The organism is Providencia alcalifaciens DSM 30120, from assembly GCF_000173415.1.
GTDB classification, from domain to species: domain Bacteria; phylum Pseudomonadota; class Gammaproteobacteria; order Enterobacterales; family Enterobacteriaceae; genus Providencia; species Providencia alcalifaciens.
The window spans coordinates 1-115,343 of sequence record NZ_ABXW01000004.1 but is presented as its reverse complement, the minus strand read 5'-3'; the positions used below and the strand labels follow the sequence as shown (position 1 = coordinate 115,343).

General features: G+C 42.1%; 96 protein-coding genes, 1 tRNA gene, 1 rRNA gene and 1 other annotated feature (1 of these 99 running past the window's edge). Of the genes, 39 read left to right on the top strand and 59 right to left on the bottom strand.

Going from position 1 to position 115,343, the window contains the following annotated elements:
- Together phoR and phoB are read right to left on the bottom strand one after the other, a co-directional pair.
- Nucleotides 1-177: the 5' portion of a phosphate regulon sensor histidine kinase PhoR gene (phoR, locus tag PROVALCAL_RS00910; RefSeq protein ID WP_006657175.1), read on the bottom strand. Its footprint begins 1,122 nt before the window's first position; only the first 177 of its 1,299 coding nucleotides appear in the window; its start codon is at nt 175-177; the stop codon falls past the left edge of the window.
- Between the two features lie 23 nt (nt 178-200).
- Entirely contained in the window at nt 201-890 is a 690-nt protein-coding gene (gene phoB, locus PROVALCAL_RS00905; RefSeq protein ID WP_006657174.1) for a phosphate regulon transcriptional regulator PhoB, read from the bottom strand.
- Nucleotides 891-1,194: 304 nt separating this feature from the next.
- Here phoB and sbcD point away from each other — a divergent pair, with 304 nt between their 5' ends.
- From sbcD to PROVALCAL_RS00885, 4 genes are all read left to right on the top strand, one after another.
- Nucleotides 1,195-2,409: an exonuclease subunit SbcD gene (gene sbcD / locus PROVALCAL_RS00900; protein WP_006657173.1), complete on the top strand. Its 1,215-nt coding sequence runs from the start codon at nt 1,195-1,197 to the stop codon at nt 2,407-2,409.
- 2 nt (nt 2,410-2,411) lie between these two features.
- Nucleotides 2,412-6,095: an AAA family ATPase gene (locus PROVALCAL_RS00895; protein ID WP_006657172.1), complete on the top strand. Its 3,684-nt coding sequence runs from the start codon at nt 2,412-2,414 to the stop codon at nt 6,093-6,095.
- 199 nt (nt 6,096-6,294) lie between these two features.
- The gene (locus PROVALCAL_RS00890) at nt 6,295-6,894 is read left to right on the top strand and encodes a nitroreductase family protein (RefSeq protein ID WP_006657171.1); all 600 of its coding nucleotides are present in this window, start codon (nt 6,295-6,297) and stop codon (nt 6,892-6,894) included.
- 452 nt (nt 6,895-7,346) lie between these two features.
- The gene (locus tag PROVALCAL_RS00885; RefSeq protein ID WP_006662802.1) at nt 7,347-7,646 is read left to right on the top strand and encodes a hypothetical protein; all 300 of its coding nucleotides are present in this window, start codon (nt 7,347-7,349) and stop codon (nt 7,644-7,646) included.
- Between the two features lie 247 nt (nt 7,647-7,893).
- On the opposite strand, the gene PROVALCAL_RS00880 is transcribed toward PROVALCAL_RS00885, so the two are convergent.
- Both PROVALCAL_RS00880 and mak read right to left on the bottom strand, forming a co-directional pair.
- On the bottom strand, nt 7,894-9,843 hold the full coding sequence (locus PROVALCAL_RS00880; protein ID WP_006657169.1) for a bifunctional 2',3'-cyclic-nucleotide 2'-phosphodiesterase/3'-nucleotidase: 1,950 nt from the start codon (nt 9,841-9,843) through the stop codon (nt 7,894-7,896).
- Nucleotides 9,844-10,560: 717 nt separating this feature from the next.
- Nucleotides 10,561-11,469, bottom strand: coding sequence for a fructokinase (gene mak, locus PROVALCAL_RS00875; protein WP_039861410.1), 909 nt, complete (start codon nt 11,467-11,469; stop codon nt 10,561-10,563).
- Between the two features lie 175 nt (nt 11,470-11,644).
- Here mak and rdgC point away from each other — a divergent pair, with 175 nt between their 5' ends.
- Together rdgC and PROVALCAL_RS00865 are read left to right on the top strand one after the other, a co-directional pair.
- A complete protein-coding gene (rdgC, locus tag PROVALCAL_RS00870; RefSeq protein ID WP_006657167.1) occupies nt 11,645-12,550 on the top strand; it encodes a recombination-associated protein RdgC in 906 nt (301 codons plus the stop codon).
- A gap of 236 nt (nt 12,551-12,786) precedes the next feature.
- On the top strand, nt 12,787-13,302 hold the full coding sequence (locus PROVALCAL_RS00865; protein WP_006662805.1) for a GNAT family N-acetyltransferase: 516 nt from the start codon (nt 12,787-12,789) through the stop codon (nt 13,300-13,302).
- A gap of 37 nt (nt 13,303-13,339) precedes the next feature.
- Here PROVALCAL_RS00865 and yedF read toward each other — a convergent pair whose 3' ends face one another.
- The 4 genes from yedF to exbB form a co-directional block, all read right to left on the bottom strand.
- Nucleotides 13,340-13,579 carry a sulfurtransferase-like selenium metabolism protein YedF gene (gene yedF, locus PROVALCAL_RS00860; protein WP_006657165.1) on the bottom strand — a complete coding sequence of 80 codons (240 nt, stop codon included), beginning with the start codon at nt 13,577-13,579 and terminating at the stop codon, nt 13,340-13,342.
- The gene (yedE, locus tag PROVALCAL_RS00855; protein ID WP_006657164.1) at nt 13,576-14,790 is read right to left on the bottom strand and encodes a selenium metabolism membrane protein YedE/FdhT; all 1,215 of its coding nucleotides are present in this window, start codon (nt 14,788-14,790) and stop codon (nt 13,576-13,578) included. The genes yedF and yedE overlap by 4 nt, the downstream gene beginning before the upstream one ends.
- 1,321 nt (nt 14,791-16,111) lie before the next feature.
- Nucleotides 16,112-16,543 (bottom strand): TonB system transport protein ExbD, encoded by a 432-nt coding sequence (gene exbD / locus PROVALCAL_RS00850; RefSeq protein WP_006657163.1) that lies wholly within the window; start codon nt 16,541-16,543, stop codon nt 16,112-16,114.
- A gap of 5 nt (nt 16,544-16,548) precedes the next feature.
- Nucleotides 16,549-17,475 carry a tonB-system energizer ExbB gene (gene exbB / locus PROVALCAL_RS00845; RefSeq protein ID WP_039861382.1) on the bottom strand — a complete coding sequence of 309 codons (927 nt, stop codon included), beginning with the start codon at nt 17,473-17,475 and terminating at the stop codon, nt 16,549-16,551.
- 366 nt (nt 17,476-17,841) lie between these two features.
- On the opposite strand from exbB, the gene metC reads away from it, so the two are divergent.
- The 3 genes from metC (at nt 17,842) to PROVALCAL_RS00830 (ending at nt 20,866) form a co-directional block, all read left to right on the top strand.
- Entirely contained in the window at nt 17,842-19,026 is a 1,185-nt protein-coding gene (gene metC / locus PROVALCAL_RS00840; RefSeq protein WP_006657160.1) for a cystathionine beta-lyase, read from the top strand.
- 137 nt (nt 19,027-19,163) lie between these two features.
- On the top strand, nt 19,164-19,841 hold the full coding sequence (locus PROVALCAL_RS00835; RefSeq protein WP_006657159.1) for a DedA family protein: 678 nt from the start codon (nt 19,164-19,166) through the stop codon (nt 19,839-19,841).
- Between the two features lie 125 nt (nt 19,842-19,966).
- Complete coding sequence (locus PROVALCAL_RS00830; RefSeq protein WP_006657158.1) at nt 19,967-20,866, top strand: PhzF family phenazine biosynthesis protein; 900 nt, start codon at nt 19,967-19,969, stop codon at nt 20,864-20,866.
- A gap of 143 nt (nt 20,867-21,009) precedes the next feature.
- Here PROVALCAL_RS00830 and carB read toward each other — a convergent pair whose 3' ends face one another.
- The 8 genes from carB to ribF all read right to left on the bottom strand — a co-directional run bounded on the left by carB (nt 21,010) and on the right by ribF (nt 32,688).
- Complete coding sequence (carB, locus tag PROVALCAL_RS00825) at nt 21,010-24,231, bottom strand: carbamoyl-phosphate synthase large subunit (protein ID WP_006657157.1); 3,222 nt, start codon at nt 24,229-24,231, stop codon at nt 21,010-21,012.
- 14 nt (nt 24,232-24,245) lie between these two features.
- Nucleotides 24,246-25,409 carry a glutamine-hydrolyzing carbamoyl-phosphate synthase small subunit gene (gene carA / locus PROVALCAL_RS00820; protein ID WP_096759666.1) on the bottom strand — a complete coding sequence of 388 codons (1,164 nt, stop codon included), beginning with the start codon at nt 25,407-25,409 and terminating at the stop codon, nt 24,246-24,248.
- A gap of 448 nt (nt 25,410-25,857) precedes the next feature.
- Nucleotides 25,858-26,679 carry a 4-hydroxy-tetrahydrodipicolinate reductase gene (gene dapB, locus PROVALCAL_RS00815; protein ID WP_006657155.1) on the bottom strand — a complete coding sequence of 274 codons (822 nt, stop codon included), beginning with the start codon at nt 26,677-26,679 and terminating at the stop codon, nt 25,858-25,860.
- A gap of 221 nt (nt 26,680-26,900) precedes the next feature.
- A complete protein-coding gene (gene ispH / locus PROVALCAL_RS00810; protein WP_006657154.1) occupies nt 26,901-27,854 on the bottom strand; it encodes a 4-hydroxy-3-methylbut-2-enyl diphosphate reductase in 954 nt (317 codons plus the stop codon).
- Entirely contained in the window at nt 27,835-28,305 is a 471-nt protein-coding gene (fkpB, locus tag PROVALCAL_RS00805; protein ID WP_006657153.1) for an FKBP-type peptidyl-prolyl cis-trans isomerase, read from the bottom strand. The genes ispH and fkpB overlap by 20 nt, the downstream gene beginning before the upstream one ends.
- A gap of 102 nt (nt 28,306-28,407) precedes the next feature.
- Nucleotides 28,408-28,911, bottom strand: coding sequence for a signal peptidase II (gene lspA / locus PROVALCAL_RS00800; RefSeq protein ID WP_006657152.1), 504 nt, complete (start codon nt 28,909-28,911; stop codon nt 28,408-28,410).
- A complete protein-coding gene (ileS, locus tag PROVALCAL_RS00795; RefSeq protein ID WP_006657151.1) occupies nt 28,911-31,721 on the bottom strand; it encodes an isoleucine--tRNA ligase in 2,811 nt (936 codons plus the stop codon). The genes lspA and ileS overlap by 1 nt, the downstream gene beginning before the upstream one ends.
- Before the next feature lie 28 nt (nt 31,722-31,749).
- Nucleotides 31,750-32,688 (bottom strand): bifunctional riboflavin kinase/FAD synthetase, encoded by a 939-nt coding sequence (ribF, locus tag PROVALCAL_RS00790; protein ID WP_006657150.1) that lies wholly within the window; start codon nt 32,686-32,688, stop codon nt 31,750-31,752.
- 599 nt (nt 32,689-33,287) lie between these two features.
- Between ribF and rpsT the strand changes: the two genes are divergently transcribed.
- Nucleotides 33,288-33,548, top strand: a complete 261-nt coding sequence (gene rpsT, locus PROVALCAL_RS00780) for a 30S ribosomal protein S20 (RefSeq protein WP_006662810.1) — start codon at nt 33,288-33,290, stop codon at nt 33,546-33,548.
- A gap of 64 nt (nt 33,549-33,612) precedes the next feature.
- On the opposite strand, the gene nhaR is transcribed toward rpsT, so the two are convergent.
- Nucleotides 33,613-34,536, bottom strand: coding sequence for a transcriptional activator NhaR (gene nhaR / locus PROVALCAL_RS00775; RefSeq protein ID WP_006657147.1), 924 nt, complete (start codon nt 34,534-34,536; stop codon nt 33,613-33,615).
- A gap of 174 nt (nt 34,537-34,710) precedes the next feature.
- Complete coding sequence (gene nhaA / locus PROVALCAL_RS00770; protein WP_006657146.1) at nt 34,711-35,898, bottom strand: Na+/H+ antiporter NhaA; 1,188 nt, start codon at nt 35,896-35,898, stop codon at nt 34,711-34,713.
- Between the two features lie 394 nt (nt 35,899-36,292).
- Here nhaA and PROVALCAL_RS00765 point away from each other — a divergent pair, with 394 nt between their 5' ends.
- A complete protein-coding gene (locus PROVALCAL_RS00765; protein WP_006657145.1) occupies nt 36,293-37,141 on the top strand; it encodes an EamA family transporter in 849 nt (282 codons plus the stop codon).
- Between the two features lie 89 nt (nt 37,142-37,230).
- Nucleotides 37,231-38,631, top strand: coding sequence for an amidohydrolase (locus PROVALCAL_RS00760; RefSeq protein WP_039861380.1), 1,401 nt, complete (start codon nt 37,231-37,233; stop codon nt 38,629-38,631).
- A gap of 62 nt (nt 38,632-38,693) precedes the next feature.
- Here PROVALCAL_RS00760 and dnaJ read toward each other — a convergent pair whose 3' ends face one another.
- Both dnaJ and dnaK read right to left on the bottom strand, forming a co-directional pair.
- The gene (gene dnaJ / locus PROVALCAL_RS00755) at nt 38,694-39,851 is read right to left on the bottom strand and encodes a molecular chaperone DnaJ (protein WP_006657143.1); all 1,158 of its coding nucleotides are present in this window, start codon (nt 39,849-39,851) and stop codon (nt 38,694-38,696) included.
- Nucleotides 39,852-39,961: 110 nt separating this feature from the next.
- Nucleotides 39,962-41,875 carry a molecular chaperone DnaK gene (dnaK, locus tag PROVALCAL_RS00750; RefSeq protein WP_006657142.1) on the bottom strand — a complete coding sequence of 638 codons (1,914 nt, stop codon included), beginning with the start codon at nt 41,873-41,875 and terminating at the stop codon, nt 39,962-39,964.
- 335 nt (nt 41,876-42,210) lie between these two features.
- Between dnaK and satP the strand changes: the two genes are divergently transcribed.
- Nucleotides 42,211-42,777, top strand: coding sequence for an acetate uptake transporter (gene satP / locus PROVALCAL_RS00745; RefSeq protein WP_006657141.1), 567 nt, complete (start codon nt 42,211-42,213; stop codon nt 42,775-42,777).
- Between the two features lie 91 nt (nt 42,778-42,868).
- Here satP and mog read toward each other — a convergent pair whose 3' ends face one another.
- Nucleotides 42,869-43,453 (bottom strand): molybdopterin adenylyltransferase, encoded by a 585-nt coding sequence (gene mog / locus PROVALCAL_RS00740; RefSeq protein ID WP_006657140.1) that lies wholly within the window; start codon nt 43,451-43,453, stop codon nt 42,869-42,871.
- 207 nt (nt 43,454-43,660) lie between these two features.
- Nucleotides 43,661-44,614 carry a transaldolase gene (gene tal, locus PROVALCAL_RS00735; protein WP_006662814.1) on the bottom strand — a complete coding sequence of 318 codons (954 nt, stop codon included), beginning with the start codon at nt 44,612-44,614 and terminating at the stop codon, nt 43,661-43,663.
- A gap of 534 nt (nt 44,615-45,148) precedes the next feature.
- Between tal and yaaA the strand changes: the two genes are divergently transcribed.
- From yaaA to PROVALCAL_RS00715, 4 genes are all read left to right on the top strand, one after another.
- Nucleotides 45,149-45,925, top strand: coding sequence for a peroxide stress protein YaaA (gene yaaA / locus PROVALCAL_RS00730; RefSeq protein ID WP_006657137.1), 777 nt, complete (start codon nt 45,149-45,151; stop codon nt 45,923-45,925).
- 207 nt (nt 45,926-46,132) lie between these two features.
- On the top strand, nt 46,133-47,128 hold the full coding sequence (locus PROVALCAL_RS00725) for an aldo/keto reductase (protein ID WP_036974925.1): 996 nt from the start codon (nt 46,133-46,135) through the stop codon (nt 47,126-47,128).
- Nucleotides 47,129-47,354: 226 nt separating this feature from the next.
- Nucleotides 47,355-47,573: a hypothetical protein gene (locus PROVALCAL_RS00720; RefSeq protein WP_006657135.1), complete on the top strand. Its 219-nt coding sequence runs from the start codon at nt 47,355-47,357 to the stop codon at nt 47,571-47,573.
- Between the two features lie 242 nt (nt 47,574-47,815).
- Nucleotides 47,816-48,313 carry a hypothetical protein gene (locus tag PROVALCAL_RS00715; protein ID WP_243441082.1) on the top strand — a complete coding sequence of 166 codons (498 nt, stop codon included), beginning with the start codon at nt 47,816-47,818 and terminating at the stop codon, nt 48,311-48,313.
- Nucleotides 48,314-48,386: 73 nt separating this feature from the next.
- Here PROVALCAL_RS00715 and thrC read toward each other — a convergent pair whose 3' ends face one another.
- The 4 genes from thrC to thrL all read right to left on the bottom strand — a co-directional run bounded on the left by thrC (nt 48,387) and on the right by thrL (nt 53,258).
- Entirely contained in the window at nt 48,387-49,682 is a 1,296-nt protein-coding gene (gene thrC, locus PROVALCAL_RS00710) for a threonine synthase (RefSeq protein ID WP_006657133.1), read from the bottom strand.
- 3 nt (nt 49,683-49,685) lie between these two features.
- Complete coding sequence (gene thrB, locus PROVALCAL_RS00705) at nt 49,686-50,615, bottom strand: homoserine kinase (protein ID WP_006657132.1); 930 nt, start codon at nt 50,613-50,615, stop codon at nt 49,686-49,688.
- A gap of 3 nt (nt 50,616-50,618) precedes the next feature.
- Nucleotides 50,619-53,078: a bifunctional aspartate kinase/homoserine dehydrogenase I gene (thrA, locus tag PROVALCAL_RS00700; RefSeq protein WP_006662819.1), complete on the bottom strand. Its 2,460-nt coding sequence runs from the start codon at nt 53,076-53,078 to the stop codon at nt 50,619-50,621.
- Between the two features lie 24 nt (nt 53,079-53,102).
- Nucleotides 53,103-53,224, bottom strand: a sequence feature (Thr leader region).
- Nucleotides 53,163-53,258, bottom strand: a complete 96-nt coding sequence (gene thrL, locus PROVALCAL_RS19145) for a thr operon leader peptide (RefSeq protein ID WP_071524960.1) — start codon at nt 53,256-53,258, stop codon at nt 53,163-53,165. It overlaps the preceding feature by 62 nt.
- Before the next feature lie 1,096 nt (nt 53,259-54,354).
- On the opposite strand from thrL, the gene arcA reads away from it, so the two are divergent.
- Together arcA and PROVALCAL_RS00690 are read left to right on the top strand one after the other, a co-directional pair.
- Nucleotides 54,355-55,071 carry a two-component system response regulator ArcA gene (arcA, locus tag PROVALCAL_RS00695; protein ID WP_006657130.1) on the top strand — a complete coding sequence of 239 codons (717 nt, stop codon included), beginning with the start codon at nt 54,355-54,357 and terminating at the stop codon, nt 55,069-55,071.
- 140 nt (nt 55,072-55,211) lie between these two features.
- Complete coding sequence (locus PROVALCAL_RS00690) at nt 55,212-56,015, top strand: LEM-3-like GIY-YIG domain-containing protein (protein ID WP_006657129.1); 804 nt, start codon at nt 55,212-55,214, stop codon at nt 56,013-56,015.
- 80 nt (nt 56,016-56,095) lie between these two features.
- Here the strand turns inward: PROVALCAL_RS00690 and creA are convergent, their stop codons facing one another.
- Nucleotides 56,096-56,602 (bottom strand): protein CreA, encoded by a 507-nt coding sequence (creA, locus tag PROVALCAL_RS00685; protein WP_006657128.1) that lies wholly within the window; start codon nt 56,600-56,602, stop codon nt 56,096-56,098.
- Between the two features lie 182 nt (nt 56,603-56,784).
- On the opposite strand from creA, the gene robA reads away from it, so the two are divergent.
- Nucleotides 56,785-57,687, top strand: a complete 903-nt coding sequence (gene robA, locus PROVALCAL_RS00680) for an MDR efflux pump AcrAB transcriptional activator RobA (protein ID WP_006657127.1) — start codon at nt 56,785-56,787, stop codon at nt 57,685-57,687.
- Nucleotides 57,688-57,761: 74 nt separating this feature from the next.
- Here the strand turns inward: robA and gpmB are convergent, their stop codons facing one another.
- Entirely contained in the window at nt 57,762-58,409 is a 648-nt protein-coding gene (gene gpmB / locus PROVALCAL_RS00675) for a 2,3-diphosphoglycerate-dependent phosphoglycerate mutase GpmB (protein ID WP_006657126.1), read from the bottom strand.
- A 52-nt stretch (nt 58,410-58,461) separates the two neighbouring features.
- On the opposite strand from gpmB, the gene yjjX reads away from it, so the two are divergent.
- Nucleotides 58,462-58,998 (top strand): inosine/xanthosine triphosphatase, encoded by a 537-nt coding sequence (yjjX, locus tag PROVALCAL_RS00670; RefSeq protein WP_006657125.1) that lies wholly within the window; start codon nt 58,462-58,464, stop codon nt 58,996-58,998.
- A gap of 83 nt (nt 58,999-59,081) precedes the next feature.
- Here yjjX and trpR read toward each other — a convergent pair whose 3' ends face one another.
- A complete protein-coding gene (trpR, locus tag PROVALCAL_RS00665; RefSeq protein ID WP_006662822.1) occupies nt 59,082-59,399 on the bottom strand; it encodes a trp operon repressor in 318 nt (105 codons plus the stop codon).
- A gap of 131 nt (nt 59,400-59,530) precedes the next feature.
- On the bottom strand, nt 59,531-61,447 hold the full coding sequence (sltY, locus tag PROVALCAL_RS00660) for a murein transglycosylase (RefSeq protein WP_039861378.1): 1,917 nt from the start codon (nt 61,445-61,447) through the stop codon (nt 59,531-59,533).
- Between the two features lie 601 nt (nt 61,448-62,048).
- On the opposite strand from sltY, the gene PROVALCAL_RS00655 reads away from it, so the two are divergent.
- From PROVALCAL_RS00655 to ettA, 3 genes are all read left to right on the top strand, one after another.
- Nucleotides 62,049-62,735 carry a hypothetical protein gene (locus PROVALCAL_RS00655; RefSeq protein ID WP_226890333.1) on the top strand — a complete coding sequence of 229 codons (687 nt, stop codon included), beginning with the start codon at nt 62,049-62,051 and terminating at the stop codon, nt 62,733-62,735.
- Between the two features lie 60 nt (nt 62,736-62,795).
- Nucleotides 62,796-62,981 carry a hypothetical protein gene (locus tag PROVALCAL_RS00650; protein ID WP_006657121.1) on the top strand — a complete coding sequence of 62 codons (186 nt, stop codon included), beginning with the start codon at nt 62,796-62,798 and terminating at the stop codon, nt 62,979-62,981.
- A 360-nt stretch (nt 62,982-63,341) separates the two neighbouring features.
- On the top strand, nt 63,342-65,009 hold the full coding sequence (gene ettA / locus PROVALCAL_RS00645) for an energy-dependent translational throttle protein EttA (RefSeq protein ID WP_006662825.1): 1,668 nt from the start codon (nt 63,342-63,344) through the stop codon (nt 65,007-65,009).
- A gap of 43 nt (nt 65,010-65,052) precedes the next feature.
- On the opposite strand, the gene nadR is transcribed toward ettA, so the two are convergent.
- The 3 genes from nadR to serB all read right to left on the bottom strand — a co-directional run bounded on the left by nadR (nt 65,053) and on the right by serB (nt 69,090).
- Nucleotides 65,053-66,297: a multifunctional transcriptional regulator/nicotinamide-nucleotide adenylyltransferase/ribosylnicotinamide kinase NadR gene (nadR, locus tag PROVALCAL_RS00640; protein ID WP_006657119.1), complete on the bottom strand. Its 1,245-nt coding sequence runs from the start codon at nt 66,295-66,297 to the stop codon at nt 65,053-65,055.
- Nucleotides 66,298-66,374: 77 nt separating this feature from the next.
- Complete coding sequence (gene radA, locus PROVALCAL_RS00635; protein ID WP_006662827.1) at nt 66,375-67,757, bottom strand: DNA repair protein RadA; 1,383 nt, start codon at nt 67,755-67,757, stop codon at nt 66,375-66,377.
- A gap of 355 nt (nt 67,758-68,112) precedes the next feature.
- Nucleotides 68,113-69,090: a phosphoserine phosphatase gene (gene serB, locus PROVALCAL_RS00630; RefSeq protein ID WP_006657117.1), complete on the bottom strand. Its 978-nt coding sequence runs from the start codon at nt 69,088-69,090 to the stop codon at nt 68,113-68,115.
- Nucleotides 69,091-69,223: 133 nt separating this feature from the next.
- Between serB and PROVALCAL_RS00625 the strand changes: the two genes are divergently transcribed.
- Nucleotides 69,224-69,985: an AhpA/YtjB family protein gene (locus PROVALCAL_RS00625; protein WP_039861373.1), complete on the top strand. Its 762-nt coding sequence runs from the start codon at nt 69,224-69,226 to the stop codon at nt 69,983-69,985.
- A gap of 10 nt (nt 69,986-69,995) precedes the next feature.
- Here PROVALCAL_RS00625 and PROVALCAL_RS00620 read toward each other — a convergent pair whose 3' ends face one another.
- Nucleotides 69,996-70,778 carry an energy transducer TonB gene (locus PROVALCAL_RS00620; protein ID WP_006657115.1) on the bottom strand — a complete coding sequence of 261 codons (783 nt, stop codon included), beginning with the start codon at nt 70,776-70,778 and terminating at the stop codon, nt 69,996-69,998.
- Nucleotides 70,779-70,943: 165 nt separating this feature from the next.
- Here PROVALCAL_RS00620 and PROVALCAL_RS00615 point away from each other — a divergent pair, with 165 nt between their 5' ends.
- The 5 genes from PROVALCAL_RS00615 to PROVALCAL_RS00595 all read left to right on the top strand — a co-directional run bounded on the left by PROVALCAL_RS00615 (nt 70,944) and on the right by PROVALCAL_RS00595 (nt 79,912).
- The gene (locus PROVALCAL_RS00615; RefSeq protein ID WP_006657114.1) at nt 70,944-71,480 is read left to right on the top strand and encodes an RNA polymerase sigma factor; all 537 of its coding nucleotides are present in this window, start codon (nt 70,944-70,946) and stop codon (nt 71,478-71,480) included.
- Entirely contained in the window at nt 71,480-72,481 is a 1,002-nt protein-coding gene (locus PROVALCAL_RS00610; RefSeq protein WP_006657113.1) for a FecR family protein, read from the top strand. Before PROVALCAL_RS00615 ends, PROVALCAL_RS00610 begins: the two co-directional genes overlap by 1 nt.
- A 118-nt stretch (nt 72,482-72,599) precedes the next feature.
- Nucleotides 72,600-75,380, top strand: coding sequence for a TonB-dependent receptor (locus PROVALCAL_RS00605; protein WP_006657112.1), 2,781 nt, complete (start codon nt 72,600-72,602; stop codon nt 75,378-75,380).
- Between the two features lie 46 nt (nt 75,381-75,426).
- Nucleotides 75,427-77,133 carry an ABC transporter ATP-binding protein/permease gene (locus tag PROVALCAL_RS00600; RefSeq protein WP_006657111.1) on the top strand — a complete coding sequence of 569 codons (1,707 nt, stop codon included), beginning with the start codon at nt 75,427-75,429 and terminating at the stop codon, nt 77,131-77,133.
- The gene (locus tag PROVALCAL_RS00595) at nt 77,123-79,912 is read left to right on the top strand and encodes a M16 family metallopeptidase (protein ID WP_006657110.1); all 2,790 of its coding nucleotides are present in this window, start codon (nt 77,123-77,125) and stop codon (nt 79,910-79,912) included. The genes PROVALCAL_RS00600 and PROVALCAL_RS00595 overlap by 11 nt, the downstream gene beginning before the upstream one ends.
- Before the next feature lie 61 nt (nt 79,913-79,973).
- Here the strand turns inward: PROVALCAL_RS00595 and PROVALCAL_RS00590 are convergent, their stop codons facing one another.
- Nucleotides 79,974-81,053, bottom strand: a complete 1,080-nt coding sequence (locus PROVALCAL_RS00590) for a hypothetical protein (protein WP_039861370.1) — start codon at nt 81,051-81,053, stop codon at nt 79,974-79,976.
- A 174-nt stretch (nt 81,054-81,227) separates the two neighbouring features.
- On the opposite strand from PROVALCAL_RS00590, the gene PROVALCAL_RS00585 reads away from it, so the two are divergent.
- Nucleotides 81,228-81,719, top strand: a complete 492-nt coding sequence (locus PROVALCAL_RS00585; protein ID WP_039861369.1) for a GNAT family N-acetyltransferase — start codon at nt 81,228-81,230, stop codon at nt 81,717-81,719.
- 109 nt (nt 81,720-81,828) lie between these two features.
- Here the strand turns inward: PROVALCAL_RS00585 and PROVALCAL_RS00580 are convergent, their stop codons facing one another.
- The 11 genes from PROVALCAL_RS00580 to PROVALCAL_RS00530 form a co-directional block, all read right to left on the bottom strand.
- The gene (locus PROVALCAL_RS00580; protein WP_006657107.1) at nt 81,829-82,596 is read right to left on the bottom strand and encodes a hypothetical protein; all 768 of its coding nucleotides are present in this window, start codon (nt 82,594-82,596) and stop codon (nt 81,829-81,831) included.
- A 219-nt stretch (nt 82,597-82,815) separates the two neighbouring features.
- The gene (gene deoD, locus PROVALCAL_RS00575; RefSeq protein ID WP_006657106.1) at nt 82,816-83,532 is read right to left on the bottom strand and encodes a purine-nucleoside phosphorylase; all 717 of its coding nucleotides are present in this window, start codon (nt 83,530-83,532) and stop codon (nt 82,816-82,818) included.
- Nucleotides 83,533-83,633: 101 nt separating this feature from the next.
- Nucleotides 83,634-84,857: a phosphopentomutase gene (gene deoB, locus PROVALCAL_RS00570; protein ID WP_006657105.1), complete on the bottom strand. Its 1,224-nt coding sequence runs from the start codon at nt 84,855-84,857 to the stop codon at nt 83,634-83,636.
- An 81-nt stretch (nt 84,858-84,938) separates the two neighbouring features.
- A complete protein-coding gene (deoA, locus tag PROVALCAL_RS00565) occupies nt 84,939-86,261 on the bottom strand; it encodes a thymidine phosphorylase (protein WP_006657104.1) in 1,323 nt (440 codons plus the stop codon).
- Between the two features lie 101 nt (nt 86,262-86,362).
- Nucleotides 86,363-87,142 (bottom strand): deoxyribose-phosphate aldolase, encoded by a 780-nt coding sequence (gene deoC / locus PROVALCAL_RS00560; RefSeq protein WP_006657103.1) that lies wholly within the window; start codon nt 87,140-87,142, stop codon nt 86,363-86,365.
- 459 nt (nt 87,143-87,601) lie between these two features.
- Nucleotides 87,602-88,897, bottom strand: a complete 1,296-nt coding sequence (locus PROVALCAL_RS00555; protein WP_006657102.1) for a NupC/NupG family nucleoside CNT transporter — start codon at nt 88,895-88,897, stop codon at nt 87,602-87,604.
- Between the two features lie 280 nt (nt 88,898-89,177).
- The gene (locus tag PROVALCAL_RS00550; RefSeq protein WP_006657101.1) at nt 89,178-89,978 is read right to left on the bottom strand and encodes a TatD family hydrolase; all 801 of its coding nucleotides are present in this window, start codon (nt 89,976-89,978) and stop codon (nt 89,178-89,180) included.
- Nucleotides 89,968-91,047 carry a patatin-like phospholipase family protein gene (locus tag PROVALCAL_RS00545; protein ID WP_006657100.1) on the bottom strand — a complete coding sequence of 360 codons (1,080 nt, stop codon included), beginning with the start codon at nt 91,045-91,047 and terminating at the stop codon, nt 89,968-89,970. Before PROVALCAL_RS00545 ends, PROVALCAL_RS00550 begins: the two co-directional genes overlap by 11 nt.
- Before the next feature lie 144 nt (nt 91,048-91,191).
- The gene (locus tag PROVALCAL_RS00540; RefSeq protein ID WP_006657098.1) at nt 91,192-91,605 is read right to left on the bottom strand and encodes a BON domain-containing protein; all 414 of its coding nucleotides are present in this window, start codon (nt 91,603-91,605) and stop codon (nt 91,192-91,194) included.
- Between the two features lie 700 nt (nt 91,606-92,305).
- A complete protein-coding gene (gene prfC, locus PROVALCAL_RS00535) occupies nt 92,306-93,895 on the bottom strand; it encodes a peptide chain release factor 3 (RefSeq protein ID WP_006657097.1) in 1,590 nt (529 codons plus the stop codon).
- 184 nt (nt 93,896-94,079) lie between these two features.
- The gene (locus PROVALCAL_RS00530; RefSeq protein WP_006657095.1) at nt 94,080-95,150 is read right to left on the bottom strand and encodes a tartrate dehydrogenase; all 1,071 of its coding nucleotides are present in this window, start codon (nt 95,148-95,150) and stop codon (nt 94,080-94,082) included.
- 96 nt (nt 95,151-95,246) lie between these two features.
- On the opposite strand from PROVALCAL_RS00530, the gene PROVALCAL_RS00525 reads away from it, so the two are divergent.
- A complete protein-coding gene (locus PROVALCAL_RS00525; RefSeq protein WP_006657094.1) occupies nt 95,247-96,191 on the top strand; it encodes a LysR substrate-binding domain-containing protein in 945 nt (314 codons plus the stop codon).
- Nucleotides 96,192-96,249: 58 nt separating this feature from the next.
- Here PROVALCAL_RS00525 and rimI read toward each other — a convergent pair whose 3' ends face one another.
- Both rimI and PROVALCAL_RS00515 read right to left on the bottom strand, forming a co-directional pair.
- Nucleotides 96,250-96,720: a ribosomal protein S18-alanine N-acetyltransferase gene (gene rimI, locus PROVALCAL_RS00520; RefSeq protein ID WP_006657093.1), complete on the bottom strand. Its 471-nt coding sequence runs from the start codon at nt 96,718-96,720 to the stop codon at nt 96,250-96,252.
- Nucleotides 96,689-97,099, bottom strand: a complete 411-nt coding sequence (locus PROVALCAL_RS00515; protein ID WP_006657092.1) for a DNA polymerase III subunit psi — start codon at nt 97,097-97,099, stop codon at nt 96,689-96,691. The genes rimI and PROVALCAL_RS00515 overlap by 32 nt, the downstream gene beginning before the upstream one ends.
- 134 nt (nt 97,100-97,233) lie before the next feature.
- Between PROVALCAL_RS00515 and rsmC the strand changes: the two genes are divergently transcribed.
- Complete coding sequence (rsmC, locus tag PROVALCAL_RS00510) at nt 97,234-98,247, top strand: 16S rRNA (guanine(1207)-N(2))-methyltransferase RsmC (protein ID WP_036960927.1); 1,014 nt, start codon at nt 97,234-97,236, stop codon at nt 98,245-98,247.
- A 176-nt stretch (nt 98,248-98,423) separates the two neighbouring features.
- Nucleotides 98,424-98,509 (top strand) — tRNA-Leu (locus PROVALCAL_RS00505).
- Between the two features lie 106 nt (nt 98,510-98,615).
- On the opposite strand, the gene PROVALCAL_RS00500 is transcribed toward PROVALCAL_RS00505, so the two are convergent.
- The 5 genes from PROVALCAL_RS00500 to PROVALCAL_RS00480 form a co-directional block, all read right to left on the bottom strand.
- Nucleotides 98,616-98,870: a DUF1435 family protein gene (locus tag PROVALCAL_RS00500; RefSeq protein WP_036950193.1), complete on the bottom strand. Its 255-nt coding sequence runs from the start codon at nt 98,868-98,870 to the stop codon at nt 98,616-98,618.
- A 152-nt stretch (nt 98,871-99,022) separates the two neighbouring features.
- Entirely contained in the window at nt 99,023-99,553 is a 531-nt protein-coding gene (locus PROVALCAL_RS00495) for a GNAT family N-acetyltransferase (RefSeq protein WP_006657089.1), read from the bottom strand.
- A gap of 187 nt (nt 99,554-99,740) precedes the next feature.
- Nucleotides 99,741-101,180: an alkaline phosphatase gene (gene phoA, locus PROVALCAL_RS00490; RefSeq protein ID WP_006657088.1), complete on the bottom strand. Its 1,440-nt coding sequence runs from the start codon at nt 101,178-101,180 to the stop codon at nt 99,741-99,743.
- A 150-nt stretch (nt 101,181-101,330) separates the two neighbouring features.
- Nucleotides 101,331-101,936: a DUF3156 family protein gene (locus tag PROVALCAL_RS00485; protein WP_117584493.1), complete on the bottom strand. Its 606-nt coding sequence runs from the start codon at nt 101,934-101,936 to the stop codon at nt 101,331-101,333.
- Nucleotides 101,911-103,404, bottom strand: coding sequence for an APC family permease (locus PROVALCAL_RS00480; protein WP_039861366.1), 1,494 nt, complete (start codon nt 103,402-103,404; stop codon nt 101,911-101,913). Before PROVALCAL_RS00480 ends, PROVALCAL_RS00485 begins: the two co-directional genes overlap by 26 nt.
- Before the next feature lie 398 nt (nt 103,405-103,802).
- On the opposite strand from PROVALCAL_RS00480, the gene PROVALCAL_RS00475 reads away from it, so the two are divergent.
- The gene (locus tag PROVALCAL_RS00475) at nt 103,803-104,471 is read left to right on the top strand and encodes a helix-turn-helix domain-containing protein (RefSeq protein ID WP_006662847.1); all 669 of its coding nucleotides are present in this window, start codon (nt 103,803-103,805) and stop codon (nt 104,469-104,471) included.
- Nucleotides 104,472-104,529: 58 nt separating this feature from the next.
- Here the strand turns inward: PROVALCAL_RS00475 and PROVALCAL_RS00470 are convergent, their stop codons facing one another.
- The 5 genes from PROVALCAL_RS00470 to PROVALCAL_RS00450 all read right to left on the bottom strand — a co-directional run bounded on the left by PROVALCAL_RS00470 (nt 104,530) and on the right by PROVALCAL_RS00450 (nt 110,097).
- Nucleotides 104,530-106,023 (bottom strand): aldehyde dehydrogenase family protein, encoded by a 1,494-nt coding sequence (locus tag PROVALCAL_RS00470; RefSeq protein ID WP_006657084.1) that lies wholly within the window; start codon nt 106,021-106,023, stop codon nt 104,530-104,532.
- 29 nt (nt 106,024-106,052) lie between these two features.
- Nucleotides 106,053-106,421 carry a cupin domain-containing protein gene (locus PROVALCAL_RS00465; RefSeq protein WP_006657083.1) on the bottom strand — a complete coding sequence of 123 codons (369 nt, stop codon included), beginning with the start codon at nt 106,419-106,421 and terminating at the stop codon, nt 106,053-106,055.
- A 56-nt stretch (nt 106,422-106,477) separates the two neighbouring features.
- Complete coding sequence (locus tag PROVALCAL_RS00460) at nt 106,478-107,779, bottom strand: NAD(P)/FAD-dependent oxidoreductase (protein ID WP_006657082.1); 1,302 nt, start codon at nt 107,777-107,779, stop codon at nt 106,478-106,480.
- Nucleotides 107,780-108,127: 348 nt separating this feature from the next.
- Nucleotides 108,128-108,874, bottom strand: a complete 747-nt coding sequence (locus PROVALCAL_RS00455) for a helix-turn-helix transcriptional regulator (protein WP_006657081.1) — start codon at nt 108,872-108,874, stop codon at nt 108,128-108,130.
- A 236-nt stretch (nt 108,875-109,110) separates the two neighbouring features.
- Nucleotides 109,111-110,097 carry a glycosyltransferase gene (locus PROVALCAL_RS00450; RefSeq protein WP_006657080.1) on the bottom strand — a complete coding sequence of 329 codons (987 nt, stop codon included), beginning with the start codon at nt 110,095-110,097 and terminating at the stop codon, nt 109,111-109,113.
- Nucleotides 110,098-110,307: 210 nt separating this feature from the next.
- Here PROVALCAL_RS00450 and PROVALCAL_RS00445 point away from each other — a divergent pair, with 210 nt between their 5' ends.
- From PROVALCAL_RS00445 to idi, 4 genes are all read left to right on the top strand, one after another.
- A complete protein-coding gene (locus PROVALCAL_RS00445) occupies nt 110,308-111,228 on the top strand; it encodes a DUF808 domain-containing protein (RefSeq protein ID WP_006657079.1) in 921 nt (306 codons plus the stop codon).
- Nucleotides 111,229-111,302: 74 nt separating this feature from the next.
- Complete coding sequence (narX, locus tag PROVALCAL_RS00440; protein ID WP_039861364.1) at nt 111,303-113,081, top strand: nitrate/nitrite two-component system sensor histidine kinase NarX; 1,779 nt, start codon at nt 111,303-111,305, stop codon at nt 113,079-113,081.
- A 38-nt stretch (nt 113,082-113,119) separates the two neighbouring features.
- Nucleotides 113,120-113,758, top strand: coding sequence for a two-component system response regulator NarL (gene narL / locus PROVALCAL_RS00435; RefSeq protein ID WP_006662852.1), 639 nt, complete (start codon nt 113,120-113,122; stop codon nt 113,756-113,758).
- Between the two features lie 177 nt (nt 113,759-113,935).
- Entirely contained in the window at nt 113,936-114,457 is a 522-nt protein-coding gene (idi, locus tag PROVALCAL_RS00430; RefSeq protein WP_006662853.1) for an isopentenyl-diphosphate Delta-isomerase, read from the top strand.
- Nucleotides 114,458-115,134: 677 nt separating this feature from the next.
- Here the strand turns inward: idi and rrf are convergent.
- Nucleotides 115,135-115,250, bottom strand: a 5S ribosomal RNA gene (gene rrf / locus PROVALCAL_RS00425).
- Nucleotides 115,251-115,343: the final 93 nt, after the last annotated feature.

Below are 115,343 nucleotides of genomic sequence, written 5' to 3'. Positions count from 1 at the left end.
TAGCCACAACCAGTCTGAAAGTTTTAGCAGGTTATATCCATGCCAAATTAACGCAGCTAGTAATGAAATAACCAATAGCCACGGCAGGTGGCCAATAAAAATAGATAATATTAGTGCGGGTAAAATAAATAAAAACAGCCCCCAGATCAGCTGTTTTAAGGATAAGCGTTCAAGCACCCCTGTTTCTCCCTAATGGTTTCTCAATAACGCACAGAGAATCGGTAGCCAGTACCACGAACCGTTTGCACCATTTTATCATGCCCATCTAGCTCTAACGCTTTTCTTAAACGACGAATATGCACATCCACCGTCCTATCTTCGACATACACGTTTGCACCCCAAACATAATTAAGTAACTGCTCGCGGCTATAGACTCGCTCTGGATGGGTCATAAAAAAGTGAAGTAGCTTATATTCGGTAGGTCCCATATCGATGGGAATCTCATTACTCGTAACACGATGGGAAGTCGGATCAAGCACTAATCCATTCATTTCAATAATATCTTCTGTCGACATTGGCGAGATGCGCCGCAAAATTGCTTTAACACGGGCTATCAATTCTTTTGGTGAGAACGGCTTAATTAAATAATCGTCCGCGCCAACTTCTAACCCTTTCACACGATCTTCTTCTTCCCCTCTCGCGGTTAGCATCATTACGGGGACATCACGCGTAGCACTATCTCGTTTCATATGTTTGATCACTTGGATGCCTGAACCTCCGGGGATCATCCAATCCAGCAACACTAAATCAGGTAATGGATCAACCAATTGTGCTATCGCAGAATCATAATCATCAGCTTCTGTAGGCTGAAAACCATTCTGTTCCAATACAAAACAAACCATTTCTCGGATGGGCGCTTCATCTTCAACAACTAGAATGCGTCTTGCCATGATTGTTCCTGTAAATAAGAAGAGATTTTTAATGTGACCGCATTATGCGTCAGTTTTGTGACAGAATTATGAATATCTCAACGTAAGGCTACGATCCATCATTAGATTAACAGTTTACTGTCATGTAAGTGAAACATAAAAGCCATATCAGCCAAGCTTCCTACTTTCATTGCGAAGCGCTTCTCAACTATTTTTCATGCGCTTCCCTTCATATGGCACCGATGCGGTATACTGTGATACAGCAAACTATAGGGTTTGAATATTAGTATAGTAAAAGCGTCATAATCATAGGAATAGGTAGCTCATGCGCATCATCCACACCTCAGACTGGCATTTAGGTCAATATTTTTTCACCAAAAATCGGGCATCTGAGCATCAGCACTTTTTATTCTGGTTAATTGACCAAATCAAACTGCACCAAGTGGATGCACTGATAGTGGCAGGTGATGTCTTTGATACTGGGGCACCACCTAGCTATGCCCGTGAACTATACAATCAATTTATTGTTGATTTACAACGAACTAACTGCCAATTAGTCATTTTAAGCGGCAACCATGATTCGGTTTCTGTTCTAAACGAATCCAGTGCGCTATTACGTTATTTAAACACCCATGTCATCACCTCAAGCAATGAATCTCATGTCATTACGCTAAAAGATAAACAAGGAAATCCGACTGGGCTAGTTTGCGCCATCCCGTTTTTACGCCCAAGGGATGTTCAAATCAGTATGGCAGGGCAAAGTAGTGAAGAAAAACAACTTTCATTGCAAAATGCCATCCGTGATTACTATCAAACCTGTTACCAAAAAGCCGTTAAGCAGCGCGAAGCTCTTGGCTTAGATATTCCTATCATCGCGACAGGACATCTCACTGTGATCGGTGCAGAACTCACCGATTCCGTCCGCGAAATTTATATCGGTACATTGGATGCATTTCCGTCCGGAGCCTTTCCTCCAGCAGATTATATTGCACTCGGGCATATCCACCGCCCGCAATTAATTGGTGGGAAAGAATATATTCGTTATAGCGGCTCCCCCATTGCACTCAGCTTTGACGAATCACAACAACAAAAAAGTGTGTGTTTAGTGGAATTTAATGGTCATCAATTTTCCAATGTTACATTGCTGCCAATCCCTGTTTCTCAACCACTGTATAGTCTTAAGGGCACCTTAAAAGAGCTGCAACAACAGCTTATGACGTTACCCACCACCACTGAAAACCGCCCAACTTGGTTAGATATTGAAGTCGCATCCCAAGATTATCTTGGCGATATTCAGCAACGAATTGAAGCGCTCACCCAAGATCGCTGTGTCGAAGTGGTTCGCCTACGCCGTGCTCGTCGAGCCCAAACAGGCCAAAACCTTACACAGCCCAATGAAACATTGAGTGAATTAACGGCTGAAGAAGTCTTCTCTCGAAGGCTTGCTGAAGAATCATTAGAAGACAAAGCGTTAGAGCAGCGTTTATTACAACTGTTCAAGCAATCCTACGCCACCTTACGCACTGAACAAGGGGAATAAGCGTGAAAATTTTAAGCTTACGTCTCAAAAATATTAATTCCCTTAAAGGTGAATGGAAAATTGATTTCACTGAAGAACCGTTTGCCAGCAATGGGTTATTTGCCATCACTGGTGCTACGGGAGCAGGAAAAACCACCTTATTAGATGCTATCTGCCTCGCGCTATACCATCAAACCCCACGTTTAGGGCAAATCTCAAAAAGTAAAAATGAACTGATGACTCGCCATACGGGCGAATGCTTAGCGGAAGTAGAATTTGAAGTTAAAGGTATCGCTTATCGTGCATTCTGGAGCCAACGCCGCGCAAATAATAAAGCCGATGGCAACCTCCAAGATCCTAAAGCAGAGCTAGCAACCGTCGCTGATGGGCAAATTATCGCAGAAAAAGTCAGTGAAATTCGTGAAAAAATTGTGCAAATCACGGGATTGGATTTTGGACGTTTCACCAAATCTATTTTACTTTCCCAAGGTGATTTTGCCGCTTTTCTCAATGCCACAGAAAAAGAACGCGCTGACTTATTGGAAGAGATCACTGGCACCGAAATTTATAGTCAAATTTCGGTCTATATCTTTAATCAGCATAAACAAGCCAAAACTGATCTCGATCTCCTTCGAGCACAAGCCAGTAGCGTCAATCTGCTTACGGAAATCGAATATCAAGAGCTTGTTGAAAAGCAGCAACAATATTCAGCCCAAGAACAGCAGCTGAGTCAAAGTAAACTTCGCCATCAACAAGCCGTGACTTGGCACCAACAGTATCAACAGCTCGCACAAAATACCCAGCGCTTACAGCTAGCGCAACAGCAAGCTCAACAACGCTATCAAGTGGCAGAGCCCCAATTACACAAGCTCGCTCAAAGCTCTCCTGCGGAAGCCTTACGCCCGGATTGGCTGGCAGTGCAAAGCTTGCAAACTCAACTTGATGAACAGACTCAAAAACAGCAACGCATAACCCAACACTTAGAAGAGGCTCAAAAGCAACGTTTACCTTTAGTGACCCAACATGCCCAAGCGCAGCTTGAACAAAATCAATACAATGAATGGGTACAGAAAACGACGGTCATGATCGATAACGAAGTGCGCCCATTAGACAATCGACTTTCCCAGCTCAATCAACAAAAATTGCAACTCTCAGAGCAATTAAGTCAGCTAAACAGTGAGTATTTACAGAAAAAAGCAAGTGTAGAGAACGCTCAGCAGCAAATTGATCATGCAAAGAGTGGGCTGAATAAAACGCAATTATTTCTCCAAGAACACGCAAATGACGCCCAAATAATTACCCAATTAGGGCGCTGGCAACAGCAAGGTCAATTTGTTTATGAACTGACTGAACAACTCACTAAAAATCAGCAAAAACAGCACGCAATCAAGCTAGAATGGCAAACATTGCAACAAGCTCAATTGCAAAAACTGAAAGAACATCAAAAAGCTCAGCTCAGTCTTGAAACCTTTCACTCCCGCTTTAATCAGCTTGAAAAACAATTTCAAGAATACAAAGAAAAACACGATATAAGTGCAATTAACGCTCTCATTATTCAACTGCAAGCACAGTTACAGCATGCTCAAATACTGCCACTTTTACTCTCGCAACATGAGGAAAAACACCAGCAAGTACAGCTACACATTCAGCAACAAAACCAGCTCGCAGAATCTATCCAGCAAGTGGAAAAACTGATTGCAATTACACAAGATAGAGTGACTCAATTGGAGCCTCAACGCCAAGTTTTAGAACAAAAACTTCAACTAGAACAAAAAATTGTCAGCTTGGAACATGAACGCCAACAACTCATTGAAGGAACACCGTGCCCCCTTTGTGGCTCATTAAAGCATCCTGCTTTAGAGGCATACCATGCTGTTACGCCAAACGAAACCCAGCAACAATTGGTTGCGCTCAACACACAGATAGAATCCGAAAAACAACAACTCACCGAACACCAAGCATTATTACAAGCGGATAAACGTCGCCAACAAGATAATGAAGCAACACAAAAACAGTTACAGGTCCAATTAGATGCGCTCAATACCCAATGGCGACAAGCTTGTAAGCAAGCACTTACACCGGAATTAGCGAAAACACATCTCGCAGTAGAGCAATGCCTTTTAGATTTGCGCAATCAACTCACGGTTCAGCAAACCATCACCAGTGAATTTACACAGCTGGAACGCCAACACCAAGAGGCAAAAAACCACTATTACGAACAGCAAGCTCAAACTAAGCAACTGCTCTCCGAGCTATCGCTTCTTGATGAAAAACTTAAATACCATTCCCAGCAATTAGACGAAAACCAAGCGGAACAACACGCTTTGAAACAACGCATTGAGCAGCAAACACAGCAGCTAGCCACCTCGCTCTCGCCATTTAACCTAACGCTACCAAGCCAAGAACAGTTTTCCTCTTGGCTAAAAGAAATTGAACAACGCGGGCAATACTATGAGGCGCAAAAAACAGCCGCTCAACAGTTCGCTAAAAGTATTGAAGTTCATGCCGCTACTCTCGCAGCGGAAACAACCTATGCACAACAAATTGAGCGACAACTCGCGTCACAACAGCAACATTTTGAGCAGCTAAATCAGCAAATTGGGCATGCGAATACCCAACGTCAAAACATGCTAGACGGCCAAGCTATCACTGTTTTTACCCAAAATATGCAGGTGCAGCAGGCTCAATATGCTCGTAAAGTCGATGAACTTACTCTGCAAATCAGTGAGATAGACAAACACATCGCTGCACTCACAGGAAGTGCCCAAGAACTCGATGAACAACTCAAACAACTCAATCAACGACAATCTGTTGCACAAGCTCAGTTTATTGATGCGCTTAAGAACAGCCCGTTTGACACCCAAGAGCAATTCCTGAATGCCCTCCTTCCTGCCGAAGAAAAAATTCAGCTTGAGCAACTTAAACAACAAGTGACTCAGCAGCAGCTTGAAGCGGAAACCCGCTATCAAGAAAGCCTCTTATCTCTCGCCAATCATGAACAACAACGTTTAGTTGAATTTGCGGAGTTGTCATTGGAGCACATTCAACATGTATTGACTGAGTTAGATAATAAAATCAAGGAATTAAACCAACAACAAGGGCAGATTATTAACCAACTCGAGCGCGATCAACAGCAACGTCACCAACAGCGCGAGTTATTGAATAAAATTGAACAGAGCCAATTAAGCTACGATGATTGGAGTTACCTCAACAGCTTAATAGGCTCCGCTGAAGGGGATAAATTTCGCCGTTATGCTCAGGGGTTAACCTTAGACTGCTTAGTCTCTTTAGCTAACCAACAACTCGATAAATTGCATGGTCGCTATTTGCTGCAAAGAAGCCATTTAGCCAACCTTGAATTACAAGTTATTGATGGCTGGCAAGCGGATAGTATTCGCGATATTAAAACACTGTCTGGAGGGGAAAGCTTCTTAGTCAGTTTGTCGCTAGCCCTTGCACTCTCTGACATGGTGAGTCATCGAACCCAACTGGAATCGCTCTTTCTTGATGAAGGTTTCGGTACATTGGATGCCGAAACCTTAGACATTGCTTTAGATGCATTAGAGAGCCTCAACGCTTCAGGAAAAACCATTGGTGTTATTAGCCACGTTGAAGCCATGAAAGAACGAATTCCGGTACAAATTACCGTGAAAAAAGCAAATGGTCTTGGCTATAGTGAACTCTCAAGCCACTATCGTGTCAGTTAATCTCAAAAAGCCTAAAATAAAGCTACTAATATGATTTTTATAGATTTTTAACTACATGCAAAAATTTGAATGTTTAGGTTAAATTTTTTTTCTATGATTTTAAAGGGATACCTTTATAGTTATTCACATCGAAACAAGTTACGGCTTCTGAGGTTGTTCAATAAATTGCCGTGCTCTAAACAAAAGCAAGGGGACAAACATGTCTAACGCATTTATCGAAATGATTAAAAATCGTCGCACTATTTATAACTTAGGCGACTCATTACCTATCTCGGAAGAGAAAGTTGCTGGATTGATCAAAGAAGCCGTTAAGCACTCACCATCTGCATTTAATTCACAGACTTCACGTGTTGTCGTGTTATTTGGTGCACAACATAAAAAACTGTGGAATATCACCAAAGATGCTTTACGCGCTATCGTTCCTGAAGCAGCTTTTGCTGGAACTGAGCAAAAAATCAATAGCTTTGCCGCAGGCGCTGGTACTGTGCTGTTCTTTGAAGATAAAAATGTAGTCACTGGCTTACAAGAACAATTCCCATTATACGCAGATAATTTCCCTATCTGGTCTGAACAAGCGAGCGGTATGGCGCAACTGGCAGTATGGACAACATTATCTCAGGAAAATGTTGGCGCATCACTGCAGCACTACAACCCATTAATTGATAATCAAGTGCAAAAAGAATGGGATATTCCAGCCAATTGGATTTTACGTGCTCAAATGGTATTTGGCTCAATTGAGCAACCAGCGGCTGATAAAGACTTTATGGACGACGACGTTCGTTTCAAAGTATTCAAATAATTCATCACTAACCGTTATTATATTAAAGCCTCTACAATTGATTGTAGGGGCTTTATTTTATTTATTCATTCCAATCATTATATATTCCATTATATAGCACACTTCAATTTCATTAATTTCTTAACAATATAAAACTCCAATCTATCGCAAATTATTACATATAAAATTAGAGCAGGAGATATTACTCATTTTCAATCACTGCTTATTTAAAAATAATATTTAGTTTTTATATATAAGTCGCATTTTTATAAGAAAATGTCTTTTTAATCGCTCAAATGAAACTGAAAAATAACTTTAATTTGATTGACATCAATATGTTATATTCCCATGATAATAGTATTTACTTATAGACTAAATTTTTATTTCTGCATTATCGGTATTTGAACTACACTAAAAATAAGAGCACAAAAGCAGTATTGGATGGTGGTCAGTGTTATTAAAGGGGGTGGACTATGAAACGTTTATCTTTATTAACTACTGTAGTGACAATCTTCATTTCAAGTTGTTCTTTCGCGAGTAATCTTAACCCATCGTCAGGAGGTACAGTCTCATTTGGTGGTTATATCTATGAACCTCAGTGTGAAGTCAATATCGCAAATCAAACTCATGTGAATATTGATTGTTATCGTAATGGTAAAACCGTTACCGCTTCAGGCTCATTGAAAAATGGCAAAAAAGTTGAATCCGAGTATGTCAAAGTTGAATATGACAAATACAGTAAATTACCTATGTTGAACGTAACTTATGAATAAGTTAATTGAAGATTTAATAAGCATCATCATTCGGGGAGCTGCTATTTACTCTCAAGTTTAAACTCCCCGAATGTTATTCCCAGCTCTCACTTCGCTATCGCTTGCCACATTATTGCCAAGTTCAACCATCTTAATATTTTCTTCATTTATTTTTTCATATAAATGTCATCCCAAAATACACGGTAATGAAAAAAGCCTGACACAAGTGACAGGCTTCAGATAATTACCGCTTTTATTACTGCTGAAATTACTTAGCAGTTAAATCAACTTGGTAAATTGCAAATCCAATATCATCAGTACCTACTTTCTTCATTGGATACTGAGCGTGCTGCTGAATAAACTCAGCTGCTTTTTCACTTGGTGAAGTTTCAAAACGAACATCAAGCTTTTTATCGGTTTTGATTGGAGTGAATGACCAGTTATTATCGGCCTTCGAAACGACTTCACCTTTCTCTTTAGAAACTTTAGCAATATACGCCGCTAAAATCGCACGGTTTTCATCTGGCGATGCAAACGCAATATGCGCATCACCCGTACCTGCGAACTTACCGCCATAACCACGATAGTTATTGGTCGCGATTAAGAATGCCGCTTTAGGATCGATTGGTTTGCCTTGGTAAGTCACATTTTTGATACGATTAGCATCTTTATTAACCACTTGACAGTCAGTGTCATACTTAGCAGGCTGAGTCAGGTCAATCTGATAATTCACACCACTAATAGTGTCAAAGTTATAGGTTCTAAAACCATCCCAGTTAATCAGGCTTTGTGGCTTAGTTGATTGTGCATCGATTTGGTTGAACATGCCCGCAGAGCACTCTAACCATTCAACCACATCCGCACCTGTTGCTTTTACTACCACTAAGGTATTTGGATAGAGATATAAGTCAGCAGCATTACGGAAAGTTAAATCCCCTTTTTCCACTTCAACAAACTCAGAAGGTGCATTTTTACGTCCACCGGCTTTGAATGGTGCCGCTGCCGCTAATACTGGTAAGTCAGCTAAGTCTGGGTCCCCTTGGATAAAGTTACGGGTGTAATCCATCTGAGCATCATTCACAATCTGAACCGTTGGATCGCTTTGAACTAATGCCAAGTAGCTGTACATGTTTTCAGAGGCTTTACCAATCAATTTACCCACGAAATCACGAGTACCTTGATGCTGCTCTTGGATGATTTTTACGAGTGATTCATCGCGCTCAACCAGTGCTTTCTTGGTGGCTTTATCATAAACAGGGCGGGCATGAGCTTGAGCATCAACCACTTTCCAATCGCCGCTGTCATTGTTAACCACCAAATCAACTACACCTAAATGGTCACCCCACTGTCCTGGCATAACTGCTGGAATGCCATTAACCGTGCCTTTTGCCACATCGACGCCTTTAATATCGGCGAATTCTTTGCTTGGGAACACACCGTGAGAGTGACCAAACATAATGGCGTTAATACCCGGTACTTCGCTGAGATAGTACACAGAGTTTTCTGCCATCGCTTTGTATGGCTCTTGTGAGAATCCTGAGTGAGGAATTGCCACAATCAGGTCTGCACCCTCTTTCTTCATTTGCGGCACAAACTTTTTAGCGGTTTCAGTGATGTCATTCACCTTCACTTTGCCTTCTAAGTTTGGTTTATCCCAAATCATGATTTGTGGTGGCACAAATCCAATGTAGCCCACTTTGATTGTATGGGTTTTGCCATCACGATCTTTTACTGGGGTATCAACAATAATGTAAGGCTTGAAGTAGTTTTCACCCGTTTTGGCATCAACGATATTCGCGTTGACGTAAGGGAATTTTGCGCCTGCAATGGCTTTTTTCAGATAATCTAAACCAAAGTTGAATTCATGGTTACCGAAGTTTCCAACTGTGTAACCCATGGTGTTCATTAGGCTATGAGCTGGATGAGATTCACCGTCTTTTAAGCCTTTATTTGCCATGTAGTCAGCCAGAGGGCTGCCTTGAATTAAGTCACCGTTATCCACCAAAATCGCGTTGGTCGCTTCATTTTTAGCAGCTTTAATCAGTGTCGCTGTGCGTACCAGACCAAATTGCTCTGTGGGTTTATCTTTGTAGTAATCGAAGTCAATTAGGTTACTGTGAACATCGGATGTTTCCATGACACGTAAGTCAACCGTGGCAGCATGGGCATTAAATGCCACCAGCAGAGCCAAAGATGAAATTTTTAGAGCCTTTTTCACGTTAAATCCCCTTTGTTGCCTTTTGAAGGAACGCCCTTCATAAAACTCAGATTCATTTCATGGTTATTGAGTAAAAATCCAACAATACCCGAAATAAAGCCTATCACTGTGTGTTAGATATCATGTTTTAATGATAATGCCTGCAAACAGTAACTATTTTTTGTGATTAAATCACGGTTTTAGTCCATTTATGAATCCCGACTTTTATATAGCTCACAAAAATAGATTTATCCGGTAAAAATCACCGCTATTATTTGAGTTATCGATAAAATCCGCTATTCCCCAAACAACTCACCAACACTCACTTTATAAGTAGCTAAATCCACCAGCTCAATTTTTGTACTTTCATCCTTGCCTTTCTTTTACTTTTGCTTTTACTTTTGCTTTTACTTTTGCTTTTGAATTTTTCGCTCTTCCCCTCACCCTATGCTCTAAATAATTCGCGTTGTAGCAAGGCGGCAAGTGAAGCTAATCCCTAGGAGCATACATAAGTATGTGATTAGGGTTAGTGAGCGTAGCCAACGCAGCTACAGCGTGAAGTATGACGAGCATTAATCCCTAGGGGCATCCATGAATATGTGACTAGGGTTAGTGAGCGTAGCCAACGCAGCTACGGCGTGAAGTATGACGAGCATTAATCCCTAGGAACATACATAAGTATGTGACTAGGGTTAGTGAGCGTAACCAACGCAGCTACGGTGTGAAGTATGACGAGTATTAATTTTCAGAGCATAACCAAGCTGCCCCTCGCACCCCACTCGAATCCCCATGCTCCGCTTTCCTGATTGGCGTATCAAACTCTCTACCGAACACCCATTGACGTATTTTCTCTGGCAGTTTTTCATATAGCTCATCAACATTACTCATTCCACCACCTAACACGATGACATCGGGATCGAGCATGTTGACGGCTTGAGCAAGTGCTTTGGCAAGGCGATTTTGGTAATTTTCGAAGGCTTTTATCGCATGCTTGTTGCCATTTTGCGCCAATTGAATAATTTCTGTTCCCATCTTAGATTCACCGGCTCGCTTTTTATAGTCCGCCATAAAACCTGTTCCAGAAACAAACTGTTCTGTGCAGCCGTTAAGCCCGCAATAACATTTTTCCCCTGCAAGAAACAGCCTATCTTGGTCATCTTGCCACGGTAAAGGATTGTGTCCCCATTCCCCCGCGACCCCATTACCGCCAGAATGAACTTGACCATTGATGGCGATCCCTGCACCGCATCCAGTTCCAATGATTACGGCAAACACCACTTTAGCACCAGCTCCAGCACCATCCACCGCCTCTGAAACCGCAAGACAGTTCGCGTCATTGGCCATTTTGACAGGACGACCTAAGCAGTGAGCTAAATCCTTATCGAAAGGTTGTCCATTTAACCATGTTGAGTTAGCGTTTTTCACTTTTCCCGTAATCGGAGAAAGTGTTCCGGGGATCCCTAAACCAACGCTCCCAGTTTGCCCTGTTGCCGCTTCTGCATCATTCACTAAACGCTTAATCGCATCGAGTGTTCCTTGGTAATCACCACGTGGTGTGGGTGTACGCTGGCGAAATAAGATATTGCCGCCATCATCCAACGCAACCACTTCAATTTTTGTACCACCTAAATCAATACCTATTCTCATCATGGCACTCACTTATTATCCATTTGTCATTTAATTACCTGTCTACATTATTAGACTCCCTTTATAGAAAGTAAAACCTGTAAAGCATCCGGCATTTTTTTTCGCTTAATAACAGACAATTCGCTATCATGTCCGCCTTGCTAAACATGTTTTTAATGACAAAGGTAGGTTTTTCATGTGGTTCAAGAATATATTGGTCTATCGCCTGAATCGGGATTTGGCACTCTCCGCGGATGATCTGGAAAGACAACTTGCGCCGCTCGCTTATACCCCTTGTGGAAGCCAAGACATGATGAAAACGGGTTGGGTACCTCCAATGCGTGGTGCCGATGCTCTCACCCATGCTGCTAATAACCAAATTCTCATTTGTGCTAAAAAAGAAGACAAAATGCTGCCATCGCCAGTGATTAAGCAAGCATTACAAGAGAAAATTGAAAAATTAGAGGCAGATCAAGGTCGCCAACTGAAGAAAACCGAAAAAGCATCTTTGAAAGATGAAGTCGTGCATGACTTACTGCCGCGAGCCTTCAGTAAATTCAGCAAAACCTACATTTGGATTGATACCGTTAATCAACTCATTATCGTCGATGCTGCCAGTGCTAAACGTGCCGAAGATAATTTAGCATTATTACGTAAAAGCCTAGGTTCGCTTCCTGTTGTACCGCTCACATTTAAAGACCCAATTGAACTCACATTAACTGAATGGGTACGCTCAGGTGCATTACCTCAAGGCTTTGCAGCTATGGATGAAGCTGAGTTAAAAGCGATTTTAGAAGAAGGTGGGATTATTCGTTGTAAGAAGCAAGACCTGATTTCTGACGAAATTGCTACACACATCGAAGCGGGTAAGTTAGTCACAAAACTCTCATTGGATTGGGAAGAGCGCGTACAATTTATGTTGTCCGATGACGGCTCCCTGAAAAAATTAAAATTCAGTGACAAACTTAAAGAACAAAATGACGATATTCCAAAAGACGATTTTGCTCAAAAATTTGATGCCGATTATATTTTAATGACAGGCGAGCTCAGTGCCTTGATTGCTCGTCTCATTGACGTTCTCGGCGGTGAAGCCGAACATTAATATTATTTAGCTTTTCGTCCTGACCTCACGATGGCAACACACATTCTCGCATGTTGCCATTTTCTTTTTAGACCCCGCTTGCAGAGCCACAATTAAGTCATTGACTGCCTCCCTAATCTCTGGTTGATTAAATTACATCCTTGTAACAAATCAGTAGCAATCTTGATTATTTAATAACAACAACTAATGCAGCTTCTCAATGAAGTTTTGGTCAATATTCGAGCGAAGGAATGGTTATGATAGAATTCATCGAGCCAGAAGTGGATGAAAACTCAGTCGTCTCCTTACAGAAAGTGACGGCAGAAAATTTTTCAGAAATTTGTTTACTGAGTCATACACTCAGTGAGGCACAACGTAGCATGGTGGCAGACAATGCCTATTCAATGGTCGAAGCCCAATTCTCAGATTGTGCTTGGTACAGAGGCATTTATGCGGATGATATCCCTGTAGGATTCATTATGCTGCATTCAGGCTTAGATGATGATGAACTTGAATATGATGGCATTATGTTATGGCGATTTATGATTGCAGAACCTTACCAAAAATTAGGTTTTGGTCGCGAAGCATTGATTCAAGTGATCCGTTATTTAAAAAAGAAAGGCTACCCTCGACTGTATAATAGTTGTGGCGAAGGAGAAGAAAGCCCCTTTGAGTTTTACCAAAAACTCGGTTTTATCCCAACGGGTGGCTATATTGACGATGAATGCGAACTGGTGCTCGATATTGCCAGCTGGCAAGATACGGAAGAGTAAATAACATGAAGGCGGGTTAACCCCGCCTTACCAATCACTATTTTTGAATTAAATAGCGAATTGTTGGTCCATCTTGCTGAATATCCAATACTTTATAGCCATAGTTTTTAGCATCTAACGGGATATTATTGATAGATTGAGGGCAATCACTCACCACTTCTAATATCTCTCCAGGTTTTAACGATGGCATAGCTTCAAGCGTTGCAACCGCAGGATATGGGCAAGGTTCACCCACCATATCTAATCGATAATCCGGAACTATTTCTTTATGGCTCATGCAGCCTCCACGGAAGTATTCGCAAGTTTTTGCGCGCGTTTACGGAAGAAATGTTTTTCCCATACCAGCATCAAAATAAATGCAATAGCTAATAAAACGTATGTGACAAGCAACCCGCCCTGTGGCCCAAATGTTTCCAGCAGGTTCACTTTGTCAAAGTCAGTTGCTAACCATGGACCTAAATCATCCCAGTAGTAAGCCAAGATAGTCGCACCGATAATATTACCGAAACCAACCCACCAGTAATGAACTTGACCTTCTACTGCACGATACATCCAACCGGTTTCACAGCCACCAGCCAGCACAATACCAAAGCCAAACAGTAACCCACCAATCACGGCATTCGGACCTGCCCACATGATTTTTGGTGTAGCCCCCAGTTGAACATAGCTGAAGATACCAATTGCACTCACCGCCATCCCAATAATAATCGCTTTCGCCATATGGGTACGACCCGTGATCCATAAATCACGAAATGCCGATGTGAAGCAGATTTGAGCTCGTTCAATCAATAAACCAAAACCGATCCCACAGAGGATTGCAAAGCCCATTACAGGTGCATCTAGAAGCGTATAAAAGCCCCATGCCATCGCAATAGCAAAGATAGCCATACCGAGTTTAAAACGTTTTTTAGCGGTATTAGGATTTTGAGTTAATGGGGATGCCGTTGACACTTTTTTTAGTTTTACCGCAATACGAAACATCGGTAACAGCGTAAATTTGGCACCAAAATATGATCCGGCCGCCGTTGCGACAGCAAAGAACCATGCATGCAACGAGAATTGAGGGATACCAGTAAAGAAAGCCGCTAAGTTACATCCCATCGCTAGACGGGCGCCAAATCCAGCGATAATACCGCCAAGGATAGCTTGGAATATACGGATGCGATGTTGTGGCATGCGAATTTTCACGTTATTTGCCCAGAGCGCCGCGGCAAAACAACCTGCAAACATACCGATAATCATCACGCCATCAATTCTATCTAGGGGTGAACCTTGGAAACCAATAACTTTGAAGTAGCCCCACTCTTCTGGATGAGCACCAAATAACTGCATGATGTGTCCACCCCAGCGAGTAAATTCACCAGTTACCGCCCAAAATGTTCCCGTTAAGCCAAAATAATACGTCGATAAAATACCTGCTGCGATCACCGCAGGCAACGGTTTCCAAAAACCGATGAGATAGTGAGATTTAAACTCAGACCAAGTCATTTTTACTTCCAAAGTGATTCAAGCCAGTACCTGGCAAAGAATTCCGCCGTTGTATGATATGTTGATAAAAGCCCCACAGCGAAGAGGTGCACATCATACTCTGTTACTTTTTATCATTAAATAACAAACTGTGAATATTCTTAGAAAAATTGATTTAGATTCAAGCTTTACTCTGAGTCTATTGCGTATTTTTTCACATGAAATCTGATCACATACTCAGCATTTTTCTAGTAAAAAAACTAAAAAAACGCCATCTTAATGATGGCGCATGGAAATGTAGTCTTATATTATTTATAGAGGAGTATAATATGAAATTATTTTTTATTACATCTTTGCTGTGTAGTCTAAAGTCAGCCCATTTGACTTCAGTAATAACATTCAAAATCCACTTCTAACAACTTAATACGATACATTCGAGTCTGACTGGTTATATTTATTTTTAATATAAAGCTTAATCAAACATCAATTATAACTTTATTTATTCCCTAGCATTAGTAAATTTAAAAAATAAAAAACCCGAAGTAAAAAATTATTAAAAAGTATTTCAAAATGTTATTGCCTGCATTATAGCGCCCATGAAATGTTGCGCAAGTGTTTTTTTATTTTATTTAAGCAAAACCAAAAAACAAACAAAAAATAGTTTAATAACAATTAGATAAGCTTGTTACTGATAATAAAATCATCAAGGTGATATTTATAACAGCAATTACATATTTATATTTCATTATTTAAGGTGATTTAACATTGTTTTATTAATAACACTTATATTAATAAAATAAACTCGTTAATTTACTCTCTTTTTTATCCTTTCAATTCAGGTGAAATATATTAATTATTTTTTACCTTTTGTAAGCTAGGCTTTAGCTGGTTAACTATACATCTGTTTTGAATAGAGTGTATACATTTCTTATACTTCACTCTAATAATCAGTAAGTTCCACTGAAACCCACATTGCTCCCCGCCGAATCAATACCCTTAATTGGAGTATTTACTACTCTTACTCCCCTCATGAATAATCCCATACAATATAAATGGTTTATTTTCAATTAACCTTCTTCATTTCTTATTTGATAAGAATTTTATCTCGGCAGGATTTAAAATTACTCTAACTTAAATAAAATTTTAAGAAATACAGAATAAAATTGAACGTTTTATTTATGAAACTATAAGGATAAACAACAGTTTTTATCAGAAATATTGCAAAGATATGCAAGAAGCTTGGCGTGAAAAAAGTATTGATATGAAAATACGTTTTATCTCAAAACATCAGTGTCATGATGCCCACACGTGCTACTGAGATAAAACGCATGATTACGAGCCGCTATTTAGCGCTAGCGGCTGTTGCTTCCATCCCGACTAGGCCAATCTTGAGATATCCTGATTGACGTAATGCGTTCATCACATCCATCATCGTCTCATAATCTACGCTCTTGTCTGCTTGGAAAAAGATGGTAGTTTCTTTATTGGTATTCGTCGCTTGATCTAACGTTGAGCCCAATTGCTCTTTCGTAACTGCTTGTTCACCAATAAATAACTGACTATCTGACTTCACCGTTAAGAATACTGGCTTTTCAGGTCGAGGCTGAGGCTTCGCCGTGGAAGCAGGTAAATCAACTTTAATATCAACGGTAGCCAGTGGCGCTGCAACCATAAAGATAATCAGCAGAACCAACATAACATCGATAAACGGTGTTACGTTGATTTCATGCATTTCACCGCTATCGTCTTGTTCGTCACCTAAACGCATTGCCATAATGATTACCTTGCTTTGCTGTTTGCCAGATCGAGGTCACGCCCCAGTAACAACGCTGCCTGTGCAGCAACATCGCCCACTTGACCACGGTAGTTATTGATCATCCGAGCAAAAATATTGTAAATCACGACCGCAGGAATCGCAGCGATCAAACCAATTGCTGTGGCAAGTAGCGCTTCTGCAATTCCTGGAGCAACAACCGCTAAGTTTGTCGTTTGAGAATGGGCGATACCGATAAAGCTGTTCATGATCCCCCACACTGTACCGAACAGACCCACAAATGGAGAAATCGCACCGATTGTCGCTAAATAACCATTACCACGCCCCATATAGCGACTGATTGCCGCGACCGAGCGCTCTAAGCGAAAGGCAGTACGATCTTTGATTCCTGACAGATCTTGGCTACTCGCAGAAAGTGCTCTTTCTGTTGTCGCTTCCGCTAATAACATACGTGTAATACTGTTCGCTTTAAATCCATCAGCGATAGAAACCGCTTCATCAAGGGATTTTACTTCGGCGATTGCTTTGGCTTCGTCTTTTAAACGACGACGCGCAACTAAAATTTCGCTTCCCTTAGATAAGAATAATGCCCATGTGATCACTGATGCGAGTAACAGACCGATCATAACCGTTTTCACAACGACGTCTGCGTTCTGGTACATACCCCAAACAGATAAATCTTGGTCAAAACCACCGCCATGAGCTTCTGTAGCAATTTCCACGTTTTCAGTGACTGCGGTATTCGTAATGACAGTCTCAGTTGCTACCACTGGTGTAGACGCTGATTCAGGTGTGGAAGTCATATTGACAGGGGTTGCTGTTGAACCTTGGTTTGCTACTGGTGTACTAGGAGTGGCAGCGGGTGTTGTTTCCGCGGATGCTGTGCCCATTAAGCCGATCGCCAATAGAATAGAAGCTGTTAATTTACGCATCAGTTGGCCTTTACTCTCTTATTTGTGTTGTATAAAAAAATTTATATCGATGATTGTGCCATTCATCGACTAACCATTAAAAGCGAAATTTGACTCGCGAATTCATCTCTTTTCGTCAAGATGTGCAGATAATATCAAACACAGCGCGAATTGATAGTAATTATCATTAGTATTCACAATTTTTTGTGACCTATCAACGTTGTCATTGATAGCGGTCACGCAATGCCATCATGATTTTGCTGGTTATAATGAAGAAAATTCAGCTAGCAACTTTTGTTCTTGCGTTAAGCAACTGAAATCATTTAACGTCAGGTGATAACTTAACCAATCATTTGGATTTTCTATCGGTAAATAAGGCATCGCTCAATGACAAAAATTAGACCCGAAACCCAGCTCGTACACCTTGGTAGAAACCCTACATTCACGCAAAAAGGGGTCAATCCCGTCATTCAACGTACCTCTTCCGTGATTTTTGATTCAGTAGAAGATAAAAAACATGCCGTACGTAACCGTGCTAATGGTGTTTTAATGTATGGTCGCCGAGGCACACAAACCCATTTTGCATTCCAAGAAGCCATGACTGAATTAGAGTGTGGTGCTGGCTGTGTCCTTTATCCTTCCGGTGCAGCGGCGATCACCAATGCCATCATGTCATTCATCAACGCAGGGGATCATATTCTCGTTACAGGCTCCGCGTATGATCCGACCCAAAATTTTTGTGACAAAATTCTAACTGGTCTCAATGTCGAGACAAACTACTTTGACCCACTGATTGGTGACAAAATTGCCGATCTAATTCGCCCTAACACTAAAATCGTCTTTCTAGAGTCACCAGGGTCTATTACGATGGAGGTCCACGACCTTCCCGCCATTGTGAAAGCGGTTCGTCAGAAATCCCCTGAAATCATTATCATGATCGACAATACATGGGCTGCAGGCGTTTTACTCAAACCGCTTCTGTTTGATGTGGATATCTCGATTCAATCAGCGACTAAGTATATTAATGGGCATTCGGATGGCATGCTAGGATTGGCAGTTGCCAACCAGCGATGCATTGAAACATTGCGTGAAAACTCCTATCTATTGGGGCAAACCGCCGATCCAGATACCGTGTATATGGCTGGTCGAGGGCTTCACACCCTACCAACTCGCCTTAAACAACATGAAGCAAATAGCTTAACCGTCGCAAATTGGTTAGTAGAGCACCCATCCGTTGCTCACGTTTTTCATCCCGCGCTTCCAAGTCATCCGGGTCATGCCGTTTTTAAACGCGACTTTAGCGGCTGCAATGGATTGTTTTCATTCCAGTTAATATCCCGTTTATCACCTAAACAATTCAGTGATTTTCTCGATCATTTCAGTCATTTTAAAATGGGCTATTCATGGGGAGGATTTGAATCTCTGATTTTAGGTTATCAAACAGAAGATTTGCTCAATATGCGTCAATATGATTACCAACCAGATTCAGGGTCATTCTTCCGCCTACATGTTGGGTTAGAACATCCACAAGATCTTATCGATGATTTACAGCGTGCATTTGAACGTATTTAAGCGTCAACATTTCATCATGATTATTAGGCAGTTAATCACTGCCTTTTAATTAATTCCCTAAACAAATCAAACTAGGCTGAAATTTTTCCTGTAAGATAGACCCCAATGATTCGCTTTATGCAGATACAGGAACGGTTATGGAAGTCATACGCGAAATCGTACTGGCACTTTGGCAACACGATTTTATGAAGCTCTCCAATCCAGAGGTGCTTTGGGTTATTTACACCATTCTCTTCATGGTGATTGTCTTAGAAAATGGAGTGCTCCCCGCTGCATTTTTACCGGGTGATACCCTTTTACTGCTTTCTGGCGCGTTGATCGCTAAAGGCGTTTTACACTTTATCCCCACTATTTTGCTATTAGCAACTGCCGCCAGCTTAGGGTGTTGGCTTGGATTTATTCAAGGTCGCTGGCTAAGCGAAACCAAAGTTGTTAAACGCTGGCTTTCTCAACTCCCTGAGGAATATCATAAAAAAGCCAATGATATGTTTAACCGCCAAGGCTTATATGCCCTCCTCATTGGGCGTTTTCTGGCATTCGTCAGAACGCTGTTACCACTGTTAGCGGGATTATCCGACCTTAGTCACCGCCGTTTTCAGTTATTTAACTGGCTTAGCGGATTATTGTGGGTCGGTATTATTGTGACTTTGGGTTATGCAATTAATCAAATCCCCTTTGTCAAAGAACACGAACAAATCGTCATTACCGCTCTGATGATCATCCCTGTTATCCTGTTGGTCAGCGGCTTAATTGGTTCCATTATCGTTTACTGGAAACACCGTAAGACCCTAAAAGGCAGTAAAGAAAGCCAATAGTAAATCTATAAAATATAGCGACCAGTGTAGACCTAACTACTTGGTCGCCTTAGTAAACCTACATTTTCACCCTCCACTAAATACCTAATAATAAGGTAGGCGCATTTTATTACCTTGGAGTCACCATGTCATACGAGACCACACACGCATCAGAGTATGAAATCAACGTTTATCTTGTAAACTCATTTACCCGTGATAACACAGGTGGTAATCCCGCAGGAGTCATACTCAACCCGCCAGAACTCAGCGATACACAGAAAATAGAGATTGCTCGACAAGTAGGATTTTCCGAAACGGCTTTTGTCTATACCGGTGAAAGTGCAGGTGAAGAAACGGATTATAAAGTGGATTTCTTCACTCCTGAAAGTGAAGTCGACTTTTGTGGACATGCAACATTGGCTGTCTTTTTTACCCTATTTTCATTGAACCAGTTAGGCGCTGGCACCTACTCCCAAAAAACCAAAGCAGGTATTTTAAATGTTACGGTCAGTGCTGATGGCGTTATTATGGAGCAAGCACTCCCCATTACCCGCCAAGGACCCGATGTGAATGCCGTTGCTGCTGCATTAGGTATTCCAACCGAAACAATCACGAAAACGGGTTTGCCTATTGAAATTATCTCTACTGGATTACCTGATATTTTAGTTCCAGTGCAACCCAGTCAATTAGATAACTTAAAACCCAATTATGATGCTATCGCACAACTGAGCCGTGAATTCGATTCGATTGGTTTTCATGTGTTTGAGTTGAGCCGAGAGCTACCTTTCACCGCTCATTGTCGGAATTTCGCACCGCTGTATGGTATTAATGAAGAGTCCGCAACAGGCAGTGCTAGCGGTGCGTTAGGGTGCTATTTGGTCAAGCATGTTTTCCCTACTGAAAATCATTTTTTGTTAGAGCAAGGGCGGGCAATGGGATGCTCCTCGCAAATTCAAGTGGAAATTTCTCATCAAGATCAGGCTATCAGCCGAGTTTGTGTGGGTGGACAAGCCGCAACAATCGGTATCCAAACCGTCCATTTTTAGTCCCCCTAAAAACTGAAAAGCCACAACGTGTTTTGCCCGCGGTCTTTTGCTGTGACTATATTCCCTTTATTTCATTTTCAATAACTCATAAAAAACCCCAGTGGCAATAACGCCGCTGGGGTTAATAATTATCGAATCAATAATTATTTGATTAACGCATGCATCTCTTGCACAGAAATCACTTTATCAGTTGGATCTGCGCTGAGTGATAATGCCGTCGCGAAGCCGCCGTTTAGGGTTGTATCATAGTGAACTTTGTAACGTAGCGCGCTACCACGAATGAGTTTTGAATCTTCAATCGCTTGTCGACCTGCTGTTGTATTCACAATGTAGTTATACTCACCATTCTTAATGCGGTCTTGAATGTGCGGACGACCTTCGTGCACTTTATTGACCAGACGAGGGTTAATACCCGCTTCTCCCAGAACAATCGCAGTTCCGTGAGTTGCGTCTAACTCAAAGCCGTGCTTCAGCAATTTGGCAGCTAAATCTACAACGCGAGTTTTATCACCTTCACGAACTGATAGTAGTGCGCGACCTGATTTTTTCATAGTTGAGTTGCTGCCTAACATCGCTTTAGCAAACGCTTCAGCAAATGTGCGTCCCACACCCATCACTTCACCTGTTGAGCGCATTTCAGGTCCAAGAATTGGGTCAACACCTTGGAATTTGTTAAACGGCAGAACAACTTCTTTCACCGAGTAGTAAGGTGGAATAACTTCTTGAGTCACGCCTTGCTGGGTCAATGTTTGCCCCGCCATCACGCGCGCGGCAACTTTCGCTAACTGCACACCTGTTGCTTTCGAGACGAATGGTACCGTTCTTGCTGCACGTGGGTTTACTTCAATCAGGTAAACTTCGTTATTCTTCACCGCGAACTGGACGTTCATCAGACCGCGAACGCGCAGTTCAAATGCAAGGCTACGCACTTGCTCACGCATGACATCCTGAATTTCTTGGCTTAATGTATAAGCTGGCAGTGAACACGCGGAGTCACCAGAGTGAACACCCGCTTGCTCGATGTGCTCCATAATTCCGCCGATTAGCACCATTTCACCGTCGCAGATGGCATCCACGTCAACTTCAATTGCATCATCTAGGAAGCGGTCTAACAATACTGGCGCGTCGTTAGAAACACTGACTGCGGTTTGGAAGTAGCGACGCAGGTCGATTTCATCGTATACGATTTCCATTGCACGACCACCCAGAACATAAGATGGACGAACCACCAGCGGGTAACCAATCCCCGCAGCTTTTTCGACGGCTTGTTCGATAGTCGCAACCGTCGCGTTTTGTGGCTGTTTCAGGTTTAAGCGGTTAACAGCTTGTTGGAAACGCTCACGGTCTTCTGCACGGTCAATCGCATCTGGGCTAGTACCAATCACCGGTACACCTGCGGCTTCTAACGCACGCGCTAATTTCAGTGGCGTTTGACCACCGTACTGAACAATGACGCCTTTCGGCTGTTCAATGCGCACGATTTCCAGCACATCTTCCAGTGTGACAGGTTCAAAATAGAGGCGGTCTGAAGTATCGTAGTCCGTTGAAACGGTTTCTGGGTTACAGTTCACCATGATGGTTTCATAACCATCTTCACGCAGCGCTAATGACGCGTGTACACAACAGTAGTCGAATTCAATACCTTGACCGATACGGTTTGGACCACCACCTAATACCATGATTTTTGGCTTGTCGCTGTTCGGGTTAGATTCGCATTCGTCTTCATAAGTGGAGTACATGTACGCGGTATCGGTCGCGAACTCTGCCGCACAAGTATCCACACGCTTATAAACTGGGTGTAAATCATAACCTTGGCGTAATTTACGCAACTCCGCTTCAGAAACACCCACTAAGCTTGCCAGACGCGCATCCGCAAAACCTTTACGCTTCAGGTGGCGTAAGAAATCTTTCGTCAGACCATTGATACCTAATTCTGCCACTTCGTTTTCTAAACGCACCAGCTCTTCAATTTGCACTAAGAACCAGCGGTCGATATTGGTCAGGTTGAAGATACCATCGATAGATAGGCCTGCGCGGAATGCATCAGCGATGTACCAAATACGGTCAGAGCCCGCATCTTTCAATTCTCGACGAATGCGAGTTAACGATTCTGGGTCGTCCTGGCTCACTTTCGGGTCGAAGCCTGTTGCGCCCACTTCCAGACCACGCAGTGCTTTTTGCATAGATTCTTGGAATGTGCGACCGATAGCCATCACCTCACCCACTGATTTCATTTGGGTGGTCAAACGGTCGTTGCTACCTGCGAATTTTTCGAAGTTAAAGCGTGGAATTTTGGTCACAACGTAGTCGATGGACGGTTCAAATGACGCCGGTGTGCGACCACCTGTAATGTCATTCATCAATTCATCAAGGGTGTAACCTACCGCAAGTTTTGCGGCAATTTTTGCAATTGGAAAGCCGGTTGCTTTTGACGCTAATGCTGATGAACGAGAAACACGTGGGTTCATTTCGATAACGATTAAACGACCGTCTTTAGGGTTAACAGCGAACTGAACGTTAGAGCCCCCCGTTTCAACACCGATTTCACGCAATACTGCCATCGAGGCGTCACGCATGATTTGGTATTCTTTATCGGTCAGTGTTTGTGCAGGAGCCACAGTGATGGAGTCACCTGTGTGGATCCCCATTGCATCAAAGTTTTCAATCGAGCAGACGATAATACAGTTATCTTTCTTATCGCGTACGACTTCCATTTCATACTCTTTCCAGCCAATTAACGACTCATCAATTAAGAGTTCGTTAGTTGGGGATAAATCTAAGCCACGAGTACAGATTTCTTCAAATTCTTCACGGTTATATGCGATACCACCACCAGACCCCCCCATGGTGAATGATGGACGGATAATGCATGGGAAGCCGACATCATCAGCAACTGCATTCGCTTCTTCCATCGTATGGGCGATACCTGAACGAGCAGTACCTAAACCAATTTTTTTCATCGCTTTATCAAAGCGCTGGCGATCTTCTGCCTTATCAATTGCATCCGCAGTTGCACCAATCATGGTCACGCCAAATTCAGCGAGTACGCCTTGACGCTCAAGCTCTAGAGCACAGTTCAGCGCGGTTTGCCCACCCATGGTTGGTAATACTGCATCTGGGCGCTCTTTTTCAATAATTTTGCGGACCACTTCCCAGTGAATTGGCTCGATATATGTCGCATCAGCCATCTCTGGGTCGGTCATGATTGTCGCTGGGTTAGAGTTCACCAGAATAACGCGGTAGCCTTCTTCTCTTAGCGCTTTACACGCTTGTGCACCTGAATAGTCAAACTCACATGCTTGTCCGATAACAATCGGGCCCGCTCCAAGAATCAGAATGCTTTTAATATCTGTACGTTTTGCCATTGTCTTGCTCCCGATTATTTTGCGTTTGAACGTGGTGTGTTTTGACGATATTCATTAATTAAGTCAATGAAATGGTCAAAAAGACCGGCAGCATCATGAGGACCAGAACTGGCTTCTGGGTGACCTTGGAAACTGAATGCTGGTTTATCTGTGCGATGAATACCTTGTAAGGTACCATCAAACAGAGATTTGTGTGTCACACGCAATGTGTCGGGTAATGTGGATTCATCAACCGCAAAACCGTGGTTTTGAGCCGTAATCATCACAACATCTTTATCTAAATCTTTGACTGGGTGGTTAGCACCGTGATGACCAAACTTCATTTTCACGGTATTGGCACCGCTCGCTAATGCTAACAGTTGGTGACCTAAGCAAATTCCAAAGACTGGAATATCGGTTTTCAAAAATTCTTGAATTGCGTTGATAGCATAGTCACAAGGTGCAGGGTCGCCAGGTCCGTTTGATAAGAAGATGCCATCTGGATTCATCGCTAAGACTGTTTCTGCTGGCGTTGTTGCAGGCACAACGGTCAATCGGCAGCCACGGTCAACCAACATACGTAGAATGTTGCGTTTCGCTCCAAAGTCGTAAGCAACGACGTGTAATGGCAACTCGTCTTCTTTACTCGCAGCGGGTTGTCCTTCATCTAAGTTCCAAGAGCGTTGAGTCCAGCTGTAAATCTCTTTGGTGCAAACTTCTTTTGCTAAATCTAAACCATTTAAACCTGAGAAGCTGCGGGCTTTTTCTAAAGCCAGCGCCGCATCTGGGTTATCCCCTGCGATAATGCAGCCGTTTTGCGCACCTTTTTCTCTTAACAGGCGGGTTAATTTACGCGTGTCGATATCAGCGATAGCCACCACATTGTGGCGTTTTAGATATTCAGACAAGCCTTCCTGACCACGAAAGTTACTGTAGATTAATGGTAAGTCGCGAATGATAAGGCCTTGAGCGTGTACGTTAGGAGATTCTTCGTCATCAGCATTAGTGCCGACATTACCAATATGGGGATAAGTGAGAGTAACAATTTGGCGGGAATAGGAAGGGTCAGTAATTATTTCTTGATATCCGGTCATTGAAGTATTGAAAACGACTTCTCCAATAGCGGCCCCTTCAGCACCAATGGCGCGCCCGTGGAATTGGGTTCCGTCTTCCAGAACCAATATAGCTGAGTTAATCAAAACATCCTCCGGAGAATAATCAATCATATTTTTTGCATATTAATTCAGATTTTGCGATCTAAATCAATGCCAAAATGAGTTTTTAAGCAAATTTTTGGCAAATTGCGCGCATTCTAATGATGGGATAGAGTCTTGTCTAGAAAAAAATGCATTTTTTTCACTTTTAGCTTACTTTTTTGCATTCTTACCTATTTTTTCTATAGAAGGCTAATGAAATAACTATTCATGGGTAAAAAAGCAAACGATTAATAGCGAAGAAAAGTGCAAAATGGATAATAGCGCAGACAATGGAGGATCTAAAGTGCAATTTTTAAGTAAAAAAGAGACAAAACAACAAAAAGACAACAAAAAACAAGAGTTACAATTATATTAAATAAATAGACACCAATAAATCAGAGGCTTCAAATGAAGCCATCTGATTTTAAACAATAAATTATTTTATAAAAAACTACAAATCATCAAGATTAAGGACATCTTTCATATTGTATAGACCATCTTTCTTACCATTAACCCAAGATGATGCCCTTATCGCACCTTTAGCAAAGGTCATACGACTGGAAGCCTTGTGGCTTATTTCTACACGCTCGCCAATATCAGCAAACATTGCAGTATGCTCACCAACAATATCGCCAGCACGTACAGTAGCAAAACCAATCGTGCCCGGTTCACGCTCTCCGGTATAGCCTTCACGTGCATACACCGCGCACTCTTTCAGATCTTTGCCTAATGCATCCGCGATAGATTCACCCATCGCCAGCGCAGTACCTGAAGGTGCATCGACTTTATGACGATGATGAGCTTCAATAATTTCAATATCGGTGTAATCTCCCATCACTTTCGCCGCTTTTTCCAGTAATTTCAGCACCAGATTCACACCAACGCTAAAGTTAGCAGCGAAGACAATTGGGATAGATTTTGAGGCTTCAGCAATAGCCAATTTTCCTTGTTCATCAAACCCTGTGGTTCCAATGACCATGCCTTTTTGGTGAGATTGACAGAATGCTAAGTATTGCAAGGTGCCTTCAGGGCGAGTGAAATCAATCAGTACATCAAAATCATTAACGACAGAATCTAAGTGACCAACGACTTTCACTCCAATTTGCCCAATTCCCGCCAGTTCACCCGCATCGATGCCAATAAGTGAAGAGCCTTCTCGCTCAATAGCTGCGCCAAGTTGAATTCCGTCTTGTTCTTGTGCTGCTTGAATTAATTGGCGCCCCATGCGCCCACCCGCACCGACAATCGCAACGCGTACAGTTGAATCTGCCATTTTTGATCCTTTCGTAAATATTGAGGCGAAAACCAAAATAAAATCTTGGCTATACCTTAAAGAAACTTGAATCGGGACGCCAGCACTAATCTGGAGATATTAATAAAAGCGTAGAAAGAGGCGTGATTATCAGAAAAAATTGTATTGAGGGAGGAAAATAAATAAAAATAGAAAATGATAGCCACTCATAAAGTCGCTATCATTATAATAAATTCAGTATGTTAGTTAATTTCTTTTACTTCAACGCGCAATTCTTTTGGGACTTCAAAAACGATGTTTTCTTCTCGTCCTTGTAACTCAACGACGGAATCTGCACCTAACTCTTTTAGTCTATCAATCACTTGGCGGACTAAAATATCGGGGGCTGAAGCTCCAGCGGTTAACCCAATAATACTCTTACCTTTTAACCACTCAGTTTGGATATCTTCCGCACCATCAATCAGAAACGCAGCTTTACCCATTCTCGACGCTAACTCAGCTAAGCGGTTTGAGTTAGATGAATTTTTTGAGCCAACAACCAGCACGATATCCGCTTTCTCAGCCAATTCACGCGCCGCTTCTTGACGGTTAGTCGTTGCATAACAAATATCATCTTTACGAGGACCCACAATATTTGGGAATCGACGAGTTAATGCATCAATCACATCAGACGTATCATCTACAGACAGCGTAGTCTGAGTCATAAAGCTCAGGTTATTTTCATCTTTGACCTGTAATTTCCATACATCTTCAGGGCTTTCAACAAGGTACATACCCCCTTCAGGGTTATTGTACTGCCCCATTGTGCCTTCCACTTCAGGATGCCCAGCATGACCAATTAAAATAGCTTCTTTGCCTTTACGGCTCGCTCTCGCCACTTCCATATGAACTTTGGTGACTAATGGGCAGGTTGCATCAAATAACATGGTTAAATCACGTGAGCGAGCCTCTTGACGGATCGCTTGTGAAACGCCATGGGCTGAGAAAATCAAAATAGAGCCGTCAGGAACCTCTGAGATTTCCTCAATAAAAATAGCGCCACGCTGGCGTAAATCATCAACCACATAGCGGTTATGCACCACTTCATGGCGGACATAGATTGGTGCGCCATAAATTTCTAAAGCACGCTCAACAATACTGATTGCACGGTCAACACCCGCACAAAATCCACGAGGATTAGCCATTAATATTTGCATGGTGACTCTCCAATTGTGGGTCTATTTCAAGAACTTCAATTTCAAAAGTGATTTGTTGCTCAGCAAGCGGGTGATTAAAATCAACAGTGATTGACTCACCCTCAATAGCTTTTACAACACCTGGCATTTCGCTGCCATTCATTGCTGTAAACAGCATGATGGTACCAATTTCAGGGGTTCCCGTTTCCATAAAATCACGTAATGAAAAGTATTGCACTAAATCTGGATTATGCTTCCCAAATACCGTATCCCCCGCGAGTGAAAATGTTTTCTTTTCACCTTCAGATAACCCAATCAGTTGAGCTTCTAATTCCGGTGATAGCGAGTCATTTCCAAGGGCAAACAACGCAGGCTTTCCTTGTGCCTGAGAAGAATCCGCCGTTGAGCCATCTTCTAATTTCAGAGTGAAATTCAGTAAAACAGAACTCTGCGCCTGTATTTGAGTAGACATAACCTAAACCTGTTTTCCGTCATAAAGTTCAGCCCGGTGCTTACCGGGCTGAAGTTATTTGTATGCAATATAGGACTTTATTTACCTATCGTGCTATCTGTTCTATTTGGCATCTTGCTGTTTGGGTTTATCTGGCAAAAAGCCTTCAAAAATCACCAATGCCGCACCAATACAAATCGCCATGTCAGCCAAATTAAAGGTTGGCCAATGCCAGTTACCAACATAAAAATCGATGTAGTCAACCACAAAGCCATGTACTAATCGGTCAAATAAGTTACCGATCGCACCACCAATAATTAATGCATAAGCAATATTACTCAGGCGTTTCTTCACACTTTGGCGATACATCATCACCATAAGAATAATAGAGATGGCGATAGCTATGCCAGCAAAGAACCAGCGCTGCCAGCCGCCTTTATCCGCCAGAAAACTAAATGCCGCACCAAAGTTTTGGGCGTACATAATGTTAAAGTACGGAATTACAGGATGTGGTTCGTACAGAGTCAGTTCTTTTAAGACCAATTGCTTAATAGCTAAATCCGCGACGATAATCACAACCGTTAGCCACAGCCAACGCAAACCAGTAGAACAAATAGGTGTCTTCATTAAGCAAACTTACGTAATTCACCGTTTCCGGCTACGTTAGTCACACAGCGACCACAGATTTCAGGTTGTTCTGCCACTGCACCAATATCACTTGCGTAATGCCAGCAACGAGGACATTTTTCCCCAGCCGCTTTACTGAAGGTAATTTTCAGACCTTTCAGCTCACTGTCTTTTGCATCTTCAGGAGCAGTAGCAATATCCGCTACACTTGCTTGAGATGTTAACAGTGCGAAGCGTAGTTCATCACCTAAGCTATTCAGCTTAGCCGCTAATGCGCTATCAGCATATAAAGTTACTGATGCTTCCAGTGAACCACCAATCAGCTTGTCGGTACGCGCTTGTTCTAATACTTTATTGACTTCGCCACGTACGGCTAACAAATCTGCCCAGAAGTTATCATTCATCGCTTCAGATGAATCTAAGCCAAATAAACCGTTGTACCACTCTTCTGTCAGAACAAACTGAGCACGCTCACCCGGTAACTCGTTCCAGATTTCATCAGACGTGAAGGACAGTACTGGTGCAATCCAGCGAACCAAGGCTTCCACAATATGGAACAGTGCAGTTTGGCAACTACGGCGCGCAAGGCTATCACTTTTCGCGGTATACTGGCGGTCTTTGATAATATCCAGATAGAATGAACCCATCTCGATAGAGCAGAAATGCATTAAGCGTTGAATAACACCTAAGAAATCATACTCATCGTACGCTTTTGTAATCTCTTTTTGTGCTTCTAATGCACGACCTACTGCCCAGCGGTCTAACACCACCATATCTTCGGGTTTCACCATATCTGTTTCTGGATTGAAACCATTTAAGTTCGCCAGTAAGAAGCGAGCGGTGTTACGAATACGACGATAAGAATCTGCTGCACGTTTTAAAATTTCATCAGAGACCGCAATTTCACCCGTGTAGTCTGTTGATGCAACCCAAAGACGCAGAATATCAGCACCGAGCTTATTCATTACATCTTGTGGGCTAACTGTATTACCTAACGATTTAGACATCTTACGACCTTGACCATCAACGGTGAAACCGTGAGTCAATACTTGGCGATAAGGTGCTTTACCTTTCATCGAGGTAGACAGCATCAGAGAAGACATGAACCAACCACGATGTTGGTCAGAACCTTCCAAATACATATCCGCAGAGTTACCGTGGAATTCAGGGCGAGCATCAACCACGGCAAAGTGGGTCGATCCTGAATCAAACCAAACGTCTAAGGTGTCTGGAACTTTACGATAAGTGTCAGCATCAGCGCCTAGCAGATCAGCCGGATCTAAATCCCACCATGCTTGAATACCATCGACTTCAACACGTTTAGCGACTTCTTCCATCAACTCTAAGGTACGCGGATGCAGTTCTTCGGTGTCTTTATGCACGAATAACGACATTGGAGTACCCCAAGTACGTTGACGCGAAATACACCAGTCAGGACGATTTTCGACCATTGATTCGATACGTGCACGACCCCAACCTGGGATCCACTGAACAATGTCGATCTCTTTCAGCGATTGTTCACGCAGACCATTTTTATCCATGCCGATAAACCATTGTGGTGTCGCACGGAAAATAACAGGGGTCTTATGACGCCAGCAACATGGATAGCTGTGAGAAATCGCTTTTTTGTACATCAGCAAGCCTTTCTCGTTCAGGATTTCCAGTACCACATCGTTAGCTTTAAAAATAAATAAGCCATCTAAGCTAGGGTAAGTATTTGGTAAGAAGCAGCCATCTGGACCGACTGGGTTCGCGGTTTCTAAGCCATATTTTTGACCCACAACATAGTCTTCAGGACCATGACCTGGTGCTGTATGGACTGCACCAGTACCGGCATCCAGAGTCACGTGGTCACCTAAAATTGCGGGAACATCGAAGCCCATAAATGGATGTTCAAATCGCAGCAACTCGAGTGCACTGCCGTCACATTCACCTAATACCGTCCATGACTCAATGCCTACAGTTTTCATGACATCTTCGACTAGATCAGTTGCCAGAATAACTAAATCGCCATTCGCGTCTACTAATGAATATTTGAATTCCGGATTCAGAGAAATCGCACGGTTAGCTGGCAATGTCCAAGGTGTAGTCGTCCAGATCACTAAAGATGGGACTTTGTCGCTGGACACACCAAATTTTTCGCAAACAGCTTTGCTATCTACCGCTGGGAAGCGAACGTAGATAGATGGGGAAGTTTTATCGTAATATTCAACTTCAGCTTCAGCCAATGAAGAACCACACGCTGTACACCAATGAACAGGCTTAGCACCCTTCACTAAGTGACCATTCGCGATAGTTTTTGCCAGAGCTCGGATGATGTTCGCTTCGGTTTTAAAATCCATTGTCAGATAAGGTTTGTCCCACTCACCTAACACACCTAAACGCATAAAATCAGCTTTTTGCCCTTCAATTTGCTCTTTAGCATATTCACGGCATTTTGCACGAAATTCAGCGGCGGAAACTTTTTCCCCTGGTTTACCTACAATTTGTTCAACTTTGTGTTCAATAGGTAAGCCGTGGCAGTCCCAACCAGGGATGTATGGGGAATCAAAGCCCGCCAACCCTTTGGATTTAATAATAATATCTTTGAGAATTTTGTTTACTGAGTGACCAATATGAATACTACCGTTAGCATACGGAGGACCATCGTGCAGAATAAACGTTTTCTTGCCCGATTTTGCTTTACGGATTGCTTGATACAAACCTTCTTTGTACCAGCGTTCTAACATCTGTGGTTCGCGTTTAGCGAGATCGCCACGCATTGGGAACCCTGTTTCTGGTAGATTCAGGGTATTTTTATAGTCACTCATCGATTCTCAGTTCCAATTTTCCGCTAAATTATCTGATTCCAATTGCAGCGAGGTATTCTCTTGCTGCAACTACATCATTAGCAATTTGCTCCTTCAGCGCGTCCAACGAAGCAAACCGCTGTTCATCACGTAACTTTTTACGCAACACAACATCAATATGACGCCCATATAAATCCATATGTGCATCAATCAGATGGACTTCTAACTGGGTACCTTTTCCAGATACCGTTGGGCGTGTACCAATATTTGCCACACCCGGCACAGGCTTATCACCCAAGCCATGAACTTCTACAGCATACACACCTGTAACAGGCGTGACTAAACGTTTTAACGGTAGGTTTGCCGTCGGAAAACCTATTGTTCGACCTAGCTGATTACCATGAACCACTCGCCCGCTGATACGGTAAGTGTGCCCAAGTAAATTTTCAGCTAATGGCAGATCATTGTTTTGAATCGCTTTACGGATTGCTGTGCTGCTGACACGCACACCTGAATCACAAAAGCTTTCCGTGTCGGCAACTTCAAAACCAAACTTTTGACCCGCTTGCTGTAAAAAAGCAAAATCTCCCATGCGATTTTTTCCAAATCGGAAATCATCACCAATGGCGAGATATTTCACACCGAGTTTATCGACCAACAAGTCAGATACAAAAGCATCAGGTGTTAATGAGGCAAAATGCTGGTTAAATTCCACACATAACAGATAATCGACCCCGCTATCTGCAAGGTACTTCACTTTATCTCTTAGGCGTGTCAAACGCGCAGGCGCCTTGTCACCCGTAAAAAACTCAAGGGGCTGTGGTTCAAAAATCATCACAACCGTTGGTAAACCTAACTGCTTACCCTTAAGCTTCAAATTTTGAAGTAACACTTGGTGCCCACGATGAACACCATCAAAATTACCAATAGTCAGTACGCAACCATGATGGTACGACCGGATATTTTGTATACCGCGAATTAGCTCCATAACTGGCTCAATACCGAGGAAATTGCAGGATTATACCTTGTACGACGCATAAGGTTAACCTAAGTTCGTAAAAGCTTTCATTAAACCCTATTTTTTTGATCTCTACACTATTTAATCCGATGATTTTACACTGCGAAGCATCTTTCTGCACGACACTGCGCCATTGAATCTCATCCTTGTGGGTAAACAAATCAAAAAAGTTTGGATAACCAATAGATTATCAATACAACAAATTTACTCGGAGATCTCTAAAAATATTTAATTTTTATAGTTTTCTTATCATCCATTTTGGATCGCAAACCTAACTGTATAGAAAACAACCTATCGGCAACCAAATTTTTTCTTGATGAATGATGGATATCACTAAAATATTTTTTTCTGCAAAATGATTTAAAATATCTTCCATCAATTATGCTTTTTTTCACGCTCAGATCTGTATTCTTCTGATATTTACTGATAGAATCTTGCACCATTCACAACGCATTGGCATCGAAGTACACGATGTTTATTTGCACAAATCCATTGACAAATGAAGGGCGAAAGGGCATATTCCTTGACCTTTAAATTGTCCTCAATAGAATACATTTGGGAGTTGGACCTTGGCTAATATCAAATCAGCTAAGAAACGTGCCGTTCAATCAGAGAAACGTCGCCAGCACAACGCTAGCCGTCGCTCTATGGTACGTACTTTTATTAAGAAAGTTTACCTTGCTATCGCTGCAGGCGATAAAGAAGCTGCTCAGAAAGCATTCAATGACATGCAACCTATTGTTGATCGCCACGCTAGCAAAGGCCTGATCCACAAAAACAAAGCAGCACGTCATAAAGCTAACTTAGTTGCTCAAATCAAAGCAATGTAATTTCGCTTCTTGATTATTAAAAAACCGGCTTAGGCCGGTTTTTTTGTCTGCAAAATTTATCGCTCTACACTTTCTGTTCTAAATTATTGAATGGCGCTGAGAATAACTCAGAAAAATCTTTGTTGCAGACCCGTTGCACTGCTGGATGTTGGATCATCCGTTCCGCAAAAATTACGTAATATTCTTCTTTAACGCTATCTAAACACCCAATCTCTTGCACTTCATCATCAGCAAAAATATCTTTTGCATACAAAGAAGGTGCCACAAAAATAGCATTGTGATACATCCCAAATGCTTTCATTAAAGCTGCATCATCAAATTCACCTAGCACTTCCACTTGCAGGTTTTTATTGCGAATCCATGTTAATAAATGACGACCTAACATAGAGCGACGCCCAGGAATTAATAACCGACGCTCCTCAAGACATTCAGGGAATGGTTTCTTCGGTACAGGCTGACGACAGAAAAAACTGACACTGCATTCACCTAATTTTACGGAAAATAGCCCCTCTTGCTGTGAAGAGTCCACAGGACAATCAGACAAAATCATATCCAGTTTATGTTGGCTTAATTGCTCTAATAACAATTCATGCGTAGATTCAAAACAGCGTAAATGAATTTGTTCATGTTCCACAACCGCCGTTTCTAGTACCCTGCTTACCAAGCGTTTCGATAATGCATCAGCCACACCCACATCAAATAGCAGATTTGATTCTCTGCTGTAGTTGACAATATCCAGCATTTCTTGGCTGAGCATGAACATTTTGTCTGCATAACGGAAAATAAGCTGTCCCAATTCCGAAGGAACTAATCCTCGACCTTGACGCTTAAATAATTTGCCACCTAAACGCTCTTCTAGCGCCTTAATTTGCCCAGTAATTGTTTGTGGAGTCAGGTAAAGAGCTTCAGCAGCCCCGACAACAGAGCCTTCCTTACAAACATGCCAGAAATAGTAAAGGTGGTTAAAATTAAGATGTGAAACCCGCATATCGATTCCTTTTGTATCGCCAATAATTATCGTAGTACATACTGACCATACGCTTTACCCGTACCCCGTAATCGGGAGTTATAAGTTAAAATACCCGCAGTATGCAACTCATACCGCGGGCATATCATAGAAGATTAACTCGAAAATTCTTACTAATAATTACGTCTATTATGTTTATTCTTCACTACTGAGTGCGTTTTTTGGTTTCGGTAACACGACTCTTAACATAAAGTACCCAAGCACTGCTGCTGTTGTCGAACCGATTAAAATACCCAACCTAGAGTAGGTACTATACACCTCATCAAGTCCTTCAAAGGCAAGACCAGTGATGAAGATAGACATAGTAAAACCGATCCCACAAAGCACTGAAACCGCAAATACTTGCTTCAAGTTAATTGATGCTGGCAGTTTCGCCAACCCTACTTTTACCGAAATCCAGCTAAATAAGAAAATACCGACTGGTTTGCCTAATATTAACCCCGCCGCTACACCAAGTGGTAATGAACTCATTAACCCATCAAAAGTGACGCCATTGAGCTGTACCCCTGAGTTTGCAAACGCAAAAATTGGCAAAATTAAATAAACAACCCAAGGGTGTAGCACATGCTCCAACTCTTCTGAGGGTTTTGTATTGTTTGTGCCTCTTAATGGAATTAAGAAACCGACAATCACCCCAGCCAGCGTGGCATGAACTCCTGATTTTAAAATACAGACCCATAAAATAAGGCCGATCACTAAGTAAGCCGCTGTATTCTCTACTCGACGCCAGTTCATCATACAAAGAATCGCCACACACAACGCCGCTAAACTCAATGCGATGACAGACACTGAACTTGTGTAAAAGAAGGCGATAATCACAATAACACCCAGGTCATCAATGATAGCTAACGCCAACAAGAATACTTTCAGTTCCGTAGGAACTCGCTTACCCAGCAGCGCCATCACGCCTAACGCAAACGCGATATCTGTTGCGGCAGGGATAGCCCATCCTTGACGAGTAATATCGTCTGCACCATTAAACGCTAGATAAACTAACGCGGGTGCAATCATTCCACCCACAGCAGCGATTGCTGGAAATATTGCTTTATCGCGCCCCGCGAGGGATCCTTCCAATAATTCACGCTTTACCTCTAAACCTACAACAAGGAAAAAGATCGCCATTAAAAAATCATTAATCCATAGAATCAGAGGCTTATCTAATCCAAATGAGGAAATTTTAATGGATACCGGAATATCTAAAAATTGCTGGTAAGCTCCCTGTAATGGCGTGTTAGCCATTATTAAAGCGACGATGGCAGCAATAATTAGGAGTAGCCCTCCTGCTGCTTCTAACTTTAAAAATTTACGAATAATTGCTGTCATATGAATAACCTCAAAAAATATTTTTGAATGTTAATATTATGATAATCATTAATTCGTAAAAAATCGTTTATTTATCCATTAATGATCGTAATTTCCGAGCATTTTATAATTGAGATCACAACGAATGATAATAAATCGTTAATTTAACTATAGGCAACTATTCTAAAAACCAACAATAAATTTATTAAGTTAAGCACTTTAAAAATTCAAATTTTTTAGAGACTAAGGAAAAATAATTGTTCTGGAAAGCCTAAAAAATCATTTATTTTTTGATTTTCGAAGCCCTTCGCAAAAATAAAAGCCCCTTTCCGCTATTCCTTGTGAGTCCCTTCATAAAAAAGCCACTTTGTGTGATACTCAGGCATCCCTTGGGCAATCATTATTTCTCTATATTATGTCTCTATACGTTCTGCTTTCTGTGCTGTTTGCCGCGTTTTGTCATGCCAGTTGGAACGCTCTCGTTAAATTTGGTAATGACCGTTTCTTCGGTCTAGTGATGATTGCCGTTTTTTCAGGTATTTTAACCATTCCCGCGCTATTTTGGTTTGGGCTCCCGACACCTGAAGCGGTGCCATGGTTAATTTTGTCGGTATTCTTTCATATCGGTTATATCTACTTTCTCAGCCAAGCATACAACCATGGCGATCTCAGCCAGATTTACCCTATTTCTCGGGGTTCTGCTCCGTTAATTACTGCGTTATTAAGTATTGTTTTATTTAATGAATCCCTACCATTCATGAGTTTTGTTGGAATTATATTTATCATTTCAGGGGTGATCGCCATCGCTTTTGCAGGGCGAAAATTTTCATTGAATATCAAAGGAAAGGCTCTAATTTTTGCATTATCCACCGCCTTTTTTACTGCCTGCTATACCCTCTCTGATGGCTATGGTTCAAGAGCCAGCCAAGATCCGATTGTCTATACCTTATGGCTATTCTTACTTAATGGCGCAGTACTCGCGATCCCCGGAGTAATGAAATATAAAAGTTCACTCCTACACGGATTTCAACAATATTGGCGTTCGGGATTACTCGGTGGGTTAATGCAACTAATTAGCTATGGCATCGCAATCTGGGCTATGAGCCAAGCACCTATCGTTATTGTTGCTGCCATCCGTGAAACCAGCGTTCTCTTCGCTATGTTTCTCTCAATTGTATTTCTCAAGGAAAAATTTAATGCCATGCGAGTACTTGCTTGTATTGTCATTTTACTTGGGGTGTTACTTGCAAAACTATCCAGTTAAGATAGTGATGTTATGAATGTGTTTTTCACATCCTATTTTCAACACCAATAATATTTAGCGTTAATTTTTCATTTAGTCATGAGGTAAAAATGACCTTACTCCGATCTTTAGTTGCCATGTCAATGATAGCAGCGCCAATAGCGGTACTTGCCGCCACGCCAGCGGATTTAATGATTGTTGATGGAACCATTTTGACGATGGATGCCCACAATAAAGTGATTGAAAATGGCACTGTCGTTATTGATAAAAACAAAATTGTGGCGGTGGGTGGTCCTGAACTCACCAAGCAATATACTGCCAAAAAACAACTTAATGTTGATGGTGATATTGTCATGCCAGGATTAATCAATACCCACACTCATGCATCAATGACAGTATTTCGCTCCCTTGCTGATGATGTACCAGATCGATTACACCGCTACATTTTTCCATTAGAAAGTAAGATGGTTTCCCGAGAAATGGTGCGGGTAGGCGCTAACTTAGCCAATGTCGAGATGCTAAAAGGGGGCGTTACCACATACGTAGATATGTACTATTTTGAAGATGAAGTAGCAAAAACTGTCGATAAAATTGGTATGCGTGCAATCCTTGGTGAATCTGTTATTAAATTCCCAGTTGCTGATGCCCAAAATGCGGATGAAGGCATCGCCTATGCAGTGAATTTTATCAATCAATACAAAGATCATCCTCGCATTACGCCAGCTTTTGCACCTCATGCCCCTTATACCAATACTACCGAGCATTTACAGAAAATTTCCAAACTTTCTCAAGAGCTTGATGTCCCCGTTATGATCCACTTAGCGGAAACCGACCGAGAACAAGAAGAAATTGCCAAACGTACTGGAGGTAAAAGCCCAGTGCAATACATGGCAGATATTGGTGCATTAAACAGTAAAGTGATCGCTGCTCATGCCATTATGGTCAATGACAGCGATATCGACCTCCTCAAGCAATACGATGTCGGAGTCGCGCATAATGTCAGCGCGAATACGAAATCAGCCAAGGGCGTTGCCCCTGTCACCGCCATGTTAGCGAAAGGGGTTCGCGTGGGCTTAGGAACTGATGGTCCTATGTCGAGCAATACCTTAACAACCATGAATGAACTTAATTTAGTCGGTAAAATTCATAAGCTTGAGAATAAAGATAGAGCCGCGATGCCACCGATAACCGTGGTTGAACTAGCAACTAAAGGCTCCGCGAAAGCGATTCATATGGAAGATAAATTAGGGTCTCTTGAAGCAGGGAAGTTGGCGGATATCATTGTTGTTGATACTAAATCACCTAATATGGTACCGATGTACAGCCCTTATGCCGCTCTCGTTTATGGTGCTAATGCATCCAATGTACGTCATTCTATCGTTGATGGAAGCCTACTAATGGAAGATCGTAAAGTGCTCACAGTAGATGAAAGTGCCATTGTGAAAGAAGCTCTGCAATTTGCGGATCAAGTTCGAAAAACCGTCATTGATAGTGGCGAAGTCGTCAAATAAAAAAATGGCTGATTCAGTATTTCACTGGATCAGCCATTATTTTTTACTGAGAGATCAAACCATTATTTGTTGGTGAGATCATCAAAGAATTTCTTCACGCCATCTAAAAAACGTTTTGAACGTGGGCTATTTTTTTCGCCTCCAGAGCCACCTAACGATTCACCAAACTCTCTAAGCAACTCTTTTTGTTTCTCATTCAGTTTCACTGGCGTTTCAACAACAATGTGACACATTAAGTCACCTTGCATTCCACCACGCACTGATTTCACGCCCTTACCTTTCATACGGAATGTTTTACCCGTTTGGGTTTCCGCAGGAATTTTCAGTTTAACGCGCCCATCAAGTGTTGGTACTTCGATTTCGCCACCCAGTGCTGCCGTTGCAAAGTTGATTGGTACTTCGCAATGTAAGTTATTACCATCACGCTCAAAAATATCGTGAGGTAAAACATGCATTTGAACGAATAAATCACCTGCTGGTGCGCCATTTGCTCCGGCTTCACCCTCACCTGATAAACGAACGCGGTCACCAGTATCAACCCCTGCTGGGATCTTAACGGATAAGGTTTTGTATTTCTCTACGCGACCTTGACCATGACATTTATTGCATGGGTCTTTGATAATTTTTCCGCGACCGTGACAGGTTGGACAAGCTTGTTGCACTGAGAAGAAACCTTGGCGCATATGGACTTGCCCCATACCATGACAGGTTTGGCAAGTTTCCGCACTCGTCCCCGGTTTCGCACCACTACCGTGGCACACATCACAACTTTCAAGTGTTGGGATACGGATCTCTTTGGTCACTCCACGGACTGCTTCTTCAAGAGTCAGTTCCATGTTGTATTGCAGATCAGAACCACGGCTTGGGCGCTGTTGGCGTCGACCTCCACCAAAAATGTCACCGAAGATGTCACCAAAAATATCACTATTGAAGTCGCCGCCACCAAAGCCGCCGAATCCACCGCCACCGCCACCGCCACCCATACCGCCTTGTTCAAACGCGGCATGACCATATTGATCATAAGCTGCACGTTTTTGCTCGTCGGATAGGACTTCGTAAGCTTCTTTTATCTCTTTAAATTTCTCTTCAGCTTCATCTTTTTTCTCCTGATTACGGTCAGGATGGTGCTTCATCGCTAAACGCTTATACGCTCGCTTGATGTCTTTGTCTGAAGCATTTTTTTCGAGGCCTAAAACCTCATAAAAATCTCTTTTCGCCATTTATTTTTCCCTTAACATGCAGACACGGGCGCAGAGTTCCCTCAACGCCCGTGTCCGGTATCAGTCACTATGTCACATTCTTGCTATAGTCACTGCGCCCGCTAAGGGCCTTATTTTTTGTCTTTGTCGTTAACTTCTTCGAATTCAGCATCAACAACGTCGTCATCTTTCTTCGCTTCTGCACCTGCACCCGCAGCGCCCGCTTGAGCTTGTTGCTGTGCAATTTCCAGAAGTTTCGCAGATGCCGTTACCAGCGCTTGGATTTTCGCTTCGATATCAGCTTTATCTTCACCTTTAGAAGCGACTTCTAATTCTGAAGTTGCTTTTTCGATGTTAGCTTTATCTTCTGCTGGTAATTTATCGCCCGCTTCTTCGATTTGTTTACGAGTACCGTGGATCAGTTGGTCAGCTTGGTTACGAACCTGTACTAACTCTTCAAATTTACGGTCTGCTTCAGCGTTTGCTTCTGCATCACGTACCATTTTTTCGATTTCTTCATCATTCAGACCAGAAGAAGCCTTAATGGTAATGTTTTGCTCACGACCGCTGTTTTTGTCTTTCGCAGAAACATGCAAGATACCATCCGCATCGATGTCAAAAGTCACTTCGATTTGTGGCATGCCGCGTGGTGCTGCTTGAATACCATCTAAATTAAACTGACCCAGTGATTTGTTATCACTTGCACGTTTACGTTCACCTTGCAGCACGTGAATAGTCACGGCAGCTTGGTTATCTTCAGCAGTTGAGAACACTTGGCTGTGTTTAGTTGGGATAGTGGTGTTTTTCGAAATTAACGAAGTCATCACGCCACCCATGGTTTCGATACCTAAAGACAGTGGTGTTACATCAAGTAACAGAACGTCTTTAACATCACCTGCTAATACACCACCTTGTACTGCTGCACCGATTGCAACGGCTTCATCTGGGTTCACATCTTTACGTGGTTCTTTACCGAAGAAATCAGCAACCACTTTTTGAACCATTGGCATACGAGTCTGACCACCAACTAAGATAACGTCGTTGATGTCACCTACGCTTAAGCCAGCGTCTTGCAGAGCAACTTTGACTGGCTCCATAGAACGTTTAACTAAATCTTCTACCAGTGACTCCAGTTTTGCACGAGTCACTTTGATGTTCATGTGTTTTGGACCAGTTGCATCCGCAGTGATGTATGGCAGGTTAACGTCAGTTTGTTGAGCGGAAGACAGCTCAATTTTTGCTTTTTCAGCAGATTCTTTCAGACGTTGCATTGCCAGCGGATCATTGCGCAGGTCAACACCTTGTTCTTTCTTAAACTCATCAACTAAGTAGTTGATTAAACGAGTATCGAAGTCTTCACCACCTAAGTGAGTATCACCGTTGGTTGCCAGAACTTCATAGGTTTTTTCGCCATCAACTTCATCGATTTCGATGATAGATAAGTCGAATGTACCACCACCTAAGTCATATACCGCGATAGTACGGTTACCGACTTCTCTATCCAAACCGTACGCCAGCGCTGCTGCTGTTGGTTCGTTGATGATACGTTTTACGTCTAAACCAGCGATACGACCCGCATCTTTGGTTGCTTGACGCTGAGCATCGTTAAAGTATGCTGGTACAGTGATAACCGCTTCAGTTACTGGCTCACCCAGATAATCTTCCGCAGTTTTCTTCATTTTTTTCAATACTTCAGCAGAGACTTGTGGTGGAGCCATTTTTTGGCCTTTTACATCTAACCACGCATCACCGTTATCAGCCGCAATAATTTTGTATGGCATGATAGACACGTCGCGCTGAACTTCTTCGTCTTGGAAACGACGACCGATCAAACGTTTGATCGCAAATAATGTGTTTTCTGGGTTAGTTACAGCCTGACGTTTTGCTGGCTGACCAACTAAAATTTCACCATCTTGTGTATACGCAATGATGGAAGGAGTAGTTCTATCACCTTCGCTGTTCTCAAGAACACGCGCAGTAGTGCCATCCATAATTGCAACGCATGAGTTAGTTGTACCTAAGTCGATACCAATAATTTTACCCATTTAAAACGCCTCCAAAGGAATTCTTTTCATTTAATTTCGATATCAATCTATATAAGGCTCAATATTTCATTTTCAAGGGAGTTTTTACTCCAACCTTAACTTTTTTTTGCAACTCGCAATAATTTAGATTGATAACTGTTGATGTCTTAAAGATGGGGTCACAAATTCATTCATCAAGGGGGAAAACTAAAAAAATTTTACATTTAATGTAAATAAACCCGTCTCTTGATCATTGTTTCGACAATTAAAACTGCGTATTATGCGCCTCCCCTTCCTATAGGGGAATAATCATTCATTATATCTATTTGATTTTTAAATACTTTACCAGAGGTTATATGCAATCTAGTTCGCTTGCCAATCCAGGCCCACTCGGTTTATTGGGCTTTGGTATGACAACAATCCTGCTGAATATTCATAATGCAGGTTTTTTTCCTCTCTCATCGGTTATTTTAAGCATGGGAATTTTCTACGGTGGTATCGCGCAAGTGATTGCTGGAATTATTGAATATAAGAAAGGCAATACTTTCGGTGCAACTGCATTTACCTCTTACGGCTTTTTTTGGCTTGCATTAGTCGGTTTGCTGTTTTTACCTACTATGGGATTAGCAGAAGCCACTGATCCTGCATTTTTAGGGATGTTCCTGCTGTTGTGGGGAATTTTTACATTCTTTATGTTCTTAGGCACCTTCAAAACAAACTTTGTGCTGCAATTTATCTTCGGCAGCTTAACCGTACTGTTCGCCATGTTAGCAATAGGCAATTTCACGAACAATGCCACTTTACTTCAGTTCGCTGGCTATGAAGGGATTATCTGTGGCGCAAGCGCCTTTTATCTAGCAATGGCTGAAGTCTTGAATGAGCAGTATGGCAAAACAATTCTGCCAATTGGTCAGCGTAGTTAGTTTTACGACGTAGCTAATTTCGAATATTAATAGAAGCTGTAATCAGAATTATCAGGCAGGCATGACGCTCTGCCTGATTTTTTAGAAGAGATCACTCAACTACACGAATGGCGGATTTTGGTCTGAATGCTTTAACGATAGTCTCATCCGTTTCAATGTATGGACCATCAAGTAGTTGAATACAATAAGGAACGCTGGCAAAAATACCCGATACTAATACATTCCCTTCTTTATCTTTCAGACCTTCCAAGGTTTCAGCAATCGCTTTTGGCTGCCCCGGTAAATTTAGAATCAATGACTGATTACGGATCACGCCGACTTGACGAGATAAAATCGCTGTTGGTACGAATTTCAAGCTGATTTGGCGCATCTGCTCTCCAAATCCTGGCATTTCACGATCAGCAATGGCGAGAGTCGCATCTGGCGTGACATCGCGGCGAGCTGGTCCTGTCCCACCCGTTGTCAAAACTAAATGGCAAGAAAACTCGTCCACCAGCTCACACAGCGTCTGCTCTATCATGACTTGCTCATCAGGGATCAAACGAGTTTCTACACGAAAAGGTGTGGTGATTGTTTTCGTTAGCCACTCCTCGAGTGCTGGGATCCCTTTATCTTCGTAGATACCGCCTGAAGCACGATCAGAAACCGACACCAGACCTATGCGCAACTCATTCATACAAACCTCAAAAATTAATCATTTAAATTCGTTCACTTGGCGAGAAAATACCACACCAACAATAATAAACATGCTGCATCATACCATGAGCATGAATCGCTGACAGCGTCGTGTTTGTGCCGAAATATGGAATTGCGAGTTTAATCAATGAAAAAACGACATAAAAAAACCCAGCCAATTTGACTGGGTTTTCTAAGAAAAAGGAAATTACAGCAGAGCTGCGATCATTTTTTCCAGTTTTTCTTGGTCAACAGCGAACTTACGGATACCGTCAGACAGTTTATCAACCGCCATTGGATCTTGGTTATGCTGCCAGTAGAACTCAGCTTCTGTCAATTTAGCGCCCGGCTCTTGAGTTTTGCCAGCATCTTTCAGCTTACAAACTAATTCACCTTGTGATTCAGACAGCTCTTTCAGTAATGCTGGAGAGATTGTCAGACGGTCGCAACCCGCTAGCTCAATGATTTCACCAACGTTACGGAAGCTTGCGCCCATTACGACAGTTTTATAACCATGCGCTTTATAGAAGTTGTAAATTTCAGTCACTGAAACCACGCCTGGATCTTCGTGTGCAGCAAACTCTTTCTTATCTGTGTTTGCTTTGTACCAGTCAAGGATTCGACCCACGAATGGGGAGATCAGGTAAACACCCGCTTCCGCACAAGCACGCGCTTGAGCAAAAGAGAATAATAAGGTTAAGTTACAGTTGATGCCTTCTTTTTCCAGTTTTTCCGCAGCGCGGATACCCTGCCAAGTAGAGGCTAATTTGATCAAAATACGATCGTTGCTGATACCAGCTTCGTTGTACATTTTCATCAAACGGCGAGCTTTAGTAATACACGCTTCTTCATCATAAGAAAGACGCGCATCAACTTCTGTTGAGATACGACCCGGTACTAATTTCAGAATTTCCAGACCGATATTAACAGCCAGTTTGTCACATGCATCGACAATTTGTTGCTCACGGTTGTTACTTTGCTTACGAGCCCATTCTACCGCTTCATCAATTAATTTACGGTATTCAGGAATTTGTGCAGCATTTAAAATCAGCGATGGGTTAGTCGTCGCATCTTGTGGTTTGTACAGCTTCATCGCTTCGATGTCGCCAGTGTCGGCAACAACAGTTGTCAGACTACGTAAGGAGGTTAGTTTGTCGGTCATTTCTTTAATCTCGTTGTTATACCCGTCATATTTCAAGTTGTAGGGGTGTTGGCTGCGTTCACTCATCCTAGTCACATACTTGTGTATGCTCCTAGGAATTCATTTTCTTGCCGCCTACCTACCACTTGAACTATTTAGGGTGAACCCGTCATGCTTCAAGTTGTAGGGGTGTTGGCTGCATTCACTCATCCTAGTCACATACTTGTGTATGCTCCTAGGAATTCGATTTCTTGCCGCCTACCTGCAACTTAAACTACTTTGTGTATTATTAAGGAATTGAGGCTAGCGCCGCACCGTCCCATGATAATATCACGCATCTACGTTGCTGCAAGCGAGGAAATATCCTTGCAAGCAACTATTTGATCAGCAATCGTTTTCGCAATAACCTTAGGAACTGAATGCATTTAGCTTGAGAGTGTCATAACCTCAGTAAACCAGATAACCATCATAAGAGCGACTTATTACAGCGATTCGCTATTCCATCCGATTTTTTGTTAAAGTAACGGATAAATTTACTATCATAAGGGTCAAGTTATGCTGATTACCATTTCACCTGCCAAAACATTAGACTACGAAAGCCCGCTACCTATCGACACTTTTACCCAACCAGAGCTACTCTCTGAATCTGAGAAATTAATAAAAACGTGCCGAAAACTCACGCCGGCAGATATCGCAAGCCTAATGAAAATCAGTGACAAACTCGCAGGATTAAATGCAGCGCGTTTTGGTGAATGGCAACCCAACTTTACTCCTGATAACGCACGCCAAGCTATCCTTGCCTTTAAAGGTGATGTGTATACTGGTATGCAAGCAGAGACCTTCTCGCCTGCTGATTTCGAATTTGCTCAACAACATTTACGTATGTTATCAGGGTTATACGGTGTTTTACGCCCATTAGATTTAATGCAACCTTATCGTTTAGAAATGGGTATCCGCCTTAAAAATAGCCGCGGCAAAGACTTATACGAATTTTGGGGAAACATCATCACTGAGCATTTGAATAAGGCGCTCGCGGCCCAAGGGGATAACATCCTCGTTAATTTAGCATCTGATGAATATTTTAAATCTGTGAACACCAAAAAATTAGACGGCACAATTATCAAGCCGGTCTTCTTAGATGAAAAAAATGGTAAATATAAAGTCATCAGCTTTTATGCAAAAAAAGCACGAGGATTAATGAGCCGTTTTATTATCCAAAATAAACTCACTAAATCAGAACAGTTGTCCGACTTTAATTTAGACGGTTATCAGTTTGACCAGTCACAATCGAAAGGCAATGAATTAGTCTTTACACGCCCCGAACAAGCTTAAAAACCAAACTCACCATCTTGATTTGTAGGGTGCACACCACGCCCTACAAAATTCATACTCAACATTCGACACTCTATTTCAAATCTCCGTCACAATTTGGCGATAAAATAAACACGCGCATGGGGTATAGCATTCTTTCACCAGTGGGCTTGAAATACTTATGCCAGAATCCAAGTCAGTCTTTGCCATTTATTTTGGAGGTGATCAATGCCATATTCTGCTGCATCACATCGTTACACAGAAATGGAATATCGTCAGTGCGGTCGGAGTGGATTAAAACTCCCACTTATCTCTTTGGGACTCTGGCATAATTTTGGTGATAACAAACCAATTGATAACTGCCGTGCCATGCTAAGGCATGCTTTTGATCATGGCATCACTCATTTCGATCTTGCCAATAATTACGGTCCCCCTCCAGGCTCCGCAGAACAACAATTTGGGCGTATCCTTAAGCAAGATTTTCTACCTTATCGTGATGAAATGATCATCTCCTCTAAAGCAGGTTACACCATGTGGGAAGGACCTTATGGGGACTGGGGCAGTAAAAAATATTTAATTGCTAGCCTGAACCAAAGTTTAAAAAGAATTGGGGTCGATTACGTAGATATTTTCTATCACCATAGACCTGATCCTCAAACACCATTGGAAGAAACGATGGCTGCCCTTGATCTGATTGTTCGTCAAGGTAAGGCTCTCTATGTAGGAATCTCTAACTACCCCGCAGAAACCGCGCAAGAAGCCATTCGTATTCTCGAGCAGCTGGGCACTCCTTGCTTAATCCATCAACCCAAGTATTCCATGCTAGAACGAACACCTGAAGAAGGTCTTCTTGATTTACTCGAAGAAGAAGGTGTCGGCTCTATTGCTTATTCTCCATTAGCTGGAGGGATTTTAACGGACCGATATCTTAATGGCATTCCTGCTGATTCTCGTGCCGCAGGTAATCCATCACTCCCTCCAGAAAGACTGACCTCTGCTGTGCTGGCTAAAGTGAAAAAGCTCAATGACCTTGCATTCGCTCGAGGACAAAAACTGAGCCAAATGTCCCTTGCGTGGTTACTACGTCACGACCGTATTACCTCTGTACTCATTGGAGCAAGCCGTATCAGCCAAATTGATGATGCACTCGGTATGATGGAAAAACGGGATTTTAACCAAGATGAATTAAAGGCCATTGAGCTTATTCTTGAAGATTCTATTTAACCTTTCTGCTAGAGCTATCGCTTAATAAGGTATTTAAGGGATAGCTTTCTATTTTCGTATATTTATTTAAATACAAACGAACGAATAAAACTTTTGTTTACTATTTTATATTCACCTAGACTAAATTTAATCCATTAATTAACCAACAACATTCTTTAATTATTTAAGTGAGTCATTTAAGCTTTATTTGCAGTTTAATTAATTCACTTTATAACGAGGAATTTATATGCGTAAAATCTCTACTATCCTAATCACCTTATTATTCCCTTTATCAACTTTTGCTATGACAATACCGGTTAATGACCAGCAATCTACCACTGAATACTTATGGAGCAATGGCGGAAATGGCGGTAATGGCGGACACGGAGGCAATGGTGGTAATGGCGGAAGTGGTGGTAGCGGTGGGCATGGTGGAAATGGTGGTAATGGCGGCAATGGAAATTAAATAAACCCGATTATTTAATTATTCCCCCCTTCTCTAATAAGGGGGGGATGGAGGATACAATGAAAACTCAATCTCTATTTCAATTATTCACTATTTTATTTTTCACAACAACACCAATACTAAGTCATTCAAATAACTTTCAACTTAATAAACATAATTTATTTAATATAAATAAATTTATTATTATCGATAATATTTATCGATCTAATTTTTGTGTACCTCTTTATTGCCACGGTCACTATTTGTATTTCTCGGAACAATCTATCAATGGTAGCCACGGTCAAAATGGCAGCGGTGGTAATGACCACAATGGAGGTCTAGGTGGGAACGGAGGTCTAGGTGGAAATGGGGGCTCTGGAGGTAATGGCCAACATGGAGGAAATGGAGGGAATGGCGGCAACAATGGGCACGGTAGTCATGGGGGACACGCCACACCAGGCAGTAATGGAAATGGCGGTAACGGTGGGAATGGGGGAATAAATGGGGGTAATGGCGGACACGGTGGCAACGGAGATGGTTTAGGTAACGGAGGAAATGGCGGTAACGGCTCCACCAATGGAAATGGGGGTAATGGAGGGCATGGAGGAAGCAATGGCGGTCACGGAGGCAATGGAGGAGATGGTGACGGGAGTGGTAATGGCGGAAATGGTGGAAATGCAGGTATCGGAGGACAAGCGGGTAAAGGTGGAAAAGGCGGACCAAATGGCGGTCAAGATGGCGCAGATGGCTCAATCTATTGATCCTCCAATAAACGACACCATAAAAAACGGAAGCCAACTTAGCTTCCGTTTTTAAACCACCTATTGATAAAAACTATTGTTTAGGCGCTAACTTCATTAAAAATTCACGTAACTGAGCGAAATCTGATGGTAAGAAGTGAGAAAGCAGTGGTAAATCTGCGCGTTCAGCCAGTTCTTGTGGCAGTGTAATTTGCTTATTTAAAATCGCTTCAACGCTCTCTTTAAATTTCGCTGGGTGAGCAGTTCCCAAGAACAAGCCATACTCACCATCTTGTAATTGATCACGCAGCACACGATACGCAACCGCAGCATGAGGCTCAGATAAATACCCCTTTTTGTCCAGCTCACGTACCGTCTCTTGAGTCACTTCATCACTCACCGCCCCGTAACCAAGGTCTTTTAATGACCACCCTTTACGGCGGAATAATTCCTCAATACGTGGCCAGTTATTTGGCTGACTCACATCCATTGCATTAGATAAAGTTGCCACCGTTTGATGCGGTGCCCATTTTCCATCGACTAGGTAGCGAGGAACCGTATCATTAACGTTAGTCGCAGCAATAAAGCGTTTTACTGGTAATCCCATGGATTTTGCCAATAAGCCGGCGGTCAGATCCCCAAAGTTACCGCTTGGGACTGAGATCACCAATTGATCACGTTTTTCTGCTGGGATCTGAGCAACGGCTTCAAAGTAATAGCAAATTTGCGCTAATAGGCGGCTAATGTTGATTGAGTTAGCTGAATTCAAATACAGGGCTTTTTTCAATTCTTCATCATCAAAAGCATGTTTTACTAGCGCCTGACACGCATCGAAATCATCTTTAATTGCCACAGTATGAATATTTTCACCCAGTGTGCAGAACAACTTTTCTTGCAGAGGGCTAATTTTGCCTTCTGGGTACAAGATCACGACTTGGACATTATCCAAACCATAAAATGCATGTGCTACCGCAGCGCCTGTATCCCCTGACGTTGCTGTTAAGATAGTCACGGGTGCCCCACCGGCTACTTGGCTTAATGCTTGCGCCATAAAACGCCCGCCAAAGTCTTTAAATGCTAATGTAGGTCCGTGGTATAACTCTAAAGTCGCAACATCATCTTCAACTTTAGAAACGGGAGCTGGGAAAGCAAACGCAGCGTTGACCCGAGCAGCAAGCTGATCCGCAGGAATTTCGTCGCCGATAAATGCACTTAAAATACGGCTACTACGAGTGACAAAATCCAATTTCAGCAATTCATCAATTTCACTAGCGCTAAACTCAGGTAAGTCTTGAGGGAAAAAGAGACCCTGCTGCTTACCTAATCCCTGTTTCACGGCTTGCGCGAAGCTGACCTGTTCGTTGTTATCTTTTAAATTATACAGTTTCATCGTTTACCCTATTGTCCTTGCACCCGCCATATCTAAACGACAGATATGCACAAAGCCTTCATCATTTTGAATGTAATGTTGTTGTAGGTACTGCACCATGTCTTCCGCGATTTTTTTATCATCGCAAATTGTGAATATCGTTGGTCCTGAACCTGAAATACCACAGGCTAATGCCCCAATTTGCTTCGCATGTTCGCGCGCCTTCGCAAAACCAGGGAGCAGTTGTGTACGATATGGCTCCGCCACAACATCTTTAATCATCGTCACCGCTAATTCAGGCTGATGGGTATGGCAAGCATGGATAAAGCCAGATAGATAACGCCCATGATTCACAATGTCATGGCGAGAATAACTATCAGGTAAAATAGCGCGCGCTTCCGCAGTCGATACTTTGATGCCTGGGTACGCCATCACCCAATACCAATTTTCGAACGCAGGTACTGGCTGAGAAATAATGCCATTTTGCTCAATGATCAGTTGTAAACCACCCAAATAGCACGGTGCAACGTTATCATAATGAATACTGCCGGAAATACGCCCTTCTAACTCCCCCATCATGCCAAGCAATGCAGTTTCATCAAATGGCTTGTCAGCAAATTCATTAAGCGCCATCAGTGCAGCCACCACAGAACATGCACTTGAACCTAAACCAGAGCCAATCGGCATGTTTTTTTCAAGGGTCATTGCCACATTCAGCTTTTTACCCAGTCGCTCGCAAAACAGTTCCCAGCACTGGTAAACAATGTTGTGTTCCATTTTTTTCGGTAACTTAGAAACAAACCGACCTTTGTTTTCTAATGAAAATGTCTTCGCTACTTCAATGCTGACACAGTCGCCGAGTAGCGAGCCATCAATCGGAGAGACTGCTGCGCCAAGCACATCAAACCCAACGCTCACATTGCCAATTGAAGCGGGTGCATAAACTTTGATCACTTCTTAAACTCCCAATTTCCATGATAGGGTACGCAGCATATCCGCAAATACACCCGCTGCTGTTACATCATTACCAGCGCCATAACCTCTTAATACTAAAGGAATTGGTTGATAGTAGCGTGTGTAAAATGCCAATGCGTTTTCGCCATTTTTCACTTTAAACAGTGGGTCATTTCCGTCAACGGCAACCATTTTCACCTGACAACGACCTTCTTCGATAAGACCCACATAGCGTAACACTTTTTCTTCGGCTTCAGCGGCTTTTATACGCGCTGCAAAAGGTTCATCTAATTGTGGGAGACGCGCCATAAATTCAGCAATGCTCCCGGAACTATCAAAGTCAGTAGGGAGTACAGATTCAATTTCAATATCACTGAGTTCGAGTTCATAGCCTGCTTCACGAGCTAAAATCAGTAGCTTACGTGCCACATCCATTCCAGATAAATCATCACGAGGATCAGGCTCAGTAAAACCTTTTTCTTTTGCCAATGTTGTCGCTTCAGATAAAGACATGCCTTCATCCAGCTTACCGAAAATGAAGGACAGTGAACCGGATAAGATCCCACTAAAGTGAACCAATTCATCCCCTGCATTGAGCAAGTTTTGTAAGTTCTCAATAACCGGTAATCCTGCCCCTACGTTGGTATCGTAGAGAAATTTACGTTTCGAACTCTCTGCTGCCTCACGTAATTGATGATAATAATCCATCGATAATGTGTTGGCTTTTTTGTTCGGCGTCACAACGTTAAAACCATCTTTTAAGAAGCTGGCATATTGCTCTGCAATTTCTTGGTTAGAGGTACAGTCGATGATCACCGGATTTAAGAAGTGATACTCGCGTTCTAAACGGATCAGGCGGCTAAGACTAAATGGCTCTTTAGCTTCCGCTAATTCAGTTTTCCAGTTATCTAAATCAATCCCTTGCATATTAATCAACATTGCTCTTGAGTTGGCGATACCGCACACGCGCAGATCAATATGTTTTTGCTTCAGCCATTGCTGTTGACGGTGAATCTGTTCGATCAATGCATTACCCACCCCGCCAACACCGACGATAAAGGCTTCAATCACTTGCTCAGCATTGAATAACATTTGATGGCATAAGCGTACCGCTGAAGTTGCCGACTCATTAGCGATAACCGCAGAAATGGAACGCTCTGATGAACCTTGTGCTATCGCAACAATATTGATGTTGCCGCGCGTTAATGCAGAGAAGAAACGAGCTGAGATACCTTTCAATGTGCGCATACCATCCCCTACAACGGAGATAATAGCCAGCTGCTCCATCACATCTAACGGGTCTAACACACCATCTTTAAGCTCTAAATAGAACTCTTCTTCTAACGCACCACGGGCACGCTGTAACTCATTTTGAGGAACACAGAAGCTGATACTGTATTCAGAAGATGACTGAGTGATCAACACCACGGAAATCCCTTTACGAGACATCACCGAGAAAATACGGGCGGCCATGCCAACCATACCTTTCATTCCCGGACCTGAAACGTTGATCATCGCCATGTTATTCAGGTTAGTGATCCCTTTTACAGGCGTGCTAACATCCGTTTGCCCATCACCAATCAGCGTACCCGGCGCGCTTGGATTAGTGGTATTTTTGATGAGACAAGGAATTTGGAATTGTGCAATTGGTGCGATAGTACGTGGGTGCAGAACTTTCGCACCAAAATAAGAGAGCTCCATCGCTTCTTGATATGACATGCCTTTAAGTAAGCGTGCATCTGGCACTAAACGCGGGTCACAAGTATAAACACCATCAACATCCGTCCAGATCTCACAACAATCTGCACGTAAGCATGCCGCTAATACCGCAGCCGAATAGTCGGAACCATTGCGCCCTAAAACAACCAGCTCCCCTTTATCATTCCCCGCAGTAAAACCTGCCATTAGAATAAAATGATCTTTAGGGATATTTAGCTCAGCAATACGCTTCGTTGATTCATTGATATCCACAGTGGACTCAAGGTAGTGACCTTTTGCCAGTAAGCTTTTTACCGGATCAATAACTGTCACTTGGTGACCACGTGCTTTTAATACCGATTCCATGATGGCGATGGAGAGTTTTTCTCCACGGCAGATAATTGAGGCGTTGATGCTATCAGGACATTGCCCTAGAAGAGTAATACCATGCAGTACTTGCTTGATTTGCGCGAATTCATGCTCAGTGAGTTTTTTCAGCTTGTCATATTCAAAACCGGGTTGTTTTTCTTTTAAGCCCTTTAACAGATTAGCAAAAATCATCTCTGCATCACTGACATGCGTGATGACATCTTGACCTGCTGCTGTTTTTTCAATCATTGCGACCAAATGGTTAGTAATCTTAGCTGGTGCCGATAGCACCAAAGCCACTTGCCCATCAGCTAATTTACTTTCAGCGATGTCAGCAACATTGAGTACCCGTTCATCATTTGCAACTGAGGTACCGCCAAATTTAAGCACACGCATGGTATTTCTCTCCTGAATTAGCGCCAAAAAAAAGCCCACATCTTTTTAGGATGCGGGCTTTTTCATTTTTATTTTTTGGATGCGTCAGCCCGCCCCGTTTCCTGTGGTCACGGTGGTGGTGGTAATAATCGTAATCAGGCTGATGTTACGCATAAATTTTGTTTGTCTCGTAGGGAACATTTTGGTTTCTCCCTATACGGTTAAAGTAATCGCATAATAATGTCAAATTTATTTGCATTTACACCCCCTCAAAGCCTCTAAATTCAGCTAAGCGATCCTCTGCTATCATCAAAAAAATCTTCATAAAAAGAGAGTTTATCGCTGACATTTAGTCATAAAGTTCATTTATTCTTAAATTAATGGTTTTTAATTTTATTTAAAATAAAAATTATTTTTGCGTACAAAAAACAACCAAAAGGCAAACTTTATGGTGTGTTATCTATCTCCAGACCCCACAATCAATTTGAGGCAAATAGCGTCAAATTTCCAAGCTTCAGAGTTTAGCGAATTCAGATCAATATTCACCCCAACTGTAAAAAAACGTTACTTAGTTTCAGATCAAAATTGTACATTGGCGCTCAAAATAATTAGCTGACTCATTATTATCATGAAAACATTAATTCGGATATTTCTGAGGCGGTTTATTGCATTTTTGTAAAAAAAAATAGATTCACGCAAAGTGGATAAGTACAACCCCTTACTTTGGACTATAAAAAACCAAAAATACTATTTTTACGCGATTTTGAGGTAAATAACAAAATTTTACTCTTCAATAATTTTACATTATTCAAGGGAGCAGAAAACCAACTCGCAAACAAACTTAAGTCAAATCACCATCTTACTATCCCTATTAAGATCCCCCTTTATTTGTGATATCACGCTGAAAAAATGGCAGTATCTCAATTTTTTCATCTTGTTTTTGTCATCATTTCGATATCTCAATAACAAATAATTTTGGTATAATTATCTACCTAACAATCATTGTTAACGTGCTACAATTGATTTTGATATGTATCAACAAAAGTTAGTTTTTTAGGTGGTAAATGCAGTATTAGCTGTTATATTGCTGTTAACAGCCCAATATTGGGAAAGTGCTTAAGTTTTGGTTCGTTTTACAGCCTTTTGCCTAGCGGATAGGCAGCGTTAAGTCACTGAAAAATGTAAAGACAAATTTATACTCATGAACGTGTTTTTCCAGATAATCATACCAACAACCACCTAACTGGAAACGGCTCATGGGTTCAGTATTTTTATTTTAATACTTTAGGTAGCAAATATGCAGACCCCACACATTTTGATCGTTGAAGACGAGATTGTCACACGTAATACGCTGAAAAGTATCTTTGAAGCGGAAGGTTATGTTGTTCACGAAGCCACCGATGGTGAAGAAATGAACAATGTTCTTTCAGAACATGACATCAACTTAGTGATCATGGATATAAACTTACCAGGTAAAAACGGTTTACTGCTAGCTCGTGAATTACGCGAGCAAGAAAGTATTGCATTAATGTTCTTAACTGGTCGTGATAACGAAGTTGATAAAATCCTTGGTCTGGAAATTGGTGCAGATGATTACATCACCAAACCATTCAACCCACGCGAATTGACTATCCGTGCACGTAACTTACTGTCCCGTACTATGAATTTAGCCGGTGGCTCAGAAGAACGTCGTCTAGTTGAAAGCTATAAATTCAATGGCTGGGAATTAGATATTAATAGCCGTTCATTAGTCAGCCCTGCGGGTGAGCACTACAAATTACCACGTAGTGAATTCCGTGCAATGCTGCATTTCTGTGAAAACCCAGGCAAAATTCAAACCCGTGCAGACTTACTGAAGAAAATGACAGGTCGTGAGTTAAAACCACACGACAGAACTGTTGACGTAACGATTCGTCGTATTCGTAAGCACTTCGAGTCAACACCTGATACCCCAGAAATCATCGCCACTATCCATGGTGAAGGTTACCGTTTCTGCGGTGATTTAGACGAGTAATCGTCACTAAGCTATGCACAGAACCGGCGAAAGCCGGTTTTTTATTGACTGCAAAATATAAAAACTTAATGTGGCATTAAATAACTCGAATAATATTCCGATATATCTATCTATTCATCACATATTTATAGGTAGAACCCATGACTGATTTTAACCAATATAAAAATACACTCAGTAGCCTCAAATTTTATGTTTATGCCTTATGCGAAGTTACAGGAACGACCCGAATTCCTTTTTATATCGGGAAAGGTACAGGCTCTCGTTGTTTAACACATATTAAAGATGCATTAACGAGAGATAAACTATCAAGAGAGGAAGACCCAAAGCTAAAACGAATTTATGAATTACATAAAGAAAACTTACTGGGTATTGATATTCTTTGTCATGGTTTAGATTCAGACACGGCTTTTATGGTAGAAACAACTTGCATAGACTTGTACGGGCTTGAGGGTTTAACCAATAAGATCAATGGTAAAAGCACCAGTAATGACATTGATATTCTCAAGCAAGGACGATTAACATTAGAAGAAACAGCTTCACTTTATTCACAAGAAGTTATGAATGTTTCAGATATTAAGCACCAAGGTATAGGGTTTATTTTAAATAAGCTTTATAGATTTAATATGAGTGAACTTGAATTATTTGAGGCAACTCGTGGAGTATGGCATAACCCCCCTCGAAAAAACCAAGATATAAAATATGCTTATGCTACCTATAACAATATCATTAAAGAAGTGTATGAAATTCACTCTTGGGTAGAAGCAGGTACTCAACAATACTTTACTCGAAATGTCACTCAAGGAAGTGGGCGTTGGGAATTTATTGGCAGAAAAGCAAGTGATGAAATACGTTCGCTTTATGTGGGTAAAAGCATAAAACGAGATAGAAACTTTGCTCAACCATTTTTCAAAGTTGGCTTTAATAATTCAGATACACAAATCTAGTGAGTTATATTTTCTAAGAGCCATAAAAAACCGCCACTGACTTTAAACGTAATCAGTGGTGGTTTTTATATCAAAAAGGATTACCACGGCATAATCGGTACCGCACTCAGCGCATTCTTCGGCGAGCCATCAATCATCTTATCGGAATAGGTTAAATAGATCAGTGCGTTACGTTTAGGGTCGTAAAAACGAACGACTTGAAGCTTTTTAAACACCAATGACGTTCTCTTCTGGAAGACTACTTGCCCTTTTTTCGGGTTACGTTTTACGCGGTCATTTAATTCAATAGGACCCACTTGTTGGCAAGAAATTGCGGCGTCAGATGTGTCTTCTGCCAACCCAAGCCCACCTTTAATTCCACCTGTTTTCGAGCGGCTTAAATAGCAAGTGACATTAGCAACATCGGGGTCATCAAATGCTTCTACCACAATTTTATGGTCAGGACCGAATACTTTAAAAACAGTATCTACTGAGCCAATTTCTTCTGCGGCTGCCACAAAAGATAATGCAGACAATATTGTTCCCAAAACGAGATTTTTCAGTGTATTGCCTTTCGCAATACCCTTTTTAAATTTGGAAGAACGCATACAGTATTCCCTTTTCAGCTTAACGTCTAAATTTCAAATAATCTAAACGGCAATAATTCTGTTTATTAATGAAATATTAAATACAACTCATTTACTATAAACGAAAATGATAAGTTGTTATAGAATAGCTATTCATTGATTACTCATATCTGTTCTGTGAGTCGTATTGCCTGGGGATATCCATGGATCAAACAAATATTATTCGCGACCTTCTTCGTTGGATAGATGACAATCTTGATAAACCATTATCATTGGATAATGTTGCCGCTAGAGCGGGTTACTCAAAGTGGCATTTACAGAGAATGTTCAAGGATGTGACCGACCAAGCAATTGGTGCTTATATTCGCGCTAGACGCTTATCTCGTGCCGCAGTTGCGTTACGTTTAACTAGCCGTCCCATCCTTGATATTGCATTACAGTATCGGTTTGACTCACAACAAACTTTCACACGCGCATTCAAGAAACAGTTTAATCTCACACCAGCATTTTATCGCCGTACCGAAGAATGGTGCGCAACAGGCATCTGCCCTCCAATTGTTTTAGATGACCATTCACCTCTTGATTATGAATTTATCACCATGGAAGAGCAACCACTGGTTGGCTTAGAACAAAGTTGTTCTTATGTGCTTGAAGAATGGTCAACAGCCTGTTCCCAAATGCGTCAATCTTTCTGGCGGTACTATTTAGAGCACACCACCCATGTGGCTTCAGAAGTGTTCGGTTTGCACCATGCCATTCATAGTTCAGAAAAAGATGATGAGCAAACGGTGTTTTATACCACTGCGGTTAAACCTGAAGATGCTAGCTTTAGTAATACCGAATATAGCCATGTCACCATTCCTGCAGGTGAGTACGTGAAATTTAACTATCACGGAGAAGCCACGAGAGAACGAATGCAAGAGTTCCTATACCATGTTTATGGGGTTTACTTGCCAAAACTGAATCTGACTCGTCGCCCTGGTTATGACGTTGAGCACTATAAAATTAAAAATGTGGAACATCATGTGAGCGCTGATGCGGATCCAAGAACTCATATTGATACATTTAGCTATTATGTTCCGATTAAAAAGCCTGAAATTCATTAAATCTTTATAAAATTTCACTCGCACGAAAAAAAGGCGCTTCATGAATTGAAACGCCTTTTTTATTTATTCGATTTTTAACCTTGCTGTTCATCAAGGGCGGGTTGCGAAAGATGGGTCACTTCTCCTGCCGTTTCGACAATCCAACCATTCGCTAGCCATGGGCTATTTTGGTAATCCACACGAGATAATGAACAATTGCGCAGACGTAAGCGACGTGGAGAATTTGCAGGTACGCCTAAGATACGGCTTAGCAATGTACTGAGTGCAAGACCATGGCTAACTAATAATGGTCGACTTCCCTCAGGCAAATCTAAGCAGCTATTGAGTGCTGCAAACATACGCATGAAGAGCTCGTCCATGGATTCACCATCAGGAATTCGACCACCTTCAGCGCCATTTATCAGGCTTTGACGCCATTGTTCTTCCTGTTCAGATAACGAGCCTATCTCTCGCTGTTCTAAAACGCCCATATTTAATTCACGCAGGCGCGGTTCTGTGATAATTTCACACCCGCACACTTGCGCAATAATTTGTGCAGTTTCTCGTGTGCGTCCCATATCACTAGTGATAATATGGGTAATACCTTCGGATTTAACCCGTTGAGCGACCTGCATTGCCTGTTGGCGACCAAGTGTCGTCAAAGGGCTATCGGATTGTCCCTGTATGCGACGAGCAACGTTCCATTCAGTTTCGCCATGGCGAACAAGATAAACCTGTAACATAGATGTGTTCCGTTATTACTGTACAAAGTATGTGTTCAAAGGAAAATAATTAATGTACCAAGTTATAGCTGCAACGACGAATCCAGCCAAAATTAAAGCGATTCATCTTGCTTTCGATGCCGTTTTTGGGCCTGGCAGTTATCAAATTGAAGATATTAATGTCGATAGCAGTGTTCCACAGCAACCTATCGGTAATAATGAAACCCGTACAGGAGCAAGACAACGTGTGATGGCATCACGCCAAGTACGCCCAGAAGCTGACTTTTGGGTGGGTATTGAGGCGGGTGTTGAAGATGACATGACATTTGCATGGATTGTGATTGAGCATCATCAAATCCGTGGAGAATCCCGTTCCGCCAGCATTATGATCCCAGAAAAAGTTCTTGCAGGGATCCGTGAGGGTCGTGAACTGGGAGATGAAATGGCTGATCTCACTGGTATTGATAATATCAAGCAACAAGGCGGTGCAATTGGCTTTTTCACCAATGGCGTATTAACGCGCACCAGCGTTTATCAACAAGCATTAATATTGGCTTTAGTTCCTATCAAACACGAAATTTATAAAGAGCTAAATCACATAGAAGACTAATTATACTCAAAACAATCTAAAATGCATGTAGGGCGCTTAGCAATAAGAGCCCTACATGTAGCACTTTGAAAAAATTATAAAAACTACAATAGCTTAGATTCCAGCCACTCTTTTACCGGAATAGGAGCTGACTTCAAACTGTTTGAACCACGAGTAATGGTGGCAATACCAACACCCAGCTCATTTTTCAATTCGCGTTGGCTCATTTTTCCACGCATTAATTCTTGTACAATTCTTACGCGTGTTCCTAATGCCGTCCGTTCATCCGGTGTCAGTAATAATTGAAGAATTGAATCCTGTATATTTTGCTCAAAAGCCATTTGCAGCAGTTCCACAAAACGTTGCCAATCCGCGTTCTCATCGGCGGTTAATGCCGGATCTGATTTATATTCTACAGTCATCATCCTACCCTTCCATACTATTAAACTAGTACAAATAATAGCACAGAACACTATTACTCCTAATGAAAAATACACAGCCCATCTTATCGATGGTCAATCGCGCCACTCGATAAGATGGTACATCACACGGATCAGTACTTCATATTCCATTCTGACGCAGAGAGTACATTACCTTTCTCACCTAAGAAATGTTTATAAAACAAATCGTAAGAGAGCACATTTTTCACATAACCACGGGTTTCTGCAAACGGAATACTTTCCACAAAAGCCACCGCATCAATACGCCCTGCACTGTTGCCTAACCAGCGCGTGACTCGAGATGGTCCCGCATTGTAAGCAGCACTCGCTAGAATACGGTTATTGCCAAATTGTTGATAAACATCGTCTAAATACGCAGTACCTAGCTCAATATTCATCACCGGGTTGGTCAATTGCCCTACATTTACATAGCCGCTGATCCCTTGCTTTTGCGCCGTATGTTTTGCGGTCGCAGGCATTAACTGCATTAAGCCCGTCGCACCCACAGGCGATTGCGCTTGTGGATTCCATGCACTTTCTTGGCGAGCGATCGCCATTGCATAGCTTTTTTGGATCATTTTACTGCGGGTGTAATTATCAAACTGTTTTTCCCACGCAAGAGGGAAACGCTCTTCAAGATGATCCCACAACTTCGCTGTGATCGTCGCTTGAACACTAAGATCAGCCCATTTATTGTCGAATGCATAACGAGCCAGCTGCTCTTGTTGATTCGTGGACATTGAAGAGACTAAGTTGATCCACTCAGAGCGAGCAAGGTTATCCATCTCCCAATACATTAGCTCTCGAATACGTTGAATTTGCGGCATGTTGCGAATACTTTCATCGGGTTTCACCGCTTTGTTCACCATGACCGGATAGTCCATTTTTAGTTGCTGGGCCGCAACCATTGGATAGAATCCGCGCTTCGAGGTTAACTCACGCAATATGGCTTCCCCTTCTGCGGTTTTGCCCTGATCAATTAACGTGATAGCCTGCCAATATTGCCACTCTTCTTTATTTTTCACTTCATTTGGCAATTGTCTCAGCCATGAAGCCAAACCTGTTTTATCCCCTTCTCCCAGAGCTAAACGCACTCGACGCTCTTTTAAGGCTGCGGAGTTAGTTTCTCGGATCACCTCGTCACGCCACATTACCTGTTCTGGGGTTACATCAACGCCCATATACTGCCAAGCAACGCTGTCTTTCATTTGCTGGTTTTCTGCCATATTCATTTTCTGGGCAGAACTGATCCCCGCTAATGCAGAACGAGCGGCATCAGGAGATTGACGTGCATAACGGCTAAATCCAGCTAATGTTGCTTGACGTGTAAAATCAGTTGGCGTCAGAATTTTAGCAAACGTGACCACTGTTGAAGGGTCATTTTGCAGTTTCACAAGTGCATCAGAAATAGTTTTGTAGCTACTTGGTAAGCGCTTCGCAAGGTAAGTTGCCGTTGACGTGTTACCGTCTTTGATAGCAAGGTGAATACGCGCCAAAATCATATCCGTTGAAAGATATCCGGCTTTTTCCCATTCAGTAAATAGCTTATCGCACGCCGTAGGCATGGAATTACCATTCAGCCATAATTTTTCAGCACCTTGCCACGCGACCTGTTTATTTCCCGTCGCCCAATTGGCAAAATAGAAATTACATTGTGCTTCCGTTGGCTGTGGCGGTTCAGGGCTAAATGACAATAATGATGCCCACTCTTGGCGACGAGCTAACTCATTCACGAACCGACTTTTTAAGGTTTTAGCGACTGGCAATGTTGGATAAGCATTGATAAATTCTTGCGCTTGTCTTGGCGAGATAATATCTAAATCTTGAGACAACTCGCGATATTCCAGATATGGATACAACGGATAATCACGTAAAGTTGGCATTAAGCGTTCGACTTCATCCATTTTATTGGCATCCCAAGCAAGTTTAATTGCTTGATAACGTTCACGTTGTGCCTGTAAAGAATCCGCCCAAACTGCTGTAGAGACTAACAACATTGTTACCGGAACCGCCGCTAACCAACCTTTCATATTTATTCGCTCCATCGCTTAAATCTTGTTAGAGATTGACCTCAAACATACATAAAGCATTTATTAGATACATCAATAATGTTAATGCTACCTAAAGTTTTCAGCCAGCGACAGAGGAGATTTCTTGAAATGGTTGGGTTTACAATCTTTTACTTATTCGATTCGTTAACCCTGACAACACGGATAACCTAGACCAGCCTAGGGGCGATCGGGTATAGGCCTCTGCCGACTTCCCCTAAAATAAGATAATTATAATTAGATTTTCTGCCCTACTATTGCAAAAGTCATATTCAAGAAGCAGGTTTGACAGAAACTCAGATAGTGAATATTTAAAACTTGTTGAGCTTGGCATGTTAGAAAATTCAAAGTCGAAATATCTCAGTTAAAGTAGGGAGGCAGAGTTATTTATTATCTTTTCATTTTTATTGAACAAAATTAAATTTTGTAATGATAATCATTTTCACTTATAGGTGTTATATGTAATATTTATTTATGTTTTTTCGACAAACTAAGAGTGGATTTGTATATGAATTTTAGTTGTAAGCCTAATGTATTAATGTTCAGTATTGTGCTAATTCCTTTCTTTACAAATGCATACTCGATGCATAAAGGAGATTCGTTTGGATTTATCCCTTCTATTGCGGTACAGGATGCCGCTACATCCGCATTAATAGAAAACATTACTGGTAAAAACATCTACGCAGCTTATGCAATTGGCTTAATAAAAAATAATAAAAACAACAAAGTATCTCAACACTTATGTAATGGACAGGATGAAGTTATAAATACGGCCTTAATTGGAGGGTGCTCGTTAGTTGAACCCGATTCATTTACTTTATTAGAGACTAAGCATTTCATAAATAAAAACGGTGAGATGGTAGAAATTGATGTTCATGATCCTAATACAATTATAACTCCCACAATGAGAGTAACAGTCAAATATATCACTGAACTAAATCCTCTAATTCGGAAAAACAATTGTAATGACTATCGCATCAATGACACACCAACCTCTTGTTTTGTTTTCAAAATAGCACCTTTTATTTTTGATAATTTACAACAAAGAGAATTAGTCATTAATGCCATGGAAAACCCTTGTGCATTTTTGACCTCAGTTGAAGATGCAAAAAAATTTACCAACTTAAAATATCCATACATTTCATACTTAGGCAGAACAGGAGGTGAGGCACGTTACATTCTAGATTGTGATACAAAAAATCCAGAAACTTACTCGTCGATTGTAGATGAAAAGATGCAATCAATATTACTTATTCGCAATAAAAAATAAGGATATCTTAACAAAAATGATGAAATTTACGCTTCATTGCGCATATGGGTAAATCATCAAATGGACGGCATATCTCATGCAGGTGAAATATATACGTTGCAAGAATTAGGTGTTGAGCGAATTAATACAGATTTCGACATTGTTGATTTTATTGATGAAAATAGCAACCTTATTGGCGAACGTTCTACAGCTATTATAAATGGTATCGAATGTGAAATGTCTGAGGTTTACTTCACTTATCTTTAATACCATTACTTCATATATTGGGGTCTAGCCGTTTGCAGTTCAGATCCCATCAATTATCATCCCCACCCTACTCAACACCTATTTCGAGCCTTTTGTTATATGTAATAATCGACATCAATAATGAATTAATATTGATTGCATGATGAGGTGATAGCCCCCTGAATTGTCATCACTTGCATGGGAAGTTATTGACATAAAGGCAGGAACAATTACAGTTAGACGCAATTACTTTTGAGTGGCTCGTTTTACACACTTTCGCTTTTGGAATCTCACTATTCGCCTTGAATTTATGAGTTCTTACAAAGTGAATAACCGAGCGATGCAATTAAAAATTATGTTATAAAACAAAAGGTAAATAAATTGGCTCAATACGTTTACAGTATGTATCGAGTGGGAAAAGTGGTTCCCCCGAAACGTCATATTTTAAAAAACATCTCTCTGAGCTTCTTCCCTGGGGCGAAAATTGGTGTTTTAGGTCTCAACGGTGCAGGTAAATCCACATTACTGCGCATCATGGCTGGCATTGATACTGAGATTGAAGGGGAAGCACGCCCTCAACCGGGTATTAAAATCGGTTATCTGCCACAAGAACCAAAACTGAATTTGGAACATACCGTTCGTGAAGCCGTTGAAGAAGCGGTTAGCGAAGTTAAGAACGCCTTAACTCGCTTAGACGAAGTGTATGCGCAATACGCCGATCCAGACGCTGACTTTGACAAGCTGGCGAAAATCCAAGGCGAGCTAGAAGCGATTATTGCCGCACAAGATGGCCATAATTTAGATAACCAACTGGAACGTGCTGCTGATGCACTGCGCCTGCCAGCTTGGGATGCGATTATCGGAAACCTCTCTGGGGGTGAACGCCGCCGTGTGGCTATCTGCCGCCTGCTGCTGGAAAAACCAGACATGCTGCTGCTCGACGAACCAACCAACCACTTGGATGCTGAATCCGTTGCTTGGTTAGAGCGCTTCCTGCACGACTACGAAGGCACCGTTGTGGCGATCACCCATGACCGTTACTTCCTCGATAACGTCGCTGGCTGGATCCTTGAACTTGACCGTGGTGAAGGTATTCCATGGGAAGGTAACTACTCTTCTTGGTTGGAACAAAAAGATGAGCGTCTGGCGCAAGAAGCGTCAACTGAAGCGGCTCGTCGTAAGTCTATCGAGAAAGAACTTGAGTGGATCCGTCAAAACCCGAAAGGTCGTCAATCGAAAGGTAAAGCACGTCTGGCTCGCTTTGAAGAGCTTAATAGCGTGGAATATCAAAAACGTAACGAAACCAGCGAACTGTTTATCCCACCTGGACCACGTTTAGGTGACAAAGTTATCGAAGTGGAAAACCTGAGCAAGTCTTATGGTGATCGCGTACTGATCGATAATCTGAATTTCTCTATTCCGAAGGGTGCTATCGTGGGGATCATCGGTCCAAACGGTGCGGGTAAATCCACACTGTTCCGTATGATCTCCGGTCAAGAGCAGCCAGATTCAGGCTCAATCACCTTAGGTGATACCGTGAAGATTGCCTCTGTTGATCAGTTCCGTGATGCGATGGATGACAGCAAAACCGTATGGGAAGAAATCTCTAACGGTCAAGACATCATGCGTATCGGTAACTTTGAGATCCCAAGCCGTGCCTACGTAGGTCGCTTTAACTTTAAAGGCGTTGACCAAGGTAAACGTGTGGGTGAGCTGTCTGGTGGTGAGCGTGGTCGTTTACACCTAGCAAAACTGCTGCAAGTTGGCGGCAACGTTCTGCTGCTCGATGAACCAACTAACGACCTCGACGTTGAAACCTTACGTGCACTGGAAAACGCCCTGTTAGAATTCCCTGGCTGTGCAATGGTCATCTCCCATGACCGTTGGTTCCTTGACCGTATCGCAACGCACATCATTGATTATCAAGATGAAGGTAACATTACCTTCTTCGAAGGTAACTTCTCTGAATACGAAGATTATAAGAAACGCACTTTAGGTGCGGATGCGCTGCAACCACACCGCATCAAGTACAAAAAGATGACCAAATAGTCGGATTGGACGATATTAAAATGGCACCCTAGGGTGCCATTTTTTATGCAGAAATTGAGTCGTCCAGCATCAATAATTGCTGAACTAAAGAAACACACTCTAAAAAACGCGAATCGTAGTCTGATGACTCAACATGCATAAATTCAATGCTATTTTTCTTCAGCATTTCAATCAACAGCGTCTGAAACTCCATGCGGTCTTTATCGCTGCCTAAACTTCTCAGCCCATCAGCCACCCAAGGTGTATTGTTCTCAAGTACAATCACCAGATCGAAACGATACTCATCAATCAACGCCTGCACGAAAGGATGCTCTTTACCTTCATAACGTAAGCAAAATGCCTGCGTGGTAACAAAATCAGTATCAATAAATGCCACTTTGTTTGCATATTTCACTGCAAAATCAATATATTGAGCGTGTCCTAGTGCAATCTTATCGTAGTCTGAATATTGTAACGCCATTTCATCGCCACCCAGGTGGCTAAACACATAATCGCGCCCATATTCCCACGCACTGGTGGTATTGAAGATATTCGCTAGCTTATTAACAAGCGTCGACTTCCCACTTGATTCACCGCCTAAGATTGCCACTTTGCGCACAAAGAATGGCTTAACTTCCGTTGGAATATATTCCCAATAGCGAAAAGGTGCTTGGCGAATTTGGTTGCCACTAATATTCATAAACGTGCGCTCAGGATCGATAAGAATGGTTTCGATCCCAAGGTGTTTCTTATAGCGGTGCACATCGTGAGGCTCACCGGAATAGATAAAGCTAGGGTTGATGTTATGCTTTTTCATGAAGCCTTTCATGCCTTCACTCCACACTTCCCAACCGTGAGGATAGGGTTCGATCCCTTGCTCATCAAATGAATGAATATGAATATTTTTCTGATACTTAAAGGTTTGCAGCAACCAGCGCAGACGATCGCTCACCGTTGGCTGTTGTGACATGGAACTGTTCACGAACAGGTCTTTATCCCGAGGCTCATCATGACAGAGGATAACGTGCAGTTCATCCACTTGGCTACATGCGCGCTGAATAAGGTAGATATGCCCAGTATGCAGAGGGTAAAATTTACCGAAGACAACACCGATAGTTTTTGACTGGATAGGATATTCCAACCCTAAAAAACGATGGAGCGCCGCGATTTTTTGTGCACTAGGGCTTTTAATTTTGTCATTAATTAACTGGCTGAGATAGCCCTTGGTCATCTCTGTTGCATCCGCGACTTGCTGTAATGTGTAACCAGCATTTTTGATGGCACTCTTTAGATACTCAAATTCAGCCATATTATTTATCCTTTCGCTTTTAAGTCCCTTTTAGCAGGGAACCTTTTCTCTCGCTATCTCATCATTATCTAAATGATTCAAAACTCATCCATGACGCTTAACGCATCCGCTAATTTCTTCACACCATACACTTTCATATCGGCAGGTAACTTTTTCGGCATATTCGCATGAGGAACAATGGCGCGTTTGAAGCCATGTTTTGCCGCTTCAGAGATACGTTCTTGCCCACTCGGTACAGGGCGAATTTCGCCTGCCAGCCCCACTTCGCCGAATACGACGAGATCACGGGGTAATGGGCGATCACGAAAACTTGAAACCAACGATAATAGCAGCGCGAGGTCGGCACTGGTTTCGGTGACTTTAACACCACCCACTACGTTAACAAATACATCTTGGTCAGACATTTGCAATCCGCCATGGCGATGCAGTACCGCCAGCAAAATAGCTAAACGGTTCTGTTCTAAACCAACCGCAACACGGCGTGGATTGGACATCATGGAGTGATCAACCAGTGCTTGAATCTCCACCAACAGTGGGCGAGTTCCTTCCCATACCACCATCACGGAGCTTCCCGATGTGATTTCATCTCCACGACTTAAGAAAATTGCCGATGGGTTACTCACCTCTTTTAGACCCTGTTCGGTCATAGCAAATACCCCAAGCTCATTCACCGCCCCAAAGCGGTTTTTGTGGCTACGTAAGGTACGAAAACGGTTATCTGCATCACCATCGAGCATGATGGAACAGTCAATACAGTGCTCAAGCACTTTAGGTCCCGCGAGTGAACCATCTTTTGTAACGTGACCCACCATAATAATCGCCACACCGCGAGTTTTGGCGAAGCGCGTTAAATAGGCGGCGGTTTCACGAACTTGCGCCACACTACCCGGTGAGGATTGAATGTCTGCCATGTGCATAACTTGGATAGAATCGATCACCATCAACTTGGGCTGTTCTTGTTCCGCTGTCAGGCAGATTTGTTCAATGCTAGTTTCTGACAACATATTGAGTGTATCGGTGGGTAACCCTAATCGATGGGCACGCATTGCCACTTGCTGCAATGATTCCTCCCCTGTGACATAGAGGGTTTTCATGTCTCGTGATAGCAAACACATGGTTTGCAGCAGCAAAGTACTTTTACCTGCACCTGGGTTCCCCCCAATGAGGATGGCGCTACCCGGTACAACCCCGCCACCCAGCACTCGGTCAAACTCTTTAAAACCGGTGGTAAAGCGCGGTAATTCTTCAAGGCTAATCTCCGACAGTTTTTGGACCTTACTCACGCCTGCAGCATTGCCGGCATAGCCCGTCAGCCTATCGGTACGAGCCGCTGCCGTCGATGCCAAGCGCACTTCCGTAATGGTATTCCATGCATTACAGGCACTACATTGCCCTTGCCAGCGCGGATAATCCGCCCCACACTCATTACACACAAATGCTCTTTTTGCACCTTTCGCCACAGCCACTCCTTAATCACCCAATAAAAAACACCAAACTCGTTAATTATCTATATCTTTGACTTTCTTTTTCTTAAATTCGTTGGTTTATATCTTCCACAAATTTTCTAAATAGTTCGGCGTTGTTGGTAGGCGGCAATTGAGGGTATTCCTAAGAGCATACACAAGTATGTGACTAGGATAGCCGAAAGCAGCCAACACCCCTACAACCCGAAATATGACGAAATTCCACCCATTTTCTAAATAGTTCGCGCTACGACTAGGCGGCAAGTGAGGATATCTCGGGGAGCATACACAAGTATGTGACCCGAGTAGCCGAAAGCAGCCAACAACGTCGTAGCGTGAAATATGACGAAAATTAGCGCTCTTCGTGCTTGAGCCCCCCACTGAGGACGCACAGGACACCCATCAGATCCGCATGCTTGATCCCAACCTTTGCCCTTGCATAGACTTTTGGCTTCGCATGATATGCAATGCCTAACCCTGCTTTTCTGAGCATTTTCAGGTCGTTTGCACCATCGCCGATAGCAACTGTTTGTTCTATAGGAATGTTTAGCTTTTCCGCTAATTTGACGAGGGTTTGCGCTTTATATTTTGCATCAACAATCGCCCCTTTCACTTTACCTGTCAGTTTGCCATTTTTGACTTCGAGTTGGTTGGCAACCGCAGCAACTAGCTTTAATCGCTGACGCAGGTTATCGGCAAAGAAAGTAAATCCACCAGAGGCAATTGCAATATGCCAGTCCATCGCTTGCAACTTGCGCACTAAGCTAGTGAGACCCGGCATTAGCGGTAAAGTTTCGAGGACTTGGTCAAGAATGGCTGCATCGGCACCTTCTAGCAGTGCCACACGAGCCCGCAGACTTTCGGTGAAATCGAGCTCCCCTTGCATGGCGCGCTCGGTCACATCTGCAACTTGATCGCCAACACCGGCAAGACGGGCAATTTCATCGATACATTCGATTTGAATCGCAGTTGAGTCCATGTCCATGAGTAAGATCCCAGGGGAACGTAGACGCGGAATTTTCCCTAATGGCACAACATCAAGCTGGCTTTCATCTGCCAATTTTTTGATCCGCGGCGTGATGCTACCGGCAATGCGTACAACTTGGTAATCATCGATGCGCCAAGAGGAAACGATCACTATCGCAATCCCTAAACGCTGTTGGAAATCACTAATTCGCGCTTTATCTAAACCGCGACCATATAACAGCCACCCAGTGTCCCCTGCACGATAATCTAATGGCATCACTTCTTCACCACTTAATGACAGTGGTAAACCCGGCCATTTTTGAATTTCATCAGGCAGATAACAATAGGTCAAACTCGTTGGCATGAAAATTAGCTCCTGTAGTGGACACAACTTTTTTTTATAATGTATACCCTGTATAAAATTACTATACTTAAATTTTCCAGCAAGTTAACGCTTCATGACTTGGCTTATTGCTATAAAACAGACAAAGAGCACGATGATTTCTATGAAACTCCCTTTTAGACTGCACAAAACCGTTATTGTCATTGTTTGTATTGCATTAATCACCTTCTTAATGCATGGGGTTTCATATTTAGGTTATAGCCAAAGCCAAAGCCGGTTAGAACAACTTAAGCAATTAACTCAAGTACTCGCTGAGCAAGTGGCTTTCAGCTTATCTGATTATATGGTTCCCGGCAGCAAAGATTTTAATTTAGAGCGAATTAATGCCAATTTAAATCATCTCGCGAAAGACCAATATATTTTGGATGCCAGTTTATATACTGCGGCAGGGACGTTAGTCACACAAGTTGGAGAAAGCACCACCGTCAAAGAACGACTTTCCCTTGAAGGCAACACGGGACTACAGAATTTTCACTACCAATTAGTGATCCCAGTCCAAGGCGCTAAAGAACCTAATGGTTATTTACGTCTTACCATTGATACCGAATCGCTCACTACAGACCTTCAACAAGCGGATAACACCACCAATATTATGCGGGTGTTCATTCTATTATCTTTATGTATTGGGTTTATTTTGGCGAATACCCTGATGCGCTTGAAGAAAAAGAAAGGTCAGCAACAGCCGTTAATCGTTGAACCCGTGGAAAGTGAAGAAGAAAGTGAATTACTGCTCCAAAGCAGCAAAGGGGCAACGGATTCTCGAAGCCCCTCCATCAAACCACCACGTGCAAAAAGGCGTAAAGTGCCTAGCCCCCATCGACCAAGAAGGGTCGCTCGTAAATTTTCAGCAAAATAGTAAATTCTATCTAGATCGACGTAGTATCAAACACGATCGGCGCAATAAGCTCCACTTTACCATTTGCAAGCAAGGATTCAGGTGGCATTGGAAACGGTGCCGCACGTTGGATAGTTGCGAGTGCTTCTTTATCCAGGATCTTCGTACCCGATGAATTAACCAAGCTCGCGCTGACTAACTGCCCTTGATTATCCACGATAATTTTGACCTGTGAAACACCCGTTGAACGAAAGCGCAATGCAGCACGAGGATAGCGCTTTGCCTTAGCTAAACGTTGATGAACCTCGCTTTCCCATCCATGGTGACCACTGACAGGAGCAGCAGCACTGCTGGAAAAATTGGCGCTGCTATTGGAAGCGCTACCTGAGGTTGGAACTGAAGTAACTTCAGATTCTTGGGTAGAAGCTGGGGCTTCTTCAACCATTTTTTTCTCTTGAACAGGCTTTTTCTTCGGTGGGCGTTTTTTCTCCGTTACACGGGTTAACGTTCCATTATCAACAAGGGGTGTCTGAGGTAGTTTTTCTATTTTTTCAACCACTTCAGGCTCAACTTCTTCACGCGTTGCCATCTGTTGCTTGGGCGCATTATTCACTTCAGGCTCATTCTGCTGTTCCAGCTGATAAAGCCCTAATTGCAAAGAGATTGCAGGTGGCAAAACCCCCGTTTTTGGTAGGTTTGACGTAAACCATCCAATAAAAATCATTGCCAAGATCCCATGGAAAACAAGACTCACAAATAAACCACCCACAGGGCGAAAAATTGGGCTTCCCAGCTGCCCCACACTGCTGTTCATATTTTGCCTCACATCTTTATTTTTCGCAGATTATAGGCATAATACAAATCAAAATGATATTCATTATTATTAATAAAATAACAATAATAACTACAAGGTATTGATTTAATTTATAAAGTCAATTTGAGCTCATTATTAAACCATTTTTACTTTTGACACCAGACAATGACTATCGATAAATCCCTTGCCCGCAAGATCAGTGGGGCATATCAATCAACCTATGGTCAACTTGTGCGATTTTTCCGCAGTCGACTAGGTAATAGTAACGATGCGGATGATTTATCACAGGATGTGTTTACACTATGGCTAAACCGTAAAGCACAGGATCCTGTGAAGGAGAACCGTGCTTATTTGTTCAAAATTGCCAGCAATGTGCTGATTGACCATTGGCGACGCAATCATCAACAGAGCCAGTCCCATACCTCGATTGATGAAGTATCCCATGAGCAAAATTTTGAACAAACCACGGCAGATCCGAGTGAAATTTTAGAGCACCAGCAGCGAATTGCTCGGCTAAGTGAGGCCATTGATCTTTTGCCCCCACGTCGCAGAGAAGCTTTTTTGCTGTATCGCTTTGATGGGTTATCTCAAAGTGAGATTGCTGAGCGTATGGAAATCTCCATCAGTATGGTGGAAAAGCATATTGCCGCAGCATTAGTGCATTGTAAGAAACATCTTGACGACCAGAGCAAGTATCCCTAATGGCAGAGAATCAAACCCAGCAGCCTGATAATACCCCGTTAGTCGAGCAACAACGCATTGACGAAGAGGCGGCACTGTGGTTTACGCGCATGCACAGTCAGCAACTTAGTGATCAACAATCTCAAGCATTTAAAGTTTGGCTACGAGCATCAAAAGCACATGCAGATGCCTATGAGGCAATGGCGAGCATTTGGCAAGATATTGAAAAAGTTCCACGCCCGGCACCGACCAAAACCACGACATCAACGTTCAGATTATCATCATTTTGGAAACCACTCGGTCATGTTGTTGCCGCCTGTTTTATTGCGGTAGTTTTGTTCTTACCTTATAGCCAGCTGCCATCCATGCTATTGAACAATATGACATTAGTTTCGACGGATTCAACCAAAGAAGTGACGTTATCTGATGGCTCTGTGCTATTTCTCAATCGTGATACCCGCATCCGAGTGGCGTATGAAACCCCCATCCGCCAGCTTTATCTAGACCATGGCTCCGCTTACTTTAAAGTCAAATCGAACCCTTATCGCCCATTTGTCATCAATGTGGATCAGCGACGTATTCAGGTTGTAGGAACGGAATTTGAAGTGAATAAAAAAGGCGAGCAAGTCGCGGTCAATGTCAGTCAAGGGATTGTTAGCTTTCAGAGCCTCAAAGACCAAAAACCCGTGTTATTGCTCGCAGGGCAAGGTGCATTGAGCTCAAGTATCAACAGCAAAATCGCCCTTAACTCAGTGACGCCTCAAGATGTCGCAAGATGGCGTTTCGGGGAATTAACCTTTGTGGATAAACCCCTTTCCGAGGTGCTATCCGAGTTAAAAACCTATTCCAACTTTCAGGTTGAGCTCTCTCCAAGTAGCTTAGCAAATCAAAAAATCTCTGGGCGCATCAATCTCCAGCAGCCAGATGCCTTTTTTCAGGCACTTCCAGCCCTCCTTCCTGTGCAAGTGGTGTATCAGGATAAAAATAACCTTTTGATTATCCAAAACAAAAAAAATAAATGAAAAATATTTTCATTTACAGGTGAGGATAATTCTCATTTCGCCCTCTTCTTAAGTAGCTTCATTTTTATTGACTACTTTTTAGCACGCTTTTTGTGCAGCTTAAGAATAAGGGATATCCATGGCAATTCAATTCACACTCGGTCGATTCAAGCCGATTGCGCTGTCACTGGCGGTCACCAGTGCCTTAGTCAGCCAATCTGCTATCGCCCAAGAAATCAGCTTTTCACTACCAGAGCAAGGGCTAGCAAGCACAATTGAGCAAATTAGCCGTCAAGGTCAAGTGTCACTCCTGTATGACAAAAGCCAACTGAACGGTCTGCGCGCTCCCGCCCTTTCTGGCAGCTATACCCCACAAACCGCATTACAAAAAATTCTTATTGGTAGTGGGTTAGAGCTGGTTAACGAAAACGGTATGCTGGTTATTCGCCCTCAGACTTTAAATCAAGGTACGTTAGTTCTACCTGAAACCCAAGTATCCGGCGTGGTTCAAAATCACCCTGCGATGGATGTTATGTCCGCACCGCAATACGTCACCTCAGAAGAGATCCGCCAAAAAAATACAGGTGACGGCAATATCACAGATTTAATGAAAACGAACCCCGCAGTGCAGTTTGCGAATAATGATAGCAACTCAATGAACCAAGGAGAGATCAAACCTTCGCGTATTTCGATCCATGGTTCCAGTAGCTATCAAAACGCCTATCGGCTTGATGGGATCAGCTTCAATAATGACTTTGACCCTGCTGACAGTGGCTTAGGGGAAACCGCAACGCGATTAAGCAGTAGCGATCAAGGGATTTACATCGATAGCCGTTTAATTGATAGCATGGCGGTTTACGATAACAATATTCCCGTGGAATTTGGTGGCTTTACGGGAGGCACCGTTGAAGTGAATAGCCGCCGCTGGCAAGGTGAGAATAGCGCCCATGCCTATTACCGCTTAACCCGTTCTGGTTGGAATAACCTGTTCCACGATTCAACCCAAGCTATTGATACCACCAAAAACGATACCGCCAATCCTGCTCGTTTCCAAAATCGCTACGATAAAAATGATTTTGGTGGCTGGTTTGAACTCGGAGTAACGGAAAATTCAGGCGTGGTGTTCTCGGCGTCTCGTCGTAGCTCAACCATTCCGATGACGGTGACGGGTGGCGCTGGTGCGGTCATCGAAAATGGTGAAGTTGAAATGGCGGAGTTTGCCCCCGGTTCCAAGAATCAACACAGAACATCAGATAACTACTTCCTCAAGTACTCAATTGATTTATCAGATGTTAACTCACTAGACCTCTCTGCTAACTACGCCTCGTATGAGAGCCGTCTCTTCTCTTCCTCTGTAATGAATTCAGGTTATGACTCAACGCACAATGGATTTGGTCTAACCGCCGTTTATAAGCATCAATTAAGCCTTGGGCAATTGGAACTGACTGCCAATACGCAAGATCTGAAAGATGAACGAGATAATGACCAAAAATATGCCGTGATCCTGCGTGCTGCTGTTGATAATGACTACAGCAATATGGTTGATGCAAATAGTGGTGGTTTAGGAGACCTGATTTCCCAACAAAGAAGCCAAAGTGCAAAAGCTGTTATGCGCTTTAACCCACTAGAAGATGGTTTAGGCGCAACCCATAAACCAACCGTTGGAACCGAAATCAGTTATACAAAAGGCATCTATAAACGCGACAAAGATTATCTTCAATACACCTTTACAGGAAACATTGATAAAGATGACATGTTTAATGGAATGCTATGGAACGCCGCGCGTTTTAAAGCGGGTAAATACACCGCCGATTACACCAATTATGCGCTGTTTTTAGACGACACCATTGAATATGGTCGACTCACGTTACGCCCTGGTATTCGCCTTGATCGTGATGATTTCGTTAGCCGTACCAACATTGCCCCACGTCTGACAGGAACTTATGACGTATTTGGTAATGGTAAAACCCAAATTATTGCAGGTGCCAACCGTTATTATGGGCGCTCGATGCTGAACTACGCATTATACGGCGCGCAAAATGGCGGAATGCAAACTTGCGATATGATGTCTGATGTCTGTACTGTTAACCCCAACATGAATACTTGGGAAAATAAGAAAGACTATGAAGGCTTAGACTCACTTAAAACGCCATATAACGATGAGCTGACTCTTGCACTTCAGCAAGATATTCTTTCAACAACATGGCGCTTACAGTACGTTCATCGTGAAGGTTATGATGAAGTTCGTAGCCGTACAAAAACCAAAAAACTGGATATGTACGATCCTGAAAGCAAGATCCGCGTTTTCGATAATGATGGGCGTAGCTCCCATGATACTGTGACATTGTCTGTCAACAACTCACAACCGTGGGAATGGGCAGATGCTTCTCATGTGATGACAGCATCATTAACTTGGCAACAAACAGACAGTAATACTCCAAAAGATTCTGGCTATAACTACTTTGAAGGTCGCAATGACCTGAATCTAAACAAAGTTTATTATAATGGCAAAGTCATTGATGCCTCAAAATTGCCTTCAACAAGCTTCAATTCACCTTTCAAAGTTAACTTAGAGCTCACCAGTGTTTGGGATAACTACGACCTAACTTGGTACAACCGCTTACAGTGGTGGGGCGCTAGAGATCAAGTCGTTCGTTATGGAAATGGCGATGGTACCTACACCGATCCTGAATACGGTTTAATTCGTCGATACACCGATCAACATTACTCAAGCAAGTATACATGGGATACCCGCTTAGGCTGGAAACCTGAATTTGCTTATGGTTTTGGTGTCTCTGTTGAAGTCAACAACGTCCTGAATAACAAAAACGTTGCAGATACCTTCACCTACAGCAATAGAACCATTAAGTCTTACGATCCGGGTCGTCAGTTCTGGTTACAAGTGAATTACGATTTTTAAGTAATAGCCGTGAGCAATGTCAAACACATAACCAAGAAATCGAGTCATGAAGACCATTAAACAATTTCTTTATTTAGTAAAACCTTTTTGGGGGCAGCGAGCTGCCCTTTTGTGCTGGGTGCTGCTATTTGCCTCATTAGGGCTTACCCTCTCTTCCGTGTGGTTCAATGTCAAAATGAACATGTGGAATGGCGACTTTTATAACGCGCTGCAAAAGCTGGATGGGCAAGCACTTTATGGACTACTGCAATATTTTGTGATTCTAGTCAGTGGACTGATCTTTGTGGTCGTCATGGGAAATTACCTCAAGCAAATGCTGATTATTCGCTGGCGTAAAGGCATGACTGAGCAAGTGCTCGGTCGCTGGTTATCCCAAAATAGTAAGCATTACATGCTGCGATTAACGTCCCAAGAGCCGGATAACCCAGACCAACGAATTGCGGAAGATATTCGCTTGCTGATCGAGTCGACATTGAATCTGCTTGTGACGTTTTTGCACTCTATGCTGACGTTAATCTCTTTTGCCGCCATTTTATGGACCCTATCAGGGAGCCTCTCTTTCAGCTTTGCAGGCAGTGATTGGACCGTTCCCGGCTATATGTTTTGGGCATGTATTATTTACACCATCATCGGTATCGCACTAACCCAATTGATTGGTTACCCATTACGCCGCCTCCATATGGATAAACAGCGCCGTGAAGCGGACTACCGTAGCTCGCTGATTAACTGCCGCCAGCATGGCGATGCCATTGCAGGGCAGCGCGGTGAATTACAAGATCGTAAAGAGCTGATGACTCGCTTTAGCGAAATCATCCGTAACTGGAACCAGTTGATCCGCTGTGAACGAAACTTATCATTCTATACCGTGGGCTATCAGCAAGTGACTGCCCTCGCCCCAGTGTTGTTAGCTTTACCTAAATTTTTAGCGGGCGAAATTATGTTGGGTGGATTAATGCAGCTACGCCAAGCCTTCACCAGCGTAGCGACGTCTCTGGGCTGGTTTATTTTTGCCTATAAAGAAATTGCAGCGTGGCAAGCGACCGTCGCTCGTCTGTATAACTTCGTCGTGTTACTCGAAAACGATAAAACTCCAGAGGCGAAACTTGAAGAAAACAATGCGCCATTAACCGCTGAATTACATGTATTTACGGCAGATCACCGCTCACTGCTGAATCACGTTAATTTGCAGGTGAACTCAGGAGAATTACTGCTGATCTCCGGTCGTTCGGGGATTGGTAAATCCACCTTATTACGTACTTTAAGCGGTCACTGGCCATTCTTTGATGGCAAAATCAGTCGCACGGAGCATCTGATGTGGGTTCCACAGCGTCTCTATTTGCCAATTAGCCGTTTAGATAACTTACTGAGTTATCCGCAAGATGCCTGCAAATTTACCCCTACGGAGCTAAAACATGCCCTCACTCTCGTTGGGCTAGAGAAACTCCATCGACAACTCGCACTAGAAACTGATTGGAATAACCGGCTTTCTGGCGGTGAACAGCAGCGAATTATGTTTGCACGACTGCTGCTTAACCAACCTAAATTAATGCTATTGGATGAAATGACATCCGCCCTTGATGAACCAAGTGCCCTAGCATTACTGCAAATGCTGAAAGCTCAACTCCCGACAAGCAGCATTGTGTTAGTCAGCCATCAAAGCTTTGTTGACCAATTAGCGGATAAGCATCTGCGTCTATCTGAAACCACGCGGAATACGCCATTCATGACAGGAACCCCTGAATATGCTTCGTAAAATCACATTAGCAGCCTTCGTGGCAGTCCTTTTAGGCGGCTGTGTTAGCAGTGCGTCTCTACAATCTGATGAGCAGAAATTACTGCCAGTGCGTCAAGATTTACAGCATTATCAGCTCGATAATGGGCTACAAGTTTACCTGCTACAGCGTAATCAACCGGGTGTTGAGCTGCGTTTGTTAGTCAATGCGGGTTCATTACAAGAAACAGAACAGCAATTAGGTTTAGCCCACTTTACGGAGCACATGGCATTTAAAGGAACGCAACATTTTCCGGGCACGACAGGGTTTAAACAACTTGAACAACAAGGGCTAAAACTGGGTAGCCATGTCAATGCCATAACGAGTCTGAATAGCACGCTGTATAAGCTCTCCCTCCCTAACGCAACGCCAGCTCAAACCCGTACAGGATTGCAAGTCATGGCGGATTGGGCTGCCAATATGACTTTCGATGCCGACGCATTTGAAAAAGAGCGCCCTGTCATTATTGAAGAATGGCGTTTACGCCAAGGCATGGGCTATCGTATTAATGACAGCCTCGAGAAACTACGCTATCACGGCAGCCGTTATGTGGAGCGCAATCCCATTGGCTCCCTTGATGTGGTTCGCCAAGCACCCATTGAGCAAGCCAAAGCTTACTATAAAACGTGGTACCAACCTCAACGTATGAGTTTACTGGTTATTGGTGATTTCAACTCTTCAGCCGTGCGCGAGGATGTAAAAACCTTATTCGCATTACCTAAGCCAGACAAAATTTCCCAAGATGCACCTGAATGGAAGCGCTTTGCTGATTCCAAGAACATGTTAGTTCAAGGAGTTTTCGATAAGGAACAGGGAGCACGATACGTACAGTTTGCATTACAAAAAAATGTCTCTGCACCGCTGAATACACGCCAAGGTCAAACTGACGATCTGATGGATAATTTATGGCTAGCCATCTTAAACCAACGTTTCTCAGTCATGGTTGATAATGGCATTCTGCCGTCCATTAGTATTAATGAGCAAGGCTCCATGCTGGATAACCAACGTCTTCAGCAATTAATGATCATCCATCCAAAAGGAAATGATTATACCGGTGCAACCGAAGTGCTATTTACTGAATTACAGCGCCTTGCGACTGAACCAGTGACTGAGCAAGAATTAAATACCGCAAAACAAGCCATGTTGGCAAAACTGAGCCAACAAGCAGGTTCCGAGCAGCGTTACAGCAATGAGTATCTTGCAGGTCAACTCACCACGGCCCTTGAATATGAGATGCCGATGTGGAACAAACGCCAACAGCTGGATAATAGCTACCAATTAACGAAAGGCATCAAACCGCAAGATCTGCAACGCCATGTGGCTAACTTATTACAAACCGCATCACCTCGCTTAGCGCTGATTGGTCCAGATACAGATGAAACTGCGGTCAATAAGCAGACCTTCAGTGAACAATGGCAGCGTATTCGCCAAACACAACCAGGCCCGTTCACGCTGCGCTCTCAAGCGATTAGCCTGAAATTACCTGTTGTAGCAAAAGGGTCTATCACTGAACAATCTTCATTGCCTATCGCTAAAACTGAACAATGGATACTCAGCAACGGCATTAAGGTGATTGTTAAAACGGATAAAAACCTGAAAGATGATATTCAATTTAACTTGCAACTGCCCGGTGGACGTTCACTTGAAACGCCACAAACCGCAGGGTTAACTGATTGGGCGATGAAGCTACCAGAAAGCAGTGGTTATGGAAATTACAGTGCTCGAGATTTAGCGTTATTGGCAAAACAAAATCAGATTAGCGTGCGCCCATATAGCGAGCTACTTAGCCATGGTTATCGTGGTAAAACTCCCGTAGATAACCTCGAAACCGCATTACAATTACTGAATTTAAAACTCACCGCGCCGCAATTTAGTGGTGAAAAGCTGGAACAACACAAACAAGCTTTTGCGCTGAACTTGTCGAAAATGCCCGTTGAGCGCACTTTCCTTGACCATATTAATCAACAAAGTTACCAACATGGTGAGCTATTGGTTATCTCCCCTGAAGGTGTTTGGAAAACCTTTACTGCCCAGCAACTTCAGCAGGCTAACCGTCAGTTACTCACTTCGACATCAGACATGACATTAGTGATCACTGGCGCGATGAATGCGCGTGAATTAAAACCCATATTGGAACAATGGGTGGCGTCTTTACCTGCTCACGATGGCAAATTAGTTTGGCGTAACCAAGGGATTATGCCGAAGATGACCAGTTTCGAACAACAGTATCCAATCAGTAGTAGCGATAAGAGTATGGTGAGTATTCAATTTGCAGCCCCAGCACAATGGTCCCAGCAAGATCAACTCGCTTTGCAGCTGATTGATACCATTGTTAGCCAGCGTCTGCGGACCGAGCTACGAGAAAAAGCCAGTGGTATCTATGCGCTGAGTTTTTCACAAATGTTAGCGAAAAAACCACAGCCCTACTATTCTGGGCGATTGAATTTTACTACTGCGCCTGAGCGCGCGTCTGAGATGGTGGCACTTGCACGGAATACCGTTGCACAGCTCCGTCAATCAGGTGTAACAGAAAAAGAATTAGCCGAAGCCAAAAATATTTGGCTGACCGAAAATGCCCAAGTCACGGATAGCTCCAGTTATTGGACTGAAGCTTTAGCTCAAGTCGCAGCGGATGATGGACAATTCCAAAAAATTGCCCAAGAGCAGAAGATCATTAATAAGCTCAATATTCAAGACATCAATCGACTGACTCAACAATATTTAGGTCAGAATCAGAAAGTGTTTATGATGACGCCTTAGTGATATAAAAACCACAGACCCGATAGTATTGGGTCTGTGGAATACCTTTTTTATTCCTAGTTTACAGCTGATACACTAAAGCTTGTTTTTGTATTAATAAATATTTTGCTCTTTCTTCAGTAAACACCTTAAACAACGTTTTAAGATTCTCAACGGAAAAGGAGAGTCGTTCTTTTAGATAATGAACCATTGTTTTTTTATCAAAAAATTTCTCATCTAATCCTATCAACTTTTCTATATAAAATAATTTATCCTTAATTATTTCTCTAGGTTCTACAATTTCTAACACCTTCAGATGACTTGTTATTTTTTTAATTATCCCTTCAGCAACATTGACATTCTTAAAATGCTCTTTAACCGCATTTTTCAAATCATTAAACTCAGGCGAGCACTCTATCAATTCATTTGAATCAAAAATTAATTCATTATTTTTCATTCTATTCGATATTTCCGCCTGTAATAAATGTGAGGGTTCATCCTCTCTAATTTCTGGCGATTGAATTACAGTAGTATCATTTCCCTTCAAACTTATTTCTTCTTTCAATTTATTCATTGATTTCATTAATTTAAAATGATTTTTAGGCTTAATATTTTTTTCTATTAATTTATCTTGTAGATTCTCTATTTCTTTTATTGCTTCATGCTGTGGTTTATCTTCAATCAGCATACCTATTTTTTCATTCATTCTTCTTAGTGTTTTTTTAGAGACATAATGACATTTCAGATCAAAAATATCTTCAACAGTACGCCTTGGAAGAATAACTCGATTGCCTCTCCCCCCAGAAAGATTATCCCAGAAATTTTTTAAATTTTGTTTAACCAATAATATTTGATTATTTTTTAATATCGTATTTCTTGTTGATGATACCACTTTAGCATCGGGTAAATTGGATGCTTTAGAAACTTCATCAAGGATTTTTATGATTTTCTCTTCATTCTTAGGGGCATCAATTAACTGACTCTTAGCCGCCGTGATTTGAATTTTAAAATTTATTGGTGAACTCGTATTTTTCACTTTATTGGTGTATTTTTTTATTTTACTTATGGTTTTATCCGTAATTTTTTGATTATGTTTATGTCTAATTATTGCTTTCATTAATTTATTACTATGATATTGACTACTGTCTATAGAACTAAACATAGCTCTCCCTTTTATTCATAACTTATCAGAATCTAGATAATAGAAAATCAGCAATAAATAAAAATATCATTTACCGTTGCTCATATATTATTATTTTTAATAAAGGAATATCCACTATTGACAGGCTATTTCATTAATGTGATTACTATGGGGTATAAAAATGAGGAGCTATATATGAGTGACGTAACCATCCGCAGAGCCACATTAGACGATGTTCCTGCAATCACGCAAATGCATGCGGATTACTCCGCCTATGCCAATACTTTACAACTCCCTTACCCAACGACAAAAACATGGGAAGCACGGCTAGGTGCGAATGACCCCCTCGTCACCCAGTTTGTGGCTACAATCAATGAAACCGTAGTAGGGTTACTGGTTGTGCATCAACCCTCACAAGTGCGACGTCGGCATGTAGCAAGCTTTGGTATTACGGTCAGTGAAGCCTATCAAGGTAAAGGAATTGGCACACAATTAATGCAAGTGATGGTGGACTACTGTGATAACTGGTTGAATGTCCATCGTATTGAATTGGAAGTCTTTGCTGCAAATGGAAGTGGCTTGGATCTGTATGAAAAGTTTGGTTTCAAGCAAGAAGGCGTGATGCGTGATTATGCTTTTCGTGATGGTGAATATGTGGATGCCATTATGATGAGCCGAATAAAGTAAGTCTATTCCTTCCTTATATCAATTACCTATTCAGTATCTCTAAACCATGAACTGAATAGGTAGATTCACAATAAAAATATCCAGCCTATATAATGATAGATGAACCCGACTATGCTATCGACCTATTAGGATAATGCAGTGTTGGTATAGCCACATCACCATTTTTATCATTAACTGTAGTATTTTTATTTAGTAAATAATGTTTCAGCTCATTGACGAAAACAAGATCTTTTGAGTATGTATAAACCGGTCGGTTAAAGGCTTGGGCTAACGCCGCACCATGCTGGTGACCATGGCAACTTAAAACATGTAATGGAACATCACTATTTTTTAGATCTAAATGAAACCGTTTTTTTAAGTACTTCACTAGTGCATTTGCTGAGCTAGAAATATAAAATATTGAATCCCCTTTTCCTTGCAATAATTTTAATCCAACATCAAAAGAAAATTGCTCAACTTCAGAGCCATGTAGGCTAAGCGCAGGCTCTCCAGTATCACGAAAATTATTTATATAACCATGAAAACCAGTAAGAGAGCTTTTCTCTTTTCCCAAATCCATCTCAGTTCGATTAAACAATTTAAGGTGACTAATCGGCTTATTTTCATATTTTTGAACATTCACCGAAGAAGAAAAAACAGCCTCCCCTATACTATCAACAATAACCTTGGAAATTTTATCTCTCACTTGATAAGATTTTATCTTACCCACTAACTTTTGAACACGTTTCAGCCTATTTTCAAACACTTCAGGTGTATTTTGGTGCTTCACAGCCCTTATTTTTTTCGCTATTTTTTTCAGGGATGCATCTGATACATTTTGGTTTAATAATCTCAATAAAATTGTGTATTCGATGGATGTTGAGCATTTAATTCTCATAAAAATATTTTTACCTTTATTAATATAAAATTCATATAGGTTGATAATATTTTTTATGAATTATTATTTATATCATATAGCGATGACATTATTTATTTTGTCGATAAATAATAAACTCTTGTATCATAAATAACAAAGTGAGCTTTTAAGCTAAAAATTAGACAAAAATGCCACTCGAAAGTGGCATTTTTGTCTTCAGATTGGCGTTCTAATCAGCGATTACTTATCGCCTAACAGAACTGAATCTAATGCGATTTCAATCATTTCATTGAACGTAGTTTGACGCTCTTCAGAGGTAGTTTGCTCGCCCGTTTTGATATGGTCAGAAACGGTGCAGATCGTCAGTGCACGAGCACCAAACTCAGCAGCAACACCATAAATACCCGCGGCTTCCATTTCTACGCCCAGAATGCCGTATTTTTCCATCACTTTAAACATGTCTGGATCTGGAGAATAGAACAAATCCGCAGAGAACAGGTTACCTACACGCACATTCACGTTACGCGCTTTTGCAGCTTCAACTGCGTTATGAACTAAGTCATAGTCTGCAATTGCAGCAAAGTCATGGTCTTTGAAACGCTGGCGGTTGACTTTAGAGTCTGTGCATGCGCCCATACCGATAACCACATCACGCAGTTTCACGTCATCCATCACCGCACCACATGAACCTACACGGATCAGTGTTTTAACACCAAAATCAGTGATCAGCTCTTTCGCATAGATAGAGCATGAAGGAATCCCCATACCATGACCCATAACTGAGATCTTACGACCTTTATAAGTCCCTGTGAAACCTAACATACCACGTACGTTATTAACCTGACGAACGTCTTGAAGGAAAGTTTCTGCAATGTACTTCGCGCGCAGTGGGTCACCCGGCATCAGTACGACGTCAGCGAAATCACCCATTTCTGCATTAATATGTGGAGTAGCCATTCGTATTCCCTTTTAATCATTAAAATTGTTCACAATAAATAAGGCAGTTGCCTGCCTTATTTTTAAATCACCTTATGGCCGTTTCAGTAAAGAAACAGGTCTTAGAACATAGACTTACCGTAATCCATTGGTGATAAATCAAAATATTTTGCGACTGTCTGACCAATATCCGAGAACGTTTCACGGTGACCTAAAGAACCCGGTTTAACTTTCGGTCCATACACCAGAACAGGGATATGCTCACGAGTATGGTCAGTACCTGGCCATGTTGGGTCACAACCATGGTCTGCAGTTAAGATCAGAATGTCGTCTTCTTTAACCAGTTTCAGCATTTCAGGCAAACGGCTGTCAAATAATTCCAACGCTGCGGCATAACCTGCAACATCACGACGGTGACCATAAGCTGAGTCAAAATCAACGAAGTTAGTGAAAACAATCGTGTCATCACCCGCAATTTTCATCTCTTCTAAAGTGGCATCAAATAACGCGTTAATACCCGTTGCTTTGATTTTCTTAGTAATACCGACGTGTGCATAAATATCTGCAATTTTACCGATAGAAACGACTTCACCTTGTTTCTCTTCGACTAATTTTTGCAGAACAGTTGGCGCTGGTGGCTCAACCGCTAAATCATGACGGTTACCTGTACGCTCAAAATGACCCGCTTTGTCACCGACAAATGGACGCGCAATAACACGACCGATGTTGTAACCACCTTTGGTTAACTCTTCACGGGCAATTTCGCACAGTTCATACAGCTTATCTAAACCGTAAGTCTCTTCATGGCACGCGATTTGGAATACAGAGTCCGCAGAGGTGTAGAAAATCGGTTTACCCGTTTTCATGTGCTCTTCACCCAGTTCATCAAGGATCACTGTACCCGATGAGTGACAGTTACCTAAATAACCCGGTAAATTGGCTTTTTCGACCAGTGTATCCAACAGCTCCTGAGGGAAGCTGTTTTCATGTTTTTCGAAATAGCCCCAGTCAAACAGAACAGGAACACCTGCGATTTCCCAGTGACCTGATGGCGTATCTTTACCTGAAGAAAGCTCGCTTGCATAACCATAAGCGCCGATGATTTCCGCATTAGGATCCAGACCCACAGGGAATTTTCCGCTCGATTCTTCTCCTGCTTTACCTAAACCTAATTTTGTTAAGTTAGGCAGGTGTAATGGACCTTTACGACCTTTATCAGCTTCACCGCGAGCACAAGCTTCTGCGATATGACCAAGTGTGTTTGAACCTTCGTCACCGAATTTGTGGGCATCACCCGCAGCACCGATCCCAAAGGAATCCAATACCATAATAAATGTGCGTTTCATATTTATTCTCCTGCGATACAGCTTATCTGTTCATCGCTTCAATCTAACCCGCACCTTTCGATGAAAAATGCGGATATCGGTTTATTCACTAATTTGACGATAGACCATAGGCGTCGCTTCAGGGGCTTTATCCCCAATAATCATAGCAGCACGAACTTCTTTCGCCGCATCTTCCCATGATTTTTCGCTATTGGCATGAATAATCGCAAGTGGAGTTTGGGTATCAACTTTGCTACCTAATGCTGCGATTTCACTTAAACCAACGCTATAATCGATTGGGTCAGTTGCTTTACGACGACCACCACCTAACGTTACCACAGACATACCCAGTGCTCGTGTGTCCATTTGTGTGATAATGCCGGCTTGTGGTGCATAAACAGCTTTGCTAAGCACTGCTGTTGGCAGATATTTGTTGTAGTTCTCAACAAAATCTTTCGGACCTTTTTGTGCCGCAACCATACGACCAAATACTTCAGCAGCTTGACCGTTGTCCAGCACCGCTTGTAATTTCTGGCGGGCATCTTCACGATTAGCTGCCAATTTACCCGATACCAACATTTCAACACATAACGCCATCGTAACTTCAAATAAACGTGGGTTACGGTATTCACCCGTCAGGAACTGGACGGCTTCACGGACTTCGACAGCGTTACCTGCGCTAGATGCGAGAACTTCGTTCATATCGGTTAGTAGTGCCGTGGTATTACAGCCCGCGCCATTCGCCACTTGAACAATGGATTCAGCCAGTTGCTCTGATTTTTCATACGTTGGCATAAATGCGCCAGAACCCACCTTAACGTCCATCACTAAGGCGTCTAAACCTTCGGCTAACTTCTTACCTAAAATAGAGGCAGTGATCAGTGGGATAGAGTCAACAGTAGCTGTGATATCACGGGTCGCATAAAAGCGTTTATCCGCAGGTGCTAACGAATTAGTTTGTCCAATAATCGCCACACCAACATGCTTAATAATATCCCGGAAACGTTCATCGTCAGGGAAAATATCAAATCCTGGAATGGCTTCAAGCTTATCTAATGTTCCACCCGTATGACCCAAACCACGACCAGAAATCATTGGTACATAACCACCGCAAGCCGCGACCATTGGACCTAACATCAATGAAGTGACATCACCAACGCCACCCGTGGAGTGTTTATCCACTAATGGACCATTCAGATTCAGTGATTTCCAATTTAATACGGAACCTGAGTCACGCATTGCGAGTGTCAGTGCGACACGTTCAGGCGTTGTCATGTCATTGAAATAGATAGTCATTGCTAAGGCAGCAATTTGACCTTCAGAAACTGTGTTATCGCGCACACCATTGATGAAGAAACGAATTTCCTCTTCACTTAATGATTTGCCATCACGTTTTTTACGAATAATTTCTTGAGCGAGAAACACAATAGGCTCCTTAATTTACATCGAATTCTTCGGCTAAACAGTCACTGCTATTGCCCAAAATCGATTGGGCAATAGTCTGATGTCACTGATGACTGCGATTATTAATAGCTGCTAGTGGACTTTTTAACGTCAAATCCTAGCGTATTTAATAAGTTCGCTAATAAGCTAGATGCCCCAAAACGGAAATGGCGAGCATCCGCCCAATTGTCGCCTAAGATTTTGCTTGCTAAGGCTAAATATTGTGCTGCTTCTTCAGCGGTACGAACACCGCCAGCAGGTTTGAAACCAACACTTTTCGCGACGCCCATATCATGGATGACTTGCATCATGATTTCAGCGCTTTCTAAAGTGGCATTCACAGGTACTTTACCTGTCGATGTCTTAATAAAATCAGCACCTGCATTGATTGAAATTTCAGATGCCTTACGAATTAAATCTGCGTCTTTTAATTCGCCTGTTTCAATGATTACTTTCAGTAATACATTTGCTTCTGCACATGCATCTTTACATGCTTTCACTAAATCGAAACCAATTTTTTCATTCCCTGCCATCAATGCACGATAAGGGAAAACAACATCAACTTCATCAGCACCGTAAGCGATAGCCGCTTTCGTTTCTGCTAATGCAATTTCAATATCATCATTACCATGTGGGAAGTTGGTGACAGTTGCAATACGGATATCGGGTGTTCCTTGTTCACGTAATGTTTTACGTGCAATAGGAATAAAACGAGGATAAATACAGATAGCAGCGGTATGGCCTGCAGGGCTTTTTGCCTGATGACATAGTGCGATAACTTTCGCATCAGTGTCGTCATCATTCAATGTGGTTAAGTCCATCAGGGTCAGTGCGCGTTGCGCTGCTGCTTTTAAATCAGTCATATAACTCTCCAACGATGTTAATTCTTTCAGAACGATACGTTCTTTGTTGGCGAGCGGGCTTGTTCCATAAAGATGCTAGTTAGGTTTTCCAAACTCAGCAGCTGAGATCCATCTCACCGCACGGTGCCCTAGAGTCAGTTGACTCTAAGAACTATCAGTTCCGTGGCAACTTACTAATACCTATTTGACCACGTAACTGGGATATTTTATGCGCTACAAATCACATTTATCGACTGAACGTTACATTATTAAATATATATCCGTGAACAATATCACAGTATAGCAGGTAATCACTCACTGTTTCACCGTCATTATACTGACTGCCGCCGCTTCGTCATAAATTGATTACGTTAAGGATAGTTGAAAAAGTAAAAGTTACGATACAAAACAGAAAAAGAATATCTCAGAAGAAAATGACAGCGGAAAGACAAATTGCCCTTCCGCTGCAAAATAGAGGGATTACATTGCGGTCATTGCTGCCAAGGTTAAGAAGAAGCCTGCGATGGTTGCGCTCATTAAGTTAGAGAGCGTACCTGCCATAACGGCTTTCATACCTAAACGAGCTACATCACTACGGCGATTTGGAGCCATTCCACCTAAGCCACCCAGCAAAATTGCCACAGAAGACAAGTTTGCAAAACCACACAGTGCGAAAGAAATAATCGCTTTAGAGTGATCAGACAGAACTTGTTTACCCGCTGCAATCACATCCGCATCTGCTTTCATATATTCACCGAAGTTCATGAAAGCCACGAATTCGTTTACAACGACTTTTTGACCAATAAATGAGCCTGCAATGGTCGCTTCGCTCCATGGCACACCAATAAGGTATGCGATTGGCGCAAATACCCAGCCCAATAATAATTCTAGGGATAATTGTGGATAGTTAAACCAACCACCGACGCCACCTAAAATACCGTTGATCAGAGCGATTAATGCGATAAACGCGAGTAACATAGCCCCCACGTTCAGAGCCAGCTGCATACCGGATGCTGCACCAGATGCTGCGGCATCAATGATATTCGTTGGGCGATCTTCCTCAGCGACTAAATCTTTGGCATCCACGTTATCTCTAGCCACTTCTGTTTCTGGCACCATTAATTTAGCAAATAGCAAACCACCCGGTGCCGCCATGAAGGATGCTGCAATCAGGTACTCCATTGGGACGCCCATTTGCGCATAACCAGCTAAGACAGAGCCCGCTACAGAGGCTAAACCACCACACATGATGGCAAATAGTTCAGAGGTCGTCATGGTCGAAATATAAGGACGAACAACCAGAGGGGCTTCTGTTTGACCAACGAAAATATTCGCCGTTGCAGATAAAGACTCGGTTCTTGAGGTTCCCAGAACTTTTTGCAGACCACCACCTAGAATTTTGATGACCAGTTGCATGATGCCAAGATAATACAGGACTGCAATCAATGATGAGAAGAACACGATGATAGGCAATACACGGAAAGCAAAGATAAAACCGCCACCGCCAAATAACTCAAACATTTTGTCAGAAACCAGTCCGCCAAAGATAAAGCTCATCCCATCTTGGCCATAACCGATAACTTTAGATACGCCGTTAGACATACCTTCTAAAACACTGCGCCCCGCAGGGACATAAAGAACAAATGCACCAATGGCGACTTGGATTAAAAAAGCACCGCCGACTGTACGAAGTCTAATGGCTCGACGATTGCTGGAGAAAAGAACGGCTATCGCAATAAGCACCGCCATCCCAACAATACTCAAAATGAGTTGCATGGAAGTATCCCTGTTCACTTAATTCTAGGTTAATGTATAAATAAACTCGCAAGACTCCGCGAGTCTTAGTTCGATGATTATAACCAGTCATCATTAATAACCCGCAATATTCATCACAAATCCAAAGTGCAATAAGCAACATAAATTCAAATATTGTGATAAGCATCACAATAGGCGGTCAGTTTAGTCTGGAAAGGCACGAATGCGATAGTCTATTAGGTAAAAAGCTGAATGGTTTTACTTGAGTAACTCATGGAAATACATAAGAAATAATTATCAATTAGCGCATTTCGGTCTGATTTAGATTAAATAACGTCCGACTATTGTTGTAAAGTTGTTGTGCTATCTCATCGGCAGATTCGTGTCGCAGCTCACATAAAGACTGAAATACCCACTGAATACGCTCAGGTCGATTAGGTTCACCTTGAAAACCGGATACAGGCATATCCGGCGCATCAGTCTCAAACACTAAACAACTTAGCGGAAGTTGTGCCATCACTTGGCGTGTTTTATTGGCCCGCTCATAAGTGATTGTTCCGCCAACACCGATGTAATATCCCAATTTCACAAAGTTTTCAGCCTGAGAGAGACTACCCGCAAAACCATGCACCACACCACGAGCAGGAACATCATGGCGACGTAACATGGCAGCTAGTTGATCATGGGATTTTCTCGAATGCAGGATAATCGGTAAGTCAAACTGTTTAGCTAACTTCAGTTGACGCTGAAGCAGTATTTGTTGGCGCTCAAATTGTGGATCTTGCATATAGAGGTCGAGTCCAATCTCCCCAATAGCGATACATTTTTTACTTTTACGCGCCAAAAAATCTACCAGCATTTCAAAATGCACTTCTTGAAACTGACTTAAATACAAGGGATGAAACCCCATTGCGGCATACAACTGGGGATAATCAAGAGAGAGACTCCAAACTCGCTGAAAATTATCTGCACTCACCGTTGGGATAATGATATCTGTTATCCCTCCTTCTGCGGCTTTCTCTAAGCTGTCTGACAATGCATCGCTAAATGGAGGAAAATCAAAATGACAGTGGGTATCGATAAAACGAGGATTATCCATCATGCACTTGGCTACCTTGCAAAACGTTAGCGCCAACAACATCAGCTACCTTTTCGACTAGTAAGGATTCTTCCTGATCTTCTATATGGGCCAATTCTAACGAATGTCTACGCTTAGAAAATCGATTAAAACTCGTATCATTACTGGCAAATTGTTGAGCCAATGCAGCAATAAAATAGCGTCCACAACGACGACCTACATGATAGTCTTGGTTTAAGGCACTAATTTTACTACCCAACGCACTACTTTTCAGCGGTGTGGGCGGGTAAATTTCAAAAATTTGTACGCCATCAGGTGGGTTTTCAATAAATTCTTGGGTTTTACGGTAGCTTTTTAAGTGAACTTTTAACATCGCAGCCATTCGCTGTAACGCCGAATTATCCCCTTCTAACCAACGCGTCATACGCTTAACCCACTCAGGTGTAAAATACATCTGAGAAGGCACTGTACGAACTACAACAATGGTGTCAGCACCACGCCGATAAGCTTCTTCAACAGGGATAGCTGCGCTGATTCCACCATCATGATATCGCACACCACTAAATTCAACGCCTGTCCGATAAAACCCAGGAATTGCACTGGAAGCGCGAATGATGTCTAACCACGAATCCGCATCCGGTTGTAAAAATTCAGCAGAAAAATCATCACTACGGCTTGCTCCCATATAGAATTCACGCCCAGACTTTAACAATTCAAGCCCTGCATCCATATTAAGAGGGAACTCTTTCGCCGTCGTTTCAATCAACCAATCAAGGTCGATTAAATTCCCGCCACGAATGAATCGCAGTGGGTTAAAAAAATCAAGGTTGGTGGTATAGCGCGTAATGACTCGGCGAGCATAACCTGCTTGCCCACAGATATAAGCCGATAGATTTTGAGCGCCTGCAGAGGTTCCAATCATCAAATCAAAAGGGTTAAAGTTTTCTATCAAAAACTCATCCAATACACCCGCAGTGAAAATACCACGCTGACCGCCTCCTTCACAAATAAGTGCGGTTTTTCCTCCGTTAATTTCGTCAGAAAATGCGAGTGGCTCAATCGTGCCTAAAGTGACTGGAACATGCTTTCCCATAGTAACCCTTTATCTATATTGACATTGACGACTCGTTCATCAATCCCACTATCAATCAAATGACATTGGTTTTCATTAAACCGCTTTTCTCTGGGAGAGCAAATAGCAAAATGAGCTTTCAATTGAAAGCCCATTTAAAAGAAATTACTTATCTGCCAGAACTAAACCATTTTGTACTGATTTTACACCTTTTGCTGTCGAGGCGATTTGTACAACTTGATTTATTTGTTCGCTAGATTTAAGGAAACCTGAGAGGTAAACCACACCTTGAATCGTTTTCACTGAGACGCTATTGCTTGGGATTCCACTCGTACTTAAGAGCTTACTTTTAATATCCGCAGTAATAGATGAATCATCCATATAAGTGTCGGTGCTTTTCACGCCACTAGAAATGGCATTTCCTGTATCTTTTCCTGCCATTTCAACAGTTTTAGCTGCGCTGTCCCAAGTTTCCGAAGCTTGTTTTTTCAAGGCGCTATCCGATGATGAGCTACAAGCAAAAAGTGCCCAGCTCAACCCAATGACACCTAAAGAACGTAAAACGGCGATCTTTTTCATTGGAACCTTCCTCTTGGTATGATTAATAAACTAACAATGTCATAGCCTAAGTAAAAAATAGGTAAAAATAAAGTCAAATAACTCATCTATCAGAGGATTACTAAAGGAAAAATTTTATTCCCAGAAAAACATTCTTAATTCGATTATTCAAATCAGAAAGCGACAAATCATTCTCTAGCTGTAGTAAGAATAGAAAAATAGGGTGCTGGTACCACCAACGAACAACAGAAGAGAAATGTGGGGGATAACTCCCCCACCAGACTACTCAATACATAACAGAGTAGCTTGAACCTTTGTATTTCCACTCACTACATTGATAGTACATAACCTATCTCGTAGTTGCAGTGAAAGACACAAGACCGTGATACACAAGGTCATTAGCCCTAATAAAGCAAGCTTGGTCATTCCTCTTGACTCCTGTACAAAAAGGAGACAGAATCCAATTGTTGGGTTGGAGACTGCCTCGAGTTACTGTTAAATAGAACTCGGGGCTTTCGTCTTTTGGGTCCTCACAACGTGTTGTCTGCTTGAACCAAAATGATCCAAGCACCCACGGTCATCATAGCAGCATGCCCTTCACGAAAAAATACTCGTTCCAGTAGCTACTTAATTGAATAAACTGATAATTAATTAGATATACAACAAAAATGACCAACTAAGTTGGCCATTTCAAAATTATCACGTGAAGAATAAAGAATGATTAATGTTCGCGTGTCTTACGGAATTTCACTTCAGGATAACGTTCGCTGGTTAAGTTCAAGTTAACCATTGTTGGTGCAATATAAGATAAATTGTCACCACCATCTAACGCTAAATTTTGCTCATTTTTGCGCTTAAATTCTTCGAATTTTTTCACATCATCGCACTCAACCCAACGTGCGGTAGACACGTTAACGGCTTCATAAATCGCTTCAACGTTATATTCACTTTTTAAGCGAGAAACGACGACGTCAAATTGCAGTACCCCGACCGCACCCACAATCAGGTCATTATTCGTTAATGGGCGGAATACCTGCACGGCACCCTCTTCTGATAACTGAACCAAGCCTTTCAGTAACTGCTTCTGCTTCAGAGGATCACGCAGACGAATACGACGGAATAATTCAGGTGCAAAGTTCGGGATCCCTGTAAATTTCAGCTCTTCGCCTTGCGTGAAGGTATCACCAATCTGGATAGTTCCATGGTTATGCAAGCCAATAATATCCCCTGCATACGCATTCTCGACTTGAGAACGATCGCCCGCCATAAAGGTTAGAGCATCTGAAATCACTACGTCTTTCTTAGTACGAACTTGACGCAGTTTCATGCCTTTTTCATAGGTTCCCGAGACGATACGCATAAAGGCAACACGGTCACGGTGTTTTGGATCCATATTCGCCTGAATTTTGAAAACGAAACCTGTAAATTTCTCTTCAGTGGCTTCCACTTCACGCACATCCGTTTTACGTGCTTGAGGTGCCGGTGCCCATTCAACAAGGCCATCAAGCATATGGTCGACGCCAAAGTTACCTAATGCAGTCCCAAAGAAGACGGGGGTTAACTCACCCGCGATAAAGGCATCGTGGTCAAATTCATGGGAAGCCCCTTGAACTAGCTCCAGCTCTTCACGTAATTGAGACGCTAACTCATCGCCCACTTCCGCATCTAACTCAGGGTTATTTAACCCTTTAACGATGCGGACTTCTTGAATTGTATGACCTTGACCTGTTTGATACAAAATGGTTTCGTCACGCAGTAAGTGGTAAACACCTTTGAATAACTTACCGCAGCCAATTGGCCATGTGATTGGGCAACAAGCAATTTTCAGCTCATTTTCCACTTCATCTAACAGCTCCATTGGGTCGCGAATATCACGGTCCAATTTGTTCATAAAGGTCAGAATTGGCGTATCGCGCAGGCGGGTAACTTCCATCAGCTTACGAGTACGATCCTCAACCCCTTTACCGGAGTCGATAACCATTAAGCAGCAGTCAACGGCAGTTAATGTACGATAAGTATCTTCCGAGAAGTCTTCGTGTCCTGGGGTGTCTAACAGGTTCACTAAGCAATCATTATAGGGAAATTGCATCACAGAGGTGGTGATTGAGATACCACGCTGCTTTTCCATTTCCATCCAGTCTGATTTGGCATGCTGGTTAGAACCGCGACCTTTTACCGTTCCCGCACGTTGAATTGCGTGTCCAAAAAGTAATACTTTTTCAGTGATCGTGGTTTTACCGGCATCGGGGTGAGAAATGATAGCAAACGTTCTACGGGTGCTAACTTCATGGAGAAAATTCTGATCTGTCATTTAACCGTTCTTTTCGTCTATATCCAGATTTGTATGGGCATCAGGAAGAGGCTCGAGGTGGCTCTAGCGCAGCAAATCCGTATTGTTAATCGTAATTGGCGGTTATTTTCGCAGATCTTGGGGTTATAAACAATCAGAGCCTGAAATGTTAGGCGCTCCACCCACAGGATGGAGCCCAATAAACTTACACCGACACAGCCACTAACTGAGCAATTTCCAGCCCTAATTCTTGTGTGCTGGCATTTCCGCCCATATCGCGAGTCAAATGACGGCGCTCACGAATAGCCGTTTCAACCGCTGACATAATCGTATCGTACATTTCTTGGCAACCAAGATGCTGCATCATCATCGCTGCCGCCCAGATAGTGCCAATTGGGTTAGCAATATTTTTCCCAGCAATATCCGGTGCGGAACCATGCACAGGTTCAAACATCGATGGGAAGTGTTTTTCAGGATTGATATTCGCGGACGGTGCAATCGCAATCGTCCCCGTACAGGCGGGCCCAAGATCTGACAAAATATCTCCAAATAAGTTTGATCCCACAATCACATCATAAAATTCCGGCATTCTCACTAAGTTAGCCGCAAAAATATCAATGTGGAATTGGTCAACTTTTACATCAGGGTACTGCTTCGCCATTTCAGCCACACGGCTATCCCAATACGGCATTGAGTGAAATAATCCATTGGATTTCGTGGCTGAACTTAAATGTTTTTTATCGCGAGAACGGGCAAGTTCGAAAGCATATTTTAAAATTCGGTCAGTCCCTTTGCGGGTAAAAATACTTTGCTGGGACACCATTTCATCTTCCGTCCCTTCATACTGAATTCCGCCAATGGCAGAATATTCGCCCTCTACGTTTTCGCGCACGACATAAAAATCAATATCACCCGGTTTTTTATCCGCCAGCGGGCATTTAATCCCTTCAAATAAACGTACCGGACGCAAATTCACATATTGATTAAACGCACGGCGAATTGGCAGCAACAAACCCCATAAGGAAATATGGTCAGGAACCCCTGGGAACCCAACGGCACCTAAGAAAATGGCATCAAATTTTTTCAGTTGTTCTAGACCATCTTCCGGCATCATACGACCAGTACGGTGATAGGTTTCACACGACCAATCAAAGTGTGCAAAGTTAAGCTTTACACCGTGCTTTTGTGCTGCTGCCTCTAAAACACGTAATCCTTCAGGGATCACTTCCGTTCCAATTCCATCACCCGGAATGACTGCTATATTAAATTGTGCCATTTTCAACGCCCTTATTATTATCTACGCATGTTCTCCAGTTTATGGCTTGCTGTGATAAAGTATAGGCATGAACTGTAATCCCTAGATTTACAAACTATGAACAAGCTACCGTTGCTTGAAGATATCCGTGTATTTGTCACCGTCGCCCGATTGATGAGCTTCTCCCAAGCGGCTGAGCTACTATTGGTATCTCCAGCCTATATATCGAAACGCATTAAATTACTGGAAGAAAACTTAGGGCAAACACTGTTTTTCCGTAATGCTCGTGCCATTCAATTGACGCCAGAAGGGAAAATTGTTCTGCGTAGCAGTGAGTTGTTACTGGAAGAATTAGAGCGAATGCAGGGAGAATTACAAGCTTGTCGCGATGAGATCCGCGGAGAACTGCGCATCAGTTGCAGTACAGGCTTTGGTAGCACCTACCTGAATCCCTTTATCCTGGCATTACGTGCCGATTACCCGATTTTAGGTATTGATCTGACGCTAACGGATCGATCAATCGATATCATCAGTGAGAATATCGATCTTGATATCTGCATTGGCGGTACCATTTCAGATCAATTCATTGCACGTCGGTTAGCCCGCAATAACCGAGTACTTTGTGCCTCTCCCGCCTATATCCAAAAATATGGGCAACCATCTTTACCTCAAGAACTTGAACAAAAACACTCGTGTATTGCCATCAAAGAGCGCAATCAAGCTCCCGCAATCTGGAAATTAGAGCACCAACAAGAAAGCATGACCATCACACCGAATAGTAAATTAATGGTCAATAACGGAGAAGTCGCCAAACAATGGTGCCTCAGTGGTGAAGGGATTTTATTACGTTCACTTTGGAGTGTTCTCCCTGAACTTCAGTCAGGAAAATTAGTGCGCGTTCTACCACAATGGCATCAAGGCGCTGACGTTTTTGCTGTCTATTCACGTAGTTTACGTAATAGTGCTAGTCTTAGGGTTTTCATTGAAAATCTTGAAAAGTACCTCACTACCCATTTACCGAATATTTTTTACGCTGAATATCATTATGTTGGAAGCGATTAAATACAAAAAACCACGATAACACGCAAGTCTTACCATGGTTTTTCTTTAGAAAAATGTATTACGCTTTTTGACTAAACATATCCTCACTGAACAAGGTTAATGCTAGTACTAACGCATCTTCCCGCCCATTTTTCGTCGGATAATAATCTTTACGCACTGTCGCTTGCTGAAAGCCCAGTTTGTCATACAGATGAATCGCAGACGCGTTCGATTCTCTCACTTCCAACCACAGCGTCGAAATCCCTCGACTAACAAGATCGTTAATTAATCTTTCTAATAACAAACGACCGTAGCCATGGCCTTGAAAATCAGGATGGATGGCAATATTGAACAGCGTAGCTTCATCTAATACATATTGTGTTATTGCATACCCAACAATTTGATTATTAACTGATATTTTTAGATTATGGTACTTTTCACCTTGATTCCCATAAAAAACTCGCTCAGTCCATGGAAAATCATGACTTAACTTTTCAATTAAGAAGGCGGTAGCGAGATCAGATTGTTTGAGTGTTGAAATTTTCATCATATTGATAAATTTGTTTCCATAGTGCCTGTTTAGCATTACTGCTTGCTATCAGCTCAGACAAAACAGGAGAAATAAATGTAACTTTTGAACCTTCGGGATGAATACCATCCCCTATCACCCAACAAGGTATAGTTATTGGTGTTGGAATGAGTTTTAGCTGCTGAGAATTAATACAGACAATATCAACATCGTTGATCTTCATTGCGAGAAAAATATCTTTTAACAGCTGACTGTTTAAATCAAGGTTCTCATCAGTAATAATAATAAGCTTAGTCGACTCAGGAATGCGAACACCACGTTCACCACGTAACACAGTCGGATTTCTCACCATCCATTGAGTGATCCCCATTTGTTCTAAAAGTCTGTCACGTCGTGTCATTGCTTTATCCAGTCGTTAGTTAACAACCACATCTTATCAAAGGGGATTAATAGCGCCAACAGAGCAATGCTATTTATCTTTTTTCTGGTAAGGTAGTCCGCGTGGTTATATTCATTTTAGGAGATAGACAGAATATGTCATTACTGACACCCGCCAGCGAAGTTATTCAACGCCATTTAGAGCACTTTATCGATCGTCATGTTCTTTTGGCAGGCGATATTCAGGATGAACTGGGCACAATTTTAGAAGCCGCCAGCGTGCGCGTTCTCACTAACCAGTACCATCGCTGGAAAAACTTACAGCCGGCATTGGGTGAAAATGTTCTGTTTGCTTCAACAGCAACCGCGGAATTCGTTAAACCTTGCGACACCTTAATTTACTTTTGGTCCAAGAACAAACAAGAAGCCGCCTTCCAACTCGATGATTTATGCACACATTTAGCTGTAGGTAGCCAAATTTTTATCGTCGGTGAAAATCGTAGCGGCGTCAAAAGTGCCGAAGCGATTATGGAAGGGATTGCGACACTGCAAAAAATTGACTCCGCACGTCGCTGTGGTCTCTATTATGGCGAATTAGAACAGCCAACTGAATTTGATATCAAGCGTTGGTGGCGCAATTACCAAGTTGATAACGTGAAAATTCATGCGCTTCCAGGTGTATTCAGCCATAACGAGTTAGATATCGGCAGTGATTTGCTGCTTTCCACATTGACCGAGCCAATGAGCGGTAATGTGCTTGATCTGGCTTGTGGTAACGGCGTACTTGCTGCGGTGGTTGGTACTCAAAACCCAGCGGTCACCTTAACCTTAAGTGATGTCAGTGCATCAGCCATTGATTCTGCAACGGCAACTCTAGCGGCTAACAACCTTACCGGAAAAATAATCCCAAGTGATGTCTATTCCGACCTTGATGATAAATTTGATTGGATCATTTCTAATCCACCGTTCCATGATGGGATCAACACCAGCTATAACGCGGTAGAGACATTGATTTTCCAAGCACCTAAGTACCTGAAAAAAGGTGGTCGTTTACGCATCGTCGCCAATGCATTTTTACCTTACCCTGATCTACTCGATAAAGCATTCGGTGGTCATGTTGTACTGGCTAAAACAGGGAAATTTAAAGTTTACGAAGCAATTAAGCGCTAAAGCGACCAGCACGTTATCCGTGTGAATTTTCTTTTCTAACGGTCAACATATCAAGTTGACCGTTTTTTCATCAAACAATATACCGCTGATAAAAATTTATTGACGTCTGTCGAAATTAGCCTAAAATCCGCACCGTACTATTGATGCATGAGCAATTATGCAAAAGAGTTAGTATTGCGAGGGTGGCGGAATTGGTAGACGCGCTAGCTTCAGGTGTTAGTGTCCTATGGACGTGGGGGTTCAAGTCCCCCCTTTCGCACCACTGTTAATGATTCGTAACCTTAATCTTCAAGAATTCAACCTTCAGATATTCAATCCTCGATGACCATTCACACAATATTCCTAACCTAGATATCGCTTAGATAATCTTAGCTTCGCATAATAAAAATCAGCAAGAAACAACCTAAAGACATTACTGCTGGAATAATGAGTAAACGCCGTGAACCCCGATTAAACAGCATGCCTGCCGTCGCAATCATCAAGGTGATCATTGCCACTTTCAGTGGATCAAACCCCATATTGCTCAGCAAATACATAATACTCAGTAACACCACCGCGAAGACGCCCCACAAACCAGCGCCAATACGCCGCAACCCTGTTGCTTTTGATACGCTAGTTCCCATAACGCCTCCCATTTATAGCTAACGAGTCTTTAGCTAACTCATAGTTAGTCTATAATTTCGTTAAAGATGATAATGATTATCAATCATATCTGCGTTTCTATAAAAATCAATCAAATTTTTGTGAGGAAAATATTTCCCCTACGGTAAAAACATCACTCAAAAATACAAACAAAGTGAATATCTTCAGGCTCTAGCGCAAACAGTTCAGGATCTGGCTTTTCGAGCAGTTCACAGCCCATATATTGATAAAAATGCACTGTATTTTCTGACGGAGTCGCCGAAACATATAGTCCAGCAGCGCCTTTTTCTAATGCTCGTTGTTGGCAAAGTTTAAAAAGCTTTCCACCCAGTCCTTCGCCACGATAGCGATGGCTAACATGGAGGAAAGAGAGTTGTAGCAAATCTAGCTTTTCCCCGCGCCATACGTTATCTAAACTGGCTGCGGCGATCAGGCTATCCTCATCAAACACCCCAAAGAAAACAGCCCCGTTATCATAGCTAGCAAGTAAATACGGTGTATAAGCATCCGTTTCACCTTCAGGCCAACCTTTCATATCAAATCGCTGGGCAGATAACACTAATTTACCCTGCTGGTGAAGATAAAGATGTTCAATCAATTCAGTTCGATCAATCGACCACAGATTTGGGATTTCATCCCGCGTGAGTTCACGTACTTTTCTCATTATTATTGTTCTCTTAGTTCTTATATAAATTCGATATAAATCGAATAGATAGAGAGCATACAAGCTGTGTAATAAAAAAGAAATACAGATATGAAGGAGAAATTGAGTCGAGGTTTATGGGGCTTTATAAACAAAAAAATTCTCTGTAGCATCCTGCCGCAGAGAATTTTTAACTACAAGGGTTGGTTTATTGCTTCAATCCCATTGCATCACGCATGGTAAAGAACAAATCGGTTTGGTCAGTCAGACCCATCACGTTCGCGGCATGTGGACCATAAGCTGCAACACGTAGTTGAGCACCTGTATGCTCCTGTGAATCGTCTTCTTCAGAGTTACCGTAGTTCACGGTCATCACGGTACCGTCTTTTGTGATCAGCGCTTGAGTTAAACCGGATGATTTCGTGCCATCAGGAATAATCTGGCTTGAATGTGCGTGGTCAGCCGTCACGATAATAAGCGTATCGCCATGTTTCTTAGCAAAATCTAAACCCACTTGAACAGCTTGGTCTAAAGCAACTGTTTCGCCAATTTGACCACATGGATTTGCTTTATGATCCTGCTTATCAATAGAAGCACTTTCAACTTGCAGGAAGAAACCATTCGGGTTTGTTTCCAGTAAATTAATTGCTTTTTCTGTCATTTGAGCCAATGTCGGCGCATTCGGATCTAACTTAGCGTTTGGTTTACACTCCAGTGCGGCATTATTTAAGTTACCGTGATATGTCGCTTTTGGACCTTCCCACGCAACCGTCATATTGCCATCATGGAACAGACCTAATACAGGTTTATCTTGGTTAGCTTCTTTGATTGCATCGAGTGATTTAGCATCACGGACGATAGTGAATCCTCGCTCTGCCGCTTGTTGCTCCAAGGTTTTCCCTTTGTAATCACCCGCTTTAGCTTCCTGCTTAAAGCTTTTCGCACCACCACCTAATGTGACATCGGCGCGGGTAATCATTAACTGTTCAGAGATAGAACCACGACCGCCATTTTCTAATGCATTCGTTGCACATTTTTCGCTGGTTTCTTCTGGGCCGTAACATTTACGCCCCGTTACGTGGGCAAACTGAGCCGCTGGCGTCGCATCTTGAATTTCAGACGTTGTCACGTTCCCTGTTGCTTTGCCATTACGTTTAGCGATTTCAATTAATGTGTCATGGTCATTACCAAACACATCAATCCCTAAAGCACCGTTATAGGTTTTCACACCGGAAGACCATGCCGTTGCAGAGGCAGCAGAATCAGTGACATAGTCTGGCTTTTGTGTTTTCTTATCTAATGCATAGTGGGTGTATTGCCCTGTAATTGGCAACGCATCAATACCTTTAAAAAAACCACCCGCCCCTTCCGCATAGTTACGCGCAACGGTAATTTCAGAATCACCCATACCATCGCCGATAAATAAAATGACGTTCTTTGCTTGACCATTATGCAGTGCAGCTTTCATGATATCCGTCTGTTCAGTTGATAAACGACGAGCTCCACCAAATTTCGTGATATCCCCTTTTGCAGCGCGGCTTTCTGAAACTGCCTCATTTTTATCTGCTGCATGGGCAGGAATTGCAGTCCCTAAAATTAACGTACTTACGGCGACGGCTAACATAGATTTCATAAAATGACCTGTCATAAGTTTTATCCTTGCCAATCAATAAGAAGAGTAAATAAGTATGCTTCGAATAGTTGACCAGCATGCTAGAGCAGCTAGATGACAGTTGAATGACGGTTTTATGTCGATATCAAGATGATTGTCATAAATGCGAAACGCCCAATTTGGGCGTTATCGATGTGAAACGTGTTGAGTGATGAGTTGGGAAATCAGCTGTAATGCGCTTAATAAGCGATGGCGCTGCTGGTTAGTCAAACGTAAATAACGCCGAGCTGTTGGGATCCGACTAACCATTTCCGATGCGGTATAAGGCTCAATTTCACAACGCCAAACCCCATTTTCGACAGCAATATGACAATAAGTGAAATCCAATTCTTCGAAAGTTTGGCGGATCACTGGGTACTGCTCCAAACTTTCAATAAAGGGCTGCCCATCGGCTTGCTGGCTGGTAAAACGCACCTGTTTTTTTCGTGCAGACCCTGCGGTTTTCACATCAATCTGTGCTACCAGCGCACTATCACATTTACCTGAAACTGCAAAACGGCTATGCACAATAAACGCCATAAACAAGGTTTTTACACGCTCAGTCACTTCCACTTTAATGCCTTGAGGCAATTGGATGAGGAGCACTCCAGGTGCCCCCCATTCACAAACATAAGGGGCGATGTCTTTCTCTATCCGATTTAACGTTAACCCCGCTTGATACCCTGTCGGGAGGCGTTTTTGGGTTAACTTTTTCCACCACGATAATTTAGGCAAGGTTACGTAAAGGCTCAAGTTCCACCTCCTCTGAATTGTCATCTTCAAATGAGTTAGACAATACCTGTTCAACCGGAACGGGTTTAAATGGATTTACTTTCTGCACTAACACGGTCCAACCTAATGCATAACTCGCTGTTAATCCCAACATAATGGCAAATGGAATATACACATCTGCTTTATTCATACCCGGAGGCGTGATGTAAACAATCGCTAGGATTATCCCCACACTAGAAATAATTTGAGGGATTGGAAAGAATGGCGAGCGATAAGCACGGTGTAAATCAGGGCGACGAATACGCAATATCACCACAGAAATCGTCACTAATAAGTACGCCGTTCCCCACGAACACACAGCCGCCAGCACCAACGGGATAATTCTGTCTAAATCCCCTTGAATAGCAAATGCGTGTAAGCAAGGGATCATCACCGCCACTAAAATACCGAACACTGGCGTTTTAAAGCGAGGGTGTAAATAAGCAAATGCCTTTGGTAATGCGCCATCTAACGCCATGCCATACAAAATACGGGGAACGGCCGCCATTAATGTATTGATAGTCGCACCACCCGCCAGCAATAACGCAATACCAATCCAATATTTACCGAAGTCACCCATAATCTGCCCAGCAAATGCAGGAATGGCCATCGGCGTTTCTAGCAAACTAACGCCATGTTGTGGGTCAATAATTACGTTTTCAACTTGGTTCGTCAGTGCCGCGCCAAAGAGGAACATACAAAATGCAACACCGCATAAGCCAATCGTCATTGCACGAGGAATAACCTTGGCAGAATTTTTAATTTCTGGCGCCATTGGTGTCACTAGCTCGCAGCCAACAAACATAAACATCGCCATACCAATGAAACTGAGCACAACGGTAGGGTCAGAAATATTCAGACCTTGACCAAACCAGCCCTCCGCGGATACATGGAATGGCATCATCAAGCCGCAAATACTGAAAATCACCAATGTACTCCACATCGCGAAAGTCAGTACCACTTCAACCTTACCAAAAGCTTCGATACCAAATGCATTCAGTAAACCGAATGCAACGACTAGCCCTACTCCTACCATCCAAGACGAGTTATTGGTTTCTAACACGGTGTTGAGGCTTTCAAAGTTCACCAATGCCATGATGCCAGACAGAATCGTTTCCGCGGTCCCCGCAAAAACGTGGACAATCAGATAAGCTGACAGCGCACCGGTAATCGCCCAAAAGCGCCCCATACCACAAGAGATATAATCGTAGACTGAACCCGAAGTGGGTAAAATTGCCGCGGCTTCAGAGAATGTGGTTAATTGAGCCTGCATCATGATAAAGCTCAATAAAACCGCTAAGGCAAAGGTATCGCCCCCGATTCCAAATCCACTGGTTACCGTGAGGATCACTGGGCTTGCCATAATCACGCCGACCGAACTGGCGAGCGTAGTTGGAAAGCCAACCTTACCTTTCTCAATATGTGATGTTAATTTTGAGGATAAATTCATTTTTGCTTCCCTCTCTCTGCTCACAGTCAAGATTGTGAATTTTTTGTAAAAATAAAGTGACTGCTTACTCACTATAGAAATAAGCATAAACATGTCGCCATCGTCCTTTAGAACGATACCCAGAGAGAGGGGAACAACAATCAACTGAAACGAAAAGTACCGTTTTACAATATAAATAATATAATAATCATTTAAATATCAATGATTAGACAAAAAGCATCTTATTAATATATTAATAAATAAGTCGCAAAAGATACCCAAGGGCAGAAAATCCCCTTTGAGCAGTTAAAAACAAGTTTTGAATAGTGTAATCAAGCTCACGTTATTAACATGTTTGTTTTATGTTAATCCAATTAAATTGCATGATAGTCAGTAGAAAATTTGAATGAGGAGCGATGATGGAACAACCGTTATTTAGTGAGAGTCAACAGAGCTTAATCGACTGCTGTCTCAATACTATTGCCCATATCATCCCAATTTCTGCGGCAGTATATTATTTAGTCAATGAACAGTGGCAACCAGAAAGTCATGTGTTATACGGCATTTCTACGCGTATGCATGAACAGTACCTCTCTGCATTTTCCCAACATGACCCCTTGCACCCCGACCATTTTCGCGGTGAAGATCTGCGCTTAGTCAAAATGCCCGTAGAGATGCGTCAGCAAGATAAAACTTTCTTCCATGATTTTATGCAGCCGAACCACATTGCAGACATGGCGGAAATCTTTATTCGTCGAAAAAATAAAATTGTGGCGGGTATTTCTGTATTGAGGGATACCCCATTTACGCCACAGGAAGTGGTCAGGCTCAATGCTATATTGCCCATCGCAGAATTAATGACGTTTGATGTGAAACCGGACTCTCTGGTCTCCTACACCCCAAAAGAGCAAGAAATTATTCACTTAGTACGTGAAGGAGCAAGTAATAAAAGAATTGCGCTACTATTGGGTGTTTCCCTTTCCACCGTGAAAACCCACCTTCGCAACATTTTTACCAAAGCCAATGTGAATAACCGGACTGAGTTAGTCTCATCCGGGTTTATCATCCGCCAAGATAAAATTCTATAAAAAATCCCGGTACAGAGACCGGGAAAACTGTTGCTTTACAGAAAAAACCACTAACGCTCTAATAACGCACCATGACGGACTTTAATTCTGTGTAATGCTCAATAAAGGCACTTCCAAATTCACGACCGATACCTGAAGATTTAATCCCACCAAAAGGTACAGCAGGATCGAGGAAAGTATGCATATTCACCCAAACAGTCCCCGCTTCAATTTGCGAAACCATACGCATTGCTTTACTGAGATCATTCGTCCACACACTCGCTGCTAAGCCAAACGGCGTGCTATTCATCATTTTAATCAGCTCTTCTTCATCATCATAAGCTAAGAAAGTACCGATAGGACCGAATGTCTCTTCCTTCATTAAGACATCATCAGGACTCTTTGCACGAATAATTGTTGGAGGGACAAAGTACCCTGCACCTGCAATTGGTTGCCCACCATAGATAATTTCACTGCCATCTTGGCGCGCCTTTTCAAACAGGCTTAAAATTTTATTGTAGTGAGCTTTATTGGCTAACGGTCCCATTTGGGTGTCTTCATCTAATGGAGAACCAATCTTCATAGCTGATAAACGGGCTTTTAGCTCTTCCAGTACAGCATCCATCAATGTCGATGGAACATAAAAACGTTCTGCCGCTGCACAGATTTGCCCTTGATTTAAATAACCCGCTTCGATAATGCCACTAACAATTTTATCAACGGATAAATCTGCTAAGAATGCGGCGCCATTTTTACCGCCGAGCTCTAATGTCACTCGTGTTAACTTACCTTCCATCGCTGAGCGTCCAACCGCTAACCCTGTTGGTACTGAACCGGTGAAAGTCACTTTTGAGCACAACTCATGGCTAATTAAAGCGGGCCCTACTTCGCGCCCACCGCCGTTCACTATATTAATAACCCCATCAGGGATCCCCGCCTCTTTCGCTAACTCCGCTACTCGTAACATCGTCAAAGGCGTAAATTCACTTGGCTTCAGCACAATCGTGCAGCCACATGTCAATGCCGCCGCTAATTTCCAAATGGAAATCATAATGGAAAAGTTCCATGGGATAATCCCCGCAACGACCCCGACAGGCTCACGCTGGGTAAATGCCGAATATTTTTCACCATTAAAAGACGGTAATGAGACATTCAGAGTTTCACCACTGATCTTCGTCGCCCATCCCGCAAAGTAACGTAAGAACTGTGCCGCTGAACCCACTTCCAGAAAACGCGATAACTGAATCGTTTTGCCGGAACTTAAGGTTTCTAATTGTGCTAATTCTTCTAAGTGTTTTTCGAGCAAATCCGCTAAACGATTCAAACAATTGCCTCGTTCCATCGGTGTAGTATTTGCCCATGAGCCTTTGAATGCGGCATAGGCCACATTCATGGCAATATCAACTTCTTCGCGCGTCCCTTCTTTAACTTTGGCAATCACTTGCTCGGTAGCTGGATTCACGACATCGAAATAAGCCTCTCCCTTGCCAGAAACAGGCAATCCATTGATAAAATGACCATGCTGGCGTTTCAAGAATTCTCTAACTTCTGGTAATAGGGTTAACTCACTCATCGTTTTCTCCACCTCGTGAATTGATTCAATTATGCATTTACGCAGGCTAAATAGTGTTTTACAAAACGTGGTGCACTGATTTCCCAAAGTACTTCGGTTCCTTTTGCAGCGAACCAAGAATCCCCTTTATGGTATTCCACTGTTACACCCGTTTTCACATCTGTTAATTTCACAGAACCTTCATGGACAGTTGCCATCTCATCAAATGGGTAAACCATTTTAAATTTCCCAGTTGTGCAAGCAAAAATTCCACAAGTCAGATTATCAGTTGGCTCACCGTGGATCATTGACACGCTAGCTTGTGGATCGCCTTCAACAACCACAGAACCTAAATTGCTCACGCTACCAATGTTCAGTAATTCAGGAAGTGCTTTATTTAACAGTAATGGGCTGATCATCTCTCTTACCTTCTCTTATATAATGAAATCAAAAATGGAAATTAAATTTAAGAAACCTAGCGGCGACCTTGCCAGTATCCAGATACCTGATGCCAACATTTAGCAAGAGAAACGATGGCGTTACGCATACTGTCCTTGCCCATAATGTCAGCATGAGGAATAGAGCTCATCAGGTCATAACGGCTTGAGCCTTCTACCATGCCTTCAGCCAGAACCTTACACACGATCTGGCTCGGCGTAACACCAAAGCCTGAATAACCTTGTACATAGAACACGTTTTTATGCCCTGGAATAGTCCCAATCTGTGGAAAGAGATTAGCACTACATGCCATTGGTCCACCCCATGCCAGTTCAATTTTCACATCTTTCAAGTATGGGAAAACGTTCAACATCAGCTTACGGTTCCACGCTTTCAAGTCGGATGGAATGTATTCTAAAAAGTACGTTGAGCTACCAAATAACAGGCGATTCTCGTTAGTCACACGGTAGTAATCGATAACCGGGCGAATATCACTGTATGCCCCACGAATTGGGCTAATACGTTCAATCAGCTCATCAGATAATTCTTCAGTCATTAACTGATACGCATAGGTATTAATGGTTTTTGGGTATAGTGTCGGCTCGAGACCATTCAAAAAACCATCACATGCCCACAGCATTTTTTTCGCTTTCACGGAGCCCATCGCGGTACGAACCGTTACCGTATCGCCGTACTCAACATTCAAAACTTGGCTGTTTTCAAAAATTTTTGCACCATATTCGCTCACCGCTTTCGCTTCACCCAATAACAGGTTAAGTGAATGAACATGACCGCCTCCCATGTGTTTGATTCCACATGTGTAAGCATCAGAACCGATGATCTGCTTTAAATCAGATCCTGTATAAAATTCAATTTCTTCATCGGGTGCGACAGCTTTAAAATCAGCCAGCCAGCTGCGCAGCGTTTTCTCTTGGCGCTTATTGCTACCTAAATAGGCATAGCCATGACAAAAATCCGCATCGATATTGTATTTAGCAATACGGTCGCGCATGATCCCTGCCCCCATGTTGCTTAGCTTAAAAATCGTTTCTAAGCCTTCAGAGCCAACATGTTTTTTAATTGCATCAAGGTCATGACCAATTCCTGCCATGACTTGCCCACCATTGCGCCCTGTACCGCCATAACCAAGATGGCGTCCTTCCAAAATAGCAATGTTAGTTATGCCTTTTTCACACAGCTCTAATGCCGTGTTAATACCAGAGAACCCACCACCGATGATCACCACATCAACATCAATGTCTTCTTTCAATGTCGGAAAACGTAGGTCATATTTTTTGGTTGCTGAGTAATAAGTTAATGATTCTACTTGGTTATTCATAATTGATACCCTATCTAGTATCTGGGAATAACCTTGATTATCTTAACCTGACATTAACATTTACATAGCCCTTTAGGGACATTTGAAACATAAAACCAACATTTGTGACGTAGATACAATATTTACTTATAAACAAGATTAAATCAATTAAAAACTTTTCTATTTAAATTCAAAAGGATATATATTTATTATTATATTAATAAAAAACATAATACTTTATGATAAAAATAGAATTTCACGTGTTTTTAAAGTGAATGATTATTTTTAATTCATTGAAAAATAATACATATTTTCATTATTCAGTCTAAATACTAAACAGGTAACGAAAATCATTTTAAACCGCGGAATTTACTGTTTTATTGGGGTCATTAACAAATTAAATAATTCAACCTGCGAGTTGATGTCTAATTTTTGATAGATATTTTTGCGGTGATTTTTGACAGTGCCTAAGCTGATAAACAGCGATTCAGCGATTTGAGGGGAGCCTTTACCTTCCAAAATTAACGCTACAACTTCACACTCTCTCGGCGTCAAACCAAAGCAAGTCTGTAAGTCCGTATTACGATAATGACTGGATACTGAATTGGGCACAACTTCCTTATGTAATCGAGCAATACTTCTAATAATATCAAAGGCTTCCTTTAATGAACCTTGTTTCTTCTCATCAGCAAGAAACGGTTGGTCTTCATTCCCAAAGAAAATGCCTAATTGCTTATCTGCGGATAATTCCAACAGTAAACCCGCCTCATCACACCAACCCGTCTTACGATAAAAATTAAGATAATAATCCGTATGATAAAAACCTTTAGGGGCAACATCTTTCAATGTTAATACCTTCGAACTGCCGCCTTTTTGTAGTTCTTGATAGAAAGGATCCATCAAATAAGCCCCACGCTGATAAATGCGATTAACGCTATCACTATTACGCTTTTCAACTTTCGATAGAAAACGTGGAGCACCATCTTTTTCAAAGGCATAGATAATTGCATTATCAAAAACCACAAACGAAGACAACCATGATAATAAGTTTGGATAAAATTGATTGGTGGCAACTGAGTCAATAAGGTCAGGTAATTTATGCAGATAATGATCCATTCAGCCCTCACTCATTAACTTATTAATAATTTATCACCCTGTATATTTGGCGAACTATGACCCTATAAAGACCATATTCTGAGAGGAAGCTCAATTTCTTTGTTATTAATATGTTAATTAAATCACAATATATACTATAGATATTAATAGTATTTTATCAATTATTTAATAAGTTGAAGGATCGAGGAAAGTACAAGAGAAATAAAAGAGAGCAGCCCCGAAAGGCTGCTAGAGAACTATTTATTGATAATGGCCTTCAATTTGCTGTAACGACGGATCAAACGCCATTTTAATTTCAGTGTTGTGGCATGCTTCCAAACAATATCCCAGTAACCTTTATCAAAAAACAGTTGAACCATCTGCTTCTGCGTTTCAGGTGATTTAATCGCTAATAGCGCTAAAACAACGCCTAAACCTTCTTTCCCCACCTGCCATAAACAAGCAGGTGCTTGCTTCACTTCCTCAGGATGACGTTTATAGATATCCATCAGCATATCCAAGATCTTCAGGTAGGTATTGATCTTACGTACTGAGCGCTCATCTCCGGTTAAAGAGTGAGAAACGGATTGGTTATGAATCAGATATTCATAATATTGTTCATTGATAAACTGCACTCGTTTAGCAACGAGCAGCATCTCGGTAGTCCAAGGAATATCTTGATGGTGCAATCTAGGTTCAAAGGTAAAATTGTGTTCTCGAATTAATGACAAGCGATACAGATTCAACCAAGTTACATGGAGAAATTTACGGGAACTCAAACCAATTTGTAACCATTGAGGGCCCGTGATCACACCAGTAGAAGGAACTTTATTTGGTGGAAAAATAGCCTTTGGCGCATCCCCATTGGTGTACACGTAAGTACCATTGCAGGTCGCAACGTCTAAGTCACCGGCAAGTGCAATCTCCAGTAGGCGACCATACATCCTCGCATCAATCTCATCATCAATATCTGGGAAAGTGATATATTGCCCTGTTGCTACTGCCATTCCTGTATTACGTGCGACTGAAACACCTTGATTTTCCTGAGCGAGCACCTTGATATTTTCAAACTTATCTTCGTATTGGCGAATCACTGACTCGCTATCATCTTTCGAACCATCATTCACAATGATCAATTCCCAATTCTCTAACTTTTGGGCAATTAAGCTGTCAAAAAAATGGGGTAAAAACTTTTCGCCGTTATAAACCGCGACAACAATACTTAATACTGGTTGAAAAGACATGGGTTAACCTTACACTCATTGGAAATGATGATAACAAAATATATTTTTGTGTTTCATGAGAAATTTCATAATTAAATCAATACTATTATGATAGAAATGACTTCACTTATCCTTATTATTACTCAAATTATCAAATAGCTGTGAACTAATTTTTACTTCCTTTACCTAAGGAACATTAATGATACCTCACAATAACAAAAGGATCCTCCTGTGGCTGGAAGTAGCTTACTTACCTTATTAGATGATATTGCCGCCGTTTTAGATGATGTGTCAGTAATGACAAAAATGGCAGCGAAAAAAACATCCGGTGTTTTAGGTGATGATCTCGCCTTAAATGCACAACAAGTCACCGGGGTTCGAGCTGACAGAGAACTTCCAGTCGTCTGGGCGGTCGCAAAAGGCTCTTTTATCAATAAACTCATATTGGTTCCACTCGCATTATTGATCAGCGCTTTTATACCGTGGGCAGTGACTCCATTATTAATGCTTGGAGGCGCTTATCTCTGTTTTGAAGGTGCTGAAAAACTTGCTCATAAGTTTCTTCAAAAACATGAGACTTCACCGGCAGAAACCGTACACAAAGCTCAGCTTTTAGAACATGAAATAGCGGCATTTGAAAAACAAAAAATTAAAGGCGCAATCCGTACAGACTTTGTTTTATCCGCAGAAATTATCGCAATTACCCTAGGTATTGTCTCTTCAACAACAATCCTGAACCAACTTGTCGTGTTATCGATTATTGCCATTGTCATGACTATCGGGGTTTATGGGTTAGTTGCTGGTATTGTTAAACTCGATGACTTGGGATTCTTTCTACAGAAAAAAACTGCCTTTCTGCTCCGTAAACTCGGTAACGGATTAATCTATGCAACACCCTATTTAATGAAAACATTATCTGTTGTCGGTACTGCTGCTATGTTTATGGTTGGCGGCGGCATACTCACGCACGGGATTACCTATTTACACTCATGGATAGAAAACATAGCAGGAAAGATAGGCGGTATTCACATCATCGGGAATACACTTCAATTTTTAGCACCCTCTATCCTCAATTTAATCTTTGGTCTAGTAATCGGTTTACTTATTGTTTTTGTTATAAACTTTGTTGCTCGTTTTAAACAAACAAATTAACGCTAAAAACTGACTAATATCCTTAAATACATTATGGTAATAGCCAGTCTATTTTGTTTCAGGAAAAAGAGAAAATGCCGACACTTTATCGACGATTTTCGATTATCAACCAAGTTATCGGGTTAATGCTGCTTATCGCGGTTTTGGGGATCATCGGTATGACGATTTCCAATCGCATGATCATCAGTGCACAAGGCAATGCCCATGCTATTAATACATCCGGTTCCTTGCGTATGCAAAGTTATCGCTTACTCTCTTTAACTCCTATCAATGAACATAACCAAAATTATCTTGATGCCTTAGAAAAAGACTTACTCAGCCCTGAACTAACTCAAGTCGTTAAAATTGAAAACCTTACTCCTGAATTTGATAAAATCCATGCGTTTTGGCTCAATACGTTAAGACCCGCCCTCACTCGCGCGTCATCACCGGATGATGCACGCTATGAAGTCATTACTTTCGTTAATATGCTCAATGAATTGGTCCACAATATTGATGATATTACTGAGAAGAAAATCGCTTATGTTGCCATGACCCAACTTATTTTTATTAGTTTAGTTTTCCTGCTACTCATGGGGACAATCTGGCATTTAAGACGAAAAATTTACTACCCATGGATGAAGCTTCTCTCCATGGTTAATGCGATTGGGCGTAAAGACTTCACACAGCGTTTTCCCATGAAAAACAATAGACAAGATGAACTTAATGCCCTTGGTGAAACCCTGAATCATATGTCTGATGAATTAGCCCAAAGCTACCATCAACTTGAAGAACGTGTCGCAGAAAAAACTGCCGATCTTCTCGCTAAGAATCGTGTTTTGTCATATCTCTATCAATCAAATCAAATATTACATTCATCGGAAACACTCTATTTGAGGTTACAAAAAGTCCTCACTGAGCTAAAGAATATTACGCAGTTAGAAAATTTACGCCTCAAATTATATGAAGATAGCAACGAGCAGTATTTTCATGAAATTTCGTATGCTTCTGCCAATTTAGACATCAACGACGAAAAACTGGCTTCAACTAAATCGCATTTATCCAAGGATAATCTGGCGGAAGACTCCCAAACATTGCAGTGGGATCTGTCAGATAATATGCATCGATATGGTGTGATTATCGGTGAAATTCAACAAAATCAACTTTTTTCTGACGAAAAAAATAAACTAGTTCTAATGCTCGCTAAACAAATTTCTGGCATGCTCACCATGGAACAACAGATAGAGCAACAGCAACAATTGTTGATCATGGATGAACGAGCGGCTATTGCTAGAGAGCTCCATGACTCAATTGCACAATCCCTCTCATGCTTAAAAATGCAAATAAGCTATCTCCAAATGCAACCAGAGCCGCTACCTGAAACTACACTGCATTTACTCAATGAAATGCGCACAGAAATTAATACCGCATACAGTCAGCTGCGTGAATTGCTGACAACATTCCGCTTGAAGCTCACTGAATCGGGCTTATTACCTTCATTAAAAAGCACCTTAGGAGAATTCAGCGGGCGAATAGGATTCAACATTCAGCTTAACTATGAGATCCCAGCAAAAAGTATCTCACCCCATCAATCTATCCACATCATACAAATAATTCGAGAGGCCCTAAGTAATATTTTAAAGCATGCGAATGCAACGTGGGCTAAAGTTTCATTAAGCCAAAATAGAGGCACTGTCACCATTACGATCGATGATAATGGCAGTGGTATCGACGATAACCCAAATAAACTTAACCATTATGGCTTAATTATTATGAGAGAAAGGGCACTCAGCCTAAATGGCGAGTGTTACATTACTCAACGAGCCGAAGGGGGAACAGAAGTGAAAGTCACATTCCCTTTATCTGACATTTAAAACACCGGATCAAATCATTCATGGAGACTAAAAATATAATGACTGAAAAATCAACAATCCTTCTTATTGATGATCACCCAATGCTCAGAAATGGCGTAAAACAGCTGATTAGCTTAGAGCCCTCACTTCAAGTTATTGGAGAAGCTGGAGATGGCAAAACAGGAATTCAAATTGCAGAAGAGCAAGATCCTGACCTGATCCTGCTAGATCTCAATATGCCAGGTATGAATGGTTTTGAGACACTTGATGAATTGAGAAAGCGCGAACTTTCAGGTCGAATTATTCTTTTTACAGTCTCCAATTACAGCGATGACCTAATCAGTGCCCTAAAAAGAGGCGCTGATGGCTATTTACTGAAAGATATGGAACCAGAAGAGCTTATCATTGCCCTCAAAGAAGCCGCGAGTGGAAAAATGGTCGTTAGCCCAACACTGACTTCCGTTCTTGCTGAATCATTAAGAGAAAATCAGTCTCAAAACGAAAGTGATGCCATTGCATTAACACCAAGAGAATCCGATATTTTAGAACTTATTGCACAGGGACTCTCAAATAAAATGATCGCCCGTAATTTAGATATCGCAGAAAGTACTGTAAAAGTACATGTAAAACATTTACTTAAAAAGTTAAATCTAAAATCTAGAGTTGAAGCCGCTGTTTGGGTTCTTCAACAAAAATAATATATTTTTCAATATATTCACTTCATTCATAGCTAAATGAGCCATTCACTTAGCTATGAATGTCCTCTCTACTATTTATGGCTAATCCGCTCAAATCTCGATAGCTCTAATCTACAAGTCCTTTCTTTCCAGTTATAATACACTTGCTTATGCCCCTTACTTAGATAGATGAACCAAATGATAGAAGAACTGCTTATTTTAGTGAATCAACAAGATACGCCAATTGGGACAATGCCAAAATTGCTGGCTCATCAGCGTGGCTGCTTACACCGTGCATTCTCTATCTTTATTTTTAACCATAAGAACGAATTACTCATTCAACAACGTGCTCTCCATAAATACCATTCTGCAGGGCAATGGGCGAATTCCTGCTGTAGTCATCCAAGACCACAAGAAGAGACCCACGATGCGGCGTTGCGTCGCTTAAATGATGAACTCGGTTTCTCAACCGAATTAAAACATGTTGGTGAGTTTATTTATAAAGCAGACGTCTATGGCGGGTTAATTGAACATGAGTATGACCATTTATTTGTGGGTTACTATGATGCACTAGTCATACCAAATCCTGATGAGGTCAGCGCTATTCGATGGGTTAGCCTAGACGTTCTAGACAAAGAAATCCGTATTCATCCTGAAAAATTTACACCATGGTTTAAAAAAATTTGGGAAAAATACCCACTATTAAATTTCTATTCTTGATACTCATTAGCATCAAATCATCATAGATAAATTTTTGGCGTTGAACAGTAATTTATTTATATCTAATTGATTTTAAAGACACTTATCTTTGGTAAGTAGAGAAAGTCTAGAATTTTTCATCAGCATAAAATACAGTCATCAGCCTTCATTTTCCAACCTCCTTAAAACTCTCCCTCGATATTCTATACTCGTACTTCCGGGCTACGTGAAATATGGGAGCTATATGAACACTTAAGTTGTGATCGGATACTTTTTGTTGTGTGAAAGGAAAGCGGTACTAATAGGCGGTGTTTCATTGTGATGCTGACTGTCCCAAACATCATTTCGAGCGAATCAATCAAGCCAATCTAGGCTGTGCCATCCAAATAAATCGGTATTAACGAAGCTTAGCATTTTTCATCTCCCCGTTCAGCACAAGCACCATATTCTAAATTTCTCTGGAGTGTCACACTAAATAGGGCGTCGTGGTTATGATGCGATATCGGTGAGGGCGACCGTTCAAGGGGGTGATGAGAAGCTGCTGAGAAATAGGCAAATTTTCTTCCATTTGCATTTCGCCTGACACCGTATATAGCGGATTTTTTATAGCAAGGACCACACAAGCCAATTTTAGGCGATTTTCCTTTTTCCCAAACGCAAAAAAGCCACCCTATGGGTGGCTTCTCGGCTAATTTAATGTCTGGCAGTTCCCTACTCTCACATGGGGAGACCCCACACTACCATCGGCGCTACGGCGTTTCACTACTGAGTTCGGCATGGGATCAGGTGGGACCACCGCGCTATGGCCGCCAGACAAATTCTGTTTGTTCCCGTTTAGCCCACTTCTTTGCTAAACCAGAACATCAATCTTGAACAAGCTGCTGTGTCCTTCACCTTTCGGCTTCCC

Coding starts and splice junctions, on each gene's coding strand:
- phoB (WP_006657174.1), bottom strand. CDS start 890: ATGGCAAGACGCATTCTAGTTGTTGAAGATGAAGCGCCCATCCGAGAA.
- sbcD (WP_006657173.1), top strand. CDS start 1,195: ATGCGCATCATCCACACCTCAGACTGGCATTTAGGTCAATATTTTTTC.
- PROVALCAL_RS00890 (WP_006657171.1), top strand. CDS start 6,295: ATGTCTAACGCATTTATCGAAATGATTAAAAATCGTCGCACTATTTAT.
- PROVALCAL_RS00885 (WP_006662802.1), top strand. CDS start 7,347: ATGAAACGTTTATCTTTATTAACTACTGTAGTGACAATCTTCATTTCA.
- mak (WP_039861410.1), bottom strand. CDS start 11,469: ATGAGAATAGGTATTGATTTAGGTGGTACAAAAATTGAAGTGGTTGCG.
- rdgC (WP_006657167.1), top strand. CDS start 11,645: ATGTGGTTCAAGAATATATTGGTCTATCGCCTGAATCGGGATTTGGCA.
- PROVALCAL_RS00865 (WP_006662805.1), top strand. CDS start 12,787: ATGATAGAATTCATCGAGCCAGAAGTGGATGAAAACTCAGTCGTCTCC.
- yedF (WP_006657165.1), bottom strand. CDS start 13,579: ATGAGCCATAAAGAAATAGTTCCGGATTATCGATTAGATATGGTGGGT.
- yedE (WP_006657164.1), bottom strand. CDS start 14,790: ATGACTTGGTCTGAGTTTAAATCTCACTATCTCATCGGTTTTTGGAAA.
- exbD (WP_006657163.1), bottom strand. CDS start 16,543: ATGGCAATGCGTTTAGGTGACGAACAAGACGATAGCGGTGAAATGCAT.
- exbB (WP_039861382.1), bottom strand. CDS start 17,475: ATGCGTAAATTAACAGCTTCTATTCTATTGGCGATCGGCTTAATGGGC.
- metC (WP_006657160.1), top strand. CDS start 17,842: ATGACAAAAATTAGACCCGAAACCCAGCTCGTACACCTTGGTAGAAAC.
- PROVALCAL_RS00835 (WP_006657159.1), top strand. CDS start 19,164: ATGGAAGTCATACGCGAAATCGTACTGGCACTTTGGCAACACGATTTT.
- PROVALCAL_RS00830 (WP_006657158.1), top strand. CDS start 19,967: ATGTCATACGAGACCACACACGCATCAGAGTATGAAATCAACGTTTAT.
- carB (WP_006657157.1), bottom strand. CDS start 24,231: ATGGCAAAACGTACAGATATTAAAAGCATTCTGATTCTTGGAGCGGGC.
- dapB (WP_006657155.1), bottom strand. CDS start 26,679: ATGGCAGATTCAACTGTACGCGTTGCGATTGTCGGTGCGGGTGGGCGC.
- ispH (WP_006657154.1), bottom strand. CDS start 27,854: ATGCAAATATTAATGGCTAATCCTCGTGGATTTTGTGCGGGTGTTGAC.
- fkpB (WP_006657153.1), bottom strand. CDS start 28,305: ATGTCTACTCAAATACAGGCGCAGAGTTCTGTTTTACTGAATTTCACT.
- lspA (WP_006657152.1), bottom strand. CDS start 28,911: ATGAAGACACCTATTTGTTCTACTGGTTTGCGTTGGCTGTGGCTAACG.
- ileS (WP_006657151.1), bottom strand. CDS start 31,721: ATGAGTGACTATAAAAATACCCTGAATCTACCAGAAACAGGGTTCCCA.
- ribF (WP_006657150.1), bottom strand. CDS start 32,688: ATGGAGCTAATTCGCGGTATACAAAATATCCGGTCGTACCATCATGGT.
- nhaR (WP_006657147.1), bottom strand. CDS start 34,536: ATGCGGGTTTCACATCTTAATTTTAACCACCTTTACTATTTCTGGCAT.
- nhaA (WP_006657146.1), bottom strand. CDS start 35,898: ATGACAGCAATTATTCGTAAATTTTTAAAGTTAGAAGCAGCAGGAGGG.
- PROVALCAL_RS00765 (WP_006657145.1), top strand. CDS start 36,293: ATGTCTCTATACGTTCTGCTTTCTGTGCTGTTTGCCGCGTTTTGTCAT.
- PROVALCAL_RS00760 (WP_039861380.1), top strand. CDS start 37,231: ATGACCTTACTCCGATCTTTAGTTGCCATGTCAATGATAGCAGCGCCA.
- dnaJ (WP_006657143.1), bottom strand. CDS start 39,851: ATGGCGAAAAGAGATTTTTATGAGGTTTTAGGCCTCGAAAAAAATGCT.
- dnaK (WP_006657142.1), bottom strand. CDS start 41,875: ATGGGTAAAATTATTGGTATCGACTTAGGTACAACTAACTCATGCGTT.
- satP (WP_006657141.1), top strand. CDS start 42,211: ATGCAATCTAGTTCGCTTGCCAATCCAGGCCCACTCGGTTTATTGGGC.
- mog (WP_006657140.1), bottom strand. CDS start 43,453: ATGAATGAGTTGCGCATAGGTCTGGTGTCGGTTTCTGATCGTGCTTCA.
- tal (WP_006662814.1), bottom strand. CDS start 44,614: ATGACCGACAAACTAACCTCCTTACGTAGTCTGACAACTGTTGTTGCC.
- yaaA (WP_006657137.1), top strand. CDS start 45,149: ATGCTGATTACCATTTCACCTGCCAAAACATTAGACTACGAAAGCCCG.
- PROVALCAL_RS00725 (WP_036974925.1), top strand. CDS start 46,133: ATGCCATATTCTGCTGCATCACATCGTTACACAGAAATGGAATATCGT.
- PROVALCAL_RS00720 (WP_006657135.1), top strand. CDS start 47,355: ATGCGTAAAATCTCTACTATCCTAATCACCTTATTATTCCCTTTATCA.
- thrC (WP_006657133.1), bottom strand. CDS start 49,682: ATGAAACTGTATAATTTAAAAGATAACAACGAACAGGTCAGCTTCGCG.
- thrA (WP_006662819.1), bottom strand. CDS start 53,078: ATGCGTGTGCTTAAATTTGGCGGTACCTCAGTTGCAAATGATGAACGG.
- thrL (WP_071524960.1), bottom strand. CDS start 53,258: ATGTTCCCTACGAGACAAACAAAATTTATGCGTAACATCAGCCTGATT.
- arcA (WP_006657130.1), top strand. CDS start 54,355: ATGCAGACCCCACACATTTTGATCGTTGAAGACGAGATTGTCACACGT.
- PROVALCAL_RS00690 (WP_006657129.1), top strand. CDS start 55,212: ATGACTGATTTTAACCAATATAAAAATACACTCAGTAGCCTCAAATTT.
- creA (WP_006657128.1), bottom strand. CDS start 56,602: ATGCGTTCTTCCAAATTTAAAAAGGGTATTGCGAAAGGCAATACACTG.
- robA (WP_006657127.1), top strand. CDS start 56,785: ATGGATCAAACAAATATTATTCGCGACCTTCTTCGTTGGATAGATGAC.
- gpmB (WP_006657126.1), bottom strand. CDS start 58,409: ATGTTACAGGTTTATCTTGTTCGCCATGGCGAAACTGAATGGAACGTT.
- yjjX (WP_006657125.1), top strand. CDS start 58,462: ATGTACCAAGTTATAGCTGCAACGACGAATCCAGCCAAAATTAAAGCG.
- trpR (WP_006662822.1), bottom strand. CDS start 59,399: ATGACTGTAGAATATAAATCAGATCCGGCATTAACCGCCGATGAGAAC.
- sltY (WP_039861378.1), bottom strand. CDS start 61,447: ATGAAAGGTTGGTTAGCGGCGGTTCCGGTAACAATGTTGTTAGTCTCT.
- PROVALCAL_RS00655 (WP_226890333.1), top strand. CDS start 62,049: ATGCATAAAGGAGATTCGTTTGGATTTATCCCTTCTATTGCGGTACAG.
- PROVALCAL_RS00650 (WP_006657121.1), top strand. CDS start 62,796: ATGGACGGCATATCTCATGCAGGTGAAATATATACGTTGCAAGAATTA.
- nadR (WP_006657119.1), bottom strand. CDS start 66,297: ATGGCTGAATTTGAGTATCTAAAGAGTGCCATCAAAAATGCTGGTTAC.
- serB (WP_006657117.1), bottom strand. CDS start 69,090: ATGCCAACGAGTTTGACCTATTGTTATCTGCCTGATGAAATTCAAAAA.
- PROVALCAL_RS00625 (WP_039861373.1), top strand. CDS start 69,224: ATGATTTCTATGAAACTCCCTTTTAGACTGCACAAAACCGTTATTGTC.
- PROVALCAL_RS00620 (WP_006657115.1), bottom strand. CDS start 70,778: ATGAACAGCAGTGTGGGGCAGCTGGGAAGCCCAATTTTTCGCCCTGTG.
- PROVALCAL_RS00615 (WP_006657114.1), top strand. CDS start 70,944: ATGACTATCGATAAATCCCTTGCCCGCAAGATCAGTGGGGCATATCAA.
- PROVALCAL_RS00610 (WP_006657113.1), top strand. CDS start 71,480: ATGGCAGAGAATCAAACCCAGCAGCCTGATAATACCCCGTTAGTCGAG.
- PROVALCAL_RS00605 (WP_006657112.1), top strand. CDS start 72,600: ATGGCAATTCAATTCACACTCGGTCGATTCAAGCCGATTGCGCTGTCA.
- PROVALCAL_RS00600 (WP_006657111.1), top strand. CDS start 75,427: ATGAAGACCATTAAACAATTTCTTTATTTAGTAAAACCTTTTTGGGGG.
- PROVALCAL_RS00595 (WP_006657110.1), top strand. CDS start 77,123: ATGCTTCGTAAAATCACATTAGCAGCCTTCGTGGCAGTCCTTTTAGGC.
- PROVALCAL_RS00590 (WP_039861370.1), bottom strand. CDS start 81,053: ATGTTTAGTTCTATAGACAGTAGTCAATATCATAGTAATAAATTAATG.
- PROVALCAL_RS00585 (WP_039861369.1), top strand. CDS start 81,228: ATGAGTGACGTAACCATCCGCAGAGCCACATTAGACGATGTTCCTGCA.
- PROVALCAL_RS00580 (WP_006657107.1), bottom strand. CDS start 82,596: ATGAGAATTAAATGCTCAACATCCATCGAATACACAATTTTATTGAGA.
- deoD (WP_006657106.1), bottom strand. CDS start 83,532: ATGGCTACTCCACATATTAATGCAGAAATGGGTGATTTCGCTGACGTC.
- deoB (WP_006657105.1), bottom strand. CDS start 84,857: ATGAAACGCACATTTATTATGGTATTGGATTCCTTTGGGATCGGTGCT.
- deoC (WP_006657103.1), bottom strand. CDS start 87,142: ATGACTGATTTAAAAGCAGCAGCGCAACGCGCACTGACCCTGATGGAC.
- PROVALCAL_RS00555 (WP_006657102.1), bottom strand. CDS start 88,897: ATGCAACTCATTTTGAGTATTGTTGGGATGGCGGTGCTTATTGCGATA.
- PROVALCAL_RS00550 (WP_006657101.1), bottom strand. CDS start 89,978: ATGATGGATAATCCTCGTTTTATCGATACCCACTGTCATTTTGATTTT.
- PROVALCAL_RS00545 (WP_006657100.1), bottom strand. CDS start 91,047: ATGGGAAAGCATGTTCCAGTCACTTTAGGCACGATTGAGCCACTCGCA.
- PROVALCAL_RS00540 (WP_006657098.1), bottom strand. CDS start 91,605: ATGAAAAAGATCGCCGTTTTACGTTCTTTAGGTGTCATTGGGTTGAGC.
- prfC (WP_006657097.1), bottom strand. CDS start 93,895: ATGACAGATCAGAATTTTCTCCATGAAGTTAGCACCCGTAGAACGTTT.
- PROVALCAL_RS00530 (WP_006657095.1), bottom strand. CDS start 95,150: ATGGCACAATTTAATATAGCAGTCATTCCGGGTGATGGAATTGGAACG.
- PROVALCAL_RS00525 (WP_006657094.1), top strand. CDS start 95,247: ATGAACAAGCTACCGTTGCTTGAAGATATCCGTGTATTTGTCACCGTC.
- rimI (WP_006657093.1), bottom strand. CDS start 96,720: ATGATGAAAATTTCAACACTCAAACAATCTGATCTCGCTACCGCCTTC.
- PROVALCAL_RS00515 (WP_006657092.1), bottom strand. CDS start 97,099: ATGACACGACGTGACAGACTTTTAGAACAAATGGGGATCACTCAATGG.
- rsmC (WP_036960927.1), top strand. CDS start 97,234: ATGTCATTACTGACACCCGCCAGCGAAGTTATTCAACGCCATTTAGAG.
- PROVALCAL_RS00500 (WP_036950193.1), bottom strand. CDS start 98,870: ATGGGAACTAGCGTATCAAAAGCAACAGGGTTGCGGCGTATTGGCGCT.
- PROVALCAL_RS00495 (WP_006657089.1), bottom strand. CDS start 99,553: ATGAGAAAAGTACGTGAACTCACGCGGGATGAAATCCCAAATCTGTGG.
- phoA (WP_006657088.1), bottom strand. CDS start 101,180: ATGACAGGTCATTTTATGAAATCTATGTTAGCCGTCGCCGTAAGTACG.
- PROVALCAL_RS00480 (WP_039861366.1), bottom strand. CDS start 103,404: ATGAATTTATCCTCAAAATTAACATCACATATTGAGAAAGGTAAGGTT.
- PROVALCAL_RS00475 (WP_006662847.1), top strand. CDS start 103,803: ATGGAACAACCGTTATTTAGTGAGAGTCAACAGAGCTTAATCGACTGC.
- PROVALCAL_RS00470 (WP_006657084.1), bottom strand. CDS start 106,023: ATGAGTGAGTTAACCCTATTACCAGAAGTTAGAGAATTCTTGAAACGC.
- PROVALCAL_RS00465 (WP_006657083.1), bottom strand. CDS start 106,421: ATGATCAGCCCATTACTGTTAAATAAAGCACTTCCTGAATTACTGAAC.
- PROVALCAL_RS00460 (WP_006657082.1), bottom strand. CDS start 107,779: ATGAATAACCAAGTAGAATCATTAACTTATTACTCAGCAACCAAAAAA.
- PROVALCAL_RS00455 (WP_006657081.1), bottom strand. CDS start 108,874: ATGGATCATTATCTGCATAAATTACCTGACCTTATTGACTCAGTTGCC.
- PROVALCAL_RS00450 (WP_006657080.1), bottom strand. CDS start 110,097: ATGTCTTTTCAACCAGTATTAAGTATTGTTGTCGCGGTTTATAACGGC.
- narX (WP_039861364.1), top strand. CDS start 111,303: ATGCCGACACTTTATCGACGATTTTCGATTATCAACCAAGTTATCGGG.
- narL (WP_006662852.1), top strand. CDS start 113,120: ATGACTGAAAAATCAACAATCCTTCTTATTGATGATCACCCAATGCTC.
- idi (WP_006662853.1), top strand. CDS start 113,936: ATGATAGAAGAACTGCTTATTTTAGTGAATCAACAAGATACGCCAATT.